Genomic DNA, 114638 nt, shown 5'->3' with positions numbered 1-114638 from the left:
AACTGGTTCGCGGGCCTGTTCGCCACCGAGGACCGCGAGACCGGCATGCGCAGCTTCGTGGAGGAGGGCCCCGGCAAGGCCAGGTTCCGCTGAGCGTCCGTGCTGTGCGCGTCCCCGTAACTCCCATGGGACGGCTCGCACTTGACGTGTCGTCTCCTCCGGGTCCCTCGATGGGGCGGTTTATGGGAGCCTTAAGGCAGCCTTAAGCCTGCTCGGTCGAGGGGGTCCGACGATTGCCCGGGAGTGAGCCGTCTTCGCAGGTCAACCGCACCCTACCGATCGGTTACGTGCCATCGGCATATGCCATTCGATCGGTGGAGAAAGGGGGCGTGCAGGGGGCGTATTCCTTCGGAACGGCCCCCAAGACGGCTCCGGAACGCCATCATGGGGGGCATGGCGGGGCTGGAGGGCATCGAACAGCCGCGGGGACACAGCCGTGCGGCCGCGGCACGCTGGTCGCCCGCGGTCGAGGACGAACAGGCGCTCAAGGCGCTCGAACTGTTCGGCAACCCGACGGAGGCGGAGGTCCCGCTGCCGTCCCGCCCGGAGTCCGCGGCGACCGCCCGCCGGCTCGCCCAGGTCGTCGTCCTGCGCACCTGGCGGCTCACGCCCAAGCTGACCGAGGACGCCGTCTTACTCGTCTCCGAGCTCGTCGGCAACGCCGTACGGCACACCGGCGCCCGGGTCTTCGGCCTCCGGATGCGCCGCCGCCCCGGCTGGATCCGGGTCGAGGTCCGCGACCCCTCGCGCGGCCTGCCCTGTCTGATGCCGGTCCAGGAGATGGACGTCAGCGGCCGGGGGCTGTTCCTCGTGGACAAGCTGTCGGACCGCTGGGGCGTGGACCTGCTGCCGAGGGGCAAGACCACGTGGTTCGAGATGCGGGTGGCCGACAGGTAGCGAGGGCACGACACCCTTCCTACGGCGACCCGAAATCGTCCTCCTTTCGGGCCAATCGGTGGTTTTCTTACCTGACGCCCCTTAAATGGTGCGGGTGACCACCACCAACCGACGCGGGGTGCTGCGCGCGGGCGCCGGGCTCGTCGTCGGCGGCGCGCTCGCCGCCGGTTGCGACACAGGCCAGGCAGCCCCACCCCACGCGTCTGCGTCCGCCGCGTCCCCGTCCTCCACCCCCTCCGCCACCACCCCGGCCGGCCACCGTGCGGCCGCCGCCCCCCGCGCCTACCCCGGCCTGCCCGCCCAGATCACCCACGGCCCGCGCACCCGCCCCCAGGTCGCCCTCACCTTCCACGGCCAGGGCGACCCCGCCATCGCCCACTCCCTGCTCGCCACGGCCGAGCGGCTCGGTGCCCGGCTCACCGTGCTCGCCGTCGGCACCTGGCTGGACGAACACCCGGACATCGCCCGCCGGATCCTCGACGGCGGTCACGACCTCGGCAACCACACCCAGCGGCACATCGCCGTCGACGACCTGCCCGAGGCGGACGCCCGCAAGGAGATCACCGACTGCGCGGACCGGCTGAAGCGGCTCACCGGTTCCATCGGTACCTGGTTCCGCCCCTCCCGCTCGCCGACCGCCTCCCCGCTGGTCGCCCGGCTCGCCCGCGCCGCCGGCTACCCGCACGTGCTGTCGTACGACGTCGACTCGCTCGACTACACCCGCCCCGGCGCCGCCGCCGTCACCCGCAAGGTTCTCGCCGAAGCGCGGAACGGGTCGGTGGTGAGCATGCACTTCGGGTACCCGGACACGGTCGCCGCCCTGCCCGACCTCCTCCACGAACTCGACCGCCGCGGACTGCGCGCGGTCACCACCACGGAGCTGCTGAGCTGATGCGAACCACGAAAGCCGCCCGCCTGCTGGCCGCCGGTGCCGCCCTCACCGCCCTGACCCTGCTGTCCGCGTGCACCTCCGGTTCCCGGCACCACGCCGCCGAGGCCCTGGCCAGCAAGGCGCCGGCCCAGCCGGGGAACGGCAAGCGGCAGGTGAACGTGCTGCCCGGGATGCCCCCGGTCGAGAACGCGAAGGACCTCTACTCCGCCGACCGCCCGAACCAGCTCTCGCCGGTCGTCAGGGACTTCCCGTCCCGGGTGTACGTCCCCAACACCAACTCCAACACCGTCACCGTCATCGACCCGAAGACGTACAAGGTCATCGACACCTTCCCGGTCGGCCGCCAGCCGCAGCACGTCGTGCCGTCCTGGGACCTGAAGACCCTGTGGGTCAACAACGACCTCGGCAACAGCCTCACCCCCATCGACCCGAAGACCGGCGAGCCCGGCAGACCGGTCCCCGTGCACGACCCGTACAACCTGTACTTCACCCCCGACGGCAAGTACGCCGTCGTCATGGCCTCCAGGGACCGCCAACTGGTCTTCCGTGACGCGCACAGCATGAAGGTCGTCAAGTCCGTGCCGGTCAGCTGCTACGGCGTCAACCACGCCGACTTCTCCCCGGACGGGCGGTACTTCATCGTCTCCTGCGAGTTCAGCGGCGAGCTCCTCAAGGTCGACACCGCGCGGATGAAGGTCGTCCGCCAGGAGCGGCTGCCGTACCCGGGCGCGATGCCGCAGGACGTCAAGATCGCCCCGGACGGCAAGCTGTTCTACATCGCCGACATGGTGGCGAACGGCCTGTGGATCCTCGACGGCGACAAGTTCACCAGGCCCCGCTTCCTCTACACCGGCAAGGGCGCCCACGGCCTCTACATCAGCCGCGACTCCCGCGAGATGTACGTCTCCAACCGGGGCGAGGGCACCATCTCCCTCTTCGACTTCACCAAGAACAAGCTCACCCGGAAGTGGCACCTGCCCGGCGGCGGCAGCCCCGACATGGGCGGTGTCTCCGCCGACGGCAAGGTGCTGTGGCTGTCCGGCCGCTACAACTCCGAGGTGTACGCCATCGACACCCGGACCGGGAAGGAGCTGGCCCGCATCAGGGTCGGCAGCGGCCCGCACGGCCTCGCCGTCTACCCCCAGCCGGGCCGCTACTCGCTCGGGCACACCGGCATCTTCCGCTGAGGGCCGGGGAGCGGGTCCGCGGGCCCGCTCCTTGAGTCTCCACCCACTGGAAGGCCCAGACTCGCCGACATGACCGAAGACGGCACCGGACTCCTCACCATCGGCGAGCTGGCCCGGGCCACCGGGCTGACCGTGCGCACCATCCGCTACTGGTCCGACGAGGGCGTCCTCCCCCCGGTGACCCGCTCCACCGGCGGCTACCGGCTCTACGACAGCGCCGCCGTGGCCCGCCTGGAGCTGATCCGCACCCTGCGCGAGCTGGGGCTCGGCCTGGACGACGTACGCGGGGTGCTGGCCGGGGAGCGCACGGTCGCGGAGGTCGCGGCCACGCACGTCGCGGCCCTGGACGCGCAGATCCGGTCCCTGAAGGTGACCCGCGCGGTGCTGTCGACGGTCGCCCGACGAGGTTCGACCGCAGAGGAGACGGCACTCATGAACAAACTGGCGCGGCTGTCGGCCGCCGAACGGCAGCGGATCGTGGACGACTTCGTGGAGGAGATCTTCCACGGGCTGGACACCGCCGACCCCTGGATCCGGGAGCGGACCCGGACCCTGGGCGTGGCCCTGCCGGACGATCCCACGCCGGAGCAGGTCGACGCCTGGGTGGAGCTGGCGGAACTGCTGCAGAACCCGGACTTCCGGGCCGCGATGCGCCGGATGATCGAGTTCAACGCCGCCGACCGCACCCCGGACACCCCGGCCGGCGCCTCGGCGATGTTCTTCAAGCGGCTGGTCGAGCTGGCCGGCGCCGCACGGGAGCGCGGGGTCACCCCGCGGTCGCCGGAGGCGGACGCCGTCCTGACCGAACTGCTCGGCGCGGACACCGACCGCGCGGCCGTGCTCCGCCGTATCGACCTCGGCAACGAGGTCGCCCGCTACCGGGAGTTGGCCGCCGTGATCAAGGGCGAGCAGGAGCCCCCGAGGTTCCAGGAGGAGTTCGGCTGGGTGGTCGAGGCGTTGAAGGCCTGGCCGGGCCGTTAATCTGACCAGCGTCAGTACGCCAGCACGGCATGAGAAACACGACCAAAAGGGGCGGATCGGTGGCGGACATCGAGGAAGCACGCAAGGAGTTCGAGCGGATCGACGCGGACGGTGACGGATTCATCACCGCCGCCGAGTTCAAGTCCGCCCTGGCGCAGGGGGGAGACTGGAACGTCACGGAGACGGTCGCCGAGGCCATCATCAGGCAGCGGGACCTCAACGGCGACAAGGTCCTGTCGTTCGACGAGTTCTGGGCCTACCTGAACAAGTGACGTGCGCAAGGGGACCCTCGCACCGGCGAGGGTCCCTTCGTCGTCCCTCTCCCCGCCTGCTGCGGCCCCCGGAGCGTCAGCGGCCCTTCCGGTACTGGCCCGGCGCCACGCCGTACTCCCGCTTGAAGGCCTTGGCGAAGGCGAACTCCGAGGTGTAGCCGGTGCGGTCGGCGACCTGGCGCAGGGAGAGGTCGTCCGAGCGCAGCAGCCGGCCCGCCGTGGTCATCCGCCACCACGTCAGATACGTCAGCGGCGGCTCACCCACCAGCGCCGTGAACCGGCGCGCGAAGGCCGCGCGGGACAGCCCGCCGGCGGCGCCGAGTTCCGCCACCGTCCACGCCCGCCCCGGCTCGGCGTGGATCGCGCGGAGCGCCGCCGCGACCGCCGGATCGGCCAGCGCCGCCGACCAGCCCCGCGCCCGCCCCGCCGCGCGCTCGCTCTCCCACCAGGCCCGCAGGATGTACAGCAGCAACGTGTCCAGCAGCGAGGTGACGATCGCATCGGTGCCCGGCCGCTGCTCCTCCATCTCCATCCCGAGCAGCTCCACCGCCGCCCGCAGCGAGCGATGGCTGCCCACGGTGGCGGGCAGATGCACGACCTCCGGCAGCTCGGCCAGCAGCCGGTGCGACCTCTCCCGGTCCAGCCGGTAGGTCCCGCACAGGGTGACGGTGTCCGGGCAGCCCTCCCGCTCCTCCTTCGGCGCGACCCCGCTCCAGGTGCCGTCGGGCAGCAGCCGTACCTCCTGGGTGGACACACCCGGCGCGCTGACCAGTGCGTGCCCGAGGCCGTGCGCGAGGAAGACGACGTCCCCCGGGGCCAGCGCCACCGGCTCCCCGTCCTGCGGGAGCAGCCAGGCCGAGCCGCGCAGCACCACATGGAACCCGGCCTCCTCGGAGCGCGCCCACCGCAGGCCCCAGGGCGCGTACTTGTCCGTACGCGCGGAGTGCGGCCGGCCGACACGCATGGCCGCGACGACATCGCTGAGCACGTCCATGTCCCCACCCTAGCGGCGGAGCCTATGACGCGAAGACGATCGGACATGAAACGGAGACCGGAGGACATGGAGCGTCTCGTCTCCCGGGCCTAACGTCGACGGCATGACAACTACCGCACGCACAGTGCTCTTTGACGCGGTCGGCGGACCCGAGGTGTTCCGGGTCGAGGAGACCGAGCTGCCGGATCCCGGACCGGGCGAGGTGCTGGTGAGGGTCGAGGCCATCGGGCTGAACCGGGCCGAGGCGATGCTCCGGGCCGGCACCTACTGGTACCAGCCGACCCTGCCGGGCTCGCGCAACGGTTACGAGGCCGCCGGCGAGGTGGTGGCGGCCGGCGAGGGCGTGACGGCGTTCGCACCCGGCGACCCCGTCCTCAGCGCGGCCAACTTCAACCTCAGCTCCCACGGGGTCTACGGGGATCTGGTGCTGCTGCCCGAGACCTCGGTCCTGCCGCGCCCGTCCGGTGTCGACGCGGTCACCGCCGCCGCCGTCTGGCTCACCTACACCACGGCGTACGGCGCCCTGATCGAGCGGGCGCGGATGGCGCCCGGGCAGCACGTCCTGATCACCGCGGCGGCCAGTGGTGTCGGAACGGCCGCCGTCCAGGTCGCCCGGCGCGCGGGAGCCGTCCCGATCGCGGCCACCCGGAGCGAGGCGAAGCGGCAGGCGCTGCTCGACGCGGGCGCGGAGCTGGTCGTCGTGGGTGACGAGGAGGACGTGATCAAGGAGACCGGGCGGCTGACCGACGGCCGGGGCGCCGACATCGTGCTGGACGCCATCGGCGGCCCCGTCTTCCGCGAGCTGGGCCGGGCGGCCGCCGCCGACGCCCACATGGTCAGCTACGGCTGGCTGTCCGAGCGGCCCATCGAGCTGCCCCGGAACTGGCCCGTCACGGTCCACGGCTACAGCAACCTCACCGTGACCGGCACCGCCGACGGCCGCCGCCGCGCCGCCCACTACGTGGCCTCCGGCCTCACCGACGGCACCCTGCGCCCGGTGATCGCCGAGGTGTACGACGGCCTGGACCGCGTCGCCGACGCGCACCGTCTGATGGAGTCGAACCGCCACACGGGCAAGATCGTGGTACGGCCGTGACCGCGTTCACCTGATCGGCGCGGCGACGGAATAGCCGCCGCACCCCGGAGGTTGTCGCACGGCAGACGCATGCACACGCATGCAACGATCCCGGAGGGCCTGTCATGAAGATCGGCATCATCGGCGCGGGCAACATCGGTGGGAACCTCACCCGGCGGCTCACCGCCCTCGGCCATGAGGTGGCCGTCGCCAACTCCCGCGGCCCCGAGACGCTCAGGGAACTGGCCGAGGAGACCGGGGCGACCCCGGTGCGGGCCGAGGAGGCCGCCAAGGGCGCCGAGGTGGTGGTCGTCACCGTCCCCCTCAAGGCGGTCCCGGACCTCCCCTCCGGCCTGCTGGACGGCGCCGCCGAGGGCGCGGCGGTGATCGACACCGGCAACTACTACCCGCGCGAGCGGGACGGCCGGATCGCGGCCATCGAGGACGAGGGCCGCACCGAGAGCCGCTGGACCGAACGGCACCTCGGCCACCCGGTGATCAAGGCCTTCAACGGCACCTACGCCCAGGACATCCTGGACCGCCCCCGCCCCGCGGGCGACCCGGAGCGCATCGCCCTCCCGGTCGCCGGCGACGACGAGGCGGCCAAGGCGAAGGTGCGCGCCCTGATCGACGCACTCGGCTTCGACACCGTCGACGCGGGCGGCATCGACGACTCCTGGCGCCAGCAGCCCGGCACCCCGGTCTACGGCCTGCGGGCGGGTGCGGAAGCCGTGCGGAAGGCACTCACGGCAGCCTCCCCGGAACGCCCGGCGGACTTCCGGGGCTGAGCCCGGCGGACTTCCGGGGCTGACCGGCCGGCCGTCCTCGCCCTACCGCGTGGCCCACTCCTTCAGCGCGGCCTTGCTGGCGAAGTTCGCCACGTCCTTGTCGTGCGGCTCGCTGGTGTACTGGTGGAAGAGCCACTTTGCCTTGATGCGGGGGTGGCCCGCGGTGACGTAGTCGGCGATCCACAGGCCGTCGCCGGCGTACGAGGTGTGGTCGATGGTCAGCCAGAAGTCGCGGTTGCAGTACAGGACGACCCGGTGGGTGGGCCGCAGGGCCTTCACCTTCTTGACGAAGGCGTCCTTCTCCGCGTTGCTCGCGTGGGTGCCGTCGCCGGTGGTCTCCCAGTCGACGGCGAGGATGTCACCCGCCCGCGACGGGGCGGCGGTCACGAAGTGCTCGGCCTGGGCGGTGAGGTTGCCCGGCCACAGGAAGTGGTAGAAGCCGACGACCAGGCCGGCGTCGCGGGCGGTCTTCGCCTGGGCCGTGGCGTGGGGGTTGACGTACGAACGGCCCTCCGTCGCCTTGATGAAGGCGAAGGAGAGGCCGCTCGTGTCGTACGAGGACGACTGGTACGCGCTGACGTCGATGCCGCGGAGCATGTGGGGACTCCTCGATGTGCCGGTGGGGGGAAAGGAGTTGCTGGTTGAGTGATGCCCCACGATGGCACGCCCGATCCGTCCCGGACGGTCGAACGTCAGCTCCGGGTGACCACCGAACTGAGGACCGAGGCCGGCTTCGCCGACCAGTCCGAGGTGATGATGCTCGCGTGGTCCTTGGCCAGCAGGGCCAGCCGGGCGGCGACTTCGGCGTCCGTCGGGTCGGTCGAGGAGATGGCGGGGGAGACGCCGGCGGCGTCGGTCATGATCGAGATGTAGTGGTTCGTGGAGTAGAACGACGTGTCGTAGCCGTTGCCCGCGTACGTCGCCGCGTCGCCGTCGAAGAACACGAACCAGGGGCGGATCGAGGTGTCGGAGGTCCAGCGGGTCGACCGCGGGTCGCCGTTCGCCGCGCCCAGCACCGCCGGGAAGGCCTCGGCCCGGGAGATCTGCCCCGCCGCGTACAGGTCGCGCAGGTGGTCGCCGTACTCCTGGTCCGTCCAGTAGTGGTCGAAGGGGTTGTTCATCTCCACGGTGCCCGGGATCACCTCGAAGAGGAACTTGCCCTTGAGTGAGTCCCGGGACGGCCAGGCGTTGGCCCGGGCGGCCGCGTCCAGCGTGCTGTAGGTGCCGCCCAGCAGGTCGGCCGGCCTGTAGACGCTGCTGCCGAGCTTCTGCTGGACGAGCGTGTCGAACTCGTCCGGGCCGAGCCCGGCGTTGTTGTTGAAGCCGACCTTCATCTCGATCTTGAAGACGATCGGCGGGTGGTCGGGGTGGAGCTGGTTCCAGGCCGCGATGTTGTCCAGGCAACTGCCGAAGTCCTGGTTGCGGTTCTTGCTGTACAGCTCGCCCGGGGTCTTCGCGGCCTCGCAGTTGTTGTCGTCGCCGAACGGGTTGCTGTGGCTCACCCGCCAGCGTTTGGTGATGCTGTCCGCGTAGATGTCGATCTCGAGCAGCGAGGCACCCGAGTCCAACGCCTGGGCGAAGTACGTGTACTTGGCCTTGTCGTACGCGTTGTGCGTGCCGATCGCCGTCGTCTCGGAGAACTTCGGCGCCGCCGCGTGGGCGTTGCCCGGTCCCGCCGTCAGCAGAGCCGCCGCCCCCGCGAGTGCCGCCAGCCGTCTCACCGCGCCCATGGTTCAACTCCCCTTCGCTGTCGCTGAGTTGGCGGCAGCGTAGGGGCAAGCGGTTACTGCGCGGTAGCCCCCGGAGGAACATCAGCCACTTCCTGGCCGTCGCGCGGCCCGTCATCGGTGGCGGCTAGATTGCTAGCATGCTAGCCTCGAAGGGTGGGCGATGAGGAAGTCAAGCAGTTCAACGTGTACCTGCCGATCGGACTGATCAAGCAGGTCAAGTACCGCGCCATCGAGTCGGGCATGTCGCTGTCGGCACTGGTCGCAGAGGCGCTGCGTGCCTACCTCGACGACGCCCATGGGCAGGAACAGCAGTCGACCGAGAAGGAGAGCTGACATGGCGACCGAAGGCATCGAGGCCGTGTTCCTGGAGACCCACAACTGGGGCAGGGCGGCGAAGTTCTTCCAGGCCCTGGGCTACGACCTGGAGTTCGCGACCGACCACAACTCGGGCCAGTTCCGCAACGGCGACGGCCCGTACGTGTTCATCGCCGAGGTCCCCGAGAACCGGGAGCCGCAGACGCAGATCGTGCTGAAGGTGCCGGACGCGGACGCGTTCCGCGCCGACCCCGCCGTCGAGGTCGTCACACCGTTCGAGGACACCCACTTCGGGACCCGGCTGATGACGGTCCGCGACCCCGACGGGCGGCTGTGGAGCCTCCAGGCCCCGGCGGCGAAGTGACGGCGACCGGAGGCAGTGCCATGACCGGCGAGACCGAGGCGGTCCCCGACAACACCGCCGTGCGCTGCGCGCTGTGGCGGGCGATGCACGTCCAGGTCGACCCGCCGCCACACGTGCTCGAGGACGAGGTCGGCCTGCGGCTGGTGGACCCCGGTGACGGCTGGCGCGACCGCCCGGACATGGATCCGGAGGCCACGCGCGGATTCCGCGCCGCCATGGTGGCCCGCGCCCGCTTCATCGAGGACCTGGTCGCCGAGCAGGCCGACCGGGGCGTCGGCCAGTACGTCCTCCTCGGCGCCGGCCTGGACACCTTCGCCCAGCGCGAGCCGGAGACCGTCTCCCGGCTGCGCGTCTTCGAGGTCGACCGGCCCGCCACGCAGAACTGGAAGCGCCGGCGCCTCGCCGCACTCGGCTACGGCATCCCCGACCGGCTGCACCTGGTGCCGGTCGACTTCGAGACGGACGCCGGCTCCTGGCCGGCCCGCCTCACCGAGGCCGGCTTCGACCCCGGCCGTCCGGCGGTCGTCGCCTCCACCGGCGTCACCATGTACCTCACCAAGGAGGCCACGGCGGCCACCCTGCGCCGGATCGCCCGGCTGGCACCGGGCTCGACCCTCGCCCTGACCTTCCTGCTGCCAGCGGACCTCGTGGACGAGCGGGACCGGGCCGGCCTCCGGGCGAGCGAGGCGGGCGCCCGCGCGTCCGGCACGCCGTTCCTCAGCTTCTACACCCCGGACGAGATGCTCGCCCTGGCCCGCGAGGCCGGCTTCCGGGACGTACGGCACGTCCCGGGCGGCTCACTGGCCGAACGCTACTTCTCGGGCCGCCGCGACGGCCTGCGCCCGTCGACCGGGGAGGACCTGCTGCTGGCCCGCACCTGACACCGTCAGCACTCGATGATGTTCACCGCGAGCCCGCCGCGGGCGGTCTCCTTGTACTTCACGGACATGTCCGCGCCGGTGTCCTTCATGGTCTTGATGACCTTGTCCAGGGACACCTTGTGGGAGCCGTCGCCGCGCATGGCCATCCGGGCGGCGGTGACCGCCTTCACCGCGGCCATGCCGTTGCGCTCGATGCATGGGATCTGGACCAGGCCGCCGACCGGGTCGCAGGTCAGGCCGAGGTTGTGCTCCATGCCGATCTCGGCCGCGTTCTCCACCTGCTCCGGTGAGCCGCCGAGCACCTCGGCCAGCGCGCCCGCGGCCATCGAGCAGGCGGAGCCGACCTCGCCCTGGCAGCCGACCTCGGCGCCGGAGATGGAGGCGTTCTCCTTGAAGAGCATGCCGATCGCGCCGGCCGCGAGCAGGAAGCGCACCACGCCGTCCTCGTCGGCGCCGGGTACGAAGTTGATGTAGTAGTGCAGGACGGCGGGGATGATGCCCGCCGCGCCGTTCGTGGGGGCGGTCACCACGCGCCCGCCCGCCGCGTTCTCCTCGTTCACGGCCATCGCGTAGAGCGTGATCCACTCCATGGCGTGGGCCAGCGGGTCGCCCTCGGCGCGCAGCTGGCGGGCGGAGACGGCCGCGCGGCGGCGCACCTTCAGGCCGCCGGGCAGGATGCCCTCGCGGGACATGCCGCGCTGCACGCACTCGCGCATCACCCGCCAGATCTCCAGCAGGCCCGCGCGGATCTCCTCCTCCGTGCGCCAGGACCGCTCGTTCTCCAGCATCAGGGAGGAGATCGACAGACCGGTCTCCTTCGTCAGCCGAAGGAGCTCGTCGCCCGTGCGGAAGGGGTACTTCAGGACCGTGTCGTCCAGCTTGATCCGGTCCGCGCCGACCGCGTCCTCGTCCACGACGAAGCCGCCGCCGACCGAGTAGTACGTCTTCGACAGCACCTCGGCACCCGAGGCGTCGTAGGCCCAGATCGTCATGCCGTTCGCGTGGTACGGCAGCGCCTTGCGGCGGTGCAGTATCAGGTCGTCGTCGAAGGAGAACGGGATCTCGTGCTCACCGAGGAGCCGGATCCGGCCCGCCGCCCTGATCCCCTCCACCCGCTCGTCGGCGGTCTCCACGTCCACCGTGCGCGGGGAGGCGCCCTCCAGACCGAGCAGGACCGCCTTGGGGGTGCCGTGGCCGTGGCCGGTCGCGCCGAGGGAGCCGTACAGCTCGCAGCGCAGGGAGGCCACCGAGGCCAGCAGGTCCTCATTGCGCAGCCGCCGGGCGAACATCCGCGCCGCGCGCATCGGGCCCACCGTGTGGGAGCTGGACGGGCCGATGCCGATCGAGAACAGGTCGAAGACCGAGATGGCCACGGGAACTCCTCAAGACGGGTGAAGCAGGGGTGGTACAGGGGGTGCGGGCACCGCGCACACCTTCCGGCTTCCAGTGTGCGCGGTGCCCCGCAAAAGGTGACTTACTTGTTCAGACCCGGGTACAGCGGGTGCTTGTCGGCCAGCGCCTTGACCCGCGCCTTCAGGGCCTCGGCGTCGTACGACGGCTTCAGCGCCTCGGCGATCACGTCCGCGACCTCGGCGAAGTCCTCGGCCGTGAAGCCGCGGGTGGCGAGGGCGGGCGTGCCGATCCGCAGACCCGAGGTGACCATCGGGGGCCGCGGGTCGTTCGGGACCGCGTTGCGGTTGACCGTGATGCCGACCTCGTGGAGCCGGTCCTCGGCCTGCTGCCCGTCCAGCTCGGACTCGCGCAGGTCGACGAGGATCAGGTGCACGTCCGTGCCGCCGGACAGCACGTTCACACCGGCCGCACGGGCGTCCGCCGCCGTCAGGCGCTCGGCGAGGATGCGGGCACCCTCCACCGTACGACGCTGGCGCTCCTTGAACTCCTCCGAGGCGGCGACCTTGAAGGAGACCGCCTTCGCCGCGATCACGTGCTCCAGGGGGCCGCCCTGGAAGCCGGGGAAGACGGAGGAGTTCAGCTTCTTCGCGAAGTCCTTGCCGCGGGCGAGGATGATGCCGCCGCGCGGACCGCCGAGCGTCTTGTGCGTGGTGGAGGTCACCACGTCCGCGTACGGCACGGGGTTCGCGTGCAGACCGGCCGCGACCAGGCCCGCGAAGTGCGCCATGTCGACCCACAGATACGCCTCGACCTCGTCGGCGATCCGGCGGAACGCGGCGAAGTCCAGCTCGCGCGGGTACGCCGACCAGCCCGCGATGATCACCTTCGGGCGGTGCTCCTTGGCCAGCCGCTCGACCTCGGCCATGTCGACCAGGCCGGTCTCGGCGTCCACGTGGTAGGCGACCACGTCGAACTGCTTGCCGGAGAAGTTCAGCCGCATGCCGTGGGTCAGGTGGCCGCCGTGCGCGAGGTCCAGGCCGAGGATGGTGTCCCCGGGCTGGGCCAGCGCGAACAGGGCCGCCTGGTTGGCGGAGGCGCCGGAGTGGGGCTGGACGTTGGCGTACTCGGCGCCGAACAGCTCCTTGACCCGGTCGATGGCGATCTGCTCGGCGACGTCGACGTGCTCGCAGCCGCCGTAGTAGCGGCGGCCCGGGTAGCCCTCGGCGTACTTGTTGGTGAGGACGGAGCCCTGCGCCTCCATCACCGCGAGCGGCGCGAAGTTCTCGGAGGCGATCATCTCCAGCGTGGACTGCTGGCGGCCGAGCTCGGCGTCGACCGCGGCGGCGATCTCCGGGTCCAGCTCGTGCAGGGACGTGTTCAGGACGGTCATACGGCTACGACTCCTCAGCCGGCGTTCTGGGCGGTGTACTCGTCGGCGGAGAGCAGGTCGGCCGGCTCCTCCGCGACGCGCACCTTGAACAGCCAGCCGCCCTCGAAGGGGGCCGAGTTCACCAGCGACGGGTCGTTGACGACGTCCTCGTTGATCTCGGTGATCTCACCGCTGACCGGCGAGTACAGGTCGGAGACCGACTTGGTCGACTCCAGCTCGCCGCAGGTCTCGCCCGCGGACACCGTGGAGCCGACCTCGGGGAGCTGGGCGTAGACGACATCGCCGAGCGCGTTGGCCGCGAACTCCGTGATGCCGACCGTCGACACGCCATCCTCGGCGGGCGACAGCCACTCGTGCTCCTTGCTGTAGCGCAGCTGCTGGGGGTTGCTCATGGCCTGAATTCTCCTGTACGCGCGGGAGTACTGATGACGGGGGGACTGCTGAAGCCGCTGCCGACCAGCGGAAACGTGGGCGGGGTCACACGGTGACCTCGCCCAGTGTCTACTTCTGGCGCTTGTAGAACGGCAGAGCCACGACCTCGTACGGCTCGTGGCTGCCCCGGATGTCCACGCCGACGCCCTCGGTGCCCGGCGCGGCGTGCGCCGCGTCGACGTAGGCCATGGCGATCGGCTTGCCCAGGGTGGGGGAGGGGGCGCCGGAGGTGACCTCGCCGATCACCGCGCCGCCGGCGACGACGGCGTACCCGGCGCGCGGCACCCGGCGGCCCTCGGCGACCAGCCCGACGAGCACCCGCGGCGGGTTCTCCTGGGCCTTGGCGGCGGCCTCCTGGAGCGCCTCGCGCCCCACGAAGTCGCCCTCCTTCTCGAACTTCACCACCCGGCCGAGCCCGGCGTCGAAGGGGGTGAGCGCGGTGGTCAGCTCGTGCCCGTGCAGCGGCATGCCCGCCTCCAGGCGCAGGGTGTCCCGGCAGGACAGGCCGCACGGGACCAGGCCGACGCCCTCGCCGGCCTTGGTCAGCGCCTGCCACAGCTCGACCGCGTGCCCGGGCTTCACGAACAGCTCGAAGCCGTCCTCGCCGGTGTATCCGGTGCGGGCGATCAGGGCCGGGACGCCGGCGACCGTGCCGGGCAGCCCGGCGTAGTACTTCAGGCCGTCGAGGTCGGCGTCGGTGAGGGACTTCAGGATGCCGGGGGACTCCGGCCCCTGGACGGCGATCAGCGCGTACGCGTCCCGGTCGTCGCGCACCTCGGCGTCGAAACCGGCGGAACGCTCGACGAGGGCGTCCAGCACCACCTGGGCGTTGGAGGCGTTGGCGACGACCAGGTACTCGGTCTCGGCGAGCCGGTAGACGATCAGGTCGTCCAGGATGCCGCCGTCGGCCTGGCAGATCATGGTGTAGCGGGCGCGGCCCACGCCGACGGAGGCGATGTTGCCGACCAGGGCGTAGTTCAGGAGCGCGGCCGCCCCGTCGCCGGTCACGGTGATCTCGCCCATGTGGGAGAGGTCGAAGAGACCCGCCTTCGTGCGCACGGCGATGTGCTCGTCGCGCTCGGAGCCGTAGCGCAGCGGCATGTCCCAGCCGGCGAAGTCGGTCATCGTCGCACCGAGCGAGCGATGCAGGGCATCCAGCGCGGTGTGGCGCAGCTCAGTGGGTTCGGTACTGCTCATCGGTCGGTCGTCTCCCAGGGAATGACAGGCGAGGAACAACGTTCCTCCCCATCTGTCATCGGAACCTGAGAGGTTCGCCAGGACCGCCACGGGGGCGATCACGGCTTGCACCTTGGGTGGAGCCACTGTCGCAGCGGCCCGCTTTTCAGATGTGCCTCGCCCGCGCGGTAACGGGGCCTGAGAGATTCAAGGGAGGGACTTGCTCCTTCGGCGTCCCAGCGAAGGCTGCTGGGAACTCTCCCGCGCGGATTCAAGCGGCCGGTATGCAGTTGGCGGCCACATCATTGCACGGCGAGCGGGCTTTTGTAACCGACCTGTGGCAGGACGCGGACCCCGCCACCGACATCGCCCATTACCTTCTCTTTACGCATCACGGGAATGAAGATTACCGAGCAGGCAGGGGAGGACGATCACGGTGAACAGGACCCCGGTGTACGCCACCGCCACGACCGGCATCGCGGTGCCGAGGCAGCGTCCCGCCCCGCTGCCGGTCGTCCGCGACCTGCGCGAGCGCGCCGGCCGCGGCCCGCGCGCCCTGGTCTTCGGCCCCCGCGACCTGGTCGTGATCACCGGCCTGCCCGGCAGCGGCAAGTCCACCCTGATGCGGCGCGCGGTCCCGGGCGGCCGTGTCGACTCCCAGGACACCCGGGACCGCTGGGACACCCGCGCTCCCCGCTTCCTGCCCTATGCCTGCTACCGGCCTCTGGTCCGCCTGGCCCACTACGCCGGTCTGCGCCGCGCGCTGCGCACCGGGGAGGGCGTCGTGGTGCACGACTGCGGCACCCAGCCCTGGGTGCGCGCCTGGCTCGCCCGCGAGGCACGGCGCCGCGGCGGCACCCTCCATCTGCTCCTTCTCGATGTCACCCCCGAGGCCGCCCGCGAGGGCCAGCGCGAGCGCGGCCGGGCCGTCTCCTGCTACGCCTTCCGCCGCCACCGCCGTACGACCGCCCGGCTGCTCGCCGTGGCCGAACGGGGCGAGCTGCCCGCCGGCTGCGGCTCGGCGATCCTGCTGGACCGCCCGGCGGCGGACGCCCTGCACCGGATCGAGTTCACGGGGGAGGGCACTGTCACAACCACCCGATAGCCTTCATGGTCACAGCAGTGGTTCCCAGCAGGCGGTAGGCAGATGGACTTCCCGGCGGACATTCCCGCGGACTTCCCGGCACAGGCGCACCCCCAGCCGCACGGCGGCTGGCCCGGCAACGAGCTGGAGGAGGTGCTCTCGGCCTCCCTCGGCATACCCGCGGCGGCCGGCCGGATCATCGAGGTGCTGGGCCGCAGCCTGCTCTGGATCCCGCTGCCGAACGGCGGCGGCCCGGACAGCGGCCCGCTCGACCTGCCCACCCTGGACATCGAGGGCCAGGTGTACGTCCCGGTCTTCAGCTCCGAGGAGCAGCTGCGCCAGGCGGCCGGCTCCCACATGGGGTACACCATCGCCCCCGCCGTGGAGTTCGCCCGCGGCCTGCCCCCGCAGGTCGGCATCGCGGTGAACCCCGACGCCCTGGTCGGCATCCCGCTCCCGCCCGCGGCGGTGGCCGAGCTGTGCCGGGCCGGCCGTACCCCGCTGGACGGCCCGAACACCGGCGCCCGGGTCCGCCTCTTCGAGCCCGACTGGCAGGAGGACCCGATCGACTTCCTCTCCGCCGCCTCCGCCGAGTTCGCCGAGACCGGCGTGGTCCGCACCGCCCGCCGCTGCCTGGCCGCCATAGAGACGGACGACCCGGTCATGTTCGTCGGCGTCGAACTCTCCCAGTGGGAGGGCGACCTGCGCACCCTCCCCCTGCAGGCCCTCGGCCGGGCCCTCGGCAAAGTCCCGGTCAAGTGGCCGGTCAACCTGGTCCTCCTGGACGTGACGGACGACCCGGTGGCCGCATGGCTGAGGACGAACGTGCGGCCGTTCTATCAGTACGGTCACTGATCAGCGGGCCGGAGGGCAGCGGACCCGAGGGGCGCGGGGACCTGCGCGAGTACCACCCACACCCCCGCACTCGCGCACGGACACAAGGCCCCGAGCTACTAGGCGCATAAGCTGTCTCCAAACACCGGGGCACAAAAGAAGGGCACGACAGGTGAGCGCCAGCCACAGCGGCAGCGTCGGCGTCGGCGTCGAACACACGCTGCGCCAGGTCACCCCCGGCCGCTACGACGCCTACGAGGCCCTGCTCCGCGCCCTCGCCACCCCCTCCTCCGGCCAGATCTGGATGCTCCTGTGGCACGGCCAGGCCGGTTCCCCGGACGCCCAGTACGGGAACATGGAGGTCGACGGCTTCCAGTACGCCCCCTGCGTCACCTCCGCCCAGGAGCTCTCGGCCAGCGGCTGGAACCGGTCGTACGAGGTCGTCGACGGGCTCGACGTGGCCCGCACCCTCTACCCCGACCACTACGGCCTCTGGCTCAACCCGCACGCCCCCGGCGGCGGCGTCGGCATCCCCTGGCTGGACCTGCGCCGCATCGCCACCGGCCTGGACCGCCAGCCCGCGGGCCCGCTCCGGCTGACCGAACCCGGCATCGAGATCCCGCAGTTCTACGCCCTCCTCGCGCAGAACGCCCACCGCACCCCGGCCCTGCGCGCCCTGCGCCGCGCCTGGGTGCAGCCGGCGCTCGGTGCGCCGTACCTCGCCATCGGCCTGGACGTGTACGACACCTCCCCGGCCGCGGTCGACTCGGTGCGCGCGATGATGCAGCAGTCCGTCGGCGCGGTCCCGGAGGGCCTGCCGGTGTCCACGGTCGCGATGACCGACGACTACGACCCGGTCGTGATGTGGATGCGGGCGAACGCCCGGCCGTTCTACGACCGCGAGGCCCACGCGGCCCCGGCGCCCGCGGCCGGCCCGGGATACGGATACACGAGCCCCCGGTCCTACTGAGCACTCAACCGCTGTGACGCAGGTCACGCCTGTGCGTCCTGTCCTCAACCACCCTGTATGTCCGCCCGGTTCGGGGCGGGGTGCCCCTCGATGTCCACGTCCGGCAGCCGATCTTTCCTGTTCGGATAACGGAACCCCCTAGGCGGCATCACGTTTATGCATACTTTCTCCATCAGGCCTGGCGCGTGATCGAGAGCCCGTTGAAGACTCGCCTCTCAAGACGCGAGGCCGTCGATCCTGTGCCCGAACCAGTCACAGGATCGGCTGGATCTCTGGGCCGTCACCAACGTGCGGCCGGCGCAGGTAAGGGAACCAAGCCGCCCACAGCGGCGGACAAAGGCCGGTCACCACCGGCGAGAGGGGTCAGGTCAACTGTGACCGCACCGATCGAGACCACCGGGGCAGAGGCCGGAGCGCCTCCCGAGTCCGTGCTCGCCGGGGCCAAGAAGAGCCAGATCGAAGGGCGTTCACTCAGCCAGATCGCCTGGACCCGGTTCAAGCGGGACAAGGTGGCCGTGGCGGGCGGCGTCGTCGTCATTCTGCTCGTACTGATGGCGGTGCTCGCCAAGCCGATCGAGTGGATCTTCGGGCTCGACCCGGACAAGTTCCACCAGGACCTCATCGACCCGGCGCTCCTCGCGCCCAAGGGCGGCTTCGGCGGCATGACTTGGGCACACCCGCTGGGTGTGGACCCGCAGTACGGCCGCGACATGCTCGCCCGCATCATCGACGGCTCCTGGGTCTCCCTCCTGGTCGCCGGCGGCGCCACCCTCCTCTCGGTGGTCATCGGCACCGTGCTGGGCGTCATCGCCGGCTACTACGGCGGCTGGGTCGACAGCCTCATCAGCAAGCTCATGGACACCTTCCTGGCCTTCCCGCTGCTGCTGTTCGCCATCGCGATCTCGGCCTCGGTGCAGGACGGCTTCTTCGGGCTCAACGGCCTGCCGCTGCGGATCTCCGTGCTGATCTTCGTGATCGGCTTCTTCAGCTGGCCCTACATCGGCCGCATCGTGCGCGCCCAGACGATGACCCTGCGCAGGCGGGAGTTCGTCGAGGCCGCCACCAGCCTGGGAGCCCGTGGTCCGTACATCCTGTTCCGGGAACTGCTCCCCAACCTCGTCGCGCCGATCCTCGTCTACTCGACGCTGATCATCCCGACGAACATCCTCTTCGAGGCCGCGCTGAGCTTCCTCGGAGTCGGCATCGCCCCGCCGCAGGCCTCCTGGGGCGGCATGCTCAGCAATGCCGTGGATCTCTACACCGCAGATCCGCAGTACATGTTCGTGCCCGGACTGGCGATCTTCATCACCGTCCTGGCCTTCAACCTGCTGGGTGACGGGCTGCGTGACGCGCTCGACCCTCGCAGCAAGTGATCCATCGATAGAGGGGCTTTCCTCAACGTGAAGACCAGAAGGGTTATCACCGCCGTGGCCACGGTCACGGTGCTCTCCCTGAGCGCGGCCGCTTGCGGCGGTGGGAGCAAGAGCAGCAGTGGTGGCGGCAGCGGCAGCAAGGACGCGGCGCTGAACTCCATCGTCAACGCGTCCAGCAAGAAGGGGGGTACGGTCACGCTGGAGGACTCCGACGTGCCGGACTCCCTGGACCCGGGCAACACCTACTACGGCTTCGTGCAGAACTTCTCGCGCCTGTACGCGCGGACCCTCGTCACGTTCAAGCCGGCCGCGGGCAAGGACGGCCTCACGGTCGTCCCGGACCTCGCGACGTCCCTCGGTACGCCGAGCAAGGACGCCAAAACCTGGACCTACCACCTGCGTCCGGGCCTGAAGTTCGACGACGGGTCCCCGATCACGTCGAAGGACGTCAAGTACGCCATCGAGCGCTCCAACTTCGCGCCCGAGGCCCTGTCCAACGGCCCGACGTACTTCAAGTCGTACCTGCAGGGTGGTGACAAGTACAAGGGCCCCTACAAGGACAAGAAGGGCCTGGACTCCATCGCCACCCCGGACGACAACACGATCGTCTTCCACCTGAACCAGCCGTTCGCCGACTTCGACTACCTGGCGACCTTCTCCCAGACGGCCCCCGTGCCGCAGGCGAAGGACGACGGTGCGAAGTACGTGCAGCACATCGTGTCCTCCGGTCCCTACAAGTTCTCGTCGTACGAGGAGGGCGCCAGCGCCACCCTCGTCCGCAACCCGAACTGGGACCCGAAGACGGACCCGATCCGCAAGGCGCTGCCGGACAAGATCAACGTCAAGTTCAAGGTCAACCCGGTCTCGATCGACAACGACCTGCTCGCCGACAAGGTCACGGCCGACATCGCCGGCGCCGGTGTGCAGCCGCAGACCCAGCCGAAGATCCTGAACGGCAAGTACGCCAAGCAGACGGACAACTCCTACGCGGGCGCGACGTCGTACATGGCGCTGAACCAGCACGTGGCGCCGTTCGACAACATCCACTGCCGCAAGGCCGTCCAGTGGGCCGTCGACAAGCAGTCGGCGCTCGACGCCATGGGCGGTGCCCCGAAGGGTGACGTCGCCACCACGCTGCTGCCGCCGAGCGTCAACGGCTACACCAAGTTCGACACGTACCCGACCCCGGGCAACAAGGGCGACGTGGCCAAGGCCAAGGCCGAGCTCAAGCTGTGCGGCAAGCCGAACGGCTTCTCCACCACGCTGACGGCCCGTTCCGACCGTCCCGCCGAGGTCGCCGCGGCCACGGCCATCCAGAACTCGCTGAAGGCCGTCGGGATCAACGCCGACATCAAGCAGTTCCCCGCCGGTAAGTACTTCTCCAACTTCGCCGGTGTCCCGAGCTACGTCCACGACCACAAGCTCGGCATGATGATGACCGCATGGGGTGCCGACTGGCCCACGGGCTACGGCTTCCTGGACCAGATCATCGACGGTTCGGCCATCAAGCCCTCGGGCGGCAACAACCTCAGCGAGCTGAACGACCCGAAGATCAACGCGGCGCTCAAGGCCGCCATCTCCAACACCGATGCCGCCGCCCGCACCAAGGCCTGGGGCGACATCGACAAGATGGTGCAGGACAACGCCTCCATCGTCCCGCTCGTCTACCGCAAGAACCTGCTGATCAGGCCCACGTCCGCGACCAACGTCACGGTCACGCAGGCGTACCTCGGCATGTACGACTACCTGCTGCTGAGCTCCTCGAAGTAACAGCAGGCCGGATACCCCTGAAAGGCAGGTGAAGGCACCGGGTGGCCGGGGCGGACACACCCCGCCCCGGCCCCCGGAGCCGCACAGCTGTGGCTGCGTACATCATCCGACGCGTCTTCGGCGCATTGGTACTGCTGCTGGTGGTCAGCGCAGTCACCTTCGCCATCTTCTTCCTGGTCCCCCGTCTGGGCGGCCAGACAGCCACCCAGCTGGCCACCCAGTACGTCGGCAAGGACGCCAACCCCGAGTCCATTGCCGCGATCAAGCACAACCTGGGACTCGACCAGCCCATCTACATCCAGTACTGGGACTACATCAAGGGCCTGTTCGTGGGCGCCGACTACAAGTTCGGCCCCGATGCGACGCACTGCAGCGCCCCCTGCTTCGGGTACTCCTTCAAGAGTCACGTCGAAGTGTGGCCCCAGCTCCAGCAGCGCATCCCGGTCTCCTTCTCGCTGGCCGTCGGCGCGGCCGTGATCTGGCTGATCTTCGGTGTGACGACCGGTGTCATCTCGGCGCTGCGCAAGGGCAAGCCGGTGGACCGCATCTCGATGTTCATCGCGCTCGCCGGCGTCTCGCTGCCGATCTTCTTCACCGGCCAGGTGATGAACGCGCTGTTCGTCTACCAGTGGCCCATCTGGGACAGCACGGACTACGTGCCGTTCACCCAGAACCCGGCCGACTGGGCCTGGCACCTGCTGCTGCCCTGGATCAGCCTCGCGTTCCTCTTCTCCGCCACCTACGCCCGGCTCACCCGGGCGGGCATGCTGGAGACGATGAGCGAGGACTACATCCGGACGGCACGTGCCAAGGGCCTCAAGGAGGCCGTCGTCGTCACCAAGCACGGGCTGCGTTCCACGCTCACCCCGATCGTGACCATCTTCGGCATGGACTTCGGCACCCTCATCGGCACCGCGGTCCTCACCGAGACCGTCTTCTCCCTGCAGGGTGTCGGCGCGTACTCCATCCAGGCCATCAAGGACAACGACCTGCCCATCGTGATGGGCGTGACCCTGGTCGCCGCGTTCTTCATCGTCTTCTGCAACCTCGTCGTCGACCTGGTGTACGCAGCCATCGACCCCCGCGTGAGGTACTCGTGAGCAAGCTCGAAAAGGCGGCGCTCGGCGAACCGGCCGGCACCGCCCCCTCCGACGCCGACGACGCGTTCCTCTCCGTACGCGATCTGCGCATCCACTTCAACACCGACGACGGCCTGGTCAAGTCGGTGGACGGGGTCAGCTTCGACGTCCAGCGGGGCAAGACCCTGGGCATCGTCGGTGAGTCCGGTTCCGGCAAGTCCGTCACCTCGCTCGGCGTGATGGGCCTGCACCGTTCGGCCAACGCCAAGGTCTCCGGCGAGGTCTGGCTGGACGGCCAGGAACTGATCGGCGCCGACCCGGACGAGGTCCGGCGGATGCGCGGCCGCAAGATGGCGATGATCTTCCAGGACCCGCTGTCCGCGATGCACCCCTACTACACGGTCGGGGCGCAGATCGTCGAGGCCTACCGGGTCCACCACAAGGTCACCAAGAAGGTCGCCAAGCAGCGGGCGATCGAGATGCTGGACCGCGTGGGCATCCCGGAGCCGGCCAAGCGCGTCGACAGCTACCCGCACGAGTTCTCCGGCGGTATGCGCCAGCGCGCGATGATCGCGATGGCACTGGTGAACAACCCCGAGCTGCTCATCGCCGACGAGCCGACCACCGCCCTGGACGTCACCGTGCAGGCGCAGATCCTGGACCTGATCCGGGACCTGCAGAAGGAGTTCGGCTCCGCGGTCATCATGATCACGCACGATCTGGGCGTGGTCGCGGAGATGGCCGACGACCTGCTGGTCATGTACGGCGGCCGGTGCGTCGAGCGCGGGCCGGCCGACGAGGTGTTCGAGGCGCCCCGGCACCCCTACACCTGGGGCCTGCTCGGTTCGATGCCGCGGCTGGACCGGGAGGAGACCGACCGGCTCATCCCGATCAAGGGCTCCCCGCCCTCCCTCATCAACGTCCCGTCCGGCTGCGCCTTCAACCCGCGCTGCCCGTACGCGGACATCCCGAAGGACAACGTCACCCGCACGGTCCGCCCCGAGCTGACCGAGGTCGGCAGCGGACACTGGGCGGCCTGCCACATGACGCAGGAGCAGCGGGAGCGTATCTGGACCGAAGAGATTGCGCCGAAGCTGTGAGCGACGAAAAAGTGAGCATCCCCGCGCAGAGTGACGGTGCCGCCACCGAGGCCACCGCCGTCTCCGACGGCGAGATCCTGCTGAAGGTGACCGGACTCCAGAAGCACTTCCCGATCCGCAAGGGCCTGCTGCAGCGGCAGGTCGGGGCGGTGCGCGCCGTGGACGGCATCGACTTCGAGGTGCGCAAGGGCGAGACCCTGGGCGTCGTGGGCGAGTCGGGCTGCGGCAAGTCGACCATGGGCCGGCTGATCACCCGGCTGCTCGAACCGACCGCCGGCACGGTGGAGTTCGAGGGCAAGGACATCACGCACCTCGGCGTGGGCGGGATGCGTCCCATGCGCCGCGACGTGCAGATGATCTTCCAGGACCCGTACTCGTCGCTGAACCCGCGCCACACCATCGGCACGATCGTCGGCGCGCCCTTCAAGCTCCAGGGCGTCGAGCCCGAGGGCGGCATCAAGAAGGAAGTGCAGCGGCTGCTGTCGGTGGTCGGTCTCAACCCCGAGCACTACAACCGCTACCCGCACGAGTTCTCCGGCGGCCAGCGCCAGCGCATCGGCATCGCCCGCGCGCTCGCCCTGAAGCCGAAGCTGGTGGTCGCCGACGAGCCGGTGTCCGCGCTGGACGTGTCGATCCAGGCGCAGGTCGTGAACCTGCTGGACGACCTCCAGGAGGAGCTGGGCCTGACGTACGTGATCATCGCGCACGACCTCTCGGTCGTCCGGCACGTCTCGGACCGGATCGCGGTGATGTACCTCGGCAAGGTCGTGGAGCTCGCCGACCGGGACTCGCTGTACAAGGCGCCGATGCACCCGTACACCAAGGCGCTGATGTCGGCGGTGCCGATCCCGGACCCGAAGCGGAAGAACGTCAAGAGCGAGCGCATCCTGCTCAAGGGCGACGTGCCCTCCCCGATCGCGCCGCCCAGCGGCTGCCGCTTCCACACCCGGTGCTGGAAGGCGACGGAGATCTGCCGGACGACCGAGCCGGCGCTGCTGGAGCTGAGGCCCGGTCAGCGGGTGGCGTGCCACCACCCGGAGAACTTCGCGGACCAGGCCCCGCAGGACACGGTGCTGCTCTCCGCGGCCAAGGAGGCGGCCGAACTGGTCGCCGACGAGGTCCTCGCGGAGTCCGCCGAGACGTCGGCGGCGGTGGCGGCGGAGCTGGCCGAAGAGGCAGCTGAGGAGACCGCGCCCGCGGAGGAGGCTGCCGAGGAGACCGCCGCGGAGGCGTCCGCGGCGACCGCCGAGGACACCTCTGAGGAATCCACTGAGGAATCCACCGAGGCCTCCGAATCCGGCTCCCAGGAGTCAACCGGCAAGTAGCACATGACAACTAGGCAAAGTCATGTACATGCCTGAGCGGGAGAGCGCACAGTCGTCCGTGTCCGACCACTGATCGGCACACGCTCGAAAGGGACGACTGATGGCACTCTCCCGTTCGGCACGTCTGGGGACCGTCGCGACCGCGGCGGTCTCCTTCCTCGTCATCGCCGCCGCGCCCGCCCCCACCCCCGGCGCCCCCGGCATCGGCGACTCCTACTTCCCGAACCTCGGCAACGGCGGCTTCGACGCCCTCCACTACGACCTCGACGTCGCCTACGCCCCCGACACCGGCCGCCTGCAGGGCCGTACGACCCTCACCGCGCGCGCCACGCAGAACCTCTCCTCCTTCGACCTCGACCTCCAGCTGCTGGACGTCAGCCGCGTCGAAGTCGACGGCAGACGCGCCGAGTTCACCCGCACCGGGGACGAACTCGTCATCACCCCGCGCCACAGCCTCGCCCGGGGCCGGGACTTCCGGGTGTCCGTCACCTACGGCGGCGTACCGCAGCCCCTCGGCGGCCCCATCGTCTTCGGCTCCAAGTACGGCTGGATGAAGACCGCCGACGGGGTCTTCGTGGCCTGCGAGCCCAACGCCGCGTCCACCTGGTTCCCCTCCAGCGACCACCCCGCCGACAAGGCCACCTACGACATCCGGATCAAGGCGCCCGAGGGCCTGACCGGCGTCTCCAACGGCCGCCTCGTGTCGACGTACTCCAGGGGCGGCTCGACGTACACCCACTGGCGCGAGTCGAGGCCGATGGCGACCTACCTCGCGACCGCCACCATCGGGAGGTTCGACGTCCGCACCGGGCGCACCCCCGGCGGCATCCCGATCTACGTCGCCATCGACCCGGTGCTGAAGAACAGCAACAGCGTCGACGTGTACGCCGTCACCGCCGCCGCCACCGACTACTGGTCGCAGGTCTTCGGGCCGTACCCGTTCGAGGAGACCGGTGCGATCGTGGACGACATGCCCGAGGCCGGGTTTTCGCTGGAGGTGCAGAGCAAGCCCGCCTACTCGGCCGTCCGCAATGAGACGACCATCGTGCACGAGCTGGCCCACCAGTGGTTCGGCGACTCGGTGAGCGTGGCCCGGTGGAAGGACATCTGGCTGAACGAGGGCTTCGCCACCTACGCCCAGTGGCTGTGGGCGGAGCACCAGGGCACCAGGTCGGCGCACGACTCCTTCCTGGCCGCGTACGACGCCCGCCCGGCCGACAACGCCTTCTGGCAGATCAAGGTCGCCGACCCGCAGCGCGACACGATGTTCGCCTCCGCCGTCTACCAGCGCGGCGCGATGACGCTCCAGATGCTCCGGGAACGGATCGGCGACCGCGCGTTCTTCAGGCTGCTGCCCGCCTGGACCCGGCTGCACCGGTACGGCAACGCGGACACCGCCGGCTTCATCCGCCTCGCCGAGCGCGTCAGCGGGCAGAAGCTGGACGATTTCTTCCGCACCTGGCTGTTCACCACAGGGAAACCCACCCTGTAAGCCTGGCTTTGTAAGGTTCACACCCTTCGCTGGGTGAGAATGTCAGGGTGCAGCTCCAGCAACTCTTCAGTCCCTCCGTCCAGCACACGCTCGATGTCATCGGCATCTTCGTGTTCGCGATCTCCGGCGCGCTGCTGGCCGTCCGGAAGAACTTCGACGTCTTCGGCATCGCCGTCCTCGCCGAGGTGACCGCGCTGGGCGGAGGGCTGTTCCGCGATCTGGTCATCGGAGCCGTGCCCCCGGCCGCCTTCACCGACCTCGGGTACTTCCTCACGCCGCTGCTGGCCGCGCTCGTCGTCTTCTTCCTGCACCCGCACGTGGAACGCATCCAGTCGGCGGTGCTGGTCTTCGACGCGGCCGGCCTCGGCCTGTTCTGCGTCAGCGGTACGACGAAGGCGTACAGCTACGGCCTGAACCTGACCGCGTCGGCGACGCTGGGCCTCGCCACCGCCGTCGGCGGCGGTGTGCTGCGGGACGTCCTCGCCAACGAGGTGCCCTCACTGCTGCGCTGGGACCGCGATCTGTACGCGGTCCCAGCGATCGTCGGCGCGACCATGGTGGTGCTGTTCATCCGCTATGACGCCCTGACCCCCCTCACCAGTGGGCTCGCGGTCGTCACCGCTTTTGTGCTGCGCCTGCTCGCGATGCGGTTCCACTGGCGAGCTCCGCGCGCGTGGAACCGCCGGTCGACGGTGACCGAGGAGTAGTTCCGGTGGTTCCGGTTCCGGTGGTTCCCGCGGTGCCGGTGGCTCCGGCGGCGGTTCCGGTAAGAGAACCCGTGGTTCCGGTAAGAGACTTGTCCTGGCCCGTGGCGTGGTTCTGGCCCATCTGCAGCGTCAGCCAGCGGAACACCGTGTCGACCTGGGGCCGCCACAGCGCCATGTTGTGGCCGCCCGCGCTGTGCGGGAGGAACACCACGTGCACGGTCGTGGGCGCCTTGGCGATGGACTCCAGCGCCACGCCCGCCTGATAGCCGTCGCCGGACTCGCCGGAGATGTACAGCGCGACCCGCGGCGGCACGGGCTGCTTCTTCAGGATCAGGTACGGGTTGTTCTCGGCGCGCAGGGTGGGGTTCTGCGCGGCGAGGGAGTTGCGCTCGCCGATCGGGTCGTTGTAGCCGGACAGGCTCACGGCGGCCCGGTACCGGTCCGGGTGCGCCACGGCCAGCTTGACCGCGCAGTGCGCGCCGGCCGAGTAACCGGCGACGGCCCAGCCCTGCGGCGCCGGCTGGGCCCGGAAGTTGTCCATGACCATCTTCGGCACGTCGATGCTGAGCCAGGTGTCGGCGTTGACCTGCCACGGGATGTTGGCGCAGCCGGTGTCCACGCCGGCCAGCAGGTTGGTGCGCGGGGCGACCAGGATGAAGGGCGCCACCTGGCCGCTCTTCATCAGCGGCAGCAGCTGCTCATGGGCCTTCATGGATCCGAACCACGCCTTCGCCGAACCCGGGTAGCCCGGGAGCAGCTCCACCACCGGGAACTTCTTGTTGCGGTAGGCCGGCTCGTCGTACTGCGGCGGCAGCCAGACGTAGACCTCGGCGTTCACCCCGGAGACCCGGCCCTTGAGCTGGGTGACCTTCACTCCGCCGGCCGCGTGCATACCGGGTCCGTCGGCCCTCGTGAAGGTCTGCTTGACCTTGGGCAACCGTTTCACCGCTATCCCGCCGGTACCGTCGCTGCCCAGGTCCTGGGCCTGCTGGACGTGGTTGCCGGTACCGAGCAGGTCGGCCCAGTTGTCGTACAGGTTGTTCTGGTTGTTGACCAGGACGAAGATCAACGTGACGGCCGTGCCCTGGGCGAACAGCAGCATCAGCACGCGGACCGCGGCACGCAGGGGCCTGGGCCCGCGCACCCGCGACCACAGCAAGAGCGGCAGTATCAGGGCGACCACGGCCAGCACGATGGTCGTGTAGAGGAACGGAGTCCCGGTGAGGCTCATGTCCCCATAGAGGGGAAACCGGGGCCCGGGGTTGTGGACGTGTCCGGACACTTACTTAGAAATTGCCGGAACCTCACCCGGGAGGCGGATCCGGCCCGGTCGCACAAGGAAAAGCTACCGCTTAGTAATTTCCTGTTGTACCGTTCATCCATGCCAGAAGCAGCTTCCGCCCGGGCCACGCGGGCCGTGATCGGCGACAGCGAGTTCGACCGCGACACCGCGGTCACCCGGCGTGCGCCCGGCGTCTACGACATCGACCTCTCGGCCGGCTGGACCATCATCAACGCCGTCAACGGCGGCTACCTGCTGGCCGTACTCGGCCGGGCCCTCGCGGACACCCTGCCGCACCCGGACCCCTTCACCATCTCCGCGCACTACCTCACCGCGTCCCACCCCGGACCGGCGGTCGTCCGCACCCAGACGGTCCGCACCGGCCGCAGCCTCTCCACCGGCCAGGCCTCCCTCTACCAGTACGACGACGAGGGCAACGAGGTCGAGCGCATCCGCGTCCTCGCCTCCTACGGCGACCTCACTACCCTCCCCGACGACGTCCGTACGACGGCGACGCCGCCGGCCATCCCGCCCCTGGACCAGTGCTTCGGCCCGGCCGACGCCCCCGCCCCGGTCGAGGGCAGCTCCGCGATCGCCGACCGCCTGATGCTCAAGCTGGACCCGGCGACCCTCGGCTGGGCCCTCGGCGCGCCCTCCGGGAAGGGTGAGATGCGCGCCTGGTTCGGCCTGGCCGACGGCCGCGACGCCGACCCGCTGTCCCTCCTGCTGGCGGTGGACGCCCTGCCGCCCACGGCCTTCGAGCTGGGCCTGAAGGGCTGGGTCCCCACGGTCGAGCTCACCGTCCACGTCCGCCGCCGCCCGGCCCCCGGCCCGCTGCGCGTGTCCATCACCACCCGCAACCTGGCCGGCGGCTTCCTCGAGGAGGACGCCGAGGTCTGGGACACCGACAACCACCTGGTCGCCCAGTCCCGCCAACTGGCCCGAGCAAGGCTCACCTGACCCGCTCTCCGACGGCCCGGCGGATCGGATGCGGCCGGGCGAGACCTTCGGGGGCGGGCGCACGAGGGCCCACGGCGGGCCTGGCGGTCGGGCTCGGCTGCCGGGAGGGCCCCGATGCGTGTGGCCGGCCGGTACCGCTGCGGCTCGGCGGGCAGTGCCGGGCGTGCACCCTCCTGTCCGCCGCCTCTTGGCCGCCGCGACGGTGAGCGACCACGACGGTGGCGACCGGCGGTGCCGGACCGGCCGTGACCCGCTGTCCTGGACCGGACGCGGCGGGGTCCGGCGGTGCCGGACCGGCCGTCATCCGCTGCTTCGTGTGGGTCAGGGGCGGTTCAGCGGGGTGCGGCCCAGCCAGGCTGCCAGCTGTTCGTACGCGCCGGCGGTCTCGGGGGACTCGCGGCGGTCGTCGAAGGGCGTCTCGGCGTCGCGGGGCCGGGAGTCGGGCAGGACCGCGCGGGCGGTGGCGAGGGCGAACCCGGCGAGCTCCGGGTCGAGTTCGAGCGGGTGGCCGATGGCCTCGGCCAGGTCCCAGGTGTGGGTGACGATCTCCATGACATACCCGGAGAGCGCCGCGTGGCCCGGTACCTCGCCCCACGGCACCCGCACCGGGGACGTCATCCGCGCGTCACTCTCCCAGGCCTTCAGGACGCGGACGCGTACCTCGTCGTAGGCCGCCGCCCAGCCGTCGTCCGCGACCCCGTGGGCGGTCGGCTCCACCGCCATGCCGTCGCCGCCCTCGCCGACCACCGCGATCCGCCGGGTGCCGCCGACGATGTGGCCCAGCAGGGCCCGTACGTCGAACTCGGAACAGGGTGTCGGCGCGGCGAGGTCTTCGGGGCGCACCGTCTTGATGAGGGCCGCCGCCTGCTCGGTGGCGCGGGTGTACACGGGGCGCGGGTCGGTGAAACCGGTGGTGGTGGTCATGGTGTGCCTCTCTGTTTCCCCGGGAGCCGATGGGTCGGCTCCGGGAGTCGGTAGAACGAGGATCGCCCGATAACCTGACATCCGCCGTCAACATTTGCGGGAAGCTCGCCGAGGGCGGGATTCTGGGCGCGTGAAGTCCGACCGGCTGCTGTCGATCCTGCTGCTCCTGCAGACCCGGGGCCGCGTCCCCGCGCGCGAACTCGCCGACCGGCTGGAGGTGTCGGTCCGCACCATCTACCGGGACATCGAGGCGCTGTCGGCCTCCGGCGTCCCGGTGTACGCCGAGCGCGGCCGGCACGGCGGCATCGAACTCCTTGCCGGCTTCCGCACCGACGTCACCGGACTGACCGCCGACGAGTCCCGCGCCCTGTTCATCCTGGCCGCCCAGGGCGCGCACGCCGCGCTCGGCCTCGACGCGGCCCTCGGCTCGGCCCTGCGCAAGGTGATGGCCGCGCTGCCGGCGCCGCACCGGCCCGCCGCCGAGGTGACCAGCCGCCGCATCCTGGTGGACGCCACCCGCTGGAAGAGCGGCCCCCAGCAGGCCGTCGACCTGGAGGTGCTGCAGGACGCGGTCTTCGCCGACCGGCGCCTGCGGCTGCGCTACCGGCACAGCGGGGAGCGGGAGCCACGGACGTACACCGTGGACCCGTACGGCCTGGTCGCCAAGGCCGGTGTCTGGTACCTGGTCGCCGACCGGCGCGGAGCGCCCCGGCTGTTCCGGGCCGACCGGATCCGCTCGGCCCGGCCGCTGGACGAGCCGGTGCGGCGCCGGCCGGGCGTCGAACTCGCCGATGCCTGGGAGGTGCTGCGCCGCCAGGTGGAGGAGCAGCAGGGCGGGATCGAGGTCACCGTGCGGGTACGGCGCGAGCGGTTCGACATGTTCCAGCGGGTGGCCGCCGCCCAGCTGACGGCGGTGCCGGACGACGACGGCGAGAGCGAGTGGGTCACCGCCCGGCTCACCTACCCGGTGCTGCGCGCGGTCCGCCAGCTCCTCGGGTTCTCCGACCAGGTGGAGCTGCTGGACCCGCCCGAGGCCCGCGCGGAACTGCTGGCGGGGGCCCGTTCCGTCACGGCCCTGTACCAGCAGGGCCCCTGACCCCGGATTGACAGCCGGCGGACAGCACGGGCCCAAGTACCGCCCAGAAAGCGTTGGTTGAGTGCGGCCCCTCAGGACTTTCTCATCCTCACCGGAGCTGACTCTCATGAAGCGTGCCCGTCTCGTCCCCGCCGTCGCCCTGCTGGCGCTGTCCCCGCTGCTGCTGACCGCGTGCGGCTCGGGCGACTCGTCCTCCTCCCATGGCAACTCCGGTCAGCAGCAGGCGTGTCAGGCACCGTCCGGCATGCCCACGGGCGGCACCGGCCGCCGGCCGAGTGGGAGGCCGACCGGGGCACCCTCGGGCGCGCCGTCGGGAGCGTCCACCGCGAGGCCGACCGGCACGCCCAGCGGTGCGCCCTCGGGCATGCCGAGCGGCGCGCCCGGCAGCCAGGGTGGCCAGGGCGGTCAGGGTGGCCCCGGCGGCGGCCCGGGCGGCGGCTGCGGCGGTCCGGGCGGGGGCCAGGCCGGGGGCCAGGCGGCGGGGCAGTCCGGCGGGCAGGCCCAGCAGGGTTGAGGCCGAGGCCGGGGCCCGGCGCCGTACGACGGCCGTACAGCGGTCGCGCGGCGCGGCCGTACGGCGGTCGTACGACGGCGGGGGCAGCGCGCACGGGTGTGCCGCCCCCGCAGGTGCCGTGCCGGCCCCGCTCGTGCCCGGGGCGGCTCAGTCCAGCCAGTGGCCGCGGCCGATGGAGATGAGCCGCAGCTGCCGGGTGGCGAGCTGGGTGACGCGCTCCCGCTCCTCCGCCGGCGCCTCCAGGGCCTCCAGGAACAGCGAGGCGGTGATCAGCATCTGGTCGACGTAGAGATGCGCCAGCATCAGCAGGTCGTCCTCGCTCCAGCCCGCGGCCTGGGGGTCCTTGGCCAGCTCGGCCTTCACCTCCTCGGCGAACCGGACCAGTTGGGCCCGGATGGCCTCCCGCACCGGCTGCACCCCGCCGTGCCGTTCCCGGGCGATGAACCGGACGTGTGCGGGGTACTCGTCCACGTGACGGGCGATCAACTCGATGGCGCGCGTGATGCGCTCCTCGCTGTCGCCCGCCGTGGACACCGTCGTCCGCACCATCGGGTGCAGGCTGCCCAGCGCCTCGTCGACCAGCGCCACACCGAGGTCGGCGGTCGAGCGGAAGTGCCGGTAGAACGCGGTCGGGGCGACGCCGACGGCCCGGGTGACCTCGCGCAGGCCCAGGCTGCTCAGGCTCTGCTCCTCCAGCAGCGCGAGCGCCGCGTCGAGGAACGCCTGCCGGGTCTTCTGCTTCTGCGCCTGCCGGATGCCGAGGGTGTGACTCATGTCATCCAGTTAACAACTGTTCTCTGGAATTGGGAAGCCGAGAAGCGCGCTAGCATAGAAGTCAGTGAACAACTGTTACTACAACTGTTCACCGAAATTTCACACCGGCCCTACACGAGGCATCTAGGAGGGGGGATCCGATCCCATGCTGTTCCTCGTCGCCGCACTCATGCTGCTCGGTGTCGTGCTGGGCACCGTCGCCCACGCGCCGCTGACCGTCACCGCCGCCGTAGCCGCCGGCATCGCCGTCTGGCTCGCCGTCTTCGCGATTCGCGAGCGCCTCGGCCGCCGGCGCCGTACGTCGGCCAACTGACCGTCCGCCACGACTTCCAGGAGCTGAGCACCATGCAACTCACCGCACCGGTCACGAGCGGAAACGACACCCGCCCGGCCCCGCGCGACGCCGACGGCATGGCCGTGGCGTCCTTCATCCTGGGCCTTCTCGGCCTGCTCGTCCTCAACGTCTTCCTCGGCCCGATCGCCATCGTCCTGGCCGCCGTCTCCCTCTGGCGCGGCACCGCCCGCCGCGGCCGGGCCCTGCTGGGCCTGACCCTGGGCGTGGCCGACCTGGCCGTCCTGGCCATCGCGATGGAGGTCTCCCACACGCTGTCGTGGAGCCTGTGAGCCGGGGCGGCACCGCCTGACGAAGCCGGCCCCGAGGACGACGGGGCGCCCGTCCAGGAACCGCCTGCTCCCCGCCGCTCCACCACCGGCGACACCCGCCCCGGGAACCCGCCCGGCCTCCGCCGCCCGCACCGCGGGGGTACCCACCCCACCCACACCACCGTGGGGGTACCCGACCCGCGACCGCCGCCGGGACACGCGACCTGTGAGCGTCGCGTCCGCCGCCGTCGCGGCCCGCCTCGCCACCACCGTGGGGTACCCGACCGCCACCGTCGCCCGGGATGCCCGCCCCGCCGTCGTCGCGGGAAAACGGACCCGCCACCGTCGCCGTGGGGGTAGCCGACCGCCGGCACCGCGGCCACCGCCGTGGGAGGCCCGCCTCGCCACGCACGTCCAGGTGCGACCCCGGCGAGACGCACGGCCGGCGAAGCCAACTCGTACGGCCCGAGCCAACCGCGAGGCCCCGGCGCCGTAGAATCAGCACACCATGGCTTACCTCGACCACGCCGCGACCACCCCGATGCTCCCGGAGGCGGCAGAGGCCCTGACCGCCCAGTTGAGCATCACGGGCAACGCCTCCTCCCTTCACGCATCCGGCCGGCAGGCGCGCCGCACGGTCGAGGAATCCCGCGAAACCCTCGCCGAAGCGCTGGGCGCCCGCCCCAGCGAGGTCGTCTTCACCTCGGGCGGCACCGAGGCCGACAACCTCGCGGTGAAGGGCCTGTACTGGGCCCGCCGTGCCGCCGACCCGGCCCGTACCCGCGTCCTGGCCAGCCCGGTCGAGCACCACGCCGTCCTCGACGCCGTCCACTGGCTCGGCGAGCGCGAGGGCGCGACGGTCGAGTACCTCCCCGTCGACACCCACGGCCGTGTCCACCCCGACGCCCTGCGCGAGGCCATCGCCCGCGACCCCCACGACGTCGCCCTGGTCACCGTGATGTGGGCCAACAACGAGATCGGCACGATCCTGCCGGTGCGTGAACTGGCCGAGGTGGCCGCCGAGTTCGGCATCCCGATGCACGCCGACGCGGTCCAGGCCGTCGGTCAGGTCCCCGTCGACTTCGCCGCCTCCGGCCTCGCCGCGATGACCGTCTCCGGTCACAAGATCGGCGGCCCGTACGGCATCGGCGCGCTGCTGCTGGGCCGTGACCAGACCCCCGTGCCCGTCCTGCACGGCGGCGGCCAGGAGCGGCACGTCCGCTCCGGCACCCTCGACGTCCCCGCCGTCGCCTCCTTCGCCGTCGCCGGCCGGCTCGCCACCGAGCGGCGGGAGTGGTTCGCCCGGGAGATCGGTGCCCTGCGCGACCAGCTGGTCGCGGCGGTCCGCAGCGCCGTCCCGGACGCGATCCTCGGCGGCGACCCGGCGCCCGAGGGCCGGCTGCCGGCCAACGCGCACTTCACCTTCCCCGGCTGCGAGGGCGACTCCCTGCTCCTTCTGCTGGACGCCCAGGGCATCGAGTGCTCGACCGGCTCCGCGTGCACCGCGGGGGTCGCCCAGCCCAGCCACGTCCTGCTCGCCACCGGCACCGACCCGGACCTGGCCCGCGGGACCCTGCGCTTCTCCCTCGGCCACACCTCCACGCAGGCGGACGTCGAAGCGGTCGCCAAGGCGATCGGCCCGGCGGTGGAGCGCGCCCGCGCGGCCGGACTCAGCTGAGCACACGAAAGCGACCGCCGAGGGACATGAAGGCGGCCGCTGAGCACACTAAAGCGACCTACGAGGCGGGTTCCCTTCGCCGGCATTGTCCGGATCAGGTTCCAGGGGTCGCCGTCAGGTCCAGTCCTTGCGACCTTTCGGCCTCTCAGCCCGAGCGTCGATGTCGGCACCAGCGGAAACGGTGTTCCTCCTTCAAGAAACAGGAATCTCTCGCTGACGTCGGCTACTCCGCTTGGGCTCCCTCACTCGTCTCGTAGGTCTTGCAAACAGGATAGAACCGCCCCTACGGGACAAAAAAGGCCCTAGTTCTTGATTTTTTGCAGGTATCGCTCCCAGTCCCAGTGCGGCCCGGGATCGGTGTGGTCCGTCCCCGGCACCTGAACATGCCCGATGATGTGCTCACGGTCCACGGGTATGCCGTACCGCCCGCATATCGCCGCCGTCAGCCGCGCCGAGGACGCGTACATGGCGTCCGTGAACGAGGAGGCGTCCTGCACGAAGCCCTCGTGCTCGATGCCGACACTGCGCTCGTTGTACTCCCGGTTGCCCGCGTGAAACGCCACGTCCAGCTCCCGTATCAGCTGGGTGATCCGGCCGTCCCTCCGCACGATGTAGTGCGCCGCCGCGCCGTGCGCCGGGTCCTGGAAGGCCTTCACCGCGCTCGCGTAGCCGCCCTGCGTGACATGGACGACGACCCGGTCGACCGCGTAGTCGTCCGGCCGGTCGGCCCGCCGGTAGTTGGCCGGGGAGGCCGGCACCCAGCGCGCGCCCCGGAAGTCCACGGCCCCCGCCACCCGGGGCTTCTCCACCCCCGGCAGCCGCCACCACAGGTGCGTCAGCTCCGCACGGGCCAGCGCGGCCGTGCCCACGGCGGCCGCCGCGCCACCGACGAGCAGGGCCCGCCGCCCCAGCCGCCGGTCCGCGTCGCCCATGAGCCGCCGGTCCGTGTCACTCATGCCCGCCCCCCGTTCGCGCCGTGTCCGCCCCGTCCGCGCCCCGGGCCGCGTCGTGTCCGCCCGGTCCGCCGGGCTCGCCCCGTCCGTCGCGCTCGCCCTGCTCGTCGCGCTCGCCCTGCTCGTCGATTTCCGGCCTTGTGATCGTCAACGGATATCCGGCCGTCCCGGTTCCCGCGGGCCCGTACCCTGGAAGGGCTATGACTGAGACCCCGCAGCGCCCCCTCCGCGTCCTCGCCGCCATGTCCGGTGGAGTCGACTCCGCCGTAGCCGCCGCGCGTGCCGTGGAAGCCGGCCACGACGTCACCGGCGTCCACCTCGCGCTCTCCGCGAACCCGCAGTCCTTCCGGACCGGCGCGCGGGGCTGTTGCACCATCGAGGACTCCCGTGACGCCCGCCGCGCGGCCGACGTCATCGGCATCCCCTTCTACGTCTGGGACCTCGCCGACCGCTTCCGCGAGGACGTGGTCGAGGACTTCGTCGCCGAGTACGAGGCCGGCCGCACCCCCAACCCGTGCCTGCGCTGCAACGAGAAGATCAAGTTCGCCGCGCTGCTCGACAAGGCGCTCGCGCTGGGCTTCGACGCGGTGTGCACGGGGCACTACGCGAAGGTCGTGCTGCGCGAGGACGGCTCCCGGGAACTGCACCGCGCCTCCGACATGGCGAAGGACCAGTCGTACGTCCTCGGTGTGCTGGACGAGAAGCAGCTCGCCCACGCGATGTTCCCGCTCGGCGACACGGTCACCACCAAGGAGGAGATCCGCGCCGAGGCCGAGCGCCGCGGGCTCGCCGTCGCCAAGAAGCCCGACTCGCACGACATCTGCTTCATCGCCGACGGCGACACCCAGGGCTTCCTGGCGAAGCGGCTCGGCAAGGCCGAGGGCGACATCGTCGACGAGTCCGGCACCAGGCTGGGCACGCACGAGGGCGCGTACGGCTTCACCATCGGCCAGCGCAAGGGCCTCAGGATCGGCACCCCGGCCCCCGACGGCAAGCCCCGCTACGTCCTCGACATCTCCCCGGTGACGAACACGGTGACGGTCGGCCCGGCCGCCTCTCTGGACGTGATCGGTCTGACGGCGATCAAGCCCCGCTGGTGCGGCACCGCCCCCACCGGCCCCGGCACCTACACCGCCCAGCTGCGTGCCCACGGCGGCGAGACGGAGGTCACCGCGGAACCGGTCGACGGCGAGCTGCGCGTGCGCTTCGCCGAACCGGTCCGCGGCGTCGCCCCCGGCCAGGCGATCGTCCTGTACGACGGCACGCGCGTGGTCGGCTCGGCCACGATCGCGTCGACCACGCGCGCGACGACCGCGGCGGTGTAGGCGCGCCAGACCCCGCGACACCGGGAGGATCCAGACGACAGGGCCTACCCGGCCACGAACTCCGCGAGCACCGGCCCCAGCACCTCCGGCTCCACCATGTGGGTCTGCCCCGGAAGCACCCGGTAGGTGCCCTGGGGCACCGCCTCCGCCACGGCCTGGCTCGCCCTGTGCATCCACTCCGGGCTCGCCCCGCCCGCGACCGCCAGCACCGGCACGGAGATCTCCGCGAGCCGGTCCCCGGGGAGCAGGCCGTCGCCCATGACGGTGTCGTCGTAGGCGAGGCTCGGCGCGACGGCCTCCATGCCGGCCCACATCGGCGACTGGCGGGCGCCCTGGATCATCTCCTCGGCCAGGCCCGTCAGCCGCAGGAACAGCTCCACCGCGTCCCCGCGCCGGCCTTCCGAGAGCGCCTTGTTCAGCTGCTCCTTGTACACGGCCTCCCGCTCGGCACCGCCCGGCAGGTAGTCCGCGTACGGCACCTCGTACACGGCGGCCCGGGCGGCCGGCAGCCCGCTCGCCACCGCCCGCAGCACCAGCGCGCCGCCCGAGGAGACCCCGAACAGCGCCGCCTCGCCTCCCACGGCGTCGATCAGCGCGGCCAGGTCCTCGACCTCGCGCTCGACCGCGTACGGCTTCGTGTCACCGCTCTCGCCGCGGCCCCGACGGTCGTAGACGACGGCCGTGCAGCGGTCCGCGAGCCGCTGGGCCAGGGGCGCCACGGTGCCGCCGGTGGACATCGCGCCGCTCACCAGGATCACCGTCGGCCCCTGACCGGTCACTTGGTACGCGAGGGTGGTGCCGTCCCGCGAAGTCGTCTTCTTGTCCATGTCGGTGCAGACTGCCGTACCGGCACGGACTCATCGCTCACGACACGTCGACGTCGTAGAAGCAGAAGTGATCCTTGATCTCCGCCACCCCCGGCTTGGGATCCGGGTACGCCCACACCAGGTCCGGCGCGTCCGGCAGCGACCAGTAGGACGCCGTGCCCTTGAAGGGGCACACGGTGTGCGTCTCGGAGGGGGTCAGCAGATCGAGGCGCACGTCCTCGGCGGGGATGTAGTACCGCTCCGGACAGCCCGTCTCGCGCAGCACCAGCCCCCGGTCGGTCTCCGCGAGCACCTGGTCGCCGTGCACCACGCGCACGTGCCGCTCGCTCTTCTCGATGGTGATCGTGTGTCCTTCGGCCATACAGGGACAGCAACGGCGGCCCCGCGCTTCTTCCCGCCCGGCACCGCCCGTGCGGCGAGGCCGTACGGTAGGGGCCATGAACATCTGCGTCTTCCTGTCCGCCGCCGACCTCGACGAGCGTTACACCCGCCCCGCCCGCGAGTTCGCGGAACTGCTGGGCAAGGGCGGGCACACGCTCGTCTGGGGCGGTTCCGACGTCGGCCTGATGAAGGTCGTCGCCGACGGGGTGCAGGAGGCGGGCGGCAGGCTGCTGGGCGTGTCCGTGGAGTTCCTCGCGAACAAGGCGCGGCCCGGCTCCGACGAGATGGTCGTCGCCGCCGACCTCGCCGAGCGCAAGAAGCTGCTGCTGGACAAGGCCGACGCCGTGGTGATCATGGTGGGCGGCACCGGCACGCTGGACGAGGCCACCGAGATCCTGGAGCTGAAGAAGCACGGCCGCACCGACAAGCCGGTCGTCCTGCTGAACACCGCGGGCTTCTACGACGGCCTCAAGCAGCAGTTCCGCCGCATGGAGGACGAGGGTTTCCTGCCCCGTCCGCTGGCCGAGCTGGTGTTCTTCGCGGAGGAGCCGGTGGGGGCGCTGGCCTACCTGGAGGAGCAGCTCGGCGTCCACTGATGCGAGCATGGCGGGCATGGCTACTCATGTGATCACCGGGGCCGGTTCCGGCATCGGCGCGGCCGTCGCCCGCCGTCTGCACGCGCGCGGGGACGAACTCGTGCTGCACGCGCGCGACGCGGGCCGCGCCAAGGAGCTGGCGGCCGAGTTCCCCGGCGCCCGCACCCTGGTCGGCGACCTGGCGGACCCGGACCGGCTCTCGTGGGCGTTCTCCCACCAGACCCTCCCGGACCGCGTGGACTGTCTGCTGCACATCGCCGGAGTCGTCGACCTGGGCGAGGTCGGCGAGCTGACCCCCAAGGCCTGGCACCACCAGCTCAACGTCAACCTGATCGCCCCCGCCGAGCTGACCCGGCACTTCCTGCCGCAGCTGCGTGCCGCCCGCGGACATGTGATCTTCGTCAACTCCGGCGCCGGCCTCAACGCCCACGCCGGCTGGTCCGCGTACGCCGCCTCCAAGCACGGCCTGAAGGCCCTCGCCGACTCCCTGCGCGCGGAGGAGCACGCGAACGGCGTCCGGGTCACCTCCGTCTACCCCGGCCGCACGGCCAGCCCGATGCAGGCCAAGGTCCACCGGCAGGAGGGCAAGGAGTACGACGCCTCGCGGTGGATCGACCCCGAGTCGGTCGCCACGACGATCCTCATGTCCCTCGACCTGCCCGCGGACGCGGAGGTCAACGACCTGACGGTGCGTCCGGGACGGTGACCGCGGCAACCGGTGCCGAGATCCGCGACCGGCCGGCGGAGGCCGGGCCGAGGACCGGCACCGCACACCGAGGGGGCGGAGTGCCCCGGGGGTTCGGCATACCCTGCCGGGGTGAGTGAGAACACCCAGTTCACGTTCCCGGGAGCCACCGGCGTCGGGTCCATGCCCGGCAGCGACGCCAGGGAAGCCGCCAAGACAGTGGCCGGCAGCTTCGAGGACTTCCCGTTTCTGCCCGAGCTGCCCGCGCGCGGGCCCGGCGCCGACATGATCGGCCGTACCGCGGGGATGCTCGTCGAGCTGTACGCGCGCGTGGAGCCCAGCGGCTGGCGCGTCGGGGACCGGCCGGGCCGGGACACCAAGCGGGCGCGGTCCTGGCTGGGGGAGGACCTGGACGCGCTGGAGGAGTTCACCCAGGGCTACGAGGGTGACCTGAAGGTACAGGCGGTCGGGCCGTGGACGCTGGCCGCCGCGCTGGAACTGAGGAACGGCGAGGCCGCCCTGTCCGACCCCGGCGCCTGCCGTGATCTCGCGGCCTCCCTCGCCGAGGGGCTGCGCCTGCACCTGGCCGAGGTCCGCCGCCGCGTCCCCGGCGCCCGGATCGTGCTCCAGCTCGACGAACCCTCCCTCACCGCCGTCCTGCGCGGACAGGTCCGCACCGCCAGCGGCTACCGCACGCACCGCGCCGTGGACCGGCAGGTCGTGGAAGCCACCCTGCGGGATGTCGTCGGGGCGCACGGCGACGGGCCGGTGATCGTCCACTCCTGCGCCCCCGACGTGCCCTTCGCCCTGCTGCGGCGGGCCGGCGCGGCCGGCGTCTCCTTCGACTTCTCGCTGCTCACCGAACGTGACGACGACGCGATCGGCGAGGCCGTCGAGGGCGGCACGCGGCTGTTCGCCGGTGTCGTCCCCGGCACGGACGGCCCATTGTCAGACCCTGCCGGTAGCGTCATGGGTGTCAGGACGCTGTGGCGCAGGCTGGGGCTGCGTCCGCAGCTGCTCGCGGAGGCGGTCACGGTCACCCCGGCGTGCGGTCTGGCGGGCGCTTCCCCTGCCTACGCACGCCAGGCGCTCGCCCACTGCGTCCGGGCGGCGAGATCCCTCGCGGACAACCCAGAGTAACGGGAGGACAACACGGTGGCCGGCGACAAGCAGCAGGCGGAGACGGCAGTGCCCGCCGAGGCACGTGACAGGCACGCGCAGCTCGCTGAGCAGATCGAGGAGCACCGCTTCCGGTACTACGTCAAGGACGCTCCCGTCATCAGCGACGCCGAGTTCGACAAGCTCCTGAAGACTCTGGAGGCCCTGGAGGAGCAGTATCCGGAGCTGCGCACCCCGGACTCGCCGACCCAGAAGGTCGCGGGGTCGTACGCGACGGAGTTCACCGCCGTCGAGCACCGCCAGCGGATGCTGTCGCTCGACAACACCTTCAACGACGAGGAGCTGGCCGCCTGGGCCGAGCGCATCGCGCGCGAACTCGGCGACCAGGCCTACCACTTCCTGTGCGAGCTGAAGGTGGACGGCCTCGCGGTCAACCTGACCTACGAGAACGGCCGGCTCACACGCGCGGCGACCCGCGGCGACGGCCGTACCGGCGAGGACATCACCCCCAACGTGCGGACGATCGCGGAGATCCCGGACCGCCTGAAGGGCGACAAGGTGCCCGGCCTGGTGGAGATCCGCGGGGAGGTCTACTTCCCGATGGAGAAGTTCCTCGAACTGAACGAACGCCTGGTCGCCGCCGGGGACAAGCCGTTCGCCAACCCCCGCAACGCCGCCGCCGGTTCGCTGCGCCAGAAGGACCCGCGGGTCACCGCCACCCGCCCGCTGCACATGGTCGTCCACGGCATCGGCGCCCTGGAGGGCTTCACGGGCCTGACCCGCCTCTCCCAGGCCTACGACCTGCTGAAGACCTGGGGCCTGCCCACCTCCCCGCACAACCGCGTGGTCGACGACCTCGACGGCGTACGGAAGTTCATCGCCCACTACGGCGAGAACCGCCACTCCGTGGAGCACGAGATCGACGGGGTCGTCGTCAAGCTGGACGAGATCCGCCTCCAGGGCCGCCTCGGCTCCACCGCGCGTGCCCCGCGCTGGGCGATCGCCTACAAGTACGCGCCGGAGGAGGTCAACACCAAGCTCATCGACATCAAGGTGGGCGTGGGCCGCACCGGCCGCGTCACGCCGTACGCCCAGGTCGAGCCGGTCACGGTCGCGGGCAGCGAGGTGGAGTTCGCCACCCTGCACAACCAGGAGGTCGTCAAGGCCAAGGGCGTGCTCATCGGCGACACCGTCGTCCTGCGCAAGGCCGGTGACGTCATCCCGGAGATCCTCGGCCCGGTGGTCGATCTCAGGGACGGCAGCGAGCGGGAGTTCGTGATGCCGGGCGAGTGCCCCGAGTGCGGCACCCCGCTCCGGCCCATGAAGGAGGGCGACATCGACCTCCGCTGCCCCAACGCCCGTACCTGCCCGGCCCAGTTGCGCGAGCGGGTCTCCTACCTCGCGGGCCGTGAGTGCCTGGACATCGAGCACTTCGGCGAGGTGGCCGCCGCCGCACTCACCCGCCCGCTGGAGCCGGCCGACCCGCCGCTGGTGGACGAGGGCGACCTGTTCGACCTGACGGTGGAGAAGCTGCTGCCCATCAAGGCCTATGTCCTCGACCCCGACAGCGGTCTGCCCAAGCGGGACCCCAGGACGGGCGAGGAGAAGGTCGTCACGGTCTTCGCCAACCAGAAGGGCGAGCCGAAGAAGAACACCCTCGCCCTGCTGGAGAACATCGAGGCGGCCAAGTCCCGCCCCCTCGCCCGCTTCCTGAACGGGCTGTCCATCCGGCACGTCGGACCGGTCGCCGCGCAGGCCCTCGCCCGCGAGTTCCGTTCCGTCGACCGCATCGAACAGGCCACCGAGGAAGAGCTCGCGACCACCGACGGGGTCGGCCCGATCATCGCCGCCGCGGTCAAGGAATGGTTCGCCGAGGACTGGCACCGCGAGATCGTGCGCAAGTGGAAGGCCGCCGGAGTCCCGCTGGAGGACGCCTCGACCAGCGAGGACGAGGGCCCGCGCCCGCTGGAGGGGCTCACGGTCGTCGTCACCGGCACGCTGGAGAACTTCACCCGCGACGGCGCGAAGGAGGCGCTGCAGAGCCGGGGCGCGAAGGTGACCGGATCTGTTTCGAAGAAGACCTCGTTTGTCGTCGTGGGTGACAACCCGGGATCGAAGTACGACAAAGCCATGCAATTGAAGGTCCCGGTCCTGAACGAGGACGGTTTCGGCGTCCTCTTGGAGCAGGGCCCCGACGCGGCGGCCGAAGTCGCGCTTACGACCGAGTAGGAGCGGTTGAAGGCCACCCGTTCGGCGCATATCAGTTGCATACGGGTGGCCCGGGCGCTTTCGGGCAACCGTCGGCGACCGGTGCCCGTGGAAGCCTTCCGCGGCCTACTGTTGAGATGTGCACCTGCCGTGCCCGGCTGCGGTTGGGGCAACCCCGTGCGCTCCCGGCGCGCGGGGCAGGTTTCTTCAACGCGGAGCTGCTGATGGCTGTCGGACATCGGGCCGCGTGGCGTGGGCACCGCCGGCTGTGAGAGGGACGGGAATGGAACCGACCGAGAGCGTCGCCCCGGACTCACGGCTGCGCCTGCGCTGGCGCGCGGGCACCTGGTGCGCGACCCGATGGACCGGGCGGGGCCACGGGCGTACGGGGCGCACGGGCGGCCAGGCCCGCGCGGCCGGACCGGGTGCCGCCACCGACGCCCAACCGCCCATACCCGTGGCCATCGAGCCCGCCCCCGGCCTGACCGGCGCCGAACCCGAACGGCGTCTCACCTGGCCCACCCTGCCGGCGGCCGTCGTGGCCGCCGCCGCGTTCGTGCTCGGCGCCGGTTTCTACCGCGCCTTCACCGGCCACCACGCCCTCTTCCCGAGCGGCACCGTCGGCTGGTCGCTGGCCCTGCTCACCGGGGTCATCGTCGGCCACCTCGTGATGCTGGGCCGCGCCCGCTGGTGGCGCGGAACCGGCTCCGGCGCCGCGCTCACCCTCGCCGTCCTGCTGCTCTACGGCTGGGTGCCGGCCGGCATGGTCAGCCTCACCGTCGTCGTCCTGGTCGGCATCGCCCGGCGCCACCACTGGCGGCAGGGCGTGCTGCACGGCGCGGTGGACATCCTCGGCATCTGCACGGGCGCGCTGCTGCTCGGCGCCTTCGGCCGGTTCCCGAGCGTCGAGACGCCCTGGCGGCCCGACAGCTGGAGCTTCACCGCCGCGCCCGAGGTGGTCCTCGCCGCCGTCGCCTACCTCGCGGTCAGCCGCGGCCTGCAGTGGTACCTGTACGCCCCGCGCGGCGGCAAGGTGCCCACCGTGGCCCGTACCGCCCTGGTCAGACAGGGCCTGGTGGCCGTCGCGCTGCTCGGCATCGCACCGCTGCTGTGCGTCGTCGCGGACGCCCGGCCGATCCTGCTCCCGCTGTTCGCCATCCCGCTCATCGCCCTGGACTCCACCCTGTGGATGGCACGCGCGCGTGCCGAGGAGCAGTTGCGCGACCCGCTGACCGGGCTGCCCAACCGGCAGTGGCTGCTGGAGCGGATCTGGACGGCCCTCGACGACGCCGAACGCATCGGCGCCCGTTCCGCCCTGATGCTGATCGACCTCGACCGTTTCCGGTCGGTGAACGACACGCTCGGTCATCTCGCCGGTGACCGGCTGCTGCTGCAGATCGCCGACCGGCTGCGGCTCGCCCTGCCGCGCGGAGCGGAGGCCGCGCGGCTCGGCGGCGACGAGTTCGCCGTGTTACTGCCCGTCGCCGACTCCACGACCTCGGCCACCCGCGTCGCCCGCGGCCTCGTCGCCGCGCTCAGCTCCCCGCTGGACCTCGACGGGCTCACCCTCGTGCTGGAGGCCAGCGCCGGGGTGGCCGTCTTCCCCGACCACGCCCTGGACGCCGAAGGGCTGCTGCGGCGCGCCGATGTGGCGATGTACCAGGCGAAGAGGGACCGTACGGGCGTCGAGGTGTACGAGTCCAAGCGGGACTCCAACACCCCCGACCGGCTCGGTCTCCTCGGCGATCTGCGCCGGGCGCTGGACGCGCACGAGGTGCAGCTGCACTACCAGCCCAAGGTCCGCTTCGACGGACAGGTCGCCGGCCTGGAGGCGCTGGTGCGCTGGGTGCATCCCGAGCGCGGGAAGGTGCCGCCGGACGAGTTCATAGCGATCGCCGAGTCCTCCGGGCTGATGCCCCATCTGACGGAGTACGTCCTGGAGACCGCGCTCGGGCAGGTCGCGAAGTGGCGCGCGCAGGGGCTGCGGGTCCCGGTCGCCGTCAACGTCTCCCCGCGCGACGTGCACACGCCCGGCTTCGCGGGGTCGGTCGCCGCGCGGCTGGCCCGGCACGGGGTCCCCCCGGGAGCCCTCCAGCTGGAGATCACCGAGCACGTGCTGCTGGAGGATCCGCAGCGGGCCGCGGACACCCTCGCCGGGCTGACCGGGCACGGCGTGAAGATGTCCCTGGACGACTTCGGCACCGGGTACTCGTCGCTGGTGCACCTGCGGCGGCTGCCGGTGAGCGAGCTGAAGATCGACCGGTCGTTCGTGGCGCGGCTGGCGGTCGACGCGGAGGACGCGGAGATCGTGCGGTGCACCGTGGATCTGGCGCATTCGCTGGGGCTTCTCGTCGTCGCCGAAGGGGTGGAGGACGACGAGACGTGGGAGCGGTTGCGGGACCTTCGGTGTGACGCCGTGCAGGGGTGGCTGGTCGCCGCGGCGATGCCGCCGGAGGAGACCACGGCGTGGTTGCTGGCCCGTGGGTCCCGTGGGTGGCAGCGGCCGCGTGCCGCGTTGCCTGCCGCCGAGTAGTCGCCGAGTAGCTCTCCCACCCGCCCGCCCGTGCGGCTTGGCTGGAGGGTGGGCGTTTGACGTGGGGGGCCGGGCGCCGTCGGCGGGTGCGGGTTTCGCCGTGGCCGACCGCGCAGTTCCCCGCGCCCCTTTCGGGGCACTGTTCGCGCCCACGCGGCGGAGCCGCCTGTCGACACAGCCCCGCACCCCTTCAGCAGGCCGCCGCGCGTCTTGGGGCGGTGCCGCGCCCGTCACGGCGGGCCCCCGGCCTTACGGCGCGCCCCAGTGCCTGCAGCCCCACACAGAACACTGCTAGCGCCGATCTTGTATCTAGCAGCGCTAGCACCCTGTGTCCGCCGCGGCCGGCTACGGGGTTCCGGCCGACCCGCGCGGCGACGCCGGCGCCTATCTGTCCATCAAGGGGCTCAGGGGCGGCGCCTCCGGGGTGATGGGCCTGGCCCTGCTGGCCGCCGTCGGTGCGCGTGACGAGGCGTGGTTCATGGTCTGCGCGGCACTCGTACCGTTCGTCGACACCCTGATAGTCCTGCGGGACGGCGGGAAGAAGGCGGTGGCTTTCGGGATCCACTTCGCCACCGCGATCGTTGTACTGATCAGTGCCGGACTGCTCTTCGCGGTCTGACCGACACTCTCAGGGGGAGAGCGACCATGTCGTTGTTCGTACCGAAGTTCGAAGAGTCCGTGATCGTGCGCGGCGCCGAGGCCGAGGTGGTCGGGGGCGCACCCGTCGGTGTCCGGTTGCTGGCCGACAAGAGCGCGACCGGAGGGGCGCTGTCCACCGTGCGCGTCACCCTGGCCGAGGGCGCCGACGGCGCGCGGCCCCACCTCCACCACAGCGGGGCGGAGATGTTCTACCTGCTCGACGGGTGTGCCGAGATCCTCTCCGGTGACGACATCGTGACCGCGGAGCGCGGTGACCTCGTCATCGTCCCGCCGGAGAAACCGCACGCCTTCGCCGCCGTCCCGGAGTCCACGGCGGACATCCTCATCGTCTTCACCCCGGGCATCGAGCGCTTCGAGTACTTCCGCCACCTGCAGCGCATCCGCCTCGGCGAGGCCACCCCGGAGAGCATCCTCGAGGTGCAGGACCGGTACGACAACCACTTCCTCAAGAGCGAGGTCTGGGAGGGCCGCCGGGGCTGACGCGCGGCCGGGCCGGCAAACCGTTTCACGGCCACACCGCCCCGCCCCATAGGATTGGCCCCAAACCACACACACTCACCCCAGAGGATCGCTGCATGCCTGGCATCACGCGCGAGGAGGTCGCCCACCTCGCCCGGCTGGCGCGTCTGGAGCTGAAGCCCGAAGAACTCGACCACTTCGCGGGACAGCTGGACGACATCATCGGCGCGGTCGCCCGCGTCAGCGAGGTCGCCGACCAAGACGTACCGCCGACCTCGCACCCGCTCCCGCTGACGAACGTCATGCGGCCGGACGAGGTCCGTCCCTCGCTCACCCCCGAGCAGGCGCTCTCCGGCGCCCCGGCCCAGGAGCAGCAGCGTTTCAAGGTGCCGCAGATCCTGGGGGAGGAGTGACCACCATGACGGACAGCAACATCATCAAGCTCACGGCCGCGCAGATCGCCGAGAGGATCGCTTCCGGCGAGCTCACGGCCGTCGAGGTCACCGAGGCCCACCTCGCCCGGATCGAGGCCGTCGACGAGAAGGTGCACGCCTTCCTGCACGTCGACCGCGAGGGCGCCCTCGCCCAGGCGCGTGCCGTGGACGAGAAGCGGGCGCGAGGCGAGAAGCTCGGACCGCTGGCCGGCGTGCCGCTCGCGCTCAAGGACATCTTCACCACCGAGGGCGTGCCCACGACCGTCGGCTCGAAGATCCTGGAAGGGTGGATCCCGCCGTACGACGCCACCCTCACCAAGAAGCTCAAGGCCGCTGACGTCGTCATCCTCGGCAAGACCAACATGGACGAGTTCGCCATGGGGTCCAGCACCGAGAACAGCGCGTACGGGCCGACGGGCAACCCGTGGGACCTCACCAGGATCCCCGGCGGCTCCGGCGGCGGCTCCTCCGCCGCGCTCGCCTCCTTCCAGGCGCCGCTCGCCATCGGCACCGACACCGGCGGCTCCATCCGCCAGCCGGCCGCCGTCACCGGCACGGTCGGCGTGAAGCCGACGTACGGCGCGGTCTCCCGGTACGGCATGGTGGCGTTCTCGTCCTCCCTCGACCAGGGCGGCCCCTGTGCCCGTACGGTCCTGGACGCGGCCCTGCTGCACGAGGTCATCGCCGGGCACGACCCGATGGACTCCACCTCCATCGACGCCCCGGTCCCGCCGGTCGTCGAGGCCGCGAAGAACGGCTCCGTGCGGGGCATGCGCGTCGGCGTGGTCAAGCAGTTCCGCGGCGAGGGCTACCAGGCCGGTGTCATCCAGCGCTTCGACGAGTCGGTCGAGCTGCTGAAGGAGCTGGGCGCCGAGATCGTCGAGCTGGACTGCCCGTCCTTCGACCTCGCCCTGTCGGCGTACTACCTGATCGCGCCGTCCGAGTGCTCCTCCAACCTCGCCCGCTTCGACGGCCTGCGCTACGGCCTGCGGACCGGCGACGACGGCGGCCACTCGGCCGAGGAGGTCACCTCGCTGACCCGCGAGGCCGGCTTCGGCCCCGAGGTCAAGCGCCGCATCATGCTCGGCACCTACGCGCTGTCGAGCGGCTACTACGACGCGTACTACGGCTCCGCGCAGAAGGTCCGCACGCTCATCACGCGGGACTTCGAGAAGGCCTTCGAGCAGGTCGACGTCATCGTCTCGCCGACGACCCCGACCACCGCCTTCCCGATCGGCGAGCGCGCCGACGACCCGATGGCGATGTACCTCGCGGACCTGTGCACCATCCCGACCAACCTGGCGGGCAACGCGGCCATGTCCCTGCCCTGCGGTCTCGCCCCGGAGGACAATCTCCCGGTGGGCCTGCAGATCATCGCTCCCGCGATGCAGGACGACCGCCTGTACAAGGTGGGCGCCGCCGTCGAGGCCGCCTTCGTGGAAAAGTGGGGACACCCGCTGCTGGAGGAGGCTCCGTCGCTGTGAGCAAGGCACTGTCCAAGGCCAAGGGCTTCAAGAAGTCCAAGTCCGGTACGTACCTGTCGATGGCCACCACCGCGTTCGGCGCGTTCGGTGTCGCCAAGCAGATCAAGAAGGCCCGCGCCGAGCACGACACGCTCAGGCTGATCGACGCCACGGTGTCCGCCGTGGCCATCGTGACCGGCCTCGCGATCCTCTGCCGTGAGCTGAAGCGGCTGGGCGACGACGACGTCCTGCTGGGCTGAGAGGGAAGTTTTCACCGTGACCACCACGACCGACCTGGTGTCGTACGAGGACGCGCTGGCGTCGTACGACCCCGTCATGGGCCTCGAGGTCCATGTCGAACTCGGCACCAAGACCAAGATGTTCTGCGGCTGCTCGACGGCGCTCGGCGCCGAGCCGAACACCCAGACCTGCCCCGTCTGCCTCGGCCTGCCCGGCGCGCTCCCGGTCATGAACAGGACCGGCGTCGAGTCGGCGATCAAGATCGGTCTCGCGCTGAACTGCGAGATCGCCGAGTGGTGCCGCTTCGCCCGGAAGAACTACTTCTATCCGGACATGCCGAAGAACTTCCAGACCTCCCAGTACGACGAGCCGATCGCCTTCAACGGCTACCTGGACGTCCAGCTGGAGGACGGCGAAACCTTCCGCGTGGAGATCGAGCGCGCCCACATGGAGGAGGACACCGGCAAGTCCACCCACGTGGGCGGCGCGACCGGCCGTATCCACGGCGCGCAGCACTCGCTGCTGGACTACAACCGCGCCGGCATCCCGCTCATCGAGATCGTCACCAAGCCGATCGTGGGCGCCGGCGAGCGCGCCCCCGAGGTCGCCAAGGCGTACGTCCGTGAGCTGCGCGAGGTCATCCGTGCCCTCGGCGTGTCCGAGGCCCGCATGGAGATGGGCCAGATGCGCTGCGACGTGAACCTGTCGCTGATGCCCAAGGGCGCCGACACGTTCGGCACCCGCTCCGAGACCAAGAACGTCAACTCGCTGCGCTCGGTGGAGCGCGCGGTCCGCTTCGAGGTCATGCGCCACGCCGCCGTGCTGAACGACGGCGGCAAGGTCGTCCAGGAGACCCGCCACTTCCACGAGGACACCGGCAGCACCACCTCCGGCCGTACGAAGGAGGAGGCCGAGGACTACCGGTACTTCCCGGAGCCCGACCTGGTCCCGGTCGCGCCCCCGCGCGAGTGGGTCGAGGAGATCCGCGCGGCCCTGCCGGAGCTGCCGCTCGTGCGCCGCAACCGGCTGCGCGAGGAGTGGGGCGTCTCCGCCACCGACATGCAGGCGATCCTCAACGCCGGCGCGCTGGACCCGATCGTCGCCACCATCGACGCCGGTGCCGACGCGGCCTCCGCCCGCAAGTGGTGGATGGGCGAACTGGCGCGCAGCGCCAACGAGTCCGGCAAGGCGCTGGACGAGCTGGCGATCACTCCGGCGCAGGTCGCCCGGGTGACCGAGCTGGTCGCCAAGGGCGACCTGAACGACAAGCTGGCCCGTCAGGTCATCGAGGGCGTACTCGCGGGCGAGGGCACCCCGGACGAGGTCGTCGAGAAGCGCGGTCTGAAGGTCGTCTCCGACGAGGGCGCGCTGACCGCCGCCGTCGACGAGGCGATCGCCGGCAACCCGGGTGTCGCGGACAAGATCCGCGGTGGCAAGGTGGCCGCGGCCGGCGCCCTGGTCGGCGCAGTCATGAAGGCGACCCGGGGTCAGGCCGACGCGGCCCGCGTCAAGGAGCTGATCCTTCAGAAGCTGGGCGTGAGCGAGGGCTGAGAGGCCGCGGAACGATCCCGAGGGGCAGTGCACCGAACCCGGTGTACTGCCCCTTTTCTCGCTTACAAAAACCTTATGAGGCGACAGAGTTCGGCGGAGTGTCCTGTGATGTCCCTCGCACTCCTGTGAATAAGCCCATGATCACCGCAAACGATCACTTTCGCCTGCAACAGTGTCAGCGGTTACTCATACGTTCTTTGCGGGCTGTTCAGTTTATGGACGATCGTTCCCGGCCAAAGATCCACAAATCGCACTTCTGGGAGCACGTCCGTGGCAGACCTCGCCCGTTGGTGTGTCCGGCATCGGCTGATCACCGTGCTGCTGTGGCTCCTCGCCTTCGGCGGGGTCACCACCGCCGCGGCCGTGGCCGGTTCGTCGTACTCGAATTCCTACGACGTCCCCGGAACCGAGGCGGGCCGCGCCACGCAGCTGCTCAAGGGGGGTTTCCCGGGTCTGGGCGGGGACAGTGACACCGTCGTCTGGCACACCGTCACCGGCACCGTCCGCACCGCCGGTGTCGAGCAGACCATGACCCGCACCCTGGACCGGATCGCCTCACTGCCCGGCGTCGCCTCGGTGGCCGGTCCCTACGGCAGCCGCGGCACGCAGCGGATCAGCGAGGACGGCCGTACGGCCTACGCGACCGTCACCTTCACCCAGGCGGCCGAGCACATCGGCAAGGCCGAGGCGCAGGCCGTGGTGCGCACCGCCAAGGCCGCCGAGGGGGACGGGCTCCAGGTGGAACTGGGCGGCAGCGCCATCGGGCTCACCGCGTCCCCGCGCGAGCACACCGCCGAGGTGGTCGGCGTGCTCGTCGCGGCGGTCGTGCTGTTCCTCGCCTTCGGCTCGCTCGCCGCCTCGGCCCTGCCCATCGCCACCGCCCTCGTCGGCGTCGGCACCGCCTACGCCGGCATCGGGCTGCTCGGACACGCGATGACGGTCGCCGACTTCGCGCCCATGCTCGGCATGCTCATCGGACTCGGCGTCGGCATCGACTACGCGCTGTTCATCGTCACCCGACATCGGCGCGGACTGAAACGTGGCCTGAGCGTCACCGAGGCCGCCGTGAACGCCGTGGCCACCACCGGGCGCGCCGTCGTCTTCGCGGGTGCGACGGTGTGCATCGCCCTGTTGGGGATGTTCATACTGCGGCTGAGCTTCCTCAACGGGGTCGCCGTCGCCGCCTCCCTGACGGTCATCCTCACCGTCGCCGCCTCCATCACCCTGCTGCCCGCCCTGCTGTCGTACATCGGCTCCCGGGCCCTCAGCCGCCGCGAGCGGCGCCGGCTCGCCGAGCACGGGCCGCGCCCGGAGCTGCCCACCGGCTTCGCCGCCCGCTGGTCGGCGCTCGTCGAACGCCGCCCCAAGCTGCTCGGCTCGCTCGCCGTCGCCGTCATCGCGCTGCTCGCCCTGCCGACCCTCTCCCTCCACCTGGGCACTTCCGACCAGGGCAACGACCCCAGCACCTCCACCACCCGCAAGGCCTACGACCTGCTCGCCGAGGGCTTCGGGCCGGGCGTCAACGGGCCGCTCACCCTGGTGACGCGCGTAGACGGAGCCGCCGACAGACTCGCCCTGGACAACCTCGACACGACCCTGCGCGCCACCCCGGGCGTCGCCTCCGTCACCCCGGCCACCTACGACACCGGCGGGGGCACCGCCTACCTCACCGTCGTCCCCGGCTCCGCGCCGCAGTCCCAGCACACCAGCGACCTCGTGGACCGGCTGCGCACCAGGGTGCTGCCGCGCGCGGAGGCCGGCACCTCCCTCGACATCCAGGTCGGCGGGGTCACCGCCGGCTACGACGACTTCGCTGCTGTGATCGTCGGCAAACTGCCGCTCTTCGTCGGCGCGGTCATCGGGCTCGGCTGCCTGCTACTGCTCGTGGCGTTCCGCTCGCTCGGCATCCCGCTGAAGGCCGCGGTGATGAACCTCGCCGCCGTGGCCGCCGCGTTCGGCATCGTCGTCGCCGTCTTCCAGTGGGGCTGGGGCAGCGAACTGCTCGGCCTCGGCCGGGCGGGACCCATCGAGCCCTTCCTGCCCGTGATCATGGTGTCCGTCCTCTTCGGACTCTCCATGGACTACCAGGTCTTCCTGGTCAGCCGGATGTACGAGGAGTGGCTGGAGACCGGCGACAACCGGCGTGCCGTCCGCGTGGGCCTGGCCGAGACCAGCCGGGTCATCAACTCCGCCGCGGTCATCATGATCTCGGTCTTCCTCGCCTTCGTGCTCAGCGGCGACCGTGTGATCGCCATGTTCGGCATCGCGCTCGCCTCCGCCGTCGCCCTGGACGCCTTCGTCCTGCGCACCCTCCTCGTGCCCGCGCTGATGCATCTGCTGGGCGCCGCCAACTGGTGGCTGCCCGCGTGGCTGGAGCGCCGCCTGCCCCGCGTCAGCATCGAGCCGCCCGAGTGCCGTGCCGCGCATGAGAGGCTCGGCACGGTCTCGGTGGCGGAACTGCGGAAGGAAGAGCAGCGCGATGTACGCGATATCCCTGGGTGACGACGGCGCGGAGCTGCGGCCCCTGGAGGTCTGGCACGCCGAGGAGCTCCTCGCCAACATCGACCGGGGGCGGGAGTTCATCGGCCGGCACATCGGGCTGGCGGAGGTGGTGTCCGACCTGGACGGCGCGCGTTCCTGGCTGAGGTCCTACGCCGACAAGCGCGCCGCCGACGCCGGTGGCCTGCACGGCATCTGGCTGGACGGGAAGCTGGTCGGCGGCCTGCTGTTCCGGGTGTGGGACACCCCGAGCGGGGTGTGCGAGGCCGGCTGCTGGCTGGAGCCCGCGGCGGCCGGGCGCGGTCTGGTCACCCGGGGCATGCGGGTGCTGCTGGACTGGGCCTTCGAGGAGCGCGGCATGCACCGCGTCGAGTGGCACGCGTCGTCCGCCAACGAGCCCAGCATCAACGTGGCCCGGCGGCTCGGCATGACCCGCGAGGGCGTGCTCCGCGAGAACTACCCGCACCACGGCGTGCGCACCAGCACCGAGATCTGGTCGGTGCTCGCCCCCGAATGGCGTGCGGCACGCGCGCGTACCGCGCACAACGATCATTAAGGGACCTCTCAGACAGGGTCCGTACGGTGCCGGGCATGGCTACGAAGACAGCGGAAGGCGCCAAGGCCGGCACCGAGGCGCAGGGCGACGAGACGGCGGTGGAGGCCGCCACCACCGAGGAGGAGACCGCGCAGGCGGCGGCTCTCGAGGAGGGCCCCGGACAGGCGGACGCCGCCGAGGAGGCGGCCGTCGAGGAGGACGCCTCCGGAGAGGAAGCCTCCGTAGAGCAAGCCGCCGGCGAGGAAGCCGTCGGCGAGGAAGCCGGGGAGCAGGAAGGCGCGCGGGACAAGGCGCCCTCCGGGGTCGGGCAGGGTGCCGGTGCCGTCGTCTCGGCCGCGCTCGGCCTCGTCTCGCTCAGCGGCGGCTGGATCGGCACCGTCGCGGGCGCCCGCCAGCAGCTCGTCGGCCAGCTGCGCACCTCCTCCACGGCGAGCGTCGCCAAGCAGATCAAGGCGGTCTACGGCGACGCCTGGCACAGCACCGCCCTGTGGGCCGGCCTGTTCGCGCTGGCCGCGCTGTTCACCGGCGTGGTCGTGCTCGCCCGGCCCGCCTTCGGCGCCCCCGGCCGCCCGCAGGCGCCCTGGATCAAGTCGGTCGCGTGGGCCGGAGTCTCGCTCGGGGTCATCGGCCTGCTGCTGGCCGTCCTGAAGTACTCCGACGCCCTGCTGGCCCTGCCCTCGACGGGCTGAGGAACCGCAGGTCCCAGGGGCCTTAGGGAATCCGAGAGCACCTTACGGACTCCCTGAGGCCCCTTACGCGCGCGTGCGGCCCGTACGCCGCGCGAAGATGAGGAACTCTCCCGATGTGGCGCACCCCCCTGGGAGACGAAGGTGGAGGCATCGCGGAAAGCGACGCACGACACCGACTCTCCTCGAAGGACACGTCATGATCGAGTTCGAGTACCACAAGATGCGCTCCGCCCAGCTGATCCACGAGGCCGAGCAGGAGCGCCTGGCCCGCGAGGTCGCCCGGGCCCGCCGCACCGCCCGCCGCGACGGTTCCGCCGGCCACGGCGGCGCGGTCGCCGAGTCCCATACCGACCGGCCCCGCCGGCACCGGATCGCGCGCACCGCGTGAACACCGGACCGACGGACCGGGCCGGAACGGACGGTGCCGGGACGGACGGCTCCGGGACGGACGGGGTGGGAAAAGAGGGTGACCGTACGGGGGTCGGCCGCCTTCCGGACCTGCCGCGTCCCGCGGACCTCCCGGACCAGGGTCGTACGACTGCCCACCCCAGTCGTACGACCCTTCCGTCCGTCGGTACGACAATCGCACCGGACCTGTGGAAAACCGCTGCCCTGCCGTCCGGGCCTCGTGCGATGCTCGGGCCCGTGGAGAACAGGTCCGTCAGCCCCGTGTTCGTCGGCCGTACCGACGAACTGGACATCTTGAACGACGCGCTCGCCCGCGCCCGCGCCGGCGAGCCTCAGGCGCTGCTGCTCGGCGGTGAGGCCGGGGTCGGCAAGACCCGCCTCGTCGAGGAGTTCGCCACGGCCGCCGGCCGGCACGCGGTCGTCGCCGTCGGCGGCTGTGTCGAGATCGGCGCCGACGGACTGCCGTTCGCGCCCTTCTCCAGCGCGCTGCGCGCCCTGCGCGACGCCCTGCCCGAGGAGTTCGCCGCCGCCGCGAGCGGACAGGAGGAGGAACTGGCCCGCCTCCTGCCCGACCTGGGCGAGGCCGGCGCCGGCCGGCACGACGAGCAGGGCATGGCCCGCCTGTTCGAACTCACCGCCCGGCTGCTGGAACGGGTCGCCGCCGAGCACCCGGTCGTGCTCGTCCTGGAGGATCTGCACTGGGCCGACGCCTCCACCCGCCACCTCCTCGCCTACCTCTTCCGCACCCTGCGCGCCGGCCGGCTCCTCGTCCTCGCCAGCTACCGCTCGGACGACGTCCACCGCCGCCATCCGCTGCGCCCCCTGCTCGCCGAACTCGACCGGCTGCGCACCGTCCGCCGCATCGAACTGGCCCGCTTCACCCGCGAGGAGGCCGGCCGCCAGATCGCCGGGATCCTCGCCGCCGAACCGGACCCCGCCCAGGTGGACGAGATCTTCGAACGCTCCGACGGCAACGCCTTCTTCATCGAGGAACTAGCCGTCGCCGCCTGCGACGGCTGCTGCACCGGCCTCACCGACTCCCTGCGCGACCTGCTCCTCGTCCGGGTCGAGACGCTGCCCGAGAGCGCCCAGCGGGTCGCCCGGGTCGTCGCCGAGGGCGGTTCCACCGTGGAGTACCGGCTGATCGCCGCCGTCGCCCAGCTCGGCGAGGACGACCTCATCGAAGCGCTGCGGGCCGCCGTCGGCGCCAACATCCTCACCGTCACCCCGGCCGGCGACGGCTACCGGTTCCGGCACTCCCTGGTCCGCGAGGCCGTCGCGGACGACCTGCTGCCCGGCGAACGCTCCCGGCTCAACCGCCGCTACGCCGAGGCCCTGGAGGCCGACCCCACGCTCGTCCCGGCCGACGCGCGCGTGATGCGCCTGGCCAGTTACTGGTACCACGCCCACGACGCCGCCAAGGCCCTGCCCGCCGTCCTGGACGCCTCCGTCGTGGCCCGCCGCCGGCACGCCTACACCGAGCAACTCGGGCTCCTGGAGCGGGCGATGGAGCTGTGGGACAGCGCCCCGGAGGAGGTCCGCTCCGCCCTGCGCCCGGTCGACTACACCGAGGTCTACCCTCCGTGCGGCTGCGACCCGGCCACCACCCCGCTGCGCTACCTCGACCTGATGGCCGAGGCGGCGGTGGCGGGCCGCTTCGGCGGGGAACGCGAACGCGCCCTGAAGATCACCAAGCGGGCGCTGCGCCTCCTGGAGGACGAGCCCGACCCCCTGCGCGCCGCCTGGTTCTGGGTGCAGCGCTCCCGGCTCGTGCAGGCCCAGGCCCGCGGCGACGGCTGGCAGGAACTGGCCACCGCGCAGGAGCTGGTGCGTGGCCTGCCGCCGTCCGAGGTGCATGCCGAGGTGCTGGCCCTCGCCGCCGGCTGGTCCATGCTGCACCGGCCCGGCCCCGAGGCCTTCGCCGCCGCCGAGCGGGCCGTGGAGTACGCGCACATGGTCGGCGCCCGCGACATCGAACTGCACGCCCGCCTCACCCTCGGCGGCCTCAAGGTGGATTCGGGCGACCCCGACACCGGCCTCGCGGAGATGCGGCAGGTGCTCCGGGACACCCTCGCGGAGGGTGCGCACTATGTCGCGGGGCGCGCCTATGTGAACCTGCCGTCCGAGCTGCAGAGCCTCGGCCGCGACCGGGAGGCCGCCCCTCTCCTGCGCGAAGGCATCGCCTTCGCCCGCCGGTACGGCATGCTGGACTCCGAGGCCTGGATATGGGGCAACCTGTCCGAGGCGCTCTACTCGCTCGGGCAGTGGACCGAGGCCGCCGAGGCCGCCGCGCACGCGACCCGCGGCGCCCACAGCGCCAAACCCCGCGGTGCCGGTGCGCTGCGCCTGGCACACCTCGCCCTGGCCCGCGGCGACCTGGCCGAGGCCGGCCGCCAGCTCGCCGCGGCCCGCGCCCACTACGGCACCCATGACCCCATGCCCCAGGCGTCCCTGCCGCTGGCCCGGGTCGCCCTCGGGGTCGCCGCCGAGGAGGGCCGTATCGCCGACGCCCGCGCCGAACTGATCCGGGCCCTGGACGACGGATTCCCACCCGGCACCCAGCGCTACGGCTGGCCGCTGCTGCGGGCGGCCGCCACCGCGGAGGCCGAGGCCCGCGCCCTGCCGGCCGCCGAGTCCGGCCGCGCCGAGATCCTCGACCGTCTGCGCGAAGCCATACGCGCTCTGACCACCGGCGCCCCGCTCTGGCAGGCGTACGAGGGGTGGACCCGCGCCGAGCTGCGCCGCGCGGAGGGCACGGACACCGCCGACGACTGGTCGCCCGTCGTCACCGCCTTCGAGTGCCTGGACCGCCCCTACGAACTCGCCCGGGTCCGCCACCGCCTCGCCGCCGCCCTCCTGGCCGACGGCGGCGACGAGGAACGCGACCGCGCGGTGGAGCTGCTCCGGCTGGCCGCCGCCGTCGCCGCCCACCTCGACGCCCGCTCGCTCGCCGGCACGGTCGCCCGGCTCGCCCAGCGCGCCCGCCTCACCCTCACCCGCGCCAACGGGCAGGCCCTCGCCGCCGCCGACCCGGCCGCGGCCCTCGGCCTCACCAGCCGGGAGCGGGACGTGCTGCGCCTGGTCTCGGCGGGCCGCACCAACCGCCAGATCGCCGAGGAGCTGTTCATCTCCCCGAAGACCGCGAGCGTGCACGTCTCCAACATCCTCAGCAAGCTCGGCGTCTCCGGCCGGGGCGAGGCGGCCGCGATGGCGCACCGGCTGGGGCTGTTCCCCTCCGAGACGCTCACTGCCGGAACGGCGGGGTGAGACCTACGCTGAAGAAAAGCCGCAAGGGGGAGAAAGCGGGGGAGGGGCCGTGTTCAACGCCTTCGAGGAACTGTTCGCACCCGGTCGCAAACACACCCGGGACGAACAGAACCGCCTGGAGCTGACCCGCGAGGACGTCGGCGACAACGACCCCGGACGGGGCCCGATAGACCTGGCCTCCGGGAAGGCGGTCATACGGCTGCCGGAGCCACCGCCGGCCGACGACGAGTGACGGCGCCGCTCACCGCACCTCCACCTCCAGCACCCGGTCGTCGCCCTTCTTCGGATGGCCCCGGCCGTCCGTGTCGCTCGTCGTCAGCCACAGCCTGTCGGCGCCCGCCGCGACCACCGTGCGCAGCCGGCCGTACCGCCCGGTGAGGAAGGCCTGGGGCGGAGCCGAGACCTGCGTGCCCCTGAGCGGGATGCGCCACAGCCGCTCGCCCTTCAGGCCCGCCATCCAGATCACGCCCTTGACGTAGGCGATGCCGCTCGGGGAGGCGTCGTCGGTGTGCCACTGGGCGATCGGGTTCTGGAAGGCGGGGTCGGCCGACCTGCCCTCGGCCTCCGGCCAGCCGTAGTTCCCGCCCGGCTTGATCGCGTTCAGCTCGTCCCAGGTGTCCTGGCCGAACTCCGAGGCGAACAGGCGCTGCCGGCCGTCCCAGGCCAGGCCCTGGACGTTGCGGTGGCCGTAGGAATACACCGGCGAGCCGGGGAACGGATTGCCCGGGGCCGCCTCACCCTCCGGGGTCAGGCGCAGGATCTTGCCGCCCAGGGACTTCCTGTCCTGGGCCAGGCCCCGCTCGCCGCTCTCGCCGGTGCCCGCGTACAGCATGCCGTCCGGACCGAACGCGATCCGGCCGCCGTTGTGGATCTGCCCCTTCGGTATGCCCTTGAACACCGTGTCCGGAGCGCCCAGTTGCTCACCGGGCGGCTTCCGCTCGTCGTAGCGCATGCGGACGATGCGGTTGTCCGAGGCCGAGGTGAAGTAGGCGTAGATCATGTGGTCCGAGGCGTAGCCGGGGGACAGGGCGATGCCCAGCAGACCGCCCTCGCCGGCCGGGGAGACCCCGGAGACCGTGCCCAGCTCGGTCTTCCGGCCCGTCTTCCCGTCGATCCGGGTGATCGTGCCGTCGTCGCGGGAAGAGACCAGCAGCGAGCCGCCGGGCAGCGGGGCCAGCCCCCACGGCGTCCTCAGGCCCTCGGCCACGGTGCGCAGCACCTTCACCGAGCCCTCGGCCGGCGGCACCGGCTCGGTGGCGCGGCCGGAGGGGGCCGTGCCCGGTGCCGTACCGGTGGCCGTCGTCCTGCCGGGAGGGCCGACCAGGGGTCCCCCGCCGCCCGCGGAGCAGCCGGCCGTCAGCAGGAGCGCGGCCGCGGCCAACACGGCCGCCACAGCTCGTCGTTGCACGATCACGGTCCCTTCGAGACGGTCATCCAGCGGCAGCTGCAACCTCTCACACACCGGCCCGCCCCGTCCGGGTTCCCGGTCCGGCCGAACCGATCCCGGCAAGCCCTCAGTCCCACGACCCCTGAGCCGCCGGCAGCCGGGAGACCTCCGCGAGGTCCCCCTCGGTCAGCCGCAGGCCGCCCGCCGCCGCGTTCTCCACGGCCCACCGCTCCTGCTTGGCGCCCGGGAGGGCGATCACATGGCGGCCCTGCGCCAGGACCCAGGCCAGGGCGACCTGGGCCGGGGTGACGTCCTCGCCGTGGCGGCGCGCGATGCGGCGCAGGCCCGCGACGATCGGCTGGTTGGCGGCCATCATCTCGGCCGTGAAACGAGGGTGGCGGGCCCGCAGGTCGTCCGGTTCGAAGCCCTCGCCGGGGGTCAGCGTGCCGGTCAGGAAGCCGTTGCCCAGCGGCATCGCCGCGAGGAAGCCCACACCCCGCGCCTCGCACCACGGCAGCAGCGCCTGCAGCGCCTCCGGCGACCACACCGACAGCTCCGCCTCCACCGCGGCCACCGGGAACACCTGCTGCACCCGCTGCAGCTGGCGCAGCGTGGTGTCGTGCAGCCCGGCACCCGAGCGGCGGCCGCCGCGCGCGCCCACCGCGCACAAACCCAGGGCCCGCACCTTGCCGGCCCGCACCAGCTCGGCCATCGCGCCCCAGGTCTCCTCGACGGGGACCTCGGGGTCGGCGCGGTGCAGCTGGTAGAGGTCGATCACGTCCGTCTGGAGCCGGCGCAGGGAGGCGTCACAGGCCCGTCTCACATACCCGGGGCGCCCGTTGGCCACGATGTGCTGCTCGCCCACCAGCAGGCCCACCTTCGTGGACACGAAGGCCTCCGCGCGCCGCTCCTTCAGCACCCGGCCCAGCAGCAGCTCGTTGGTGAACGGGCCGTACATGTCCGCCGTGTCCAGGAGGGTCGAGCCCAGGTCCAGCGCCCGGTGCACGGTTCTGAGCGATTCCTCGCCCCGCTGCCGCGACCCGCTGTACGCCCAGCTCATCGGCATGCACCCGAGTCCGACGGCCCCCACCGCGAGCGCCCCCGCGCCGATCGTCCTGCGCTCCACCTGCTCGTGAACCTCCCTCTGCCCGGACCCCAACCTAACCTCTGCACGCGCGCGTACCTGACATAGCCTCCATGCCATGACTGCAGAGGTGTGGCTTCCCATAGCGCCGGAGGAGATCGAGGGGCTTCCCGAGGGTCCCCGGTACCTGTTCTGGAACGGCGGCGAGGAGTTCCCGGCCGACCCGGCCGGCTGTTCCTTCTACGTCGTGCCCTACATGAAGCCCGCCGGGATCGGGGTGCGCCCGCTGCCGCGGATGGCCTCCGTCGAGGTCGTACAGACGCTGTCGGCCGGGATCGACCATGTGCAGCCGGGCCTGCACCACCTGCGCCCGGGGGTGCGGCTGTGCAACGCGCGCGGGGTGCACGAGGCGAGCACCGCCGAGCTGACCCTGACGCTGGTCCTCGCCGCCCTGCGGGGCATCCCCGACTTCGTACGGGCCCAGGAGCGCGGCGAGTGGCTCGGCGGGTTCCGGCCCGCCCTCGCCGACAAGTCCGTCCTCATCGTCGGCTACGGCTCCATCGGTGCCGCCATCGAAGACCGGCTCGCGCCTTTTGAACTCGCGCGGGTGGCGCGCGTCGCGCGCTCCAAGCGCACCACGGCGCGCGGTCCGGTGCATCCGCTCACCGAATTGCCCTCTCTGCTTCCACACGCCGACGTCGTGATCCTCTCCACGCCCTTGACCGAGCAGACGCGGGGCCTGGTGGACGCCGAGTTCCTGGCGCGGATGAAGGACGGAGCGCTGCTCGTGAACGTGGCGCGCGGTCCCGTCGTGGACACCAAAGCGCTGCTCGCGGAGCTGGAGAGCGGCCGCATCACCGCGGCCCTCGACGTCACCGATCCCGAGCCCCTGCCGCCCGGGCACCCGCTCTGGCAGGCCCCCGGCGTGCTCATCACCCCGCACGTGGGCGGGCCCACCTCCGCCTTCCTGCCGCGCGCGAAGCGGCTGCTCGCCGACCAGCTGACCCGGTTCGTGAACCATGAGCCCCTGCGGAACGTGATCCTGACGACGGGCGCGTAACCCGCTTCCGGCACCCTCCGCAACCCCCCGGACGCGGGCCGTACCCGCATCCCCGCTGGTCGTCACGGAGCGTAGAGACACTATGTCCCTGAGTGACGATCCTGGTGTATCGTCCCGACAGGGGCTGCCGCCGACCGTTCGGCGCCGGGGATGGACATTTCAGATTTGTGAGGGGGGCGACGGGCGATGCACGGCCTATGGACGAACGATCCGACGCGGCGGAGCCGCCGACGACCCTGGCGCACGGCCACGCGCAGACGCGGCCACCACACCAGTCACCACAGCCACCAGCAGCGCCGGCACAGCGGCCGCAGGAGGCACGCACACCCAGCGCACCGGGACCGTCGGGACCCGGGAGCGGCGCGGACCGGGAGGCCCCGGTGAGCGCGCCGCCCTCGGTGACGACCGCCCTCGACGCGGCGGTGCGTGCCCCGCACCCGCAGCAGCTGCCGCCGCCCTGCCGGCCGGCCGCCGGTGATGGCAGGCGCACGAGGGAGCAACTCGTTCTCGCCCTGGTCTGCGCGGCCTACGCCGTCGGGGCCGCGTTCGACTGGGGCACGGACGAACTGGCGCTGGTCATGGGCGACTTCGGGCTGGCCGCCGCGGCCGGCACCGCCGCCGTCTCGTGCTTCCTGTACGCCCGCGGTCCGCGCGTCCGCTTCCGCTCGGCCTGGATGCTGTTCGCCCTCTCCTCGGCGATGGCGGCCCTCGGCAACGCGGTCTGGGGATGGTACGAGGTCGTGCTCGGCCGGCCCGTGCCCAGCCCCTCCTACGCGGACCTGTTCTTCCTGTGCTTCGCGCCCCCCGCCATCGTGGGCCTGCTGGTGCTCGCCAAGCGGCCGGTGACCAAGGCCGGCTGGATCTGCCTGGCGCTGGACGCCTGGCTCATCGGCGGCTCGCTGCTCACCCTGTCCTGGAGCCTGGCGCTCGCCCAGGCGGCCCGCTTCGACGGACCGAGCGTGGCGCACACCGCGCTGTCGCTGGCGTACCCGCTGCTCGACATCGCGCTGGTCAGCATGGTGCTCGCGCTGCACTTCCGGCGTACGCCGGGCAACCGCACCGCGGTGAACACGGCGATCGGGGCGCTCGCGCTGACCGTGATGTGCGACGCGCTGTTCACCTCGCCGCTGCTGCACAGCAGCTACCACTCCGGGCAGCTGCTGGACGCCGGCTGGTTCGCCGGTTCACTGCTGCTCGCCTACGCCCCCTGGGCCGCGCCCCGCCGCAAGGGCGCACCGGAGGCGCACGTACCGGACGGGCACACGCGCGTGGTCCACGAGCACGTGCCCGGACAGCGCGGCACGAGCCACCACCACGTGACCGTGCCCGCCCCGGGAGGTGATCACAGCCGGTATCCGGCCGGCCGGCCGCTCGCCGGCTCCCTCGCCGCCCTCACCCCGTACCTCGCCGCCGCCGTGTGCACCCTGGGCATCCTGTACAACGTCCTCAACGGGCGCCGACCCGACCATGTCGTGCTGATCACCGCGGGCGCCGTCGTGCTCGCGCTCGTCATCCGGCAGGGCATCATGCTGCTGGACAACATCACCCTGACCCAGGAACTCGCACAGAAGGAGAACCACTTCCGCTCCCTGGTGCAGGGCTCCAGCGACGTGATCATGATCGCCGCCCCCAACGGCGTCCTGCGGTACGTCTCCCCGGCCGCCGCCGGGGTCTACGGCCGTCCCGCCGAGGAACTGGTGGGCACGGAACTGGCCGCCCTCATCCACCCGGAGGACCTGGGCTGCGTGGTGCACGAGGTGCGCCGCTTCCTCGCCGCCAGTCCCCTGGAGGAACCCACCACCCGCATCGAGTGCCGCTTCCGGTCCGGCGACGGCGGCTGGCTCAACGTCGAGTCGACGGTCAACCGCCACCACGGCGGCCTGATCTTCAACAGCCGGGACGTCACCGAGCGCGTCCGGCTGCAGGCGCAGCTGCAGCACAACGCCGAGCACGACCCGCTGACCGACCTGCCCAACCGCGCCCTGTTCACCCGGCGCGTGCAGCAGGCCCTCTCCGGCCGCCGCGCCACCGACCGGGGCAGCGCCCTGCTCGGCACGGCCGTGCTCTTCATCGACCTGGACGGCTTCAAGGCCGTCAACGACACGATCGGGCACCAGGCCGGGGACGAACTGCTCGTCCAGGCCGCCCGCAGACTCCAGGACGCGGTCCGGCACGGGGACACCGCCTCCCGGCTGGGCGGCGACGAGTTCGCGGCCCTGATCGTCGGGGACGGCACCCGTGACCGTGCCGCCCGGGAGCGCAACATCCTGGAGCTCGCCGACCGCCTCAGGGTGACCCTCTCCCAGCCGTACGCCATCGACGGCAGCGACGTCCGGGTCAACGCCTCCATCGGCGTCGCCTTCGCCGAACCGGGCCTCGGCGCGGGTGAGTTGCTGCGCAACGCCGACCTCGCGGTGTACCGCGCGAAAGCGGCCGGAAAGGGCCGGGTCGAGCTGTACAAGCCGCAGATGCAGCAGGACGTCGTACGCAAGGCGGAGCTGGCCACCCGGCTGCGGGCCGCGCTGCACGACGGCGAGTTCGCCCTGCTGCACCAGCCGGTGGTGTGCCTGTCGACCGGCCGGATCACGGCGGTCTCCGCGCAGGCGCGCTGGCGCTCCTCCCAGGGGGTGCTGTTCACCCCCGCCGAGTTCCTGCGGGTGACCGAGGACGGCGACAAGACCGCCGAGCTGGAGCGCTGGATCCTGCAGGAGGCCGTCGAGCAGGCCGCCGAGCGGGCCGCGACCGGGACCGTCGTACCGGTGGCCGTCCGGATGAGCGCCCGGCGGCTGCTGGACCGCTCGACGCCGCTGGGCTCCGTGGAGGCGCTGCTGACCCGGCACGGGCTGCCGCCCGGCGCGCTGGTCCTGGAGCTGTCCGACACCGATCCGCGGCTCTCCCTGGACGAGCTGGAGCGGCGGCTGGCCGCGCTCGGCCGGCTCGGGGTGCGGATCGCGCTGGACGGCTTCGGCAGCGGATCCGCGGCCATCACCGCCCTGCGGAGGCTCCCCGTGGACATCCTGAAACTCGACCGCGGACTGGTCGAGGGCGTCGTGGAGTCCGCGCGGCTGCACAAGATCACCAGCGGTCTGCTGCGGATCGCCGGTGATCTCGGCCTGCAGTCCGTGGCCGAGGGCGTGGACCTGCCGGAGCAGGTCGTCGCGCTGCGTGCGATGGGCTGCACGCACGGGCAGGGCATGGCCTTCGCGGGCCCGCTGGACGAGTACCGGCTGCGCCGGGCGCTCGGATCCGGTCACTATCCGGTGCCGCACGCACCGGCCGAGCCGGCGTTCGCCGGGGCCGCGAGTGAACCGCAGGGGCGCGTCGGTGTCGAGGGCGCGAGCGCGCGGAGGCCCGAAGGGTTGAGCACGGTCGTGGTCTCGACACCGACTGGAGCGCCCCGGAGGTGAACGCGCCATGGAAAGGTGTGTGAGCGAGCCGAAGGGACGCTCCGGGGTGTACACAGGGGGTGTTACGGCTGTCTTCGGAGGCGGCAGTGCCCTTCGTTCACATTCTGAGACTCCCGTCCCACCCACTTGACACGTGGTGCGCGTCGGGGGGAGGGTCAGTGCCATGCGCACCCGAATTCTCGTACTTGGACAGCGCGTCGGCTGAGCTGGGACCCACCGGAGGACGATCCGGCAACCCCAGCGACCTCACCGGCGCGCTCCCCTCGCTTGCCCTACGGCACGAGGGGTTTTTTGTTGCACGAGTGCCGCTCGTGCAGCGCTTGAACTCCGCCCAAACCTCGCAAAAACCCTCAGCATCGAGAAGAGAATGCCGATGACCGAGCAGGCCACCGGGGCCCATCCGCAGCCGCGGCCCCGATCCGGAGGACAGCAGTCCGCCCCCGTCGAGCACGTCACGGGTGCGCAGTCCCTCATCCGCTCCCTCGAGGAGGTCGGCGCTGACACGGTATTCGGCATTCCCGGCGGCGCGATCCTGCCGGCGTACGACCCGCTGATGGACTCGACGCGGGTCCGTCACGTGCTGGTCCGCCACGAGCAGGGCGCCGGCCACGCGGCCACCGGCTACGCGCAGGCCACCGGCAAGGTCGGCGTCTGCATGGCCACCTCCGGCCCCGGAGCCACCAACCTCGTGACGCCGATCGCCGACGCCCACATGGACTCCGTCCCGCTGGTCGCGATCACCGGCCAGGTGGCGTCCTCGTCCATCGGCACGGACGCCTTCCAGGAGGCGGACATCGTCGGCATCACCATGCCGATCACCAAGCACAACTTCCTCGTCACCAAGGCCGAGGACATCCCGAGGGTCATCGCGCAGGCGTTCCACATCGCCGCGACCGGCCGCCCGGGCCCCGTCCTGGTCGACATCTCCAAGGACGCCCTCCAGGCGAAGACCACCTTCACCTGGCCGCCCACCATGGACCTGCCCGGCTACCGCCCGGTGACCAAGCCGCACGCCAAGCAGATCCGCGAGGCGGCCAAGCTGATCACCTCCGCCAAGCGGCCCGTCCTCTACGTCGGCGGCGGCGTCCTCAAGGCGCACGCCACCGCCGAGCTGAAGGTCCTCGCCGAACTCACCGGAGCGCCCGTCACCACCACCCTGATGGCGCTCGGCGCGTTCCCCGACAGCCACCCGCTGCACGTGGGAATGCCAGGCATGCACGGTGCGGTCACCGCCGTCACCGCGCTGCAGAAGGCCGACCTGATCGTCGCCCTCGGCGCCCGCTTCGACGACCGGGTCACCGGCAAGCTGGACAGCTTCGCCCCGTACGCCAAGATCGTCCACGCCGACATCGACCCGGCCGAGATCGGCAAGAACCGCGCCGCGGACGTGCCGATCGTCGGTGACGCCCGCGAGGTCATCGCCGACCTGGTCCAGGCGGTGCAGAAGGAGCACAGCGAGGGCCACAAGGGCGACTACACCGCCTGGTGGAGCGACCTCAACCGCTGGCGCGACACCTACCCGCTCGGCTACGACCAGCCCGAGGACGGCTCCCTGTCCCCGCAGGCGGTCATCGAGCGCGTCGGCCAACTTGCTCCCGAGGGCACGATCTTCGCCGCGGGCGTCGGCCAGCACCAGATGTGGGCCGCGCACTTCATCCAGTACGACAAGCCCGCCACCTGGCTGAACTCCGGCGGCGCCGGAACCATGGGCTACGCGGTCCCGGCCGCCATGGGCGCCAAGGCCGGGCAGCCGGACCGCACGGTCTGGGCGATCGACGGCGACGGCTGCTTCCAGATGACCAATCAGGAACTGACCACCTGCGCCCTGAACAACATCCCGATCAAGGTCGCCATCATCAACAACGGTGCCCTCGGCATGGTCCGCCAGTGGCAGACCCTGTTCTACAACCAGCGCTACTCCAACACCGTGCTGCACAGCGGCCCCGACGACATCAACCCGGAGGCCAAGGGCACGCGCGTGCCGGACTTCGTGAAGCTGTCCGAGGCGATGGGCTGCGTGGGCCTGCGCTGCGAGCGCCCGGAGGACCTGGACAAGGTCATCGAAGAGGCGAACTCCATCAACGACCGCCCGGTCGTCATCGACTTCATCGTCCACGAGGACGCGATGGTGTGGCCGATGGTCGCCGCCGGCACCTCCAACGACGAGATCATGGCCGCCCGGGACGTCCGCCCCGACTTCGGCGACAACGAAGACGACTGAGCGAGAGAGACGTAAAAAGACCATGTCCAAGCACACGCTCTCCGTCCTGGTGGAGAACACGCCGGGCATCCTGGCCCGGATCGCCGCCCTCTTCTCCCGCCGCGGCTTCAACATCGACTCGCTCGCGGTCGGCGTCACCGAGCACCCCGACATCTCCCGCATCACCATCGTGGTGGGTGTCGAGGACCTGCCGCTGGAGCAGGTGACCAAGCAGCTCAACAAGCTCGTCAACGTGCTGAAGATCGTCGAGCTGGAGCCCGGTCAGGCCGTGCAGCGCGAGCTCGTGCTGGTGAAGGTCCGCGCCGACAACGAGACCCGCTCCCAGATCGTGGAGATCGTCCAGCTGTTCCGCGCCAAGACCGTCGACGTCTCCCCGGAGGCCGTCACCATCGAGGCCACCGGATCCAGCGAGAAGCTGTCCGCCATGCTGAAGATGCTGGAGCCGTTCGGCATCAAGGAGCTGGTGCAGTCCGGCACGATCGCGATCGGTCGCGGCGCCCGTTCGATCACCGACCGCTCGCTGCGCGCGCTCGACCGATCCGCGTGAGGCTGAAGTACAGGCTGAAGTACAAGCCGAAGCACGAGCCGAAGCACAAGCCGGTGCACGAGCCGATGTACGGCTGAAACCGGGCGGTCGGCGACACGCCGTCCGCCCGGATGCCGAGACCCCGAGACTTCCCTTCCCCTCACCGGCATACGGTGGGACGCACAACCTGCACACCAAGGAGAGAACCCAAAGTGGCCGAGCTGTTCTACGACGCTGACGCCGACCTGTCCATCATCCAGGGCCGCAAGGTCGCGGTCATCGGCTACGGCAGCCAGGGCCACGCCCACGCGCTGTCGCTGCGTGACTCCGGTGTCGACGTCCGCGTCGGTCTGCACGAGGGCTCCAGGTCCAAGGCCAAGGCCGAGGAGCAGGGCCTGCGCGTGGTGACGCCGTCGGAGGCCGCCGCCGAGGCCGACGTCATCATGATCCTGGTGCCGGACCCGATCCAGGCCCAGGTCTACGAGGAGTCCATCGCCCCGAACCTGAAGGACGGCGACGCGCTGTTCTTCGGCCATGGCTTCAACATCCGCTTCGGCTTCATCAAGCCCCCGGCCGGCGTGGACGTCTGCATGGTCGCCCCGAAGGGCCCGGGCCACCTGGTGCGCCGTCAGTACGAGGAGGGCCGCGGCGTTCCCTGCATCGCCGCCGTCGAGCAGGACGCCTCCGGTAACGCCTTCGCGCTCGCCCTGTCCTACGCCAAGGGCATCGGCGGCACCCGCGCCGGCGTCATCAAGACGACCTTCACCGAGGAGACCGAGACCGACCTGTTCGGCGAGCAGGCCGTCCTCTGCGGTGGTACGGCCGCGCTGGTCAAGGCGGGCTTCGAGACCCTGACCGAGGCCGGCTACCAGCCGGAGATCGCCTACTTCGAGTGCCTGCACGAGCTGAAGCTGATCGTGGACCTCATGTACGAGGGCGGCCTGGAGAAGATGCGCTGGTCCATCTCCGAGACCGCCGAGTGGGGCGACTACGTCACCGGCCCGCGCATCATCACCGACGCCACCAAGGCCGAGATGAAGAAGGTCCTCGCCGAGATCCAGGACGGCTCCTTCGCGCGGCAGTGGATGGACGAGTACCACGGCGGCCTGAAGAAGTACAACGAGTACAAGCAGCAGGACTCCGAGCACCTGCTGGAGACCACCGGCAAGCAGCTGCGCAAGCTGATGAGCTGGGTGAACGAGGAGGCGTAAGCCTCATGTCGGGGGCCGGGGCGTACTGCTCCGGCCCCCGACGTCCATCCGGGGAAGCCTCCGTACAAAATGGAGTTGCCCGTCCGGGTGATCCTTCCGTGGAGGCGCATTCCAGCCGCCGCCACGCCACTAGACTGCTGCACAAACACGCGTCAGGCCCACAGCGTCGTGCGTCTCCGCGGCTAGCCCCCTCCACCGCCTGCGGCCGTCGGGACGGCCGTCCGCATTGGACTTGTGAGGACCTCACGTGAGCTCGAAACCCGTCGTACTCATCGCTGAAGAGCTGTCGCCCGCGACCGTGGACGCACTCGGCCCGGACTTCGAGATCCGGCACTGCAACGGAGCTGACCGAGCCGAACTGCTCCCCGCCATCGCCGACGTCGACGCGATCCTGATCCGCTCCGCCACCAAGGTCGACGCCGAGGCCATCGCCGCGGCGAAGAAGCTCAAGGTCGTCGCGCGCGCCGGCGTCGGCCTGGACAACGTCGACGTCTCCGCCGCCACCAAGGCCGGCGTGATGGTCGTGAACGCCCCGACCTCCAACATCGTGACCGCCGCCGAGCTGGCCTGCGGTCTCATCCTCGCCACCGCCCGCAACATCCCGCAGGCCAACGCCGCGCTGAAGAACGGCGAGTGGAAGCGCAGCAAGTACACGGGCGTCGAGCTGGCCGAGAAGACCCTCGGCGTCGTCGGCCTCGGCCGCATCGGCGCCCTGGTCGCCCAGCGCATGTCCGCCTTCGGCATGAAGGTCGTCGCCTACGACCCCTATGTGCAGCCCGCGCGGGCCGCGCAGATGGGCGTCAAGGTGCTGTCCCTGGACGAGCTGCTGGAGGTCTCCGACTTCATCACCGTCCACCTGCCCAAGACCCCCGAGACCCTCGGCCTCATCGGCGACGAGGCGCTGCGCAAGGTCAAGCCGAGCGTGCGCATCGTCAACGCCGCGCGCGGCGGCATCGTGGACGAGGCGGCGCTGTACTCGGCGCTGAAGGAGGGCCGCGTCGCCGGCGCCGGCCTCGACGTGTACGCCAAGGAGCCGTGCACCGACTCCCCGCTGTTCGAGCTGGACCAGGTCGTGTGCACCCCGCACCTGGGCGCCTCGACCGACGAGGCCCAGGAGAAGGCGGGCATCGCGGTCGCCAAGTCCGTCCGCCTCGCCCTCGCCGGTGAGCTGGTGCCGGACGCGGTCAACGTCCAGGGCGGTGTCATCGCCGAGGACGTCAAGCCCGGTCTGCCGCTCGCCGAGCGCCTCGGCCGTATCTTCACCGCGCTCGCCGGTGAGGTCGCGCACCGCCTCGACGTCGAGGTCTACGGCGAGATCACCCAGCACGACGTGAAGGTGCTGGAGCTGTCCGCCCTCAAGGGCGTCTTCGAGGACGTCGTCGACGAGACGGTGTCGTACGTCAACGCGCCGCTGTTCGCGCAGGAGCGTGGCGTCGAGGTCCGGCTGACCACCAGCTCCGAGTCGGCCGAGCACCGCAACGTCGTCACCGTGCGCGGCACGCTCGCGGGCGGCGAGGAGGTCTCGGTCTCCGGCACGCTGGCCGGCCCGAAGCACGTCCAGAAGATCGTCGCGGTCGGCGACTACGACGTCGACCTCGCCCTCGCCGACCACATGGTCGTCCTGCGCTACGAGGACCGCCCCGGTGTCGTCGGCACCGTCGGCCGCATCCTCGGCGAGGCGGGCCTCAACATCGCCGGTATGCAGGTCGCGCGTGCGGTCGCCGGCGGTGAGGCGCTGGCGGTGCTGACGGTCGACGACACGGTGGGCCCCGCCGTGCTGTCCGAGGTCGCCTCCGAGATCGGCGCGACGTCCGCCCGCTCGGTGAACCTCGCGTAACGACATCCCGGAACGCCGGGCGGGCTGACCTCGGTCAGCCCGCCCGGCGTTCTCGTGTGCCGCCTCAACCGTCGTCCCGCACCTCGATCCTCCGCAGCGTCACCGCCGCCCCCACCGCCGCCAGCGCCAGCAGCACCGCCCCGGCGATCGCCGCGCCCTGCATGCCGGTGGTGAAGGCCTCACGGGCCGTCGCGAGGAGGGACTCACCGGCCCGGCCGGGCAGGTGCGCGGCGGTGGCGAGGGCGTCGCCCAGGGTCTCGCGGGCCGCGGCCGGGGCGGTGGCCGGCATCTCGTGGCGGTAGAGCGCCGTACCGATCGAGCCGAGGACCGCCATGCCGAGCGCGCCGCCGAACTCGGCGCTGGTCTCCAGCAGGGAGGAGGCCGTGCCCGCCCGCTCCACCGGGGCGCCGCTCATGGCCAGGTCGGTCAGCTGGGACATGATCGCGACCAGCCCGCAGGCGAGGACGCCGGCTCCGGCCAGCGCCAGCCACAGCGAGTCGGTGCCGACGAGGGCGAGCATCGAGTAACCGGCCGCCATGGCCGCGAAGCCGCCGGCGACGACGTACCCGCGGTTGACGCCGCGCTGGACGAGCAGTGCGGTCACCGGCCCGGCGAACCCGATGAACACCGAGGGCAGCAGGCTCCACAGGGCCGCCGACAGCGGGCTCTTCCCGAGGACCGACTGCAGGTACTGCGTGGTGAAGATGGCCGAGCCCATCATGCCGAGGCTGCCGATGAGGTTCAGGACCAGCGCCGGGGCGAAGCCGTGGCCCTTCAGCAGGGCCGGCGGGATGAGCGGGGAGGCGCTGGTGCGCTGGCGGTGGACGAAGAGGGCCGCGAAGAGCAGGCCGACGGCGACGGAGACGACGTAGAGCGGGTGCCAGCCCTCGGAGGGGATCTCCTTCAGGCCGTAGATCACAGGGAGTACGGCGGCCATCGACAGCGGAACGCTCGGCCAGTCGAAGCGCCCCGGGGCCGGGTCCCTGGACTCCGGCAGCAGCACCGGGCCGAGGAGCAGGAGCAGCGCCATCGCGGGCAGGTTGACCAGGAAGACCGAGCCCCACCAGAAGTGCTCGACCAGGATGCCGCTCATCACCGAGCCGAGCGCGATACCGCCGGTCATGACGCCGGACCACAGACCGATCGCCTTCGCCCGCTGGGCGGGGTCGGTGAACATCGTGCGCAGCAGCGCCATCGTCGACGGCATCAGGGTCGCACCGCCGATGCCGAGGATCGCGCGGGCCGCGATCAGGGTCTCGGGGCTGTTCGCGTAGGCCGCGAGGAGCGAGGCGCCGCCGAAGGCCGCGGCGCCCGTCAGGAGGAGCCTGCGGCGGCCGATGCGGTCACCGAGGGAGCCCATCGTCATCAGCAGGCCGGCCAGCACGAAGCCGTAGACGTCGAAGATCCACAGCTGCTGGGTGCCGCTCGGGTGCAGGTCCGCGCTGATCGCGGGGGTCGCGAAGTACAGGACCGACACGTCCATCGAGACCAGCAGCAGCGGCAGCATCAGCACGCCGAGAGCGGTCCATTCGCGCCGTCCGGCACGGGTGGCCGGGGTTGTGGTGGTGCTCGTCGCGTTCGTCATGGCAGTGACTGTACGAGCGTCTTAAACGGTTGTCTAGAACGAATGTATAATTCACCTGTCTAGGACGCTCGTATGGATCGGCGGTAGGGTGGGGCCATGGGACACCGTGAGGATCTGCTCGAAGGCGCCAAGCGCTGCCTGATGGAGAAGGGGTTCCTGCGTACGACCGCGCGGGACATCGTCAAGGAGTCGGGGACCAACCTGGCGTCGATCGGCTACCACTACGGGTCGAAGGACGCGCTGCTCGTGCAGGCGTATGTGTCGCTGATCGAGGAGGTGGGCGAGAGCTTCGATCCCGCCATGGGCGGAAAGGTGACGCAGCCGCCGGGGTCGCTGGAACGCTTCCAGGAGGTGTGGACGAACGTCATCCGGGGCGTCCCCGAGGCGCGGGCGATCTGGCTGCTGAGCTACGAACTCATCGCCCAGGGAGACCGGCTCCCGGAAGTGCGCAAGCTGCTGGCCGAGGCGCAGCAGGAGGGCCGCTCCGGGCTCGTGTCCCTGTTCAGCGGCATTCCGGAGGCCGATCTCGACCCGGAGGCGGTGGACACCGAGGGTCGCCTCTACCAGACGCTCCTCAACGGCCTCATGGTCCAGTGGCTCTTCGACCCGGACTCGGCGACCAGGGCGGACCAGCTGACGGAGGGGCTGCGGCGGATCATCGCGGGGGCGAGCACGAGCACCCGGTGAAACGCCGAGCCGAGACCGCACCGGCCGGGAAGTGACTGCGGGGCCGCTCGCCGGGCCTGCAGAGGCAACACCGGGCCGGCCGAGGGGTGACGGGCAGTCTCACCCGCCTAGCCGGGGAGCAAGTGGATGACTTGGGCCGCGCTCGGGAGGGTGGCTCATGTCTTCCGATTACCGGCCGCTGAGTGGTCGCGTCAGTGGCCGATGAGGGGCTGGTGAGTGGTCGGGAGTGGCTGGGCTGGGGCTGGTGTGACTTGGGGGACTAGAGGGCGGCACGAGCCGCGCCGTACCGGAAGGCCCGTACGGGATCCGGTACTTCACAGGCGGGCCCGCTTCAGGGCCATGTGCAGCAGCAGGCGGTCCTCACCGTCGTCCAGGTCCAGGCCGGTCAGCTGCTCGACCCGGGAGAGGCGGTAGTAGAGGGTCTGCCGGTGGATGCCCAGCTCCGCGGCGGTGCGGCCGGCCTGGCCGGCGCAGTCGAGGTAGACCTCGGCGGTGCGGGCCAGTTCCCGGTGGGCGGGGGAGAGGAGGGGGCCGACCACGGGATCGTGCGCGGCCTGCGGGGGCAGCGTGGTCAGCAGCCGGTACGGTCCGATGCGCGCCCACTCCGCGACCGGCCCGAACCGCGGCTCGGCCAGCGCGGCGCGCGCGGCGGCGGCGGCCTCCTGCCAGACCGCGCCCAACTCGGCGAGGCCGGTACGGGGATCCCCGATCCCGGCGACGCACCCGGAGCCCACGGCGCCCCCGGCACCCCCTGAGCCCGCGGCGCCCCCTGAGCCCGCGGCGCCCCCAATGCCCACGGCACCCCCTGAGCCCCCGGCGCCCCCGGAGCCCCCGGCGCCCCCGGAGCCCCGGGCCACTCCGGACCCCCGGCCCGCTCCAGGGAATCCCGCCCCACTCGCCGCCCCCCTCGCCGCTCCACCCGTCGCCCCCGCCCCCCGCCCCGCGCTTCCCGGCGTTCCGTGAGCCGGGGTGCCGGGACCCGGTGCCGCCCGCCCCGGGGTGCCCCGTCCCGGCGCCCCCCGCGCGCCCTCCGCCTCCTTGAGCAGGCGTGCGGCCGCCGCCAGGGCCGGTGTGCGCACCTCCGGGGTCCGCAGTCGTACCAGCAGGGCCAGGCTCTGTTCCGACGCGTACCAGGGGAGCGTGCACAGGGCGACGGCGTGGGGGATCGTGCGGGTGGCGGGGGCGTCGTCCGGGTCGGCCGAGGGCCAGGGGGCGACGCAGACCAGGGTGAGCGGGCCGTCGGCGCGGGGGCCGAGGGCCGTGCGCAGTTCCGCCACCGCCATGTCCTGCTGCCAGCCGCGCTCGGCGGTGAGCACCGCCCGCAGCTCCCGGCTCAGCCCGGCCCCGGCCTCCGCCTCGTCCGCGAGCAGCGCGCCGATCCGGCCGGCCACCTCCATCGCGGCGGCCAGTTGCTCGTCCGTCGGCCCGGGATCGCCGTCCAGCAGCCAGACGTAACCGAGGACGACACCCCGGTGGCGTACCGGGAGGCAGATCCGGCCGCGGTAGACCCCGGCCTCGGGGCTCGGCGGGATCCGCACCGGGCCGGTCGCGCGGGTGATGCCGAAGCCCTCGAACCAGGCGCGCACGGTCGCGGTGGAGCGCCGGGTCAGGATCGAGCGAGTGCGGACCGGGTCCAGGGCGGAGGGATCGAGCTCGTCGTCGCTGTCGTACGCGCCGAAGGCGATCAGCTCGAAGTCGCGGTTCTCCAGGGTCGCCGGGACCCCGAGCAGCTCCGAGATCTCGTCCACCAGCTCCTGGTAGTCGCCCTTGAACGCCTTGAAATCCGCCGCCACTCGGGCATTCTCCCTCATTTTCCGGCGGCCTTCATACACCTGTCTGAGATCCAGTGCACGGATGCGTGACAGCTGTCGATGGCTCACGATCGGAGAGATCCTTAGGTTTCACGGTGGTTCTCCGTGCCGTACCCGAATCGTCGGGTGACGGCCGAATTGGTGCTTGTCTGTGGAGGTGCCCCGTGCTGGGTCCCGTGATTCTCGCCGCGTCGCGCAGCGACCGGATGCGACGCCTGATCTCGGCGGCCCCGGTGACCAAGCAGGTCGTCGACCGCTTCATCCCCGGCGAGACCGTCGACGACATCGTGCCGATCATCAAGGACCTGACCGCGAAGGGCCTGGAGCTGACGATGGACGTCGTCGGCGAGGACATCACCACCCCCGAGCAGGCCACCGCCGCCCGGGACGCCTACCTCGCGCTGATCGACCACCTCAAGGAGCTGCAGCTCGGCGAGAAGGTCGAGATGTCGGTCAAGCTGTCCATGTTCGGCCAAGCCCTCGACGGCGGGCACGAGCTGGCGCTCGCCAACGTCCGGCCGGTCGTCGAGGCCGCCGCCGCCATCGGCACGACCGTGACGCTGGACGCCGAGGACCACACCACCCTGGACTCGATGTTCGCCATCCACGAGGAGCTGCGGAAGGACTTCCCGCAGACCGGCTGCGTCATCCAGGCCTACCTCTTCCGCACCGAGGCCGACGCCCGCCGGCTCGCCGCCGCAGGCAGCCGGGTCCGCCTGGTCAAGGGCGCCTACAAGGAGCCCGCCGAGGTCGCCTACCAGCAGAAGCACGAGATCGACAAGGCCTACGTGCGGGTGCTGCGGATCCTGGTGGAGGGCGAGGGGTACCCGATGATCGGGTCCCACGACCCGCGCCTGATCGCCATCGCCCAGGAACTGGCCCACAAGGCCGGCCGCAAGCTCGACGAGTACGAGTTCCAGATGCTGTACGGCATCCGGGGCGACGAGCACCTGCGCCTGGCCGCCGAGGGCCACCGCATGCGCGTCTACACCGCCTACGGCACCGACTGGTACGGCTACTTCATGCGGAGGCTCGCGGAGAAGCCGGCCAACCTCCGGTTCTTCCTCCGCTCGATGGTCAGCAAGGGCTGAGCCCCCCCTGCGCCCCAACACCCGCTCAAGATCAAGGAGTTCGGATCTCATGGACGCTGTGACCCAGGTCCCCACCCCCGTCAACGAGCCGGTGCACGGCTACGCCCCCGGCTCGCCCGAGCGCGTCCGGCTGGAGGCCAAGCTCAAGGAGCTGGCCGAGAACCCGATCGAGCTGCCGATGACCATCGGCGGCGAGAAGCGGCTGGGCGGCGGTGAGCCGTTCCAGGTGGTCCAGCCGCACAACCACAAGGCCGTCATCGGCACCGGCCGCCACGCCACGCAGGCGGACGCCCGGGACGCCATCGACGCGGCCCTGGCCGCCGCCCCGGCCTGGCGCGCCATGTCCTTCGACGACCGCGCCGCGATCATCCTGCGCGCCGCCGAGCTGCTGGCCGGCCCCTGGCGCGAGACGATCGCCGCGTCCACCATGCTCGGCCAGTCGAAGACCGCCCAGCAGGCGGAGATCGACACGCCGTGCGAGCTGGTCGACTTCTGGCGCTTCAACGTCCACTACGCCCGCCAGATCATCGCCGAGCAGCCCCCGGCGAACTCCCCGGGCGTGTGGAACCGCCTGGACCACCGCCCGCTGGAGGGCTTCGTCTACGCGATCACGCCCTTCAACTTCAGCGCCATCGCGGGCAACCTGCCGACGGCCCCCGCCCTCATGGGCAACGTCGTCGTCTGGAAGCCGTCCCCGACGCAGACCCACGCGGCCGTCCTGCTGATGCAGCTCCTGGAGGAGGCCGGCCTGCCCAAGGGCGTCATCAACCTCGTCACCGGTGACGGCATCGAGGTCTCCAAGGTCGCCCTGGAACACCGCGACCTCGCCGGCATCCACTTCACCGGCTCGACCAGGACCTTCCAGTACCTGTGGAAGACGGTCGGCGCCAACATCGAGAAGTACCGCTCGTACCCGCGTCTGGTCGGCGAGACCGGCGGCAAGGACTTCCTGGTCGCCCACCCGAGCGCCGACCGCGCGGTCCTCAAGACGGCCCTCACCCGGGGCGCCTTCGAGTACCAGGGCCAGAAGTGTTCGGCGACCTCCCGGGCGTACATCCCGGCGTCGATCTGGAACAGCGGCTTCAAGGAGGAGTTCGCGGCCGAGGTCGACTACCTGACCATGGGTGACGTCACCGACCTGTCGAACTTCATCGGCGCCGTGATCGACGACCGTGCCTTCGCCAAGAACAAGGCCGCGATCGACCGCGCCAAGGAGGACCCGGCCTGCACGATCGTCGCGGGCGGCTCCTACGACGACTCGGTCGGCTACTTCGTCCGCCCGACCGTCATCGAGTGCAGCGACCCGGAGAACGAGGTCTTCCGCACCGAGTACTTCGGCCCGGTCCTCGCCGTGCACGTCTACGAGGACGACACGTACGACGAGATGCTGACCCAGATGGAGTCGGTGTCGGACTACGCCCTCACGGGCTCGGTCATCGCGAACGACCGCGCGGCGGCGGCGTACACGATGGAGAAGCTCCGCTACGCGGCGGGCAACTTCTACATCAACGACAAGTCGACCGGTGCCGTCGTCGGCCAGCAGCCCTTCGGCGGCGGCCGCGCCTCCGGCACCAACGACAAGGCCGGCGCCCCCCAGAACCTCCTGCGCTGGACCCTGACCCGCGCCATCAAGGAGACCCTGGTCCCGCCGACCGACTACTCCTACCCGCACATGGGCTGACCCTCAGCCCCCGTGAACACGGGCCGGCGAGCCTGACCTCGGAGCAGGCTCGCCGGCCCGTTGCCATGCGGGCACCGGCCGTTCCCCAGCCGCGCCCGTCACCGCCCGGGCTTGGGCCGGCCGCGGCGAACCTCTTGGCCCAGGAGGCCACCGTGCACGGGCGGCAGGCCGGGGCGGCGACGGGACAATGGGGGCATGGTCACCCGACTGCGTCTCACCCACACCGCCGGCCTCGAACCCGACGAACTCCGTGCCGTCCGCGCCCTGTTGGACGAAGCCTTCGACGGGGACTTCTCCGACGAGGACTGGGATCACGGGCTCGGCGGGATGCACGTGCTCCTGCAGGACAGGGCCGGACTGGTCGCGCACGGGTCCGTGGTGATGCGGCGCGTCCGGCACCGCGGGCGCTGGCTGCGCGCCGGGTACGTGGAGGCCGTCGGCGTACGCGCCGACGTGCGGCGCACCGGGCTCGGCGGGCGGGTGATGGCCGAGCTGGAGCGGGTGATCGACCGGGCCTACGACCTCGGCGCGCTCTCCGCGAGCGAGGAGGGAGCCCGGCTGTACGCCGCCCGGGGCTGGCAGCGGTGGGTGGGCAGGTGCACGCTCTGTCCCCGGACGGCATCGTCCGGCTCGAGGACGAGGAAGGGGCCATCTGGCTGCGACCCGCGCTCGCCGGGCCCCTCGACCACGCCCGTGAGCTGGTCCTGGACTGGCGTGACGGCGACGTCACCTGAGGAGGCGTCAGACCGCGCGGACCAGGATCTTCCCCGTGTTCCCGCCGCGCAGCATCAGCAGGAACGCCTCCACGATCCGCTCGAACCCCTCGACCACCGTCTCGTCCGCCACCAGCGCCCCGCTGCGCAGATGCGGTACGGCGAAGTCGTACAGCTCTTCCTGCGCGTCCCGGTGGTCCTTCACCAGGAAGCCCTCGATGCGCAGGCTCTTCTCCACGACGTCGGCGTGGTTGAACACGACCCGCGGGGCGTCCGGGGTGTTGTACTGGCTGATCGTGCCGATCCGCACCACCCGGCCGCGTTCGCGCAGCGCGCCGAACGCCGCGCCGAGCTGGTCGCCGCCGACGTTGTCCAGGAAGACGTCGATGCCGGTGGGGGCGGCCTGGGCCAGCAGGTCGGCGGCGGCGGCCGTGCGGTAGTCGAAGGCGGTGTCGTAGCCGACCTGTTCCGTCAGGTACGTCACCTTCTCCGCGGTGCCCGCGCTGCCGATCACCCGGCCCGCGCCGAGCAGCCGGGCGAAGCGGCCGGCCGCCGTGCCGACCCCGCCCGCCGCGCCGGAGACGAACACGTCCTCGCCCTCGCGCAGCCGGGCGACCCTGGTCAGGGCGACGTACGCCGTCAGGCCCGTGCCACCCAGCACGCTCAGGTACGCCGACAGCGGGACGCCCGGGTGGTGGGGGAGCCGTCGGGCCTCCTCCGGGCGGACCACCGCGTGGGTGCGCCAGCCCTGGCGGTGGAAGACCACCGAGCCTTCCGGCAGGGCAGGGGTGCGGGAGGCGACCACCCGGCCCAGGGTGCGGCCCTCCAGCGGGGCGTCCAGGGCGAAGTCGCCGTCCATCATCTCGCGGTGGTAGGGGTCCACGGACCACAGCAGGTTCTCCACCAGGGCGCTACCGGGCGCCGGTTCGGGCACCGGGGACTCGGCGAAGCGGAAGTGCTCGGGGGCGGGGAAGCCGGTGGGGCGGGCGGTCTGCTGCACGGTGAGCGCGATCTCGGTCATGGCAGGGGACGGTAGGGAGGAATGCCGGGCGCGGGCAGGGGGTTGGGCTCATGGAACGCGCCGGTCCCTGAAGCCGGCTCATACGTGCAGGTGGGAGCCCGCGGTGACGGCAACAGACCTTGGCCCGCAGGAACTGCGCATCCTCGTCGCCGTGGCCGACGAGGGCGCCTTCTCCGCCGCGGCCGCCCGGCTCGGCGCCACCCAGTCCGCCGTCTCGCACGCCGTGCGCGGCATCGAACGGAAGCTGGGCGTCGTGCTGTTCGAGCGCGGGCGGTTCGGTGCCCGGCCGACGCCCGCGGGGGAGCGGGCGGTGGCCCACGCGCGGCGGGTGCTGCGCATGCTGCGGGCGCTGGCCGCCGACGTCCGCGGGGCGGACACCGGTGAGATCGCCGGGCCGCTGCGGATCGCCGCCTTCCGCAGCGCCGCCCTCCATCTGCTGCCGCCCGCCCTGGCACGGCTATCCGAGCGGCACCCCGGCATCGAGGTGACCGTCACGGTCGTACGGGAACTGGGCGCCGGCACCGCGGGCGAGGTCGCCGCCGGGCGGGCGGACCTCGGGATCGCCACCCTGAGCGGGCCGCCGCCGGCCGGGCTGGTCGGCGGGGAGCTGCTGAAGGAGCCGTACTCCCTGGCGCATCCGGCCGGGCACCCCGATCCCCGCACCCTGCCGCTCGTCGACTGGGCCGAGAACTGCGGCTCCTACACGCGCGCCTGGTGGGCCGCCCAGGACTGGATCCCGGCGGCGACCGTCACCGCCGAGGACGACGGAGCGGTGCTGTCGATGGTGGGCAGCGGGCTCGGCATGGCGGTCATGCCCGCGCTCGCCCTCACCGGGGCGCCGCCCGCCGTCGGCATCACCGACCTCGGGCCGGAACGGCCGTACCGCTCCGTCGGTTACGTCACCACCCCCGAACTCGCCACGACGACCGCCGTACGGGCCCTGATCCGCACCCTGCGGTCCCTCGGCGGTGCGTCACCCGAACGCACGAAACCGCAGCTCAGGGCGGTGTGACGCGGTCCACTGTCTCAGATAGTAGGAAGTCCGAGTAATTGTGGAGACAGGAGCGGGCCGCTCCCTTAGCTTTGTAGGAGCCGAACGTCTCGCTCGATCAAGCGAATGGCGGTCGTGAGCCGGGCCCGGTGCAGGCAACCCCTGCGGCCCAGGGCTCCCCGCCCCTTCCGGCGTCTCGTAACCCCTCATTGCCGTGCTCCGTGTTTGCCGAAGGAGTCGATCCCCATGGCCGAGACGACCGTCCGCCGCCGAGTCCGCCACGTGTCCCGTGCGAGCGAGTCCGACCGCAAGAACGCCGCCGCCGCCCTCCAGCGCGCCCTCGACCGCCGCGACAACGGCGGCGAGACCGGCCACTGAGCCCTCGTCGTACGCCGTCCGTGCCGTCCCCGCCCGTCCATATGGCGGACGGGCCGTGTCATCACCTGGGACGAGGAGTAGGGTGCCCGCATGTCTCGCAGCATCAATCTCGCAGTGATCCCCGGGGACGGCATCGGACAGGAAGTCGTGTCCGAGGGTCTCAAGGTCCTCTCCGCCGTCCTGCCGCAGGATGTGAAGCTGGAGACCAAGGAGTACGACTTCGGCGCCAAGCGCTACCACGCCACCGGTGAGACCCTCACCGACGCCGATCTCGCCGCGCTGAAGCAGCACGACGCCATCCTGCTCGGCGCCATCGGCGACCCGTCGGTGCCGTCCGGCGTCCTGGAGCGCGGTTTCCTCCTCAAGCTCCGCTTCGCCTTCGACCACCACGTCAACCTGCGCCCGTCGAAGCTCCTCCCCGGTGTCGCCACCCCGCTCGCCGGCCAGCCGGAGATCGACTTCGTCGTGGTCCGCGAGGGCACCGAGGGCCCGTACACCGGCAACGGCGGCACGATCCGCAAGGGCACCGAGCACGAGGTGGCCACCGAGGTCTCGGTCAACACCGCGTTCGGTGTCGAGCGCGTGGTCCGCGACGCCTTCGCCCGCGCCCAGGCCCGCCCGCGCAAGAAGCTCACCCTCGTCCACAAGAACAACGTGCTGACCTTCGCCGGTCACCTGTGGACGAACATCTTCAACCAGGTGGCCAAGGAGTTCCCCGAGGTCACCACCGACTACATCCACGTCGACGCGGCGACCATCTACCTGGTCACCGACCCGGGCCGGTTCGACGTGATCGTCACCGACAACCTCTTCGGCGACATCATCACCGACCTCGCCGCGGCCGTCTCCGGCGGCATCGGCGTGGCCGCCAGCGGGAACATCAACCCCTCCCGCGAGTTCCCCTCGATGTTCGAGCCGGTCCACGGTTCCGCGCCCGACATCGCCGGGCAGGGCAAGGCCGACCCCACCGCCACGGTGCTGTCCGTCGCCCTGCTGCTGCGTCACCTCGGCTACGACGGCGAGGCCGACCGCATCGACGCGGCGGTCACCGCGGACCTCACCGAGCGCGCCGCGCTGGGTGCCCGGAGCACCTCGCAGATCGGCGACGCGCTCGCCGCCCGAGTAGCCGGCTGACCCGGCGCTCCCCACGAGAAGCCGCCGGGTCGGACGACCACCCGGCGGCTTTCCCCTGTCCCCGCCGGGTGCCACCATCGACCCCCGGGCCGCTTTCACCCCCATTCCTTCCGCCGTGGGCCCCGCGCGATAATCGGACGCGGAGCCGCGGTATGAGGCAAAGCTCGGACGTCCTAACACCGGTCCGAAAGGGCTGGTGACGGGCGTGAGCGCGGCCCGTCACTACAACCGGTGAAGGACAACCACTCATGACGACGCCCACGATCGAGCTCAAGCCCTCCGCCAGTCCCCTCGCCGCCGCCGAGCGCGAGGCGATCCTGGCCAACCCCGGGTTCGGCCGCCACTTCACCGACCACATGGTGACGATCCGGTGGACGGAGGGCCGCGGCTGGCACGACGCCCAGCTCGTCCCGTACGGCCCGATCTCCCTCGACCCCTCCACCCACGTCCTGCACTACGGCCAGGAGATCTTCGAGGGACTGAAGGCCTACCGCCAGCCCGACGGCTCGATCGCGCTGTTCCGCCCCGAGGCGAACGCCCGCCGCTTCCGCAACTCCGCCCGCCGCATGGCCATGGCCGAGCTGCCCGAGGAACTGTTCATCGCCGCGCTGGACGCGCTGCTCACCCAGGACGCCGACTGGGTCCCGCCGCACGGCGGCGAGCAGTCGCTGTACCTGCGCCCGTTCATGTTCGCCACCGAGGCCGCGCTCGGCGTGCACCCGGCGAACGAGTACCTGTTCATGCTCATCGCCTCGCCCTCCGGCGCGTACTTCGCCGGGGGCGTCAAGCCGGTCACCATCTGGGTCTCCGAGGACCACGTCCGCGCCGTCCCCGGCGGCACCGGCGACGCCAAGACCGGCGGCAACTACGCCGCGTCCCTGCTGCCGCAGGCCGAGGCCGCCGCGCACGGCTGCGACCAGGTCGTCTACCTCGACGCGGTGACCCGCACCAAGGTCGAGGAGAGCGGCAGCATGAACGTCGCCTTCGTCTACGGCGACCGGATCGTCACCCCCGCCCTGACCGGCTCGATCCTGGAGGGCATCACCCGCGACTCGCTGCTCCAGGTCGCCCGGGACCTCGGCTACACCGCCGAGGAAGGCGTGGTCACCCTGGAGCAGTGGCGCGCGGACGCGGCCTCCGGCGCCCTCACCGAGGTCTTCGCCTGCGGCACCGCCGCCGTGGTCACCCCGATCGGCCACGTCAAGACCAAGACCGACGCCTGGACCCACGGCGACGGCACCCCCGGCGAGGTCACCCTGCGCCTGCGCGAGGCCCTGCTCGGCATCCAGCGCGGCGTGACGGAGGACAAGCACGGCTGGATGCACCGCATCGGCTGAACCTTTCGGCCAACCGCGTGCGCGCCCCTCTCTTTCCGGCGCGACAGCCCTCAACCACGACGGCGCGGACCGGCGGTGCCCGACGGCCCAAGGGCGGTTCGGCACCGCCGGTCACCGCCGTACGGGCCGAGCGCCGTCGCGGCGGAGAGATGGGGGCGGCGGGCAAAGGGGCCGCGAGCAAAGGGGCGCGGCGGCCAAGGCGGACCGCGAGCAAGGCGGCGCGGCGGCCAAGGCGGGCCGCGGGGTAAAGCGAGGCCCCGGGGTAAAGCGGGGCCGCGGGGTAAAGCGAGGCCGCGGGGTAAAGCGGGGCCGCGGGGTAAAGCGGGGCTGCGGGGTAAAGCAGGGCTGCGGGGTAAAGCAGGGCCGCAGGTAAAGGGGGGCCGCGGGTAAAGCGGGGCCGCGGGTAAAGCGGGGCGCGGACGAAGCGGCGCGGCGGGAACACAGGTGCGGTTGGAGCGCGGGGCGTCTGGGTATCCACTCATCCCGCGGGGGGCGCGTGCCCCGGTGCGCACGGGGGACGGGGGAGGCACCGCAGGTGAACGCTTGGTCGCCGGTACCGAGGCTGCGCTGGTTATGGCGTGCGTTGCGCACCCCGCGCCGCCCCCAGAGCCTCACCGCGCTGGCGGCCCTCACCGGCTGTGCCGCCCTGCTGCTGTGGACGGCTCACGGCATGGACGCCTACCAGCAGAACCTCGCCCTCAACCTCGGCACCGACCTCGTCGGCGTGGTCATCACCGTGTTCGTGATCGGCCCGCTGATCTCCCGCGCCCAGGAGGGCCGGGTCCGCGAGCACACCCGGCTGGACTACGAGTGGTTCGCCTCCCAGGTGCACGGCGCGACGGCCTGTGTGAAGGTCCTGGACACCTTCTCCAACCTGTTCGGGCCGCAGTTCTCCGAGCGCCTCTTCCGGGGGATCAGGGCGGCCACCGCGCAGGGCGCGCGGGTGCAGATCCTGCTGCTGGACCCCGACTCGCTCGCCGTCATCCTGCGCGGCCGGGAACTGGGCGAGCAGAGCGCCGACATCCGCCGCGACATCATGCGCAACCTGCGCACCCTGGACCACTTCGCGCGCCGTCTGGACGACACCTCCCGCGCCCTGCTCGAGGTCCGCCTGTGCCAGACGTCGCCCGGTGTGACGCTCTACCGCTGGGACGAGCGCTGTCTGGTCTCCTTCCTCACGGTGGGCCGGCTGTCCGGCGAGGGCGTCCAGCTGGAGGTCGCCGTCCGCTCCCCGCTCGGCACCTTCGTGGAGCAGCGCTTCGACGAGCTGTGGCGGCAGAGCAAGCCCATGGAGCACTTCACCCGGCTGCCGCTCACCCTGGTCGACGCGTCCGACGGCCGCCGGGAGTTCCGCTGCCCGTTCGTGTCCGTCGAGGACCGCCTGTACGTCGCCGGGTCCGACCTGGTGTCGTACCTGGCCCGGCACCGCCTCGACCAACTCTCCGCCCACAGCGAGGCCTTCACGGTGCGGGGCGGCCACGAGCTGCTCGTGGTCGACGACGAAAGTCCCCTGCATGCCCTGCTCCTGGCGCACTTCGCGGAGAAGTACGATGCGTCGGCGGCCGCCTTCGTAGAGCTGCGGCCGCCGGTCCTGGTCACGGAATAGCGGACCCGGCACAGAATAGAGGCACTGGCACAGATGAGTTCAGCGCTCCACCCCGCGTTGCACGCGAAACCCCGGTATCGCGCCTACACCCCCCGTGACCTGGACGGACTGCTGGACCGGGTGTCGCTGTCGGCCACCGAGCGGCTCGCGCTGCGGGCCGTGTCGGCGGTGCTGCCCTTCCGGACCAACTCCTACGTGGTGGACGAACTGATCGACTGGTCGGCCGTCCCCGACGACCCGGTCTTCCGGCTGACCTTCCCGCAGAGCGGCATGCTGCCGGCGCACGAACTGCGCCGGATGGCGGACCTGCTGGCGCGGGACGCGCCGGACGCCGAGGTCCGGCGCGCCGCGCACGAGATCCGGATGCGGCTCAATCCGCACCCCTCCGGCCAGCTCGACGCCAACGTCCCCGTGCACGAGGGCCGCCGCCTGACGGGACTCCAGCACAAGTATCCCGAGACGGTGCTGATCTTCCCGCGGCAGGGCCAGACCTGCCACGCCTACTGCACCTACTGCTTCCGCTGGCCGCAGTTCGTCGGCGAGTCCGAGCTGCGCATCGCCACCGACGACATCGCCACCACCAGCGCCTATCTGCGCGCCCATCCGGAGGTGAGCAGCACGCTCGTCACCGGCGGCGACCCGCTGGTGATGAGTACCGAGGTCCTCAGGCGCTATGTCGAGCCCCTTCTCGAGATCGACACCGTCCGCTCGGTCCGGATCGGCACCAAGTCGCTCGCCTTCTGGCCGTACCGCTTCCTGACGGACCGGGACGCCGACGACCTGCTGCGGCTCTTCGCGAAGGTCGTCGCCAGTGGCCGCCACCTGGCGCTCATGGCCCACTTCACGCACCCGCAGGAGCTGCGCCCGCGGGTGGTGCGGGAGGCGATGCGGCGGGTGCGGGACACCGGCGCCGTGATCCGCTGCCAGGGGCCGCTGGTGGCCGGGATCAACGACAGCGCCGAGGCGTGGGCGGAGCTGTGGGAGGAGACGACCGCGCTGGGGGCGGTGCCGTACTACCAGTTCGTGGAGCGGGACACCGGCCCGCAGGGCTACTTCGGGGTGCCGCTGGCCCGCGGTCACGCGATCTTCCGTGACGCCTACGCCCGGGTCTCCGGGCTGGCCCGCACGGTGCGCGGACCGGTGATGTCGGCCATGCCGGGCAAGGTCTGCGTGGACGGCGTCGCCGAGGTGGCGGGCGAGAAGGTCTTCGTCCTCCACCTCATCCAGGCCCGCGACCCCGACCTGGTGGACCGCCCGTTCTTCGCCGCGTACGACGAGGGCGCGACCTGGTTCACCGACCTGAAACCGGCCTTCGGCGCCCCCCGGTTCCTGCCGGGTCTGGAGGTGGGGTGACCGCCTACACCCGGCTCTCGGCGCCCACCGGTTCCTGTCCGGACTCGACGCCGGCCGGTGCGGTCCGGGGGCTGAGGGCCAGGTACACCAGGCCGCCGACCGCGCCCGACAGCAGGAAGCTGCAGTCCACGCCGCCGGTCAGGTGCAGCAGCGGGCCCTGGTACGACGGCAGGGACACCCCGAGCAGGCCCACCCCGGCGCCCACGGCCCAGGAGACGGTCGCCCGGATGTTCCAGCCCGCCCTGAACCAGTAGATCCCGCCCCGGGAACGGCGGTTGAAGACCTGCAGGGCGTCGGCGTCGTAGACACCGCGGCAGCGGGCGAAGCCGATGAGGGTGATCACGGCCCACGGGGTGCCGATGGCGGTGAGGAGGAGGACGAAGGAGGTCATCGCGGACTGGGCGTTCCAGGCGTAGTGGCCGACGAACACGCAGGCCGTGGCGACGATCGCGACCGTGAGGGTGGCGCGGGCGCGGGAGGCCCTCGGCAGGATCGCGTCCAGGTCCAGGCCCATGGAGTACAGCATCAGACCGGCGTTGCCGACCGAGCCCGCCGAGGCGGCCAGCAGCAGCGGGACCAGGTACCAGGTGGGGGAGGCCTGCACCAGCGGACCGGCGTAGTCGAGGGCCGCGTGGGCGCCGTACGCCGTGAACGTGCCGAACAGCTGCGGCACCAGCAGGCCCGTGATCAGGCCCGCCCAAGTGGCCCGCAATACGCGGCGGTTGGAGTGACGGGCGGGGGAGATGTAGCGGGTGTAGTCGCCGAGCAGGGTGATGAACGCGATGGGTCCGGACAGGCCCGCGGCCACCGCCGACAGGAACCAGGTCGGCCAGAAGGAGCCGAGCAGGTAGCCGCCGGTCTGCGGCAGCGCCGCGGTGGTGAAGTGCGGGGCGTAGGCGAGGACGCCGAGCACCAGCAGGACGGTCATGCCGATGGACAGCACCTTGGACATGCTCAGCAGCACCCGGTAGCCGTACACCGCGCCCGCGACCGTGGCACCCGCGAGCAGCGCGTACACGACGGCGTACGACACCCCGTCCGCGGGCAGGCCGAACATCCGGCCGAGCACGCCGATCATCACGTCGCCGCCGATCCACACCGTCAGCGCGGTGTAGCCGAGGGCGAGCAGCAGGCCGACGACCGAGCCGACCAGCCGGCCCCGGACGCCGAACTGGGCGCCGGAGGAGGTGGAGAGGTTGGTCGCGGTGCGCAGGGAGATGAGGGCGAGCGGGGCCGTGACGGCCGTACCGACCACCGTGCCCGCGACGATCGCGCTCACCGACGCCCACCAGCCGAGCCCGAACGACGGCGGCAGCCAGCCGAAGATGATCACTCCGAGGCAGAGGTTGGAGCCGAGCAGGATCGAGACGAGGTCGCGCGGACCGCTGGTCCGCTCCTCGTCCGGGATGGTGTCGACTCCGCGCTGTTCTATCGGCATGGCTGGTCTCCTTCGACTACCGCCGGTCGGTTTGAGCGACGTTCAATGTGACGTGAGCCTGCGGCTCGGGTCAATGCTTCAGTTTCACGAATTCTGTGTTTAGAGTGATGTTCTAAAGTATGGAAGGCAAGGAGGTGCCGCGTCGTGAGACTGACCCCCACGGAACGTGACCGGCTGCTGCTCTTCGGGGCCGCCGAGCTGGCCCGGGCCCGCCGGGCGCGCGGCCTGAGGCTGAACGTGCCGGAGGCGACCGCGCTGATCGCGGACACCGTGTGCGAGGCCGCCCGGGACGGCAGGCGGCTCGCCGAGGCCATCGAGGCGGCCCGGTCCGTGCTCGGTCCCGAGGACGTGCTGCCGGGGGTCGCCGACGTCGTCACCGAGGTGATGGTCGAGGCGGTCTTCGACGACGGCTCGCGGCTCGCGGTGGTCTCCGACCCCATCGGCGGCGGCCTGGGGCAGGACGCTCCGGGCGCGCTGCTGCCGGGGCCCCAGCACGCCGACCCCGAGCCGGCCGTCCGGCTCACCGTCACCAACACCGCGACCGTGCCGGTCTCCGTCACCTCCCACTTCCACTTCTTCGAGGCCAACCCGCGCCTGGACTTCGCGCGCCACCGGGCCTACGGCATGCGCCTCGCCGTACCCGCCGGGTCCTCGGTCCGCTTCGGGCCGGGCGAGAGCGAGGAGGTCGGGCTCGTCCCGATCGGCGGCGACCGGATCGCGATCGGCTTCGCCGGACTGGTCGACGGGCCGCTGGACGCGCCCGGCGCGAAGGAGGAGGCCCTGCGCCGGGCCGCCGCCTGCGGATACCTGGGGACCACGACGAAGGACGGAGGAGAGGAGCGATGAGCCGCTCGAAGGGGCGCGAGGTGAGCCGCGCCATCCGCATCGACCCGCACGCCTACGCCGCCACCCACGGCCCCCGCGCCGGCGACCGCATCCGGCTCGGCGACTCCGGGCTCACCGTCCGCGTGGAGTCCGACTCCCAGCGCTACGGCGACGAGTTCCTGGCCGGCTTCGGCAAGACCGCCCGCGACGGGCTGCACCTGAAGGCCGCCGCCGTCCGCGAGACCTGTGACGTCGTCATCAGCAACGTGGTGGTGATCGACGCCGTGCAGGGCATCCGCAAGGTGTCCATCGGCATCCGGGAGGGCCGGATCTGCGCCATCGGACGCGCCGGCAACCCCGACACCCTCGACGGCGTCGACGTCGTGGTCGGCACCGGCACCTCCATCGTCTCCGGAGAGGGCCTGATCGCCACCGCCGGAGCCGTCGACACCCATGTCCACCTGCTGTCGCCGCGCATCATGGAGGCCTCCCTGGCCTCCGGCGTCACCACGATCATCGGGCAGGAGTTCGGCCCCGTGTGGGGCGTCGGCGTCAACTCGCCGTGGGCCCTGCGCCACGCCTTCAACGCCTTCGACGCCTGGCCGGTCAACATCGGCTTCCTGGGCCGGGGTTCCTCCTCCCACGACGCCCCGCTGATCGAGGCACTGGCCGAGGGCGGCGCGAGCGGCTTCAAGGTGCACGAGGACATGGGCGCCCACACCCGTGCCCTGGACACCGCGCTGCGGGTCGCCGAGGAGCACGACGTCCAGGTCGCCCTGCACAGCGACGGCCTGAACGAGTGCCTGTCGGTCGAGGACACCCTGAGGGTGCTGGAGGGCCGGACCATCCACGCCTTCCACATCGAGGGCTGCGGCGGCGGACACGTGCCCAACGTGCTGAAGATGGCCGGGGTCCCGAACGTCATCGGCTCCTCCACCAACCCCACCCTGCCCTTCGGCCGGGACGCGGTCGCCGAGCACTACGGCATGATCGTCTCCGTCCACGACCTCAAGCCCGACCTGCCCGGCGACGCCGCCATGGCCCGCGACCGCATCCGGGCCGGCACCATGGGCGCCGAGGACGTGCTGCACGACCTGGGCGCGATCGGCATCACCTCCTCCGACGCGCAGGGCATGGGCCGGGCCGGCGAGACGGTCCGCCGCACCTTCGCCATGGCCGGCAAGATGAAGGCCGAGCTGGGGCCCCTGGAGGGCGACGGCGAGGGCGACGACAACGCCCGCGTCCTGCGCTACATGGCCAAGCTGACCATCAACCCGGCCATCGCGCACGGCCTCGCCCACGAGGTCGGCTCGATCGAGACCGGCAAGCTCGCCGACATCGTGCTGTGGCGCCCGGAGTACTTCGGCGCCAAGCCGCAGCTCGTCCTCAAGGCCGGCTTCCCGGCGTACGGCGTGACCGGCGACCCCAACGCGGCCACCGACACCTGCGAACCCCTCGTGCTGGGCCCGCAGTTCGGCGCGTACGGCGCCACGGCCGCCGACATCTCGGTGGCGTTCGTCGCCCGGGCCGCCGTGGAGCAGGGGGGCGACCGGATGCCCACCCGGCGCCGGCGGGTCGCCGTGCGCGGCACCCGGGGCATCGGTCCGGCCGACCTGCGGCTGAACGCCCGTATCGGGGCGGTCGACGTCGACCGGCGCACCGGCCTGGTCACCCTCGACGGCGACCCGCTGCGCTCCGAGCCCGCCGACTCCGTCTCCCTCAACCGTCTGTACTTCCTCTGATCCCGCTAAGGAACACCATGTCTGCTGCCGCCGACGGCTTCCGCATGCCCGCCGAGTGGACCCCGCACGAGCGCACCTGGATGGCGTGGCCGGGCCCCAACCCGACCTTCGACGACCCGGACGACCTCGCCGCCTCCCGCGCCGCCTGGGCCTCGGTGGCCCGCGCGATCCGCCGCTTCGAGCCGGTGACCGTGGTCTGCGGGCCCGGCCAGTCGGCCGAGGCGCAGGCGCTGCTCGGCCCGGAGATCGGCACCGTCGAGCGGGACCTGGACGACGCCTGGATGCGGGACATCGGCCCCACCTTCCTCACCAACGGCAAGGGTGAACTGGCCGCCGTGGACTGGGTGTTCAACGGCTGGGGGGCCCAGGACTGGGCCCGCTGGGAGCACGACTCCAAGATCGCCGCGTATGTGTCCGACCTCGCCGGCGCGAAGACGTACGCCTCGAAGCTGGTCAACGAGGGCGGCGCGATCCACGTCGACGGCGAGGGCACGGTCCTGCTGACGGAGACCGTCCAGCTCGGCCCCGAGCGCAACCCGCACTGGTCGAAGGCGGAGGTCGAGGCGGAGATCCACGCCCAGCTCGGCACGAGCAAGGCGATCTGGCTGCCGCGCGGCCTGACCGGCGACTACCCGCCCCACGGCTTCGGCACCCTGGGCCACGTGGACATCGTCGCCGCCTTCGCCCGCCCGGGGGTCGTGGTGGCGCACTCCCAGCCGGACCCGGCCCACCCCGACCACGAGGTCACCAAGGAGGTCATCGGCATCCTGCGCGCCCAGACGGACGCCCGGGGCCGCAGCCTGGAGGTCGTCGAGGTCCCCGCCCCGACCGTCCTGGAGGCCGACGGCCACTGGGCCGACTACTCCTACATCAACCACTACCTCTGCAACGGCGGCGTGGTGCTGTGCGGCTTCGACGACCCCCGCGACGAGATCGCCGCCGGGATCTTCCGCAGGCTCTTCCCCGAGCGGACCGTGACCCTGGTGGACGCGCGTACGATCTTTGCGGGTGGGGGCGGCATCCACTGCATCACCCAGCAGCAGCCGAAGGTCTGAGCATGACGTAGGAGACAGCGATGGCCGGTGCGGCACGGGCGCGGAAGAACGCGCCGCCGCGCGAGGAGGTACTCGCCGCCGCCATGGACATGATCGCCGAGTGCGGTCTGGAGAAGCTCACCATGGCGGCCCTCGGCCGCGAGGTCGGGATGAGCAGCGGCCATCTCCTGTACTACTTCCGCTCCAAGGACGAGCTGCTGCTGCAGACCCTGGAGTGGAGCGAGGGACGGCTCGGCGCGGAACGGGGCCGGCTGCTGACCCGTCCCGGGACGGCGCGGGAACGGCTGTCCGCCTACGTCGACCTCTACGTCCCGGACGGCCACCGCGACCCGCACTGGACGCTCTGGCTGGAGGTCTGGAACCGCTCGCAGAACGCGGACGACGACGCGCGCGCCCGGCAGGTGGCCATCGAGGGGGCGTGGCACCGGGACCTGGTCGCGCTGATCGCCGAGGGCGTGTCGCGCGGCGAGTTCCGCCGGGTGGACCCCGACCGCTTCGCGACGAGGCTGCGTGCGCTGCTGGACGGGTTCTCCATTCATGTGGCGATCGGATTGCGAGGTACGGATCGCGACCAAGTCCTCACACATGTCAGGGAGTTCATTGAGGAGGGGCTCACCGCAGTTCCCTGAGGGGCGCGGGGAACTGCGCGAGTAACCACAGCGCAACCCGCACTCCGCGTCGGACAGCGACCCCAACGGCGCTCCTCGGAATCGTTTCCTCCGCGGGCGGGCAAGTAACGCCGCATGGGACGACAACACTGGAAGAAGATCTGGGTCGGTTCGGCGGGCAACATGGTCGAGTGGTTCGACTGGTTCGTGTACGCGAGCTTCGCCACCTACTTCGCCGGCGCGTTCTTCCCGAGCGGTAATCCCACCGCCCAGCTCATGAACACCGCGGGCATCTTCGCGGTCGGCTTCTTCATGCGGCCGGTGGGCGGCTGGCTGCTGGGACGGGTGGGCGACCGCAAGGGCCGCAAGGCGGCGCTGACGCTGACCGTGACGCTGATGTCGGCGTCGGCGATCCTCATCGCCATAGCCCCGACCTACGCGGTCGCCGGTTACGGCGGCGCGCTCGTGCTGCTCGTCGCCCGCCTGCTGCAGGGCCTGTCGGTCGGCGGGGAGTACGCGGCCAGCGCCACCTACCTGACCGAGGCCTCGGACCCCGGGCGGCGCGGATTCGCCTCCAGCTTCCAGTACGTCTCCATGACCGCCGGGCAGATCGTCGGCCTCGGACTGCAGATCATCCTGCAGCGGACCATGTCCGACAGCGCCCTGCACGGCTACGGCTGGCGCATCCCGTTCGTCGTCGGCGCCCTCGGTGCCGCCGTCGTCTTCTATCTGCGCCGCAGCATGCTGGAGACCGAGCTGTACGAGGAGGACGCCTCGCACGCCGAGGAGCGCGGCACCCTGCGCGCCCTGTGGCGGCACCGGCGGGAGGCGTTCCTGGTCATCGCCCTGACCATGGGCGGCACGGTCGCGTACTACACGTACACCACCTATCTGACGAAGTACCTGTCCAACTCGGCCGGGCTGTCCAAGCAGACGGCGACGCTCGTGTCCTTCACCGCGCTGATCGTCTTCGCCGCGCTCCAGCCGTTCGCCGGCGCCCTGTCGGACCGGATCGGCCGCCGCCCGCTGCTGATCACCTTCGCGGTCGGCTCCACCGTCCTCACCGTGCCGGTCATGACCCTGCTCAGGCACGCGGGCAGCTTCTGGCCCGCCCTCGGTCTCGCCCTGCTCGCGCTGGTCGTCGTCACCGGCTACACCTCGATCAACGCCTGTGTGAAGGCCGAGCTGTTCCCCACCGGGGTGCGTGCCCTGGGTGTGGCCCTGCCGTACGCCCTCGCCAACGCCCTGTTCGGCGGCACCGCCGAATACGTCGCCCTGTGGTTCAAGAAGGCCGGCATCGAGTCCGGCTTCTTCTGGTACGTGGCGGGCTGTGCCGCCGTGTCCCTCGTGGTGTACGTCACCATGCGGGAGACGAAGGACCTGGACCTCGCCCGGGGGAGGGACCGTACGGATTCCAGTCTGACGACCGCATCCTGAGACGGGCGGCGAGCCGGGGGCGGGTTTGTGCCAGACTTCCCCCGTGCTCTCGTTCGCCATGATTATTGGCAGCAGGCGCGCCGGTCCGCAGTGACCACCTCGTACGACCAGGTGCGGGTGGCCACCGTCGTCCTCGACCCGCGCGCAGACCTCTCGCACCCGCGAGGGGTTTTTTCGTTTTCCGGCCCACCTGCAGCCGGGAGCGGTGCGCGAGGGACCATTGGGGGGACGGTGGAGCCGGTCATTCCGGTAAGACCGAAGATCCACAACAGGAGCCTTGAGACCATGACCGAGACGGCAACCAGCGAGCTCGACGACTCGTTCCACGTCTTCGACACCACGCTGCGCGACGGCGCGCAGCGCGAGGGGATCAACCTCACCGTCGCGGACAAGCTCGCCATCGCACGGCACCTGGACGACTTCGGCGTGGGCTTCATCGAGGGCGGCTGGCCCGGCGCGAACCCCCGCGACACCGAGTTCTTCGCCCGCGCGCAGGCGGAGATCGACTTCAAGCACGCCCAGCTGGTCGCCTTCGGAGCCACCCGCCGCGCCGGCGCGAAAGCGGCCGACGACCCCCAGGTCAAGGCGCTCCTCGACTCGGGCGCCCCGGTGATCACCCTGGTCGCCAAGTCGCACGACCGGCATGTGGAACTGGCGCTGCGCACCACGCTCGACGAGAACCTGGAGATGGTCCGCGACACGGTCTCCCACCTCCGCGAGCAGGGCCGCCGGGTGTTCGTGGACTGCGAGCACTTCTTCGACGGCTACCGCGCCAACCCCGAGTACGCCAAGGCCGTCGTCCGTACGGCGGCTCAGGCCGGCGCCGACGTGGTGATCCTCTGCGACACCAACGGCGGCATGCTGCCCGCCCAGATCCACGCGGTCGTCGCCACCGTCCTGGCCGACACCGGCGCCCGGCTCGGCATCCACGCCCAGGACGACACCGGCTGCGCGGTCGCCAACACCCTGGCCGCCGTCGACGCGGGCGCCACCCACGTCCAGTGCACGGCCAACGGCTACGGCGAGCGCGTCGGCAACGCCAACCTCTTCCCGGTGGTCGCCGCCCTGGAGCTGAAGTACGGCAAGAAGGTGCTGCCCGAGGGCAGGCTCCGCGAGACGACCCGGATCTCGCACGCCATCGCCGAGGTCGTCAACCTGACTCCCTCCACCCATCAGCCGTACGTGGGCGTGTCGGCCTTCGCGCACAAGGCCGGCCTGCACGCCTCCGCGATCAAGGTCGACCCGGACCTGTACCAGCACATCGACCCCGAGCTGGTCGGCAACACCATGCGCATGCTGGTCTCCGACATGGCGGGCCGCGCCTCGGTCGAGCTCAAGGGCAAGGAGCTCGGCATCGACCTGGGCGGCGACCGGGAACTGGTCGGCCGGGTGGTCGAGCGGGTCAAGGAGCGCGAACTCAAGGGCTACACCTACGAGGCGGCCGACGCGAGCTTCGAGCTGCTGCTGCGCGCCGAGGTCGAGGGCCGCCCGCTGAAGTACTTCGACGTCGAGTCCTGGCGGGCGATCGTCGAGGACCGCCCCGACGGCACCCACGCCAACGAGGCCACGGTGAAGCTGTGGGCCAAGAGCGAGCGGATCGTCGCCACGGCGGAGGGCAACGGCCCGGTCAACGCCCTCGACCGTGCGCTGCGCGTGGGCCTGGAGAAGATCTACCCGCAGCTCGCCAAGCTGGACCTGGTCGACTACAAGGTCCGCATCCTGGAGGGCGTGCACGGCACCTCCTCCACCACCCGGGTGCTGATCTCCACCTCGGACGGCTCCGGCGAGTGGTCCACGGTCGGCGTGGCGGAGAACGTGATCGCCGCGTCGTGGCAGGCGCTGGAGGACGCGTACACGTACGGCCTGCTGCGGGCGGGCGTGGAGCCGGCGCGGTAGTCACAGTGGAGGTATGAGCACAGACGCGAGCGACCTGCTGTGCCGGGCCCGCGCGGCGACCCGGCTGCCCGCCGGGGACCTGGAGCGGGCCCGACGCTTCTACGCCGACAAGCTCGGCCTGGAACCCGTCGACGAACGCCCCGGCGGGCTGCTCTACCAGTGCGGTGGGACCGACTTCGTGGTGTTCCGCTCCACCGGGACCTCGCCGGGCACCTTCACCCAGATGGCCTTCGAGGTGGACGACCTCGACGCCGTCGTGGCGGAGCTGCGGCGCCGGGGCGTGGTCTTCGAGGAGGTCGACCTGCCCGGCCTGCGCACCCAGGACGGCATCGCCGAGATCGAGGGCAACTATCTGAGCAAGGGCGCACGCGGCGAGCGGGGCGCCTGGTTCCGGGACAGCGAGGGCAACCTGCTGGGGGTGGGCCAGCCGGTCCGCAGATCACCGGAGCCCTTCTTCCGCTAGGCCCGCCTAGGGAGCCCGCCAGATGTTGTCGAAGGCCACGTTCTCGATCCGCCGCCGCTCCCGCACGGCCGCCAGCTCGGTCACCGCGTCGCCGACCGCCACCAGCACCGTGACCACCGCCTCCTCACCGGGCTCCTCCTCGGGCGGCCGCTCGCCCTGGATGCCCAGCGTGGCGGCGAGGGAGGCGAGGACCGGCTCGCGGGACCACCAGCGGTCGGCGGCGTGCCGGCGGGCCGGGGTGTCGGCGGCCGCCGCCTTGTCCGCCCGGTGCGGCCAGCGGTGCGGCTTGCCGGAGAGCTGGCCGGAGGTGTCCAGGACGTCGCGGTAGGCCGTGGCCAGCCCCTCGCCCCGGCGCCACAGCCAGTCCTCGACCGTCTCGTACGGCTCCTTGCGCGCGAGCGCCGCCCCGGCCTCGTCCAGCATGCGGTCACCGGTGGTCAGCACCGGTGACGGCACGATGCGCTCGCCGTCCAGGGTGAGCGCCCGCACACCGAGCAGATCGATCAGCTCGGCCCCGGCGAGTGCCAGGGACAGATCACCCGGCTCGACGGGGTGATCGCCGGGCACGTCGAGGCTGACGAGGAAGAGGTCCTGCGCTGTGGTCATACCACCACCATGGGCCGTGCAGGGCCGACGCGCAGCACGGCGCGCACGGCACTTTCCGGCCGGACGGGGGTCCAGGGGGCGGAGCCCCCTGGCGGGGCAGCCCTACCGCAGCTGCCACTTCTGGTTGGCGGCTCCCGTGCACGACCAGATCTGGGCCCGTGCCCCGTTCGCCGACGAGTTGTCCGTCACGTCGAGGCACTTGTCCGCGGCGAGGTTCACGACATCCCCGGTGGAGGAGTTGTACGACCACTGCTGCGCCCCGGTGCCGTTGCAGTCGTACAGCTGCACCTTCGCCCCGTCCGCGGTCGACCCCGACGTCACGTCCAGGCACTTGCCCAGCGTCCGGATCGACCCGTCGGCCGCCACCGTCCACTGCTGGGCGGCGGTGCCGTTGCAGTCGTAGAGCTGTACGGCCGTGCCGTTGGCGCTCGAACCGCCCGCGATGTCCAGGCACTTGCCGGCCAGGCCGACGAAGGAGCCGGTCCGCGCGCCGCCGCCGGACTGGGTGCCGGACCAGGTGAAGGTGGCCGAGGTCTTTCCGGGCAGTGAGTAAGTGGCGTGCTCGGAGCCCCAGTTGATGGTGACGGTCTGCGCGGAGGCGGAGCCGTTGTACGCGATCAGCGCCTTGCTGCCGTCGGGGTTGCGCCAGGCCACGTTCGGCACGGTGGTGGACGCGGTGGAGGCGATCCGCTGGGCGCCCGGCCGGACGAACTTGGTCAGGTGGCCCATGTCGTAGTACTCGACGGTGTAGTCCACCGTCCCGCTCGCACCGTCCCCGTCGTGCACGGTGATCAGCCCGGTACAGGTGCCGCAACCGCCGTTGTGCGGGCCGCCGTTCTGGTCCACGGCCAGCGACCACTTGGTCACCGACTTCGCCCAGTTGCGGGTGTAGTCGACGATGTCGGCCATGTCCTCGCGCTGCTGGTCGGCGATCCAGGTGCCGCCGGAGTGCTCGGTGCCGAAGGCGTCCAGCGAGGGGTACTTGTCGTGGATCGTGGTCTGCTCGGTGACGTCACCGCCGTAGCCGTGCCAGGCGATCCCGCCGAAGTTGGGGTGGTCGCGGATCGCCGGGTCGTCCACGGACTGGGCCGCGTAGGAGTCGTAGGTGTCCCAGTTCCAGTCGTGCGCCAGCACCTTGGTCGACAGGCCCGCGGACTGCAGCTGCGGCAGCAGGTCGTTCTTGAGGAAGTACTGGATGCCGGACGCGTTCCAGCTCATCGACGGGTAGCCGGAACAGCAGGTCGGCTCGTTCTGCGGGGTGACGTACGAGACGTCGATCCCCTGGTCCCGGTACGCCTGGAGGTACTTCACGAAGTACGAGGCGTACGCGCCGTAGTCCTCGGCCTTGAGCCAGCCGCCGTTGAGGGAGCCGCTGTCCTTCATCCAGGCGGGGGCGGTCCAGGGGGAGGCCATCACCGTCAGCGCCGGGTTCAGCAGGCGCGCCTGCCGGGTGAGCGGCACGACGTCGGCGAGGTCGTGGGCGATCGAGAACTTCGCCAGGGACGGGTCCGTCTGGCCGGCCGGCACGTCGTCGTACGTGTAGCCGTACCGCGCGAGGTCCGAGGCGCCCATCGGGTTGCGCAGGAACGACAGGCCGATGCCGTCGGTCGGTGAGAACAGCTTGCGCAGGGTCGCGTCCCGGGTCGCCTGGGACAGCGCGCCGCTGCTGTTCATCAGCCAGGCCGCGGTGTCCGTGAAGGACGCGCCGCCGCCGGTGAAGGTCTGGTAGCGGGTGTTCTCGTCCACGGTGACGGCCGTGCCGCTGCCGCCGGTGCCGGGCTGGAAGGCGAACGGCGTCTGCGGCTGCAGTCCGCGTACGACATGCCGGCCGGCGGAGTCGTCGGTGGTGGTGAGCCAGGCCGTGACCTGCTCGCCGGCCGCGTGCGCGGGGGGTACGGCGGCGGTGACGCCGGCGGCGGAGAGCAGTCCGGCCAGCAGCAGCCGGACCGCGCGGGGGGTTCTCCGGGTTCTCCTCATTGCGTCGCCCTTCCTCTCGGGTCGACAGAACGGGTGGGGGCACAACTGACGTACGGTCTTGACGGGTTGGTGAGCCGTTAGTTAACTCACGGCGTGATCTAAGCCATGAGTGAACCACGAGAGCCGAGGGAAGGTCCATGCCGAGAACCGCCCTGCTCGTCTCCGGGGCCCTGCTCGCCGCCCTGTTGCCCCTGTCCGCCGCCCAGGCCGCCACCCGCGCCGCCGACGACCCCGCGCCCACGCCCGTCGACCGCTTCGAGGGCGAGGTCCCCTTCGCCTCCCAGCCCGCCGACGGCATCTTCACCTGGGGAAGCGACGCCGACGACCCGCCCGCCCTGCGCCTCACCGACCGGGCCGACGCCCCCGAGGGCGCCAAGGTCCTCACCGGCACCTACGACATCAGCGGCTACGGCGGCTTCACGCACGACTTCGCCGCCGACCGGCCCGCCCACGACTGGTCCGCCCACCGGGGCATCCGCTTCTGGTGGGAGGGCCGTGACAACGGCCGGAAGATCGCCTTCGAGATCAAGGACGGCGGCGCGAACGGCGAGGCCTCCGAACTCTGGACGACGTCCTTCACCGACGACTTCACCGGCTGGAAGCAGATCGAGATCCCCTTCACCGACTTCCGGTACCGCACCGACTACCAGCCCGTCGGCGGCATCGACCACGTCCTCGGCCTCACCCAGATGTGGGGCTACGCCGTCACGCTCCCGGCCGGCACCAAGGGCGACTTCGCCATGGACGACGTCGAACTGTACGGAAAGGCCGATCAAACGCTGCGCGCCTCCGTCAGCACCGACGCGCCCGTGTACCCGGTCCGGCAGGGCGGCACCGCCGAGGTCAGGGTCACCCTGGCCACGACCGGGGACCGGCCCGTCGACGAGCCCGTGACGGTCACCTACCGGACCGAGGGCGGCACCGCCACCGCCGGCCGGGACTACACCCCGGTCGAAGGGACCCTCACCTTCCCCGCCGGGACCGTGTCCGGAACCTCGCGGACGATCGAGGTGCCCACGCTCCGGGACAAGGCGCCCGCACCCGCGAGGACGATCCCCCTCACGCTCGCGGTCACCGGCGCCAAGCCGCCCGCCGAGACCCCGCAGATCGTCATCGACGCGCACGGACTGCCGTACCTGGACAGCAAGTTGCCGGTGCACAAGCGCGTCGCCGACCTGCTGTCCCGCATGTCCCTGGCGGAGAAGGCCGGGCAGATGACCCAGGCCGAGCGCGGGGCCGTAGGGAGCGGGGCCGACATCGCGGCCTACGCCCTCGGCTCCCTCCTCTCCGGCGGCGGCTCCGTGCCCACGCCCAACACCCCCGAGGGCTGGGCGAAGATGATCGATGGCTTCCAGCTCCGCGCCCGGGCGACGCGGTTCCAGATCCCGCTGATCTACGGCGTCGACGCGGTCCACGGCCACAACAACCTGGCCGGCGCCACGATCATGCCGCACAACATCGGCATCGGCGCGAGCCGTGATCCCCGGCTCGCCCAGGACACGGGTGCGGTGACGGCCGCCGAGGTCCGCGCCACCGGCATCCCCTGGGACTTCGCGCCCTGCCTGTGCGTGAGCCGCGACGAACGCTGGGGCCGCTCCTACGAGTCCTTCGGCGAGGACCCGGCCCTCGTGCAGTCCATGGAGACGATGATCCAGGGCCTCCAGGGCCGGGCCGACGGCCGCGACCTGAGCCGGAACGACAAGGTGCTGGCCACCGCCAAGCACTTCGCCGGCGACGGCGGCACCGCGTACGGCTCCTCCACCACCGGCACCTACACCATCGACCAGGGCGTCACCACGGTCACCCGGCAACAGCTGGAGGACATCCACCTGGCGCCGTACAGCACCGCCGTCCAGCGGGGCATCGGCACGGTCATGCCGTCGTACTCCTCCCTCGACATCGTCGGCGACGGCCGGGGCGCGGTGAAGATGCACGCACGCGGCGACATGATCAACGGCGTGCTCAAGGACCGGATGGGCTTCGGCGGCTTCGTCATCAGCGACTGGAACGCCATCGACCAGCTCCCCGGCGACTACGCCGCCCACGTCCGCACGGCGGTGAACGCGGGCGTCGACATGATGATGGTGCCGTACTCCTACCAGGACTTCAGCGGCACGCTCGTCGACGAGGTGAAGGCCGGCCGGATCAGCGAGAAGCGGATCGACGACGCCGTCTCCCGCATCCTCACCCAGAAGTTCAGGCTCGGCCTGTTCGAGCACCCGTACGCCGACACCAGCGGCGCCGCCGCGATCGGCTCCCCGGCCCACCGGGCGGTCGCCCGCCGGGCCGCCGCCGAGTCGCAGGTGCTGCTGAAGAACAGCGGCGGGCTGCTGCCGCTCAGGAAGAGCGAGAAGGTGTACGTCGCCGGGTCCAACGCCGACGACCTCGGCAACCAGACCGGCGGCTGGACCCTCACCTGGCAGGGCGCGTCCGGCACCCACACCCGGGGCACGACCATCCTGCAGGGCATGCGCGAGGCCGGCGGGAACGTCACCTACTCCAAGGACGCCTCGGCCCCGACGGACGGATACGACGCCGGCGTGGTCGTCGTCGGCGAGACCCCCTACGCCGAGGGCGTCGGCGACGTCGGCAACGGGCACTCGCTGCAGCTGTCGGCGGCCGACCAGGCGGCCGTGGACAAGGTGTGCGCGGCCATGAAGTGCGCGGTGCTGATCGTCTCCGGCCGCCCCCAGCTCGTCGGCGACCGGCTCGGGAGGATCGACGCGCTGGTGGCCTCCTGGCTGCCCGGCACCGAGGGCGAGGGCGTCGCCGACGTCCTCTACGGAAAGCGCCCCTTCACCGGACAGCTCCCCGTCACCTGGCCGAAGTCCGAGTCCCAGCTGCCGATCAACGTCGGTGACGCGTCGTACGACCCGCAGTTCCCCTACGGCTGGGGCCTGACCACGCTCACCGGAGTCCCGCGCGGCGGCACGGCCACTCTGAAGGCGCTGCGGGCGGCGGCTACGGCGGCCGAGCGCCTGGGCGACGCCCGGGCCGGCCGTGAGCTGGTCACCGAGGCACGGCTGATCGTCCAGCAGCGGATCGGCGAGCGGATGACCCAGGCGGTGGCGAAACCCTTCGCCGACGCCGACCACCTGCTGCTGACCGGCCGGTACGGAAAGGCGGTGGAGAAGCTGACGGAGGCGTACCGGGTGGCGTAGCCCGGGAGCATTCGCCCGATTACGGGAGGCTTCGGGTAACTTCGAAGCCATGAAGGCCGTCCTGCGGACCCGAAGCCTCCCAGCACTGCTGCTGGCCACCCTCGCCCTGGTGCTGGCGACCCTGTTCGCCCCCGGGGCGAGTGCGCAGACCGGCGTCTCCACCGTCGCCGAGGCCCTGCGCAAGAGCCCGGTCTACGTCGACCCGGCGGCCTCGGCCCAGCTGCCGAAGGCCGACGCGGACGCGCTCGCGCAACGCATCAAGGACGCGAACAAGCCCCTGTTCATCGCGGTGCTCCCGGCCGGCTATCCGACGACGAACCTCTTCGCCGACCTGCGTGCGGCCACCGGCGTCACCGGCCTGTACGGCATCCGCCTCGGCGACCGCTTCGACGCCCGCGCCGACTCCTCCGTGATGCCGGCGACGGCCCGGCGGAACCTGGTGTCGAGCGTCCAGGGCGAGCCGGCGAAGGCCCAGCTCAGCGATTTCACCGACCGCGCCCTGGCCCACATGGGCGGTCACGCGCCGAGCAGCTGGGGCGGCTCCGGCGGCGGATCCTCCGGTACGGCGGCCCTGATCGCGGTGGTCGCGGTGCTGGTGGCGGGCGGCGCGGGCGCGTACGCGCTGGTGCGGCGGAACCGCCGGCGGCGCGCCGAGGAGCAGCGGGCCGCCCTGGACCGGCTCCGGGTGGTCGTGGACGAGGACATCACCGCCTTCGGCGAGGAACTGGACCGTCTCGACTTCCAGCCGTCCGGTCCCGGCGCCGACGACGCGATGCGCGCCGACTACGAGCACGCCCTGGACGCCTACGACACCGCCAAACAGCGCATGGCGCGGGCGAGCCGCCCGGAGGACGTGCGTACGGTCACCGAGGCCCTGGAGGACGGCCGCTTCTCGCTGGCCCGGCTGGCCGCCCGGCGCGAGGGCCGCCCGCTGCCCGAGCGCCGCCCGCCCTGCTTCTTCGACCCGCGGCACGGCCCCTCGGTGACCGACGCGACCTGGACCCCGCCCGGCGGCGCCCCGCGCGAGGTCCCGGTCTGCGCGGCCGACGCCACCCGGCTGGCCGACGGCCGCGACCCGGTCATCCGCGAGGTCGACACCGACCACGGCCGCCGCCCCTACTGGGACGCGGGCCCCGCCTACGGCCCCTGGGCGGGCGGCTACTTCGGCGGCGGCATCCTCCCGGGCCTGCTGGTCGGCACCCTCCTCGGCAGCATGATGGCCACCCCCTCGTACGCGGCCGACTACGGCACCGGATACGGCGACTTCGGCCCCGGTTACGGCGGTGACTTCGGCGGCGACTACCAGGGCGGCGACGTGTCCGGCACGGACTTCGAGGCCGGGGACTTCGGGGGCGGCTTCGGGGACGGCGGGGACTTCGGCGGCTCGGACGGTGGCGGCGGCGACTTCGGCGGGGGCTTCTAGGCGCCGCCGCCGTCCGGCTCCAGGGACCCCAGCCGCTCCAGCAGCCCGGCCGCGAGTGCCAGCACCCCGCGCTCGGTCTCGCCGAGTGCCCCGAGCGCCCCGGCCAGCCAGGCGTCCCGCTCCGCCATGTCCCGCTGCAGCGCCCGCCGCCCCGACTCGGTGAGGGACAGCACGGACTGCCGCCGGTCGTCCGTCCCGCGCTCGCGCACGATCAGTCCCTCGCTCTCCAGCTCGGCGTACACCCGGGTCAGCGACTGGGGCCGGTGCCGCTCCTCCGCGGCGATCTCGCCGGGGGTGGCCGAGCCGTGCCGGTGCAGATGCCCGAGCACGACGAGCTGGTTGGGGCTGAGGCTCCCGGCCCCGCGCTCCTGCCGCAGCCGCCGGTTGAGCCGGAGGACGGCGTGACGGAGGCGGGCGGCTTCGGAGAGATGATCCATGAGGAGATCGTACGCGAAACTTACTACTTGGCCGCATGAAGACGGCTATAGGGTCAGCTCGTGCGCTCCAAACTCTTACGCAATGCGTACGAATCTCTGCTGACGATGACGGCGGTCCTGCTGTGCTGGGGAGCCGCCCTGTGGCTGGAGGGTGCCGCCCGACTGCACACCGACGTGCTCGTCCTCGCGGTCGCCCTGAGCCTGACCCTGTCCTCGACCCAGCGCACCGCGTCCACGCGCCGCAGGCTGGCGGCACTCGTGCTGCTGCCCGTGACGGCCGCCGGCGCCCAGTTCCTGGGCCGCCTGCTCATGCACCACTACGCCCTGGGCGCCGCCGTCTACACGGCGGGCATCTCCCTGTGCATCTGGATCCGCCGCTACGGCCCCGCGGCGACCAGGGCCGGCACGCTGATGACGCTGCCGTTCGTCGCGCTGCTGGTCGTCCCCGGCCCGGCGCTGCCGCCGACCGCCGAGAGCGGGCTGGTGAGCTGGTGCTGGTCGGCGGTGATCGGCGAGCTGGCGTGCGCCTGCGTCTGGCTGGTCCAGGCGCTCGGCGACCGGTACGGCCCCTGGCGCCCGGACCCCGCGCCGCCCGCACCGTCCGCGCCGCGCAGGGTCTCGTCCCCGCGCCCCCGCCCCAGCACCCGGATGGCCCTCCAGATGGCGCTGGCCGTGGCCGCGGCGTTCTGGCTTGGCCGGTTCCTGTTCGACGGCCACTGGCCGTGGGCGGTGCTCACGGTGTACGTCGCGGCGAGCGGCAACCGGGGGCGAAGGGACGTGCTGCGCAAGGGAGTCGAGCGCTTCGCGGGGGCGTCCGTGGGCACGCTGCTGGCCACCGGCGTGGCGGCCGCGGGCATCACGGGCCGGGCGTCGGTGGCGGTGATGTTCGCGATCCTCGCCGTCGCCCTGTGGCTGCGCCCGCTCAGCTACGCCTACTGGGCGGCCGGAATGACGACCGCCCTGTCCCTGCTCCTCGGCTACTTCGGCCAGGACGCGGCGCGTCTGCTGCCGACCCGTCTCACCGCGATAGCCGTGGGCGCGGCGCTGTCCGTCGCGGCGGCGTGGTGGTTCCTGCCGGTCAAGGGCCGTACCGGCGGGCGTACCGTCAATCGGCGGCCGGTGACCAGGCAGGACGAACCGCGCGGGGTCACGCGTTCTTGATCGCCGAGATGTCGAAGTTCAGCTTGATCCGGTCGGAGACGAGCATCCCGCCGGTCTCCAGCGCCGCGTTCCAGGTGAGGCCCCACTCGGAGCGCAGGATCTCCGCCTTGCCCTCGAAGCCGACGCGCTCGTTGCCGAACGGGTCCTTGGCGGCGCCGTTGAACTCCAGGTCGATGGTGATCTCCTTGGTCACGCCGAGGAGGGAGAGGTCGCCGGTGATGCGGTAGTCGTCGCCGCCCAGGGCCTCCGCCTTGGTGGAGCGGAAGGTCATGACCGGGAACTCGTCGGTCTTGAAGAAGTCGGACGACTTCAGGTGGCCGTCCCGGTCGGCGTTGCCGGTGTCGATGCTCTCCATCCGGACGTCGAGCACGGCCGTGGACCTGGTGGGGTCGGCGCCGTCCAGGTGCAGCGTGCCGGTGAAGTCGTGGAAGGCGCCCTTGACGTTGGTGACCATCGCGTGGCGCGCCACGAAACCGATCGTGGTGTGCGCCGGGTCGATCGTGTAGTCGCCGGTCAGCGCCGTCAGGTCGGGGCCCGCGGCCGGCGCGGCGGCGGTCGCGGAGGTGCTGTCCTTGCGGCTGAAGATGCCCATGTCGTGCTCCCCTTGAGGATCTGTTGAACGTTAAACAAGCTGTCTCCTCCGACGGTAACCCCATTCAGTTCAATGTTCAACATCATCCGCGAGTGTTGTTTCAGGTCGCGTAGAGTGACCGCGTCACCCCACGGATGGCATGTGCCCCCCGCGAATGTGAGGTGGCTCTCAGGTGACGCCTTTGTGGCGCCTCTACAACCCCGACGCCCTGTAAGCAGTCGGAACGGCTGCACAGGGTCATGGTTCTGTTCACTGGTACCAGGAAAACGGGCCGGAGACTGTACGGAGTCAACGGCTCGCTTTCCTTGGTGTCCTTCGTAAGGTCACTACATGACCGTTTTGGAAGAGACGACGGGTGAGCCGACCGGCGAGCCGACGGACGCGCGCGGACGGGTCGCCGAGCTGCACGAGATTCGTGCCCGGGCCGTGGCCGGCCCCAGCGAGAAGGCGACCGAGGCGCAGCACGCCAAGGGCAAGCTGACGGCGCGGGAGCGGATCGAGCTGCTCCTGGACCCCGGGTCCTTCCAGGAGGTCGAGCAACTGCGCCGGCACCGCGCGCAGGGCTTCGGCCTGGAGGCGAAGAAGCCGTACACCGACGGTGTCATCACCGGCTGGGGCACGGTGGAGGGCCGTACGGTCTTCGTCTACGCGCACGACTTCCGGATCTTCGGCGGCGCGCTGGGCGAGGCCCACGCCACCAAGATCCACAAGATCATGGACATGGCCATCGCGGCCGGCGCGCCGCTGGTCTCGCTCAACGACGGCGCCGGCGCCCGCATCCAGGAGGGCGTCTCGGCGCTCGCCGGTTACGGCGGCATCTTCCAGCGCAACACCAAGGCCAGCGGTGTCATCCCGCAGATCTCGGTGATGCTCGGCCCGTGCGCGGGCGGCGCGGCCTACAGCCCCGCCCTGACGGACTTCGTCTTCATGGTCCGCGAGACCTCGCAGATGTTCATCACCGGGCCGGACGTGGTCAAGGCGGTCACGGGCGAGGAGATCACGCAGAACGGGCTCGGCGGCGCCGACGTCCACGCCGAGACCTCCGGCGTCTGCCACTTCGCCTACGACGACGAGGAGACGTGCATCGCCGAGGTGCGCTACCTCCTGTCGCTCCTCCCGCAGAACAACCGCGAGAACCCCCCGCGGGTGGACTCCTCCGACCCGGTGGAGCGCCGCTCGGACGTCCTGCTCGACCTGGTCCCGGCGGACGGCAACCGGCCGTACGACATGGCCAAGGTCATCGAGGAGATCGTCGACGACGGCGAGTACCTGGAGGTCCACGAGCGCTGGGCGCGGAACATCATCTGCGCGCTCGCCCGTCTGGACGGCCAGGTGGTCGGCATCATCGCCAACCAGCCGCAGGTCCTCGCCGGCGTCCTGGACATCGAGGCGAGTGAAAAAGCTGCGCGCTTTGTCCAGATGTGTGACGCTTTCAATATCCCGATCGTCACCTTCCTGGACGTCCCCGGGTTCCTCCCCGGCGTCGACCAGGAGCACGGCGGAATCATCCGCCACGGCGCGAAGCTGCTGTACGCCTACTGCAACGCGACCGTGCCGAGGATTTCGCTGATCCTGCGCAAGGCGTACGGAGGTGCCTACATCGTCATGGACTCCCAGTCGATCGGCGCCGACCTCACCTACGCCTGGCCGACCAACGAGATCGCCGTGATGGGCGCGGAAGGCGCGGCCAACGTCATCTTCCGCCGCCAGATCGCCGGCGCGGAGGACCCCGAGGCCATGCGGGCCCGGATGGTCAAGGAGTACAAGTCCGAGCTGATGCACCCGTACTACGCGGCCGAGCGCGGCCTCGTGGACGACGTCATCGACCCCGCCGAGACCCGCGAGGTCCTGGTCAGGTCCCTGGCCATGCTGCAGTCCAAGCACGCCGACCTGCCCTCCCGCAAGCACGGCAACCCCCCGCAGTAACCCAGCGGACCCGCCGCGGCAACCCCGCGGACCCCTCTCTCACGGAGACTGACACCCATGAGCACTCCTGACATCCGCGTCGAGAAGGGCCACGCCGAGCCCGAGGAAGTCGCCGCCATCACGGCCGTCCTCCTGGCCCGCGCGGCCGCCCGCACCGAGCCCTCGGCCCAGCCCCACCGACGCCGTCCCAGGGCCGCCTGGCGCCGCCTGGAGCGCGAGCCCGGCTTCCGGGCCCCGCACAGCTGGCACGGCTAGGCTGCGCCGCTCCACTGGTTCTTGAGGGCCCCTCCCCTGCGGAGGGGCCCTTCCTGCTGTGTACGCAGCCGGGCAAAAAAGAAGCCCCGCGCCCCGTAAGGGGCGCGGGGAACTGCGCGAGCAACCAGGAACCGCCCGCAGACGGCGTACGACCTGCCGCGGCAGCCCGGTGCCGACCTACCGGAGCCGCGCCATCAGGGCGTGTTCCACCAGGGTGATCAGCGCACTCTTGGCGTCGGCCCGGTGGCGGGCGTCCGTCGTGATGATCGGGGTGTCGGGGCCGATCTGCAGGGCCTCGCGGACCTCGTCGGGGTTGTACGGCTGCTGGCCGTCGAAGCCGTTGAGGGCGATGACGAAGGGCAGGCCGCTGTTCTCGAAGTAGTCGACGGCCGGGAAGCAGTCGGCGAGGCGCCGGGTGTCCACGAGCACCACCGCGCCGATCGCACCGCGTACCAGGTCGTCCCACATGAACCAGAAGCGGTCCTGGCCCGGCGTACCGAACAGGTAGAGGATCAGGTCCTGGTCGAGGGTGATGCGGCCGAAGTCCATGGCCACCGTGGTGGTGGTCTTGTCCCCGGTGTGGGTGAGGTCGTCGATGCCGGCCGATGCGGACGTCATGACGGCCTCTGTGCGCAGCGGGTTGATCTCCGAGACGGCGCCGACGAACGTGGTCTTGCCCACGCCGAAGCCGCCCGCCACCACGATCTTCGCGGAGGTGGTGGAGCGGGAAGGACCGCCGCTAGAGCTTGCGAAGTCCACTGAGCACCCTTTCGAGCAGTGTCACGTCTGGCTGGCCACCGGCGTTCTCGTCGCCGCCGGGCTGATGGATGGCGACCAGGCCCGCCTCCGCCAAGTCGGCGACGAGGATCCTGGCCACGCCGAGGGGGATCGTCAGGAGCGCGGAGATTTCGGCTACCGACTTGATCTCCCGGCACAGGTTGCAGATCCGCTGATGCTCGGGCAGCTGACCCTGCATCTGGTGCGGAGCGGCGGTGGTGTGCACCAGTGCCTCGATGGCGAGCTGGTAGCGCGGGCGGGTCCGGCCGCCGGTCATGGCGTACGGACGCACCAGGGGGTTGTTGGACGCCGAGGCCGGCGCCGGCTCGGGGCGGCGCTGCGGCTGCACCGGCTGGATGCGCGGGGCCGGGGGCTGGTCGTACGGCGACGGGCCCGGGCCCTGCGGGGCGTACGGCTGCCGATGGCTCGGGGCGGAGGGGAAGTTGTACCGGTTCGCGGAACCGTCGCCCTGACCCTGGGCAGGGCCGTACGACCAGTTGCCCGAAGACGAACCGCCTGGGGGTGTTGCCACTCTCTTCTCCTCCTCCGACTGCGCCGGGCACCCATCCGTGTGGAGCCGCGTCCCGAAACCTTACGGCCCCGGGACGCCAATACGCATCGTCCCTTAATTAGTTGAGAAGGCTTCCCTGGAGCTCCGCGCGGAGATCCGGGGTGAGGACCGTGCCCGCGCGGTCCACCAGAAGGGCCATCTCGTACCCGATGAGACCGATGTCCGCTTCCGGGTGGGCCAGCACGGCGAGCGACGAGCCGTCGGAGATGGACATGATGAAGAGGAATCCCCGCTCCATCTCCACAACCGTCTGATTCACGTTGCCTCCCTCGAAGATCCGGGAGGCGCCTGCCGTCAGAGACGTCAGACCGGAGGCGACGGCCGCGAGCTGGTCGGCGCGGTCGCGGGGGAAGCCTTCGGACATCGCCAGAAGGAGTCCGTCGGCGGAGACCACCACCGTGTGGGACACCCCCGGGGTGTTGTCCACGAAGTTGGTGATCAACCAGTTCAGGTTCTGTGCCGCCTGGCTCATCGGGCTCACACTAACGCTCCTGGTTGTAGGTGCTGTCAGGACCGAAGCCCTGGCCGTTCGTTTCACTGCCTGCGCTGCGTCCGCGCTGGACGCCCCTGCGCAGGTTGCTCAGCCTGCCCCGGACGTCCTCCGGGGCGCGGGAGACCTGTGGGCCCCCCTGGGGAGTGGTTTCGGCGGAACCCGAGACCAGGTTGGCCTTGGGCACCCGCCGCGGCAGGCCCGAGGCGGTGACCCCGCCTGCCTTGGGCTTCCGGAGCTGCGCCGCCTGCTGCCAGCGCTCGTCGTTCTGCGAACGCCAGCCGCTGTCGCCGCCCGCACCCGGGGTGTTGCCCGGTGCCGGCGTTTCCTGCTGCACGCGCGCCGTGCCGCCTGCGGGACCCGAGCCGTTGGAACCGCTCGCGACGGATCCGCGGCGGGGCAGCCCGGCGTCGGTCAGCTCGTGGGCGGCGGGAGAGGCCGGTTCCGGACGGTCGAAGCCTACGCGGTTCCGGTCACTCGCGTCAGCGGCCTGCGAGGATTCCGTTTCCGGAGCGTAATGGGCCGGATAGCCGTTGCGGTAGCCGCCGTCCTGCTGGGGCTGCTGCGGCCAGTCGTCCTGGTACGACGGGCTCGGGGCCGGCTCCTGGTACGCGGGGTCGGGGTAGCCGCCGTTCGCGGAGAACGCGTCGGCCTGCGACACCTCGCCGTTCGGCGGGTAGAACTGCTCGTCGTACGGCTTGTCGTACGACGTCGCGTGCGACGCCGAGGGCGACTCCGCGTAGCTCTCCTGGTACGGCTCCTGGTACGGCTCCTGGTACGCGGCCTGCTGCTCCTCGTAGCGGGGCTGCCGCTCCTGGTAGGAGGGCTGCCCGCCCAGCAGCGGGTCCTCGTACGCGGGGGGCTCGGCGCCCTCCTGCTGCGGCTGGCCGTGCGCCTGCGCCTCCAGGGCCGCCCGGCGCTCCTCGCGCATCAGGGAGCGGCCGACCGGGTCCAGCTCGCGGATGTCGTCGGGGACGTCCGCGTACCGGCTGTCGTCGAAGCCGAGTTCGGCGGCGGTGCGCAGGGGCTGCATCTGGTTGAAGTTCTCACCCTGGAACTGCTGCTCCGGGATGATCTGCGAGACGGTGAACTCCTCGCGGTCCAGCGGGGCCTCGCCGCCACCGCCGTGCGTGATCGCGTCCGGCAGCATGACCAGGGAGGTCGTGCCGGCCTGCTCGCCCGAGGGGCGCAGCTGGACGCGGATGCCGTGCCGGTCGGACAGCCGGCCGACCACGAACAGGCCCATGCGCTGGGAGATCGCGGCGTCCACGGTCGGCGGGTTGGCCAGCTTGTGGTTGATGTCAGCGAAGTCCTCGGCGGTCAGGCCGATGCCCTTGTCGTGGATCTCGATCATGATGCGGCCGTCGGGCAGCCGGGTCGCGGTGACGCGGACCTTGGTCTGCGGGGAGGAGAAGGTGGTGGCGTTCTCCAGCAGCTCGGCCAGCAGGTGCACGAGGTCGGTGACCGCACGGCCGTGGATCTCGGCCTCCGGGACGCCGGACAGCTCGATGCGCTCGTACTGCTCCACCTCGGAGGAGGCGGCGCGCAGCACGTCGACCAGCGGGACCGGCTGGTCCCAGCGGCGGCCGGGCTCCTCGCCCGCGAGGACCAGGAGGTTCTCGCCGTTGCGGCGCATACGGGTGGCCAGGTGGTCCAGCTTGAAGAGGTTCTCCAGCTGGTCCGGGTCGGCCTCGTTGTTCTCCAGGTCGGTGATCAGGGTCAGCTGGCCCTCGATCAGCGACTGGTTGCGGCGCGAGAGGTTGGTGAAGATCGCGTTGATGTTGCCCCGCAGCAGGGCCTGCTCGGAGGCGAGCCGGACCGCCTCGCGGTGGACCTGGTCGAAGGCGCGGGCGACCTCGCCGATCTCGTCCTTGGTGGTGATCGGGATCGGGGCGACTCGGGTGTCGACCCGGCCGGGGTCGGTGCGGGAGAGCTGGTCGACCAGCATCGGCAGGCGCTGCTCGGCGATGCCGAAGGCGGCGTTGCGCAGCTGGCGCATCGAGCGGCTCATCTGCCGGGCCACGGCACCGGCCAGGATGAACGCGAGCAGCAGGGCGACCACGACGACGGCACCGGTGATGAACGCGGACGTCTTGGCGTTGTCGGCGATGTCGGAAGCCTCGTTCACCGCCTTGTCGGCCATGTCCGACTCGATCTGGCGGTAGGCGTCGAACTTGAGCGTGTTGACCGCCCACCAGTTCTCCGGGGTGATGCCCTTGAGCGCGAGCTGCTGACGCGCGGCGGTGCCCGGGGAGTCCAGCGTGGCGAGGGCCGTGACCATGTCCTTCGGGTCGGACGGCGGCGCCACGTAGTTCGGGTCCTTGGCCTTGGCTTGCTGGACCATGCCCGCGGCCTTGGTCTGGATCTCCTTCTTCTCCGCGTCCAGCCTCGCCGCGTCGGCCTCGGTGCCACCGCCGATGTACTCCTCGACGGCGATGCCCTCCAGGTAGGCGTAGGAGGAGAGGGCGACGCGCTGGCTCGCCAGGTTGGGGGCGTCCGGACCCGGCCTGACCAGCATGTGCATGCCGATCGACCGCTCCAGCGACAGCGCCGCCTTGGTCAGCGAGATGGCGTAGACGGTACGGCCATAGGAGGTGATGTTGCCGGTGCCCAGGCCGAGCTCGTTGGCGAACTCCATCAGCGGGTGGGCGACCTTGACGTAGCCCTCCTCGGTCTGCACGCCGGTGAACTTGGAGGTGTACGCGCCGGCGCGCAGCGTCTGCAGGAAGGGCTCGGCCTCGCGGAACAGCTTCAGCCGGCGCTCCAGGCCGGACTTGTGCGGCATGTTCTGCGCGGCCTGGTCGAAGGCGTCGGCGGCCTGGTCGGTCGTGTTGCGGGCCGCCGTGACGGTCGCCTTGTCCTTGGCGGTCTCCAGCTGGCCCTTGAGCAGGGGAGCGGCGGTGATGTCCCGCTCGTTGTAGAGGGCGTCGGCGTACGACAGCGAGGCGCGCACCAGGCGGGCGGTGTTCTCGGCGTCGCGGGCCTGCTGCCAGGTGTCGATCGAGGTCTTCACCTGGAAGCCGCCCATGACGAGACCGACCGCCACGGGTATCAGCAGGATCGCGTTCAGCCTGGTCGGCACGCGCCAGTTGCGCGGGGAGAACCGGCCGCCGCTCGGCGCGGGAGGGGCCGCCGGATCCGCACCGGTCACAGGGGTGGGCGCCGCAGCGCGCGGCGGCGGGGTGAAGTTGCCCCGTGCCGACGGCTCGGGACCGTTCTTGCTTCGCCTCACTCGACCAACAACCTCTCGGCGGTCGGCACCTACGTCGTGCCGCAGTCTCTCAGAGCCCCGTTCGTCATCGACTACTGAGTACGTCGTTGACTATTGGGCAGTTCAGGCATTCCAGCACGTGGACCAGGGGACTTCCAAACAGTGGAAACCCGGCCGCGAGGATCATGTAAGCCCCAGATAAATCGGTCATAAAGAGCGAGCGGCGGCAAAAGGCGGGGCGATTGTGAGCACAGCGGTACTGCGCGACCGCGTCGCGTGGCGATGCCGGGGGTTTCCTCTGCCGAACTGTTATGAACACCAGAGCCGACCGTGTCAAAGGCCACAGCCGGCTCCGGCGTCCGTTACGACAACTGCCGTACAAGACGTCGCACTTGAGTGCGTACGTGTGTGCTACTTGAGCCGTGCCATCAGGGCGTGCTCGACCAGCGTGATCAGCGCACTCTTGGCGTCGGCCCGGTGGCGGGCGTCCGTCGTGATGATCGGGGTGTCCGGCCCGATCTGCAGGGCCTCCCGCACCTCTTCGGGGGCGTAGGGCTGCTGGCCGTCGAAGCCGTTGAGGGCGATGACGAAGGGCAGGCCGCTGTTCTCGAAGTAGTCGACCGCGGGGAAGCAGTCGGCGAGGCGCCGGGTGTCCACGAGCACCACCGCGCCGATCGCACCGCGTACCAGGTCGTCCCACATGAACCAGAAGCGGTCCTGGCCCGGCGTACCGAAGAGGTAGAGGATCAGGTCCTGGTCGAGGGTGATGCGGCCGAAGTCCATGGCCACCGTGGTGGTGGTCTTGTCCCCGGTGTGGGTGAGGTCGTCGATGCCGGCCGAAGCGGACGTCATGACGGCCTCGGTGCGCAGCGGGTTGATCTCCGAGACGGCGCCGACGAACGTGGTCTTGCCCACGCCGAAGCCGCCCGCCACCACGATCTTCGCGGAGGTGGTGGCGGCCCGGCCCCCGTCAGAGCTTGCGAAGTCCACTGAGCACCCTTTCGAGCAGCGTCACGTCGGGTGCGCCACCGTTGTTCTCGTCGCCACCCGGCTGGTGGATGGCGACCAGGCCGGCCTCGGCGAGGTCGGCGACCAGGATCCGGGCCACTCCGAGCGGCATGGCCAGCAGCGCGGAGACCTCCGCGACCGACTTGACCTCACGGCACAGGTGGCAGATCCGCTGGTGCTCCGGGAGCAGTCCCATGAGCGCTGCCGGGTCGGCCGTGGTGCTGATCAGCGCCTCTATCGCGAGCTGGTAGCGCGGCCGGGTCCGGCCGCCGGTCATCGCGTACGGACGTACCAGCGGCTGGTCGCCCTCGTCCCCGTACGGTTCCGCGTACGGATCGTGATGGGCGGTGGGCGGGGTCATGAATCCTCCGGGCGGGACAGCAAGTCGGTCAGTCAAGCCGTCGGACGGGGCCGGTGGGGGGATTGTGGCGGCCGGACGGTGTTTTCGTGAGGTGGGTGGTGCCGGGGGAGGTCAGTGAAGCAGACTTCCCTGGAGTTCGGCGCGCAGGTCCGGGGTGAGTACCGCCCCTGCGCGGTCGACGAGCAGTGCCATCTCGTAGCCGACGAGACCGATGTCGCACTCGGGGTGGGCCAGGACCGCGAGGGACGACCCGTCCGAGACGGACATCAGGAAGAGGAACCCGCGTTCCATCTCGACGACCGTCTGCGCCACGGTGCCGCCCTCGAAGATCCGGGAGGCCCCGGCCGTGAGGGAGGTCAGCCCGGACGCGACGGCCGCCAGCTGGTCGGCGCGGTCCCGCGGGAAGCCTTCGGACATCGCCAGCAGAAGGCCGTCGGCGGAGACCACCACCGTGTGCGACACCCCGGGGGTGTTGTCCACAAAGTTGGTGATCAACCAGTTCAGGTTCTGTGCCGCCTGGCTCATCGGACTCAACTAACGCTCCTGCTGGTGAGTGGGGCTCGGGAAGCTGCCGGTCTGGCCGCTGCCGGCCTGACGGCCCTGAGCGATGCCCCGACGGAGATTGGTCAGCCGCCCGCGTACGTCGTCAGGCGCACGCGAGACCTGCGGACCGGCTTGGTGCTGTTGCTGCTGAGCCGTGCCCGGGACGAGGTTCGCCCGGGGCACCCGGCGCGGCAGGCCGGAGGTGGTGACACCGCCCGACGCGGGCTGCCGGACGCGCTCGGCCTGGCGGACGAGCTCGTCGTTCGGCGAGGTGCGCCAGGAGCCGGTGGTGGAGCTGTTGGCGGAGCCGTTGGCGGCCGCCGGGCGCTGCGGAGCCGGGGCGGGTGCCTGCGGCTGCTGCGGCGCCGACTCCTGCTGTCCGCCGCCGTGGAACCAGTTGGTCTCCAGCGTGTCGTACAGCGGGGTACGGCCGTCGACCGGGCCGCTGGCCGGCGGCAGCGCCTCCGGCTCACGCTGCGCCGGACGCTGCTGCGGGGCCTGCGGACGCGGGGCGCCGAAGTCGTCCCGGCCGGGCGGCTGCGGACGCTCGAACTGGCCGGTGTGGGCCGGGTCCTGGCGTCCGGGCAGGGCGTGCCGGCCGGTGGAGCTGCCGTCGTAGCCGCCGTCGAAGCCCTGCGGAGCCGGGAACTGGCCGGTGTCCCGGCCCGTGTTCCGCGCGCCGTCGTCCTGCCGCGGCGCCGGCGTGCCGAAGACGTCGGGGCGGACGAACTGACCCGGGCCCTCCGCGGCGCCGGGACGCTCGAACCGGCCGGGCAGCTGGGCGGCGTCGGGACGCTCGAACTGGCCCGTCTGCTGCGGGCTTTCGGGACGCGCGAACTGGCCCGTCTGCTGCGGGTTCTCCGGGCGGGCGAACTGGCCGGTCTGCTGCGGGTTCTGCGGGCGCGGGAACTCGCCCGTGGCCGCCGGGCCCTGTGCGTCGAACCGGGGGATCGCCGGTATCTCGGAGGTCGAGCCCGGACCCTGCCGGTCGTCGACGCGCGGCATGCGCGCGGTGTGCGCCGGGTCCTGCTCGTCGTGGCCGCGCGGGGTGTCCAGCGAGGCACGCGACAGCGGGGCCTGGGAGTCGGCCCAGCCCGGGGTGCGCTGCTGCTGGTCGCCGCCGGGCAGCTCGGCCCGCGGGCCGCCACGCGGCGGCAGCTGGGGCTGGCGGCCCTGGTCGGAGCCGGCACCGGGCCGCTGCGGGCCACGGCCGCCGAAGGCGTCCTGCTGCGGGCCGCCCGGGTTCCCGGCCTGTAGGCCCTGCGGGCGCCGGGCGCCTGACCGCCGAAGCCGCCCGCACCGGAACCCGCGGGCACCGGCCGGCCCTGCTGCGGGCCGCCGAAGCCACCGGGACCGCCCTGGGGACCGCGCGCACCGCCCGGCGCGCCGAGACGGCCGCCCTGGCCGTT

101 protein-coding genes, 3 pseudogenes and 2 riboswitches (1 of these 106 running past the window's edge) are annotated in these 114638 nt (G+C 71.5%); of the genes and pseudogenes, 73 read left to right on the top strand and 31 right to left on the bottom strand.

What is annotated here, in order from left to right; all coding sequences use genetic code 11:
• The 6 genes from ABB07_RS12015 to ABB07_RS11990 form a co-directional block, all read left to right on the top strand.
• A protein-coding gene (locus tag ABB07_RS12015) for an enoyl-CoA hydratase/isomerase family protein (protein WP_208898713.1) crosses the window boundary here: on the top strand, positions 1 to 93 show its 3' end. It extends 675 nt beyond the left edge of the window; 93 of the gene's 768 nt are visible here — the last part of the coding sequence; its start codon lies off the left edge, out of view; it ends in the stop codon at positions 91 to 93.
• A 300-nt stretch (positions 94 to 393) separates the two neighbouring features.
• Positions 394 to 897: an ATP-binding protein gene (locus tag ABB07_RS12010; RefSeq protein WP_055710475.1), complete on the top strand. Its 504-nt coding sequence runs from the start codon at positions 394 to 396 to the stop codon at positions 895 to 897.
• A gap of 85 nt (positions 898 to 982) precedes the next feature.
• Positions 983 to 1789, top strand: coding sequence for a polysaccharide deacetylase family protein (locus tag ABB07_RS12005; protein ID WP_208898712.1), 807 nt, complete (start codon positions 983 to 985; stop codon positions 1787 to 1789).
• On the top strand, positions 1789 to 2976 hold the full coding sequence (locus ABB07_RS12000) for a YncE family protein (protein WP_208898711.1): 1188 nt from the start codon (positions 1789 to 1791) through the stop codon (positions 2974 to 2976). Before ABB07_RS12005 ends, ABB07_RS12000 begins: the two co-directional genes overlap by 1 nt.
• A gap of 69 nt (positions 2977 to 3045) precedes the next feature.
• Entirely contained in the window at positions 3046 to 3957 is a 912-nt protein-coding gene (locus tag ABB07_RS11995) for a helix-turn-helix domain-containing protein (RefSeq protein WP_208898710.1), read from the top strand.
• A gap of 59 nt (positions 3958 to 4016) precedes the next feature.
• On the top strand, positions 4017 to 4229 hold the full coding sequence (locus tag ABB07_RS11990; protein WP_208903397.1) for an EF-hand domain-containing protein: 213 nt from the start codon (positions 4017 to 4019) through the stop codon (positions 4227 to 4229).
• 76 nt (positions 4230 to 4305) lie between these two features.
• Here ABB07_RS11990 and ABB07_RS11985 read toward each other — a convergent pair whose 3' ends face one another.
• Positions 4306 to 5223, bottom strand: coding sequence for an AraC family transcriptional regulator (locus tag ABB07_RS11985; protein WP_208898709.1), 918 nt, complete (start codon positions 5221 to 5223; stop codon positions 4306 to 4308).
• A 103-nt stretch (positions 5224 to 5326) separates the two neighbouring features.
• Between ABB07_RS11985 and ABB07_RS11980 the strand changes: the two genes are divergently transcribed.
• The gene (locus tag ABB07_RS11980; RefSeq protein ID WP_208898708.1) at positions 5327 to 6319 is read left to right on the top strand and encodes a zinc-dependent alcohol dehydrogenase family protein; all 993 of its coding nucleotides are present in this window, start codon (positions 5327 to 5329) and stop codon (positions 6317 to 6319) included.
• A gap of 104 nt (positions 6320 to 6423) precedes the next feature.
• Positions 6424 to 7086, top strand: a complete 663-nt coding sequence (locus tag ABB07_RS11975) for an NADPH-dependent F420 reductase (RefSeq protein ID WP_208898707.1) — start codon at positions 6424 to 6426, stop codon at positions 7084 to 7086.
• A 42-nt stretch (positions 7087 to 7128) separates the two neighbouring features.
• Here the strand turns inward: ABB07_RS11975 and ABB07_RS11970 are convergent, their stop codons facing one another.
• Entirely contained in the window at positions 7129 to 7683 is a 555-nt protein-coding gene (locus tag ABB07_RS11970; protein WP_208898706.1) for a GH25 family lysozyme, read from the bottom strand.
• A 95-nt stretch (positions 7684 to 7778) separates the two neighbouring features.
• Positions 7779 to 8816 carry a phosphatidylinositol-specific phospholipase C domain-containing protein gene (locus ABB07_RS11965; RefSeq protein ID WP_208898705.1) on the bottom strand — a complete coding sequence of 346 codons (1038 nt, stop codon included), beginning with the start codon at positions 8814 to 8816 and terminating at the stop codon, positions 7779 to 7781.
• Between the two features lie 153 nt (positions 8817 to 8969).
• On the opposite strand from ABB07_RS11965, the gene ABB07_RS11960 reads away from it, so the two are divergent.
• Genes ABB07_RS11960 through ABB07_RS11950 form a run of 3 tightly spaced genes read left to right on the top strand, consistent with a single transcriptional unit; the run spans position 8970 to position 10376 of the window.
• Positions 8970 to 9149, top strand: a complete 180-nt coding sequence (locus tag ABB07_RS11960; RefSeq protein WP_055704477.1) for a ribbon-helix-helix domain-containing protein — start codon at positions 8970 to 8972, stop codon at positions 9147 to 9149.
• Between the two features lies 1 nt (position 9150).
• On the top strand, positions 9151 to 9495 hold the full coding sequence (locus ABB07_RS11955; RefSeq protein WP_208898704.1) for a VOC family protein: 345 nt from the start codon (positions 9151 to 9153) through the stop codon (positions 9493 to 9495).
• A gap of 20 nt (positions 9496 to 9515) precedes the next feature.
• A complete protein-coding gene (locus ABB07_RS11950; RefSeq protein WP_208898703.1) occupies positions 9516 to 10376 on the top strand; it encodes a class I SAM-dependent methyltransferase in 861 nt (286 codons plus the stop codon).
• A gap of 5 nt (positions 10377 to 10381) precedes the next feature.
• Here the strand turns inward: ABB07_RS11950 and ABB07_RS11945 are convergent, their stop codons facing one another.
• From ABB07_RS11945 to gcvT, 4 genes are all read right to left on the bottom strand, one after another.
• Positions 10382 to 11749, bottom strand: a complete 1368-nt coding sequence (locus tag ABB07_RS11945) for an L-serine ammonia-lyase (protein ID WP_208898702.1) — start codon at positions 11747 to 11749, stop codon at positions 10382 to 10384.
• A gap of 101 nt (positions 11750 to 11850) precedes the next feature.
• Entirely contained in the window at positions 11851 to 13119 is a 1269-nt protein-coding gene (gene glyA, locus ABB07_RS11940; RefSeq protein ID WP_208898701.1) for a serine hydroxymethyltransferase, read from the bottom strand.
• A gap of 14 nt (positions 13120 to 13133) precedes the next feature.
• Positions 13134 to 13511 carry a glycine cleavage system protein GcvH gene (gene gcvH / locus ABB07_RS11935; RefSeq protein ID WP_208898700.1) on the bottom strand — a complete coding sequence of 126 codons (378 nt, stop codon included), beginning with the start codon at positions 13509 to 13511 and terminating at the stop codon, positions 13134 to 13136.
• Positions 13512 to 13620: 109 nt separating this feature from the next.
• On the bottom strand, positions 13621 to 14748 hold the full coding sequence (gene gcvT, locus ABB07_RS11930; RefSeq protein ID WP_208898699.1) for a glycine cleavage system aminomethyltransferase GcvT: 1128 nt from the start codon (positions 14746 to 14748) through the stop codon (positions 13621 to 13623).
• 42 nt (positions 14749 to 14790) lie between these two features.
• Positions 14791 to 14903: riboswitch (glycine riboswitch) on the bottom strand.
• A riboswitch (glycine riboswitch) is annotated at positions 14904 to 15001 on the bottom strand.
• 156 nt (positions 15002 to 15157) lie between these two features.
• On the opposite strand from gcvT, the gene ABB07_RS11925 reads away from it, so the two are divergent.
• From ABB07_RS11925 to ABB07_RS11880, 10 genes are all read left to right on the top strand, one after another.
• Positions 15158 to 15832 carry an AAA family ATPase gene (locus ABB07_RS11925; protein WP_208903396.1) on the top strand — a complete coding sequence of 225 codons (675 nt, stop codon included), beginning with the start codon at positions 15158 to 15160 and terminating at the stop codon, positions 15830 to 15832.
• A 42-nt stretch (positions 15833 to 15874) separates the two neighbouring features.
• On the top strand, positions 15875 to 16666 hold the full coding sequence (locus tag ABB07_RS11920) for an enhanced serine sensitivity protein SseB (RefSeq protein WP_208898698.1): 792 nt from the start codon (positions 15875 to 15877) through the stop codon (positions 16664 to 16666).
• A 151-nt stretch (positions 16667 to 16817) separates the two neighbouring features.
• Positions 16818 to 17615 (top strand): enhanced serine sensitivity protein SseB C-terminal domain-containing protein, encoded by a 798-nt coding sequence (locus ABB07_RS11915; protein ID WP_208898697.1) that lies wholly within the window; start codon positions 16818 to 16820, stop codon positions 17613 to 17615.
• A gap of 374 nt (positions 17616 to 17989) precedes the next feature.
• Entirely contained in the window at positions 17990 to 18988 is a 999-nt protein-coding gene (locus tag ABB07_RS11910; protein ID WP_208898696.1) for an ABC transporter permease, read from the top strand.
• A 27-nt stretch (positions 18989 to 19015) separates the two neighbouring features.
• Positions 19016 to 20758, top strand: a complete 1743-nt coding sequence (locus tag ABB07_RS11905; RefSeq protein WP_208898695.1) for an ABC transporter substrate-binding protein — start codon at positions 19016 to 19018, stop codon at positions 20756 to 20758.
• 89 nt (positions 20759 to 20847) lie between these two features.
• A complete protein-coding gene (locus tag ABB07_RS11900; RefSeq protein WP_208898694.1) occupies positions 20848 to 21858 on the top strand; it encodes an ABC transporter permease in 1011 nt (336 codons plus the stop codon).
• Entirely contained in the window at positions 21855 to 22937 is a 1083-nt protein-coding gene (locus ABB07_RS11895; protein WP_208898693.1) for an ABC transporter ATP-binding protein, read from the top strand. Before ABB07_RS11900 ends, ABB07_RS11895 begins: the two co-directional genes overlap by 4 nt.
• An 11-nt stretch (positions 22938 to 22948) precedes the next feature.
• Positions 22949 to 24262 (top strand): ABC transporter ATP-binding protein, encoded by a 1314-nt coding sequence (locus ABB07_RS11890; RefSeq protein WP_208903395.1) that lies wholly within the window; start codon positions 22949 to 22951, stop codon positions 24260 to 24262.
• A gap of 100 nt (positions 24263 to 24362) precedes the next feature.
• Positions 24363 to 25754: a M1 family metallopeptidase gene (locus ABB07_RS11885; protein ID WP_208898692.1), complete on the top strand. Its 1392-nt coding sequence runs from the start codon at positions 24363 to 24365 to the stop codon at positions 25752 to 25754.
• 47 nt (positions 25755 to 25801) lie between these two features.
• A complete protein-coding gene (locus tag ABB07_RS11880; protein ID WP_208898691.1) occupies positions 25802 to 26461 on the top strand; it encodes a trimeric intracellular cation channel family protein in 660 nt (219 codons plus the stop codon).
• Here ABB07_RS11880 and ABB07_RS11875 read toward each other — a convergent pair.
• The gene (locus ABB07_RS11875; RefSeq protein WP_208898690.1) at positions 26370 to 27692 is read right to left on the bottom strand and encodes an alpha/beta hydrolase; all 1323 of its coding nucleotides are present in this window, start codon (positions 27690 to 27692) and stop codon (positions 26370 to 26372) included. The genes ABB07_RS11880 and ABB07_RS11875 overlap by 92 nt on opposite strands.
• Before the next feature lie 150 nt (positions 27693 to 27842).
• On the opposite strand from ABB07_RS11875, the gene ABB07_RS11870 reads away from it, so the two are divergent.
• The gene (locus tag ABB07_RS11870) at positions 27843 to 28703 is read left to right on the top strand and encodes a thioesterase family protein (RefSeq protein ID WP_208898689.1); all 861 of its coding nucleotides are present in this window, start codon (positions 27843 to 27845) and stop codon (positions 28701 to 28703) included.
• A 321-nt stretch (positions 28704 to 29024) separates the two neighbouring features.
• On the opposite strand, the gene ABB07_RS11865 is transcribed toward ABB07_RS11870, so the two are convergent.
• Complete coding sequence (locus tag ABB07_RS11865) at positions 29025 to 29627, bottom strand: TIGR03086 family metal-binding protein (protein ID WP_208898688.1); 603 nt, start codon at positions 29625 to 29627, stop codon at positions 29025 to 29027.
• Positions 29628 to 29757: 130 nt separating this feature from the next.
• On the opposite strand from ABB07_RS11865, the gene ABB07_RS11860 reads away from it, so the two are divergent.
• Positions 29758 to 30723, top strand: coding sequence for a helix-turn-helix transcriptional regulator (locus ABB07_RS11860; protein WP_208898687.1), 966 nt, complete (start codon positions 29758 to 29760; stop codon positions 30721 to 30723).
• A gap of 106 nt (positions 30724 to 30829) precedes the next feature.
• Positions 30830 to 31237: a hypothetical protein gene (locus ABB07_RS11855; RefSeq protein ID WP_208898686.1), complete on the top strand. Its 408-nt coding sequence runs from the start codon at positions 30830 to 30832 to the stop codon at positions 31235 to 31237.
• Between the two features lie 147 nt (positions 31238 to 31384).
• Here the strand turns inward: ABB07_RS11855 and ABB07_RS11850 are convergent, their stop codons facing one another.
• A complete protein-coding gene (locus tag ABB07_RS11850; protein ID WP_208898685.1) occupies positions 31385 to 32011 on the bottom strand; it encodes a TetR family transcriptional regulator in 627 nt (208 codons plus the stop codon).
• A gap of 145 nt (positions 32012 to 32156) precedes the next feature.
• Between ABB07_RS11850 and ABB07_RS11845 the strand changes: the two genes are divergently transcribed.
• From ABB07_RS11845 to ABB07_RS11835, 3 genes are all read left to right on the top strand, one after another.
• Complete coding sequence (locus ABB07_RS11845; RefSeq protein WP_208898684.1) at positions 32157 to 32324, top strand: hypothetical protein; 168 nt, start codon at positions 32157 to 32159, stop codon at positions 32322 to 32324.
• A gap of 32 nt (positions 32325 to 32356) precedes the next feature.
• Positions 32357 to 32635, top strand: a complete 279-nt coding sequence (locus ABB07_RS11840) for a DUF4190 domain-containing protein (RefSeq protein WP_208898683.1) — start codon at positions 32357 to 32359, stop codon at positions 32633 to 32635.
• 487 nt (positions 32636 to 33122) lie between these two features.
• On the top strand, positions 33123 to 34292 hold the full coding sequence (locus tag ABB07_RS11835) for a cysteine desulfurase family protein (RefSeq protein WP_208898682.1): 1170 nt from the start codon (positions 33123 to 33125) through the stop codon (positions 34290 to 34292).
• Between the two features lie 302 nt (positions 34293 to 34594).
• Here the strand turns inward: ABB07_RS11835 and ABB07_RS11830 are convergent, their stop codons facing one another.
• Complete coding sequence (locus tag ABB07_RS11830; protein ID WP_425264709.1) at positions 34595 to 35248, bottom strand: N-acetylmuramoyl-L-alanine amidase; 654 nt, start codon at positions 35246 to 35248, stop codon at positions 34595 to 34597.
• 197 nt (positions 35249 to 35445) lie between these two features.
• Here ABB07_RS11830 and mnmA point away from each other — a divergent pair, with 197 nt between their 5' ends.
• On the top strand, positions 35446 to 36570 hold the full coding sequence (gene mnmA, locus ABB07_RS11825) for a tRNA 2-thiouridine(34) synthase MnmA (RefSeq protein WP_208898681.1): 1125 nt from the start codon (positions 35446 to 35448) through the stop codon (positions 36568 to 36570).
• A 44-nt stretch (positions 36571 to 36614) separates the two neighbouring features.
• Here the strand turns inward: mnmA and ABB07_RS11820 are convergent, their stop codons facing one another.
• Positions 36615 to 37397 (bottom strand): alpha/beta fold hydrolase, encoded by a 783-nt coding sequence (locus ABB07_RS11820; RefSeq protein WP_208898680.1) that lies wholly within the window; start codon positions 37395 to 37397, stop codon positions 36615 to 36617.
• 37 nt (positions 37398 to 37434) lie between these two features.
• The gene (locus ABB07_RS11815) at positions 37435 to 37758 is read right to left on the bottom strand and encodes a DUF427 domain-containing protein (RefSeq protein WP_055708124.1); all 324 of its coding nucleotides are present in this window, start codon (positions 37756 to 37758) and stop codon (positions 37435 to 37437) included.
• Between the two features lie 76 nt (positions 37759 to 37834).
• Here ABB07_RS11815 and ABB07_RS11810 point away from each other — a divergent pair, with 76 nt between their 5' ends.
• The 17 genes and pseudogenes from ABB07_RS11810 (at position 37835) to ABB07_RS11730 (ending at position 57377) form a co-directional block, all read left to right on the top strand.
• The gene (locus tag ABB07_RS11810) at positions 37835 to 38374 is read left to right on the top strand and encodes an LOG family protein (protein ID WP_208898679.1); all 540 of its coding nucleotides are present in this window, start codon (positions 37835 to 37837) and stop codon (positions 38372 to 38374) included.
• A gap of 7 nt (positions 38375 to 38381) precedes the next feature.
• Entirely contained in the window at positions 38382 to 39080 is a 699-nt protein-coding gene (locus ABB07_RS11805) for an SDR family oxidoreductase (RefSeq protein WP_208898678.1), read from the top strand.
• A 111-nt stretch (positions 39081 to 39191) separates the two neighbouring features.
• On the top strand, positions 39192 to 40199 hold the full coding sequence (locus ABB07_RS11800; RefSeq protein ID WP_208898677.1) for a methionine synthase: 1008 nt from the start codon (positions 39192 to 39194) through the stop codon (positions 40197 to 40199).
• A gap of 15 nt (positions 40200 to 40214) precedes the next feature.
• Entirely contained in the window at positions 40215 to 42407 is a 2193-nt protein-coding gene (ligA, locus tag ABB07_RS11795; RefSeq protein WP_208898676.1) for an NAD-dependent DNA ligase LigA, read from the top strand.
• 262 nt (positions 42408 to 42669) lie between these two features.
• Positions 42670 to 44919 (top strand): putative bifunctional diguanylate cyclase/phosphodiesterase, encoded by a 2250-nt coding sequence (locus ABB07_RS11790; RefSeq protein WP_208898675.1) that lies wholly within the window; start codon positions 42670 to 42672, stop codon positions 44917 to 44919.
• A 325-nt stretch (positions 44920 to 45244) separates the two neighbouring features.
• Positions 45245 to 45538, top strand: a pseudogene (locus ABB07_RS11785) (DUF4267 domain-containing protein); the annotation flags it as partial.
• Between the two features lie 26 nt (positions 45539 to 45564).
• Positions 45565 to 46059 (top strand): cupin domain-containing protein, encoded by a 495-nt coding sequence (locus ABB07_RS11780; RefSeq protein ID WP_208898673.1) that lies wholly within the window; start codon positions 45565 to 45567, stop codon positions 46057 to 46059.
• Between the two features lie 95 nt (positions 46060 to 46154).
• Entirely contained in the window at positions 46155 to 46451 is a 297-nt protein-coding gene (gatC, locus tag ABB07_RS11775) for an Asp-tRNA(Asn)/Glu-tRNA(Gln) amidotransferase subunit GatC (protein WP_004925108.1), read from the top strand.
• 5 nt (positions 46452 to 46456) lie between these two features.
• Positions 46457 to 47956 (top strand): Asp-tRNA(Asn)/Glu-tRNA(Gln) amidotransferase subunit GatA, encoded by a 1500-nt coding sequence (gatA, locus tag ABB07_RS11770; RefSeq protein WP_208898672.1) that lies wholly within the window; start codon positions 46457 to 46459, stop codon positions 47954 to 47956.
• Entirely contained in the window at positions 47953 to 48195 is a 243-nt protein-coding gene (locus ABB07_RS11765) for a hypothetical protein (protein ID WP_055708133.1), read from the top strand. Before gatA ends, ABB07_RS11765 begins: the two co-directional genes overlap by 4 nt.
• A gap of 16 nt (positions 48196 to 48211) precedes the next feature.
• A complete protein-coding gene (gene gatB / locus ABB07_RS11760) occupies positions 48212 to 49726 on the top strand; it encodes an Asp-tRNA(Asn)/Glu-tRNA(Gln) amidotransferase subunit GatB (RefSeq protein WP_208898671.1) in 1515 nt (504 codons plus the stop codon).
• A 270-nt stretch (positions 49727 to 49996) separates the two neighbouring features.
• Positions 49997 to 52228 (top strand): MMPL family transporter, encoded by a 2232-nt coding sequence (locus tag ABB07_RS11755; protein ID WP_208898670.1) that lies wholly within the window; start codon positions 49997 to 49999, stop codon positions 52226 to 52228.
• On the top strand, positions 52206 to 52781 hold the full coding sequence (locus ABB07_RS11750) for a GNAT family N-acetyltransferase (protein ID WP_208898669.1): 576 nt from the start codon (positions 52206 to 52208) through the stop codon (positions 52779 to 52781). The genes ABB07_RS11755 and ABB07_RS11750 overlap by 23 nt, the downstream gene beginning before the upstream one ends.
• 35 nt (positions 52782 to 52816) lie before the next feature.
• On the top strand, positions 52817 to 53470 hold the full coding sequence (locus tag ABB07_RS11745) for a hypothetical protein (protein ID WP_208898668.1): 654 nt from the start codon (positions 52817 to 52819) through the stop codon (positions 53468 to 53470).
• Positions 53471 to 53666: 196 nt separating this feature from the next.
• Complete coding sequence (locus ABB07_RS11740) at positions 53667 to 53858, top strand: hypothetical protein (protein ID WP_208898667.1); 192 nt, start codon at positions 53667 to 53669, stop codon at positions 53856 to 53858.
• Positions 53859 to 54103: 245 nt separating this feature from the next.
• The gene (locus ABB07_RS11735) at positions 54104 to 57145 is read left to right on the top strand and encodes a helix-turn-helix transcriptional regulator (protein ID WP_208898666.1); all 3042 of its coding nucleotides are present in this window, start codon (positions 54104 to 54106) and stop codon (positions 57143 to 57145) included.
• 49 nt (positions 57146 to 57194) lie between these two features.
• On the top strand, positions 57195 to 57377 hold the full coding sequence (locus ABB07_RS11730; protein ID WP_208898665.1) for a DUF6191 domain-containing protein: 183 nt from the start codon (positions 57195 to 57197) through the stop codon (positions 57375 to 57377).
• 9 nt (positions 57378 to 57386) lie between these two features.
• On the opposite strand, the gene ABB07_RS11725 is transcribed toward ABB07_RS11730, so the two are convergent.
• Positions 57387 to 58538 (bottom strand): PQQ-dependent sugar dehydrogenase, encoded by a 1152-nt coding sequence (locus ABB07_RS11725; RefSeq protein WP_208903393.1) that lies wholly within the window; start codon positions 58536 to 58538, stop codon positions 57387 to 57389.
• A 121-nt stretch (positions 58539 to 58659) separates the two neighbouring features.
• Entirely contained in the window at positions 58660 to 59658 is a 999-nt protein-coding gene (locus tag ABB07_RS11720; RefSeq protein ID WP_208898664.1) for an aldo/keto reductase, read from the bottom strand.
• Positions 59659 to 59734: 76 nt separating this feature from the next.
• Between ABB07_RS11720 and ABB07_RS11715 the strand changes: the two genes are divergently transcribed.
• The 6 genes from ABB07_RS11715 to serA all read left to right on the top strand — a co-directional run bounded on the left by ABB07_RS11715 (position 59735) and on the right by serA (position 69878).
• A complete protein-coding gene (locus tag ABB07_RS11715; RefSeq protein WP_208898663.1) occupies positions 59735 to 60676 on the top strand; it encodes a 2-hydroxyacid dehydrogenase in 942 nt (313 codons plus the stop codon).
• A gap of 380 nt (positions 60677 to 61056) precedes the next feature.
• A complete protein-coding gene (locus tag ABB07_RS11710; RefSeq protein WP_244189330.1) occupies positions 61057 to 64083 on the top strand; it encodes an EAL domain-containing protein in 3027 nt (1008 codons plus the stop codon).
• A gap of 373 nt (positions 64084 to 64456) precedes the next feature.
• Complete coding sequence (locus ABB07_RS11705) at positions 64457 to 66304, top strand: acetolactate synthase large subunit (RefSeq protein WP_208898662.1); 1848 nt, start codon at positions 64457 to 64459, stop codon at positions 66302 to 66304.
• Positions 66305 to 66326: 22 nt separating this feature from the next.
• Positions 66327 to 66851: an acetolactate synthase small subunit gene (gene ilvN / locus ABB07_RS11700; RefSeq protein ID WP_055708145.1), complete on the top strand. Its 525-nt coding sequence runs from the start codon at positions 66327 to 66329 to the stop codon at positions 66849 to 66851.
• A gap of 191 nt (positions 66852 to 67042) precedes the next feature.
• Positions 67043 to 68041, top strand: coding sequence for a ketol-acid reductoisomerase (ilvC, locus tag ABB07_RS11695; RefSeq protein ID WP_208898661.1), 999 nt, complete (start codon positions 67043 to 67045; stop codon positions 68039 to 68041).
• A 247-nt stretch (positions 68042 to 68288) separates the two neighbouring features.
• Positions 68289 to 69878 carry a phosphoglycerate dehydrogenase gene (serA, locus tag ABB07_RS11690; protein ID WP_208898660.1) on the top strand — a complete coding sequence of 530 codons (1590 nt, stop codon included), beginning with the start codon at positions 68289 to 68291 and terminating at the stop codon, positions 69876 to 69878.
• A gap of 64 nt (positions 69879 to 69942) precedes the next feature.
• Here serA and ABB07_RS11685 read toward each other — a convergent pair whose 3' ends face one another.
• Positions 69943 to 71463, bottom strand: coding sequence for an MFS transporter (locus tag ABB07_RS11685; RefSeq protein WP_208898659.1), 1521 nt, complete (start codon positions 71461 to 71463; stop codon positions 69943 to 69945).
• 96 nt (positions 71464 to 71559) lie between these two features.
• Between ABB07_RS11685 and ABB07_RS11680 the strand changes: the two genes are divergently transcribed.
• Positions 71560 to 72150, top strand: a complete 591-nt coding sequence (locus ABB07_RS11680; RefSeq protein WP_208898658.1) for a TetR/AcrR family transcriptional regulator — start codon at positions 71560 to 71562, stop codon at positions 72148 to 72150.
• A gap of 314 nt (positions 72151 to 72464) precedes the next feature.
• On the opposite strand, the gene ABB07_RS11675 is transcribed toward ABB07_RS11680, so the two are convergent.
• Complete coding sequence (locus ABB07_RS11675) at positions 72465 to 73943, bottom strand: PucR family transcriptional regulator (RefSeq protein WP_425264708.1); 1479 nt, start codon at positions 73941 to 73943, stop codon at positions 72465 to 72467.
• 182 nt (positions 73944 to 74125) lie between these two features.
• Here ABB07_RS11675 and ABB07_RS11670 point away from each other — a divergent pair, with 182 nt between their 5' ends.
• From ABB07_RS11670 to ABB07_RS11660, 3 genes and pseudogenes are all read left to right on the top strand, one after another.
• On the top strand, positions 74126 to 75052 hold the full coding sequence (locus ABB07_RS11670; protein WP_208898656.1) for a proline dehydrogenase family protein: 927 nt from the start codon (positions 74126 to 74128) through the stop codon (positions 75050 to 75052).
• A gap of 49 nt (positions 75053 to 75101) precedes the next feature.
• Positions 75102 to 76733 (top strand): L-glutamate gamma-semialdehyde dehydrogenase, encoded by a 1632-nt coding sequence (pruA, locus tag ABB07_RS11665; RefSeq protein WP_208898655.1) that lies wholly within the window; start codon positions 75102 to 75104, stop codon positions 76731 to 76733.
• 195 nt (positions 76734 to 76928) lie between these two features.
• A pseudogene (locus ABB07_RS11660) lies at positions 76929 to 77467 on the top strand (GNAT family N-acetyltransferase).
• Positions 77468 to 77474: 7 nt separating this feature from the next.
• On the opposite strand, the gene ABB07_RS11655 reads toward ABB07_RS11660, so the two are convergent.
• Complete coding sequence (locus ABB07_RS11655) at positions 77475 to 78467, bottom strand: MDR family NADP-dependent oxidoreductase (protein ID WP_208898654.1); 993 nt, start codon at positions 78465 to 78467, stop codon at positions 77475 to 77477.
• A gap of 103 nt (positions 78468 to 78570) precedes the next feature.
• Here ABB07_RS11655 and ABB07_RS11650 point away from each other — a divergent pair, with 103 nt between their 5' ends.
• The 6 genes from ABB07_RS11650 (at position 78571) to ABB07_RS11630 (ending at position 85266) form a co-directional block, all read left to right on the top strand.
• A complete protein-coding gene (locus tag ABB07_RS11650) occupies positions 78571 to 79479 on the top strand; it encodes a LysR family transcriptional regulator (protein ID WP_208898653.1) in 909 nt (302 codons plus the stop codon).
• Between the two features lie 225 nt (positions 79480 to 79704).
• The gene (locus ABB07_RS41515; RefSeq protein ID WP_107100810.1) at positions 79705 to 79836 is read left to right on the top strand and encodes a hypothetical protein; all 132 of its coding nucleotides are present in this window, start codon (positions 79705 to 79707) and stop codon (positions 79834 to 79836) included.
• A gap of 90 nt (positions 79837 to 79926) precedes the next feature.
• Positions 79927 to 80970: a 3-isopropylmalate dehydrogenase gene (locus tag ABB07_RS11645; RefSeq protein WP_208898652.1), complete on the top strand. Its 1044-nt coding sequence runs from the start codon at positions 79927 to 79929 to the stop codon at positions 80968 to 80970.
• A 248-nt stretch (positions 80971 to 81218) separates the two neighbouring features.
• Complete coding sequence (locus ABB07_RS11640) at positions 81219 to 82307, top strand: branched-chain amino acid aminotransferase (protein ID WP_142218529.1); 1089 nt, start codon at positions 81219 to 81221, stop codon at positions 82305 to 82307.
• 583 nt (positions 82308 to 82890) lie between these two features.
• The gene (locus ABB07_RS11635) at positions 82891 to 83913 is read left to right on the top strand and encodes a hypothetical protein (RefSeq protein WP_208898651.1); all 1023 of its coding nucleotides are present in this window, start codon (positions 82891 to 82893) and stop codon (positions 83911 to 83913) included.
• A gap of 33 nt (positions 83914 to 83946) precedes the next feature.
• Positions 83947 to 85266 (top strand): KamA family radical SAM protein, encoded by a 1320-nt coding sequence (locus ABB07_RS11630; protein WP_208898650.1) that lies wholly within the window; start codon positions 83947 to 83949, stop codon positions 85264 to 85266.
• A 4-nt stretch (positions 85267 to 85270) separates the two neighbouring features.
• On the opposite strand, the gene ABB07_RS11625 is transcribed toward ABB07_RS11630, so the two are convergent.
• The gene (locus ABB07_RS11625) at positions 85271 to 86704 is read right to left on the bottom strand and encodes a cytosine permease (protein WP_208898649.1); all 1434 of its coding nucleotides are present in this window, start codon (positions 86702 to 86704) and stop codon (positions 85271 to 85273) included.
• A 144-nt stretch (positions 86705 to 86848) separates the two neighbouring features.
• Here ABB07_RS11625 and ureA point away from each other — a divergent pair, with 144 nt between their 5' ends.
• From ureA to ABB07_RS11590, 7 genes are all read left to right on the top strand, one after another.
• Positions 86849 to 87550, top strand: a complete 702-nt coding sequence (gene ureA, locus ABB07_RS11620) for an urease subunit gamma (RefSeq protein WP_208898648.1) — start codon at positions 86849 to 86851, stop codon at positions 87548 to 87550.
• Positions 87547 to 89271: an urease subunit alpha gene (locus tag ABB07_RS11615; RefSeq protein WP_208898647.1), complete on the top strand. Its 1725-nt coding sequence runs from the start codon at positions 87547 to 87549 to the stop codon at positions 89269 to 89271. Before ureA ends, ABB07_RS11615 begins: the two co-directional genes overlap by 4 nt.
• A 17-nt stretch (positions 89272 to 89288) precedes the next feature.
• The gene (locus ABB07_RS11610) at positions 89289 to 90326 is read left to right on the top strand and encodes an agmatine deiminase family protein (protein WP_208898646.1); all 1038 of its coding nucleotides are present in this window, start codon (positions 89289 to 89291) and stop codon (positions 90324 to 90326) included.
• Positions 90327 to 90346: 20 nt separating this feature from the next.
• Complete coding sequence (locus tag ABB07_RS11605) at positions 90347 to 90955, top strand: TetR/AcrR family transcriptional regulator (protein ID WP_208898645.1); 609 nt, start codon at positions 90347 to 90349, stop codon at positions 90953 to 90955.
• A 114-nt stretch (positions 90956 to 91069) separates the two neighbouring features.
• The gene (locus ABB07_RS11600; RefSeq protein ID WP_208898644.1) at positions 91070 to 92371 is read left to right on the top strand and encodes an MFS transporter; all 1302 of its coding nucleotides are present in this window, start codon (positions 91070 to 91072) and stop codon (positions 92369 to 92371) included.
• Between the two features lie 285 nt (positions 92372 to 92656).
• Positions 92657 to 94267 carry a citramalate synthase gene (gene cimA, locus ABB07_RS11595; protein WP_208898643.1) on the top strand — a complete coding sequence of 537 codons (1611 nt, stop codon included), beginning with the start codon at positions 92657 to 92659 and terminating at the stop codon, positions 94265 to 94267.
• A 13-nt stretch (positions 94268 to 94280) separates the two neighbouring features.
• Positions 94281 to 94730 carry a VOC family protein gene (locus tag ABB07_RS11590; protein ID WP_208898642.1) on the top strand — a complete coding sequence of 150 codons (450 nt, stop codon included), beginning with the start codon at positions 94281 to 94283 and terminating at the stop codon, positions 94728 to 94730.
• 6 nt (positions 94731 to 94736) lie between these two features.
• On the opposite strand, the gene ABB07_RS11585 is transcribed toward ABB07_RS11590, so the two are convergent.
• Entirely contained in the window at positions 94737 to 95336 is a 600-nt protein-coding gene (locus ABB07_RS11585; protein WP_208898641.1) for a GPP34 family phosphoprotein, read from the bottom strand.
• Positions 95337 to 95438: 102 nt separating this feature from the next.
• Entirely contained in the window at positions 95439 to 97313 is a 1875-nt protein-coding gene (locus ABB07_RS11580; protein ID WP_208898640.1) for a lectin, read from the bottom strand.
• A gap of 137 nt (positions 97314 to 97450) precedes the next feature.
• Here ABB07_RS11580 and ABB07_RS11575 point away from each other — a divergent pair, with 137 nt between their 5' ends.
• Both ABB07_RS11575 and ABB07_RS11570 read left to right on the top strand, forming a co-directional pair.
• Positions 97451 to 100474 (top strand): glycoside hydrolase family 3 protein, encoded by a 3024-nt coding sequence (locus tag ABB07_RS11575; protein ID WP_208898639.1) that lies wholly within the window; start codon positions 97451 to 97453, stop codon positions 100472 to 100474.
• Positions 100475 to 100523: 49 nt separating this feature from the next.
• Entirely contained in the window at positions 100524 to 101897 is a 1374-nt protein-coding gene (locus tag ABB07_RS11570) for a hypothetical protein (RefSeq protein ID WP_208898638.1), read from the top strand.
• Here the strand turns inward: ABB07_RS11570 and ABB07_RS11565 are convergent.
• Positions 101894 to 102334, bottom strand: a complete 441-nt coding sequence (locus ABB07_RS11565) for a MarR family winged helix-turn-helix transcriptional regulator (protein WP_208898637.1) — start codon at positions 102332 to 102334, stop codon at positions 101894 to 101896. The two genes, ABB07_RS11570 and ABB07_RS11565, sit on opposite strands and share 4 nt — an antisense overlap.
• Before the next feature lie 60 nt (positions 102335 to 102394).
• Between ABB07_RS11565 and ABB07_RS11560 the strand changes: the two genes are divergently transcribed.
• Positions 102395 to 103495, top strand: coding sequence for an FUSC family protein (locus ABB07_RS11560; protein ID WP_208898636.1), 1101 nt, complete (start codon positions 102395 to 102397; stop codon positions 103493 to 103495).
• On the opposite strand, the gene ABB07_RS11555 is transcribed toward ABB07_RS11560, so the two are convergent.
• The gene (locus tag ABB07_RS11555) at positions 103482 to 104087 is read right to left on the bottom strand and encodes a YceI family protein (protein WP_208898635.1); all 606 of its coding nucleotides are present in this window, start codon (positions 104085 to 104087) and stop codon (positions 103482 to 103484) included. The genes ABB07_RS11560 and ABB07_RS11555 overlap by 14 nt on opposite strands.
• Positions 104088 to 104417: 330 nt before the next feature.
• Here ABB07_RS11555 and ABB07_RS11550 point away from each other — a divergent pair, with 330 nt between their 5' ends.
• Together ABB07_RS11550 and ABB07_RS11545 are read left to right on the top strand one after the other, a co-directional pair.
• Positions 104418 to 106013, top strand: a complete 1596-nt coding sequence (locus tag ABB07_RS11550) for an acyl-CoA carboxylase subunit beta (protein ID WP_208898634.1) — start codon at positions 104418 to 104420, stop codon at positions 106011 to 106013.
• Positions 106014 to 106070: 57 nt separating this feature from the next.
• The gene (locus tag ABB07_RS11545) at positions 106071 to 106268 is read left to right on the top strand and encodes an acyl-CoA carboxylase subunit epsilon (RefSeq protein WP_208898633.1); all 198 of its coding nucleotides are present in this window, start codon (positions 106071 to 106073) and stop codon (positions 106266 to 106268) included.
• Positions 106269 to 106445: 177 nt separating this feature from the next.
• Here ABB07_RS11545 and ABB07_RS11540 read toward each other — a convergent pair whose 3' ends face one another.
• The 8 genes and pseudogenes from ABB07_RS11540 to ABB07_RS40780 form a co-directional block, all read right to left on the bottom strand.
• On the bottom strand, positions 106446 to 107027 hold the full coding sequence (locus tag ABB07_RS11540; protein WP_043432136.1) for a GTP-binding protein: 582 nt from the start codon (positions 107025 to 107027) through the stop codon (positions 106446 to 106448).
• Positions 107008 to 107577 carry a DUF742 domain-containing protein gene (locus tag ABB07_RS11535; protein ID WP_055703446.1) on the bottom strand — a complete coding sequence of 190 codons (570 nt, stop codon included), beginning with the start codon at positions 107575 to 107577 and terminating at the stop codon, positions 107008 to 107010. The genes ABB07_RS11540 and ABB07_RS11535 overlap by 20 nt, the downstream gene beginning before the upstream one ends.
• Positions 107578 to 107674: 97 nt before the next feature.
• Positions 107675 to 108088, bottom strand: a complete 414-nt coding sequence (locus tag ABB07_RS11530) for a roadblock/LC7 domain-containing protein (RefSeq protein WP_029385896.1) — start codon at positions 108086 to 108088, stop codon at positions 107675 to 107677.
• 10 nt (positions 108089 to 108098) lie between these two features.
• Entirely contained in the window at positions 108099 to 111338 is a 3240-nt protein-coding gene (locus tag ABB07_RS11525; RefSeq protein ID WP_208898632.1) for a sensor histidine kinase, read from the bottom strand.
• Positions 111339 to 111728: 390 nt separating this feature from the next.
• Positions 111729 to 112307: a GTP-binding protein gene (locus ABB07_RS11520; RefSeq protein ID WP_208898631.1), complete on the bottom strand. Its 579-nt coding sequence runs from the start codon at positions 112305 to 112307 to the stop codon at positions 111729 to 111731.
• Entirely contained in the window at positions 112288 to 112686 is a 399-nt protein-coding gene (locus tag ABB07_RS11515) for a DUF742 domain-containing protein (RefSeq protein ID WP_009190816.1), read from the bottom strand. Before ABB07_RS11515 ends, ABB07_RS11520 begins: the two co-directional genes overlap by 20 nt.
• 111 nt (positions 112687 to 112797) lie before the next feature.
• Positions 112798 to 113211, bottom strand: coding sequence for a roadblock/LC7 domain-containing protein (locus tag ABB07_RS11510; protein ID WP_023546525.1), 414 nt, complete (start codon positions 113209 to 113211; stop codon positions 112798 to 112800).
• 9 nt (positions 113212 to 113220) lie between these two features.
• Positions 113221 to 114638, bottom strand: a pseudogene (locus tag ABB07_RS40780) (nitrate- and nitrite sensing domain-containing protein); the annotation flags it as partial.

This window comes from Streptomyces incarnatus (genome assembly GCF_001027185.1).
In the GTDB taxonomy this organism is placed as follows: Bacteria; Actinomycetota; Actinomycetes; order Streptomycetales; family Streptomycetaceae; genus Streptomyces; species Streptomyces puniciscabiei.
Note: the sequence above shows the minus strand (reverse complement) of the source record. Positions and strands in the feature narration are given on the sequence as shown.

What these genes read in the sequence shown, in the direction of transcription:
- ABB07_RS11955 (WP_208898704.1), top strand. Translation starts at nt 9,151, where the DNA reads ATGGCGACCGAAGGCATCGAGGCCGTGTTCCTGGAGACCCACAACTGG.
- ABB07_RS11885 (WP_208898692.1), top strand. Translation starts at nt 24,363, where the DNA reads ATGGCACTCTCCCGTTCGGCACGTCTGGGGACCGTCGCGACCGCGGCG.
- ABB07_RS11830 (WP_425264709.1), bottom strand. Translation starts at nt 35,248, where the DNA reads ATGAGTGACACGGACCGGCGGCTCATGGGCGACGCGGACCGGCGGCTG.
- ABB07_RS11920 (WP_208898698.1), top strand. Translation starts at nt 15,875, where the DNA reads ATGGACTTCCCGGCGGACATTCCCGCGGACTTCCCGGCACAGGCGCAC.
- ABB07_RS11790 (WP_208898675.1), top strand. Translation starts at nt 42,670, where the DNA reads ATGGAACCGACCGAGAGCGTCGCCCCGGACTCACGGCTGCGCCTGCGC.
- ABB07_RS11805 (WP_208898678.1), top strand. Translation starts at nt 38,382, where the DNA reads ATGGCGGGCATGGCTACTCATGTGATCACCGGGGCCGGTTCCGGCATC.
- ABB07_RS11655 (WP_208898654.1), bottom strand. Translation starts at nt 78,467, where the DNA reads ATGACCGAGATCGCGCTCACCGTGCAGCAGACCGCCCGCCCCACCGGC.
- ABB07_RS12010 (WP_055710475.1), top strand. Translation starts at nt 394, where the DNA reads ATGGCGGGGCTGGAGGGCATCGAACAGCCGCGGGGACACAGCCGTGCG.
- ABB07_RS11570 (WP_208898638.1), top strand. Translation starts at nt 100,524, where the DNA reads ATGAAGGCCGTCCTGCGGACCCGAAGCCTCCCAGCACTGCTGCTGGCC.
- ABB07_RS11740 (WP_208898667.1), top strand. Translation starts at nt 53,667, where the DNA reads ATGATCGAGTTCGAGTACCACAAGATGCGCTCCGCCCAGCTGATCCAC.
- ABB07_RS11555 (WP_208898635.1), bottom strand. Translation starts at nt 104,087, where the DNA reads ATGGGCATCTTCAGCCGCAAGGACAGCACCTCCGCGACCGCCGCCGCG.
- ABB07_RS11580 (WP_208898640.1), bottom strand. Translation starts at nt 97,313, where the DNA reads ATGAGGAGAACCCGGAGAACCCCCCGCGCGGTCCGGCTGCTGCTGGCC.
- ilvN (WP_055708145.1), top strand. Translation starts at nt 66,327, where the DNA reads ATGTCCAAGCACACGCTCTCCGTCCTGGTGGAGAACACGCCGGGCATC.
- gatC (WP_004925108.1), top strand. Translation starts at nt 46,155, where the DNA reads ATGCCTGGCATCACGCGCGAGGAGGTCGCCCACCTCGCCCGGCTGGCG.
- ABB07_RS11850 (WP_208898685.1), bottom strand. Translation starts at nt 32,011, where the DNA reads ATGAGTCACACCCTCGGCATCCGGCAGGCGCAGAAGCAGAAGACCCGG.
- ABB07_RS11680 (WP_208898658.1), top strand. Translation starts at nt 71,560, where the DNA reads ATGGGACACCGTGAGGATCTGCTCGAAGGCGCCAAGCGCTGCCTGATG.
- ABB07_RS11645 (WP_208898652.1), top strand. Translation starts at nt 79,927, where the DNA reads ATGTCTCGCAGCATCAATCTCGCAGTGATCCCCGGGGACGGCATCGGA.
- glyA (WP_208898701.1), bottom strand. Translation starts at nt 13,119, where the DNA reads ATGACCGTCCTGAACACGTCCCTGCACGAGCTGGACCCGGAGATCGCC.
- ABB07_RS11610 (WP_208898646.1), top strand. Translation starts at nt 89,289, where the DNA reads ATGTCTGCTGCCGCCGACGGCTTCCGCATGCCCGCCGAGTGGACCCCG.
- ABB07_RS11980 (WP_208898708.1), top strand. Translation starts at nt 5,327, where the DNA reads ATGACAACTACCGCACGCACAGTGCTCTTTGACGCGGTCGGCGGACCC.
- ABB07_RS11985 (WP_208898709.1), bottom strand. Translation starts at nt 5,223, where the DNA reads ATGGACGTGCTCAGCGATGTCGTCGCGGCCATGCGTGTCGGCCGGCCG.
- ABB07_RS11975 (WP_208898707.1), top strand. Translation starts at nt 6,424, where the DNA reads ATGAAGATCGGCATCATCGGCGCGGGCAACATCGGTGGGAACCTCACC.
- ABB07_RS12005 (WP_208898712.1), top strand. Translation starts at nt 983, where the DNA reads ATGGTGCGGGTGACCACCACCAACCGACGCGGGGTGCTGCGCGCGGGC.
- ABB07_RS11970 (WP_208898706.1), bottom strand. Translation starts at nt 7,683, where the DNA reads ATGCTCCGCGGCATCGACGTCAGCGCGTACCAGTCGTCCTCGTACGAC.
- ABB07_RS11835 (WP_208898682.1), top strand. Translation starts at nt 33,123, where the DNA reads ATGGCTTACCTCGACCACGCCGCGACCACCCCGATGCTCCCGGAGGCG.
- ABB07_RS11510 (WP_023546525.1), bottom strand. Translation starts at nt 113,211, where the DNA reads ATGAGCCAGGCGGCACAGAACCTGAACTGGTTGATCACCAACTTTGTG.
- ABB07_RS11965 (WP_208898705.1), bottom strand. Translation starts at nt 8,816, where the DNA reads ATGGGCGCGGTGAGACGGCTGGCGGCACTCGCGGGGGCGGCGGCTCTG.
- gcvH (WP_208898700.1), bottom strand. Translation starts at nt 13,511, where the DNA reads ATGAGCAACCCCCAGCAGCTGCGCTACAGCAAGGAGCACGAGTGGCTG.
- ABB07_RS11810 (WP_208898679.1), top strand. Translation starts at nt 37,835, where the DNA reads ATGAACATCTGCGTCTTCCTGTCCGCCGCCGACCTCGACGAGCGTTAC.
- ABB07_RS11870 (WP_208898689.1), top strand. Translation starts at nt 27,843, where the DNA reads ATGCCAGAAGCAGCTTCCGCCCGGGCCACGCGGGCCGTGATCGGCGAC.
- ABB07_RS11565 (WP_208898637.1), bottom strand. Translation starts at nt 102,334, where the DNA reads ATGGATCATCTCTCCGAAGCCGCCCGCCTCCGTCACGCCGTCCTCCGG.
- ABB07_RS11715 (WP_208898663.1), top strand. Translation starts at nt 59,735, where the DNA reads ATGACTGCAGAGGTGTGGCTTCCCATAGCGCCGGAGGAGATCGAGGGG.
- ABB07_RS11750 (WP_208898669.1), top strand. Translation starts at nt 52,206, where the DNA reads ATGTACGCGATATCCCTGGGTGACGACGGCGCGGAGCTGCGGCCCCTG.
- cimA (WP_208898643.1), top strand. Translation starts at nt 92,657, where the DNA reads ATGACCGAGACGGCAACCAGCGAGCTCGACGACTCGTTCCACGTCTTC.
- ABB07_RS41515 (WP_107100810.1), top strand. Translation starts at nt 79,705, where the DNA reads ATGGCCGAGACGACCGTCCGCCGCCGAGTCCGCCACGTGTCCCGTGCG.
- ABB07_RS11575 (WP_208898639.1), top strand. Translation starts at nt 97,451, where the DNA reads ATGCCGAGAACCGCCCTGCTCGTCTCCGGGGCCCTGCTCGCCGCCCTG.
- ABB07_RS11605 (WP_208898645.1), top strand. Translation starts at nt 90,347, where the DNA reads ATGGCCGGTGCGGCACGGGCGCGGAAGAACGCGCCGCCGCGCGAGGAG.
- ABB07_RS11875 (WP_208898690.1), bottom strand. Translation starts at nt 27,692, where the DNA reads ATGAGCCTCACCGGGACTCCGTTCCTCTACACGACCATCGTGCTGGCC.
- ABB07_RS11640 (WP_142218529.1), top strand. Translation starts at nt 81,219, where the DNA reads ATGACGACGCCCACGATCGAGCTCAAGCCCTCCGCCAGTCCCCTCGCC.
- ABB07_RS11865 (WP_208898688.1), bottom strand. Translation starts at nt 29,627, where the DNA reads ATGACCACCACCACCGGTTTCACCGACCCGCGCCCCGTGTACACCCGC.
- ABB07_RS12000 (WP_208898711.1), top strand. Translation starts at nt 1,789, where the DNA reads ATGCGAACCACGAAAGCCGCCCGCCTGCTGGCCGCCGGTGCCGCCCTC.
- ABB07_RS11685 (WP_208898659.1), bottom strand. Translation starts at nt 71,463, where the DNA reads ATGACGAACGCGACGAGCACCACCACAACCCCGGCCACCCGTGCCGGA.
- ABB07_RS11840 (WP_208898683.1), top strand. Translation starts at nt 32,357, where the DNA reads ATGCAACTCACCGCACCGGTCACGAGCGGAAACGACACCCGCCCGGCC.
- ABB07_RS11530 (WP_029385896.1), bottom strand. Translation starts at nt 108,088, where the DNA reads ATGAGCCAGGCGGCACAGAACCTGAACTGGTTGATCACCAACTTCGTG.
- ABB07_RS11590 (WP_208898642.1), top strand. Translation starts at nt 94,281, where the DNA reads ATGAGCACAGACGCGAGCGACCTGCTGTGCCGGGCCCGCGCGGCGACC.
- ABB07_RS11950 (WP_208898703.1), top strand. Translation starts at nt 9,516, where the DNA reads ATGACCGGCGAGACCGAGGCGGTCCCCGACAACACCGCCGTGCGCTGC.
- ABB07_RS11820 (WP_208898680.1), bottom strand. Translation starts at nt 37,397, where the DNA reads ATGGACAAGAAGACGACTTCGCGGGACGGCACCACCCTCGCGTACCAA.
- ABB07_RS11780 (WP_208898673.1), top strand. Translation starts at nt 45,565, where the DNA reads ATGTCGTTGTTCGTACCGAAGTTCGAAGAGTCCGTGATCGTGCGCGGC.
- gcvT (WP_208898699.1), bottom strand. Translation starts at nt 14,748, where the DNA reads ATGAGCAGTACCGAACCCACTGAGCTGCGCCACACCGCGCTGGATGCC.
- ABB07_RS11585 (WP_208898641.1), bottom strand. Translation starts at nt 95,336, where the DNA reads ATGACCACAGCGCAGGACCTCTTCCTCGTCAGCCTCGACGTGCCCGGC.
- ABB07_RS11815 (WP_055708124.1), bottom strand. Translation starts at nt 37,758, where the DNA reads ATGGCCGAAGGACACACGATCACCATCGAGAAGAGCGAGCGGCACGTG.
- ABB07_RS11515 (WP_009190816.1), bottom strand. Translation starts at nt 112,686, where the DNA reads ATGACCCCGCCCACCGCCCATCACGATCCGTACGCGGAACCGTACGGG.
- ABB07_RS11545 (WP_208898633.1), top strand. Translation starts at nt 106,071, where the DNA reads ATGAGCACTCCTGACATCCGCGTCGAGAAGGGCCACGCCGAGCCCGAG.
- pruA (WP_208898655.1), top strand. Translation starts at nt 75,102, where the DNA reads ATGGACGCTGTGACCCAGGTCCCCACCCCCGTCAACGAGCCGGTGCAC.
- mnmA (WP_208898681.1), top strand. Translation starts at nt 35,446, where the DNA reads ATGACTGAGACCCCGCAGCGCCCCCTCCGCGTCCTCGCCGCCATGTCC.
- ABB07_RS11995 (WP_208898710.1), top strand. Translation starts at nt 3,046, where the DNA reads ATGACCGAAGACGGCACCGGACTCCTCACCATCGGCGAGCTGGCCCGG.
- ABB07_RS11745 (WP_208898668.1), top strand. Translation starts at nt 52,817, where the DNA reads ATGGCTACGAAGACAGCGGAAGGCGCCAAGGCCGGCACCGAGGCGCAG.
- ABB07_RS11550 (WP_208898634.1), top strand. Translation starts at nt 104,418, where the DNA reads ATGACCGTTTTGGAAGAGACGACGGGTGAGCCGACCGGCGAGCCGACG.
- ABB07_RS11615 (WP_208898647.1), top strand. Translation starts at nt 87,547, where the DNA reads ATGAGCCGCTCGAAGGGGCGCGAGGTGAGCCGCGCCATCCGCATCGAC.
- ABB07_RS11705 (WP_208898662.1), top strand. Translation starts at nt 64,457, where the DNA reads ATGACCGAGCAGGCCACCGGGGCCCATCCGCAGCCGCGGCCCCGATCC.
- ABB07_RS11600 (WP_208898644.1), top strand. Translation starts at nt 91,070, where the DNA reads ATGGGACGACAACACTGGAAGAAGATCTGGGTCGGTTCGGCGGGCAAC.
- ABB07_RS11625 (WP_208898649.1), bottom strand. Translation starts at nt 86,704, where the DNA reads ATGCCGATAGAACAGCGCGGAGTCGACACCATCCCGGACGAGGAGCGG.
- ABB07_RS11855 (WP_208898686.1), top strand. Translation starts at nt 30,830, where the DNA reads ATGAAGCGTGCCCGTCTCGTCCCCGCCGTCGCCCTGCTGGCGCTGTCC.
- ABB07_RS11630 (WP_208898650.1), top strand. Translation starts at nt 83,947, where the DNA reads ATGAGTTCAGCGCTCCACCCCGCGTTGCACGCGAAACCCCGGTATCGC.
- ABB07_RS11735 (WP_208898666.1), top strand. Translation starts at nt 54,104, where the DNA reads ATGCTCGGGCCCGTGGAGAACAGGTCCGTCAGCCCCGTGTTCGTCGGC.
- gatA (WP_208898672.1), top strand. Translation starts at nt 46,457, where the DNA reads ATGACGGACAGCAACATCATCAAGCTCACGGCCGCGCAGATCGCCGAG.
- ABB07_RS11845 (WP_208898684.1), top strand. Translation starts at nt 32,157, where the DNA reads ATGCTGTTCCTCGTCGCCGCACTCATGCTGCTCGGTGTCGTGCTGGGC.